The 115,343-nt window shown below is 30.9% G+C and carries 103 protein-coding genes, 1 pseudogene and 1 other annotated feature (1 of these 105 running past the window's edge); of the genes and pseudogenes, 68 read left to right on the top strand and 36 right to left on the bottom strand.

The annotated features are described in order from the left end of the window. A protein-coding gene (locus CLRAG_RS00515; RefSeq protein WP_065076565.1) for a MarR family winged helix-turn-helix transcriptional regulator crosses the window boundary here: on the top strand, positions 1–165 show its end. Its footprint begins 282 nt before the window's first position; only the last 165 of its 447 coding nucleotides appear in the window; its start codon lies beyond the left edge, outside the window; its stop codon occupies positions 163–165. 74 nt (positions 166–239) lie between these two features. Then, a complete protein-coding gene (locus tag CLRAG_RS00510) occupies positions 240–866 on the top strand; it encodes an L-2-amino-thiazoline-4-carboxylic acid hydrolase (RefSeq protein ID WP_065076564.1) in 627 nt (208 codons plus the stop codon). Between the two features lie 181 nt (positions 867–1,047). Here CLRAG_RS00510 and CLRAG_RS00505 read toward each other — a convergent pair whose 3' ends face one another. After that, on the bottom strand, positions 1,048–1,977 hold the full coding sequence (locus CLRAG_RS00505; RefSeq protein ID WP_065076563.1) for a ketopantoate reductase family protein: 930 nt from the start codon (positions 1,975–1,977) through the stop codon (positions 1,048–1,050). A 151-nt stretch (positions 1,978–2,128) separates the two neighbouring features. Between CLRAG_RS00505 and CLRAG_RS00500 the strand changes: the two genes are divergently transcribed. Together CLRAG_RS00500 and asnB are read left to right on the top strand one after the other, a co-directional pair. Further along, entirely contained in the window at positions 2,129–3,004 is an 876-nt protein-coding gene (locus CLRAG_RS00500; protein WP_065076562.1) for a LysR family transcriptional regulator, read from the top strand. Positions 3,005–3,213: 209 nt separating this feature from the next. Continuing rightward, positions 3,214–3,491: a binding site (T-box leader), on the top strand. A 51-nt stretch (positions 3,492–3,542) separates the two neighbouring features. Next, entirely contained in the window at positions 3,543–5,132 is a 1,590-nt protein-coding gene (gene asnB / locus CLRAG_RS00495; protein WP_013238426.1) for an asparagine synthase B, read from the top strand. A 321-nt stretch (positions 5,133–5,453) separates the two neighbouring features. On the opposite strand, the gene CLRAG_RS00490 is transcribed toward asnB, so the two are convergent. Further along, positions 5,454–6,317: a LysR family transcriptional regulator gene (locus tag CLRAG_RS00490; RefSeq protein ID WP_065076561.1), complete on the bottom strand. Its 864-nt coding sequence runs from the start codon at positions 6,315–6,317 to the stop codon at positions 5,454–5,456. A gap of 105 nt (positions 6,318–6,422) precedes the next feature. On the opposite strand from CLRAG_RS00490, the gene CLRAG_RS00485 reads away from it, so the two are divergent. Next, on the top strand, positions 6,423–7,799 hold the full coding sequence (locus CLRAG_RS00485) for a Na+/H+ antiporter NhaC family protein (RefSeq protein ID WP_065076560.1): 1,377 nt from the start codon (positions 6,423–6,425) through the stop codon (positions 7,797–7,799). Positions 7,800–7,811: 12 nt separating this feature from the next. Continuing rightward, a complete protein-coding gene (locus CLRAG_RS00480) occupies positions 7,812–8,228 on the top strand; it encodes a response regulator (RefSeq protein WP_065076559.1) in 417 nt (138 codons plus the stop codon). Here CLRAG_RS00480 and brnQ read toward each other — a convergent pair whose 3' ends face one another. Together brnQ and CLRAG_RS00470 are read right to left on the bottom strand one after the other, a co-directional pair. Further along, on the bottom strand, positions 8,229–9,587 hold the full coding sequence (gene brnQ, locus CLRAG_RS00475) for a branched-chain amino acid transport system II carrier protein (RefSeq protein WP_065076558.1): 1,359 nt from the start codon (positions 9,585–9,587) through the stop codon (positions 8,229–8,231). A gap of 309 nt (positions 9,588–9,896) precedes the next feature. Further along, positions 9,897–11,069, bottom strand: a complete 1,173-nt coding sequence (locus CLRAG_RS00470; RefSeq protein ID WP_065076557.1) for a hypothetical protein — start codon at positions 11,067–11,069, stop codon at positions 9,897–9,899. A 367-nt stretch (positions 11,070–11,436) separates the two neighbouring features. Between CLRAG_RS00470 and CLRAG_RS00465 the strand changes: the two genes are divergently transcribed. Next, a complete protein-coding gene (locus tag CLRAG_RS00465; RefSeq protein ID WP_065076556.1) occupies positions 11,437–12,027 on the top strand; it encodes a sugar O-acetyltransferase in 591 nt (196 codons plus the stop codon). An 84-nt stretch (positions 12,028–12,111) separates the two neighbouring features. Here CLRAG_RS00465 and CLRAG_RS00460 read toward each other — a convergent pair whose 3' ends face one another. Next, the gene (locus CLRAG_RS00460; protein WP_065076555.1) at positions 12,112–12,468 is read right to left on the bottom strand and encodes a winged helix-turn-helix transcriptional regulator; all 357 of its coding nucleotides are present in this window, start codon (positions 12,466–12,468) and stop codon (positions 12,112–12,114) included. Positions 12,469–12,852: 384 nt separating this feature from the next. Between CLRAG_RS00460 and CLRAG_RS00455 the strand changes: the two genes are divergently transcribed. Together CLRAG_RS00455 and CLRAG_RS00450 are read left to right on the top strand one after the other, a co-directional pair. Continuing rightward, complete coding sequence (locus tag CLRAG_RS00455; protein ID WP_065076554.1) at positions 12,853–13,764, top strand: PhzF family isomerase; 912 nt, start codon at positions 12,853–12,855, stop codon at positions 13,762–13,764. Positions 13,765–13,865: 101 nt separating this feature from the next. Continuing rightward, a complete protein-coding gene (locus tag CLRAG_RS00450; RefSeq protein ID WP_242872062.1) occupies positions 13,866–14,510 on the top strand; it encodes an HAD family hydrolase in 645 nt (214 codons plus the stop codon). Positions 14,511–14,607: 97 nt separating this feature from the next. Here CLRAG_RS00450 and CLRAG_RS00445 read toward each other — a convergent pair whose 3' ends face one another. Continuing rightward, on the bottom strand, positions 14,608–14,886 hold the full coding sequence (locus CLRAG_RS00445) for a hypothetical protein (protein WP_207644777.1): 279 nt from the start codon (positions 14,884–14,886) through the stop codon (positions 14,608–14,610). Between the two features lie 334 nt (positions 14,887–15,220). Between CLRAG_RS00445 and CLRAG_RS00440 the strand changes: the two genes are divergently transcribed. Continuing rightward, positions 15,221–15,481: a hypothetical protein gene (locus CLRAG_RS00440; protein WP_013238435.1), complete on the top strand. Its 261-nt coding sequence runs from the start codon at positions 15,221–15,223 to the stop codon at positions 15,479–15,481. A gap of 129 nt (positions 15,482–15,610) precedes the next feature. Here CLRAG_RS00440 and CLRAG_RS00435 read toward each other — a convergent pair whose 3' ends face one another. Both CLRAG_RS00435 and CLRAG_RS00430 read right to left on the bottom strand, forming a co-directional pair. Continuing rightward, positions 15,611–16,492, bottom strand: a complete 882-nt coding sequence (locus CLRAG_RS00435) for a Cof-type HAD-IIB family hydrolase (RefSeq protein ID WP_065076552.1) — start codon at positions 16,490–16,492, stop codon at positions 15,611–15,613. 218 nt (positions 16,493–16,710) lie between these two features. Next, the gene (locus tag CLRAG_RS00430; RefSeq protein ID WP_065076551.1) at positions 16,711–17,553 is read right to left on the bottom strand and encodes an aldo/keto reductase; all 843 of its coding nucleotides are present in this window, start codon (positions 17,551–17,553) and stop codon (positions 16,711–16,713) included. Positions 17,554–17,931: 378 nt separating this feature from the next. Here CLRAG_RS00430 and CLRAG_RS00425 point away from each other — a divergent pair, with 378 nt between their 5' ends. Beyond that, positions 17,932–19,929: a M28 family peptidase gene (locus tag CLRAG_RS00425; RefSeq protein ID WP_065076550.1), complete on the top strand. Its 1,998-nt coding sequence runs from the start codon at positions 17,932–17,934 to the stop codon at positions 19,927–19,929. A gap of 124 nt (positions 19,930–20,053) precedes the next feature. Here CLRAG_RS00425 and CLRAG_RS00420 read toward each other — a convergent pair whose 3' ends face one another. After that, on the bottom strand, positions 20,054–20,536 hold the full coding sequence (locus tag CLRAG_RS00420) for a peptide deformylase (RefSeq protein ID WP_065076549.1): 483 nt from the start codon (positions 20,534–20,536) through the stop codon (positions 20,054–20,056). Between the two features lie 202 nt (positions 20,537–20,738). On the opposite strand from CLRAG_RS00420, the gene CLRAG_RS00415 reads away from it, so the two are divergent. Further along, entirely contained in the window at positions 20,739–21,656 is a 918-nt protein-coding gene (locus CLRAG_RS00415) for an ABC transporter ATP-binding protein (protein ID WP_065076548.1), read from the top strand. Positions 21,657–21,661: 5 nt separating this feature from the next. Continuing rightward, positions 21,662–22,147 (top strand): hypothetical protein, encoded by a 486-nt coding sequence (locus CLRAG_RS00410; RefSeq protein WP_065076547.1) that lies wholly within the window; start codon positions 21,662–21,664, stop codon positions 22,145–22,147. On the opposite strand, the gene CLRAG_RS00405 is transcribed toward CLRAG_RS00410, so the two are convergent. Further along, complete coding sequence (locus tag CLRAG_RS00405) at positions 22,139–22,330, bottom strand: hypothetical protein (protein ID WP_065076546.1); 192 nt, start codon at positions 22,328–22,330, stop codon at positions 22,139–22,141. The two genes, CLRAG_RS00410 and CLRAG_RS00405, sit on opposite strands and share 9 nt — an antisense overlap. A 473-nt stretch (positions 22,331–22,803) precedes the next feature. Here CLRAG_RS00405 and CLRAG_RS20325 point away from each other — a divergent pair, with 473 nt between their 5' ends. The 3 genes from CLRAG_RS20325 to CLRAG_RS00390 all read left to right on the top strand — a co-directional run bounded on the left by CLRAG_RS20325 (position 22,804) and on the right by CLRAG_RS00390 (position 26,168). After that, complete coding sequence (locus CLRAG_RS20325; RefSeq protein WP_242872061.1) at positions 22,804–23,061, top strand: hypothetical protein; 258 nt, start codon at positions 22,804–22,806, stop codon at positions 23,059–23,061. Between the two features lie 322 nt (positions 23,062–23,383). Next, positions 23,384–23,944 (top strand): hypothetical protein, encoded by a 561-nt coding sequence (locus tag CLRAG_RS00395; protein WP_065076544.1) that lies wholly within the window; start codon positions 23,384–23,386, stop codon positions 23,942–23,944. Then, on the top strand, positions 23,937–26,168 hold the full coding sequence (locus CLRAG_RS00390) for a tyrosine-protein kinase family protein (protein ID WP_065076543.1): 2,232 nt from the start codon (positions 23,937–23,939) through the stop codon (positions 26,166–26,168). Before CLRAG_RS00395 ends, CLRAG_RS00390 begins: the two co-directional genes overlap by 8 nt. 186 nt (positions 26,169–26,354) lie before the next feature. Here the strand turns inward: CLRAG_RS00390 and CLRAG_RS00385 are convergent, their stop codons facing one another. After that, a complete protein-coding gene (locus tag CLRAG_RS00385) occupies positions 26,355–27,143 on the bottom strand; it encodes a response regulator (RefSeq protein ID WP_065076542.1) in 789 nt (262 codons plus the stop codon). Positions 27,144–27,400: 257 nt separating this feature from the next. Between CLRAG_RS00385 and CLRAG_RS00380 the strand changes: the two genes are divergently transcribed. From CLRAG_RS00380 to CLRAG_RS00370, 3 genes are all read left to right on the top strand, one after another. Next, positions 27,401–27,868 (top strand): methylated-DNA--[protein]-cysteine S-methyltransferase, encoded by a 468-nt coding sequence (locus CLRAG_RS00380; RefSeq protein ID WP_065076541.1) that lies wholly within the window; start codon positions 27,401–27,403, stop codon positions 27,866–27,868. 76 nt (positions 27,869–27,944) lie between these two features. After that, positions 27,945–28,646 carry a DNA alkylation repair protein gene (locus CLRAG_RS00375; RefSeq protein WP_065076540.1) on the top strand — a complete coding sequence of 234 codons (702 nt, stop codon included), beginning with the start codon at positions 27,945–27,947 and terminating at the stop codon, positions 28,644–28,646. A 357-nt stretch (positions 28,647–29,003) separates the two neighbouring features. Then, positions 29,004–30,827, top strand: a complete 1,824-nt coding sequence (locus tag CLRAG_RS00370; RefSeq protein ID WP_065076539.1) for an aldehyde ferredoxin oxidoreductase family protein — start codon at positions 29,004–29,006, stop codon at positions 30,825–30,827. Between the two features lie 200 nt (positions 30,828–31,027). Here CLRAG_RS00370 and CLRAG_RS00365 read toward each other — a convergent pair whose 3' ends face one another. The 3 genes from CLRAG_RS00365 to sstT all read right to left on the bottom strand — a co-directional run bounded on the left by CLRAG_RS00365 (position 31,028) and on the right by sstT (position 33,874). Next, positions 31,028–31,906: a DMT family transporter gene (locus CLRAG_RS00365; protein ID WP_065076538.1), complete on the bottom strand. Its 879-nt coding sequence runs from the start codon at positions 31,904–31,906 to the stop codon at positions 31,028–31,030. Positions 31,907–32,065: 159 nt separating this feature from the next. Further along, entirely contained in the window at positions 32,066–32,389 is a 324-nt protein-coding gene (locus CLRAG_RS00360; RefSeq protein ID WP_242872060.1) for a response regulator, read from the bottom strand. Positions 32,390–32,638: 249 nt separating this feature from the next. Next, positions 32,639–33,874 carry a serine/threonine transporter SstT gene (gene sstT / locus CLRAG_RS00355; RefSeq protein ID WP_065076537.1) on the bottom strand — a complete coding sequence of 412 codons (1,236 nt, stop codon included), beginning with the start codon at positions 33,872–33,874 and terminating at the stop codon, positions 32,639–32,641. A gap of 268 nt (positions 33,875–34,142) precedes the next feature. Between sstT and CLRAG_RS00350 the strand changes: the two genes are divergently transcribed. Both CLRAG_RS00350 and cooS read left to right on the top strand, forming a co-directional pair. Continuing rightward, entirely contained in the window at positions 34,143–35,543 is a 1,401-nt protein-coding gene (locus tag CLRAG_RS00350) for an amino acid permease (protein WP_065076536.1), read from the top strand. A 154-nt stretch (positions 35,544–35,697) separates the two neighbouring features. Beyond that, on the top strand, positions 35,698–37,629 hold the full coding sequence (cooS, locus tag CLRAG_RS00345) for an anaerobic carbon-monoxide dehydrogenase catalytic subunit (protein WP_065076535.1): 1,932 nt from the start codon (positions 35,698–35,700) through the stop codon (positions 37,627–37,629). A 415-nt stretch (positions 37,630–38,044) separates the two neighbouring features. On the opposite strand, the gene CLRAG_RS00340 is transcribed toward cooS, so the two are convergent. Both CLRAG_RS00340 and CLRAG_RS00335 read right to left on the bottom strand, forming a co-directional pair. After that, positions 38,045–38,530, bottom strand: a complete 486-nt coding sequence (locus tag CLRAG_RS00340) for a EutP/PduV family microcompartment system protein (RefSeq protein WP_065076534.1) — start codon at positions 38,528–38,530, stop codon at positions 38,045–38,047. Between the two features lie 10 nt (positions 38,531–38,540). Then, on the bottom strand, positions 38,541–38,918 hold the full coding sequence (locus tag CLRAG_RS00335; protein WP_013238448.1) for a BMC domain-containing protein: 378 nt from the start codon (positions 38,916–38,918) through the stop codon (positions 38,541–38,543). A gap of 606 nt (positions 38,919–39,524) precedes the next feature. On the opposite strand from CLRAG_RS00335, the gene CLRAG_RS00330 reads away from it, so the two are divergent. The 3 genes from CLRAG_RS00330 to CLRAG_RS00320 all read left to right on the top strand — a co-directional run bounded on the left by CLRAG_RS00330 (position 39,525) and on the right by CLRAG_RS00320 (position 44,330). After that, positions 39,525–40,604, top strand: coding sequence for an XdhC family protein (locus tag CLRAG_RS00330; protein ID WP_065076533.1), 1,080 nt, complete (start codon positions 39,525–39,527; stop codon positions 40,602–40,604). 17 nt (positions 40,605–40,621) lie between these two features. Further along, complete coding sequence (locus CLRAG_RS00325) at positions 40,622–41,641, top strand: molybdopterin-binding protein (RefSeq protein WP_065076532.1); 1,020 nt, start codon at positions 40,622–40,624, stop codon at positions 41,639–41,641. Between the two features lie 385 nt (positions 41,642–42,026). Then, positions 42,027–44,330, top strand: a complete 2,304-nt coding sequence (locus tag CLRAG_RS00320) for a sensor domain-containing diguanylate cyclase (RefSeq protein WP_065076531.1) — start codon at positions 42,027–42,029, stop codon at positions 44,328–44,330. A 35-nt stretch (positions 44,331–44,365) separates the two neighbouring features. Here the strand turns inward: CLRAG_RS00320 and CLRAG_RS00315 are convergent, their stop codons facing one another. Then, entirely contained in the window at positions 44,366–45,205 is an 840-nt protein-coding gene (locus CLRAG_RS00315; RefSeq protein ID WP_065076530.1) for a MerR family transcriptional regulator, read from the bottom strand. 174 nt (positions 45,206–45,379) lie between these two features. Here CLRAG_RS00315 and CLRAG_RS00310 point away from each other — a divergent pair, with 174 nt between their 5' ends. Next, entirely contained in the window at positions 45,380–46,414 is a 1,035-nt protein-coding gene (locus tag CLRAG_RS00310) for a DUF362 domain-containing protein (protein ID WP_065076529.1), read from the top strand. A 400-nt stretch (positions 46,415–46,814) separates the two neighbouring features. Further along, on the top strand, positions 46,815–47,420 hold the full coding sequence (locus tag CLRAG_RS00305) for a TraR/DksA C4-type zinc finger protein (protein ID WP_065076528.1): 606 nt from the start codon (positions 46,815–46,817) through the stop codon (positions 47,418–47,420). 356 nt (positions 47,421–47,776) lie between these two features. Here CLRAG_RS00305 and CLRAG_RS00300 read toward each other — a convergent pair whose 3' ends face one another. After that, positions 47,777–48,307: a nitroreductase family protein gene (locus CLRAG_RS00300; RefSeq protein WP_065076527.1), complete on the bottom strand. Its 531-nt coding sequence runs from the start codon at positions 48,305–48,307 to the stop codon at positions 47,777–47,779. A gap of 146 nt (positions 48,308–48,453) precedes the next feature. After that, positions 48,454–49,602 carry an SH3 domain-containing protein gene (locus CLRAG_RS00295; RefSeq protein WP_065076526.1) on the bottom strand — a complete coding sequence of 383 codons (1,149 nt, stop codon included), beginning with the start codon at positions 49,600–49,602 and terminating at the stop codon, positions 48,454–48,456. Between the two features lie 247 nt (positions 49,603–49,849). Here CLRAG_RS00295 and CLRAG_RS00290 point away from each other — a divergent pair, with 247 nt between their 5' ends. Then, positions 49,850–52,093, top strand: coding sequence for a cell wall-binding repeat-containing protein (locus CLRAG_RS00290; protein WP_065076525.1), 2,244 nt, complete (start codon positions 49,850–49,852; stop codon positions 52,091–52,093). Positions 52,094–52,172: 79 nt separating this feature from the next. Here the strand turns inward: CLRAG_RS00290 and dapB are convergent, their stop codons facing one another. Then, positions 52,173–53,000 carry a 4-hydroxy-tetrahydrodipicolinate reductase gene (dapB, locus tag CLRAG_RS00285; RefSeq protein ID WP_065076524.1) on the bottom strand — a complete coding sequence of 276 codons (828 nt, stop codon included), beginning with the start codon at positions 52,998–53,000 and terminating at the stop codon, positions 52,173–52,175. Positions 53,001–53,473: 473 nt separating this feature from the next. On the opposite strand from dapB, the gene CLRAG_RS00280 reads away from it, so the two are divergent. The 10 genes from CLRAG_RS00280 to CLRAG_RS00235 all read left to right on the top strand — a co-directional run bounded on the left by CLRAG_RS00280 (position 53,474) and on the right by CLRAG_RS00235 (position 63,570). Beyond that, entirely contained in the window at positions 53,474–54,106 is a 633-nt protein-coding gene (locus CLRAG_RS00280) for a GntR family transcriptional regulator (RefSeq protein ID WP_065076523.1), read from the top strand. Positions 54,107–54,520: 414 nt separating this feature from the next. Next, positions 54,521–55,189, top strand: a complete 669-nt coding sequence (locus CLRAG_RS00275) for a Yip1 family protein (protein ID WP_065076522.1) — start codon at positions 54,521–54,523, stop codon at positions 55,187–55,189. Positions 55,190–55,336: 147 nt separating this feature from the next. Then, complete coding sequence (locus CLRAG_RS00270; RefSeq protein WP_065076521.1) at positions 55,337–56,416, top strand: efflux RND transporter periplasmic adaptor subunit; 1,080 nt, start codon at positions 55,337–55,339, stop codon at positions 56,414–56,416. Further along, the gene (locus tag CLRAG_RS00265; RefSeq protein WP_065076520.1) at positions 56,413–57,120 is read left to right on the top strand and encodes an ABC transporter ATP-binding protein; all 708 of its coding nucleotides are present in this window, start codon (positions 56,413–56,415) and stop codon (positions 57,118–57,120) included. Before CLRAG_RS00270 ends, CLRAG_RS00265 begins: the two co-directional genes overlap by 4 nt. 1 nt (position 57,121) lies before the next feature. Next, positions 57,122–58,333 (top strand): ABC transporter permease, encoded by a 1,212-nt coding sequence (locus tag CLRAG_RS00260; RefSeq protein ID WP_065076519.1) that lies wholly within the window; start codon positions 57,122–57,124, stop codon positions 58,331–58,333. Positions 58,334–58,450: 117 nt separating this feature from the next. Next, positions 58,451–58,849, top strand: a complete 399-nt coding sequence (locus tag CLRAG_RS00255) for a cytidine deaminase (protein ID WP_065076518.1) — start codon at positions 58,451–58,453, stop codon at positions 58,847–58,849. 44 nt (positions 58,850–58,893) lie between these two features. Beyond that, the gene (gene deoC, locus CLRAG_RS00250; protein WP_065076591.1) at positions 58,894–59,538 is read left to right on the top strand and encodes a deoxyribose-phosphate aldolase; all 645 of its coding nucleotides are present in this window, start codon (positions 58,894–58,896) and stop codon (positions 59,536–59,538) included. Positions 59,539–59,649: 111 nt separating this feature from the next. Further along, on the top strand, positions 59,650–60,831 hold the full coding sequence (gene deoB / locus CLRAG_RS00245; RefSeq protein ID WP_065076517.1) for a phosphopentomutase: 1,182 nt from the start codon (positions 59,650–59,652) through the stop codon (positions 60,829–60,831). A 15-nt stretch (positions 60,832–60,846) separates the two neighbouring features. Continuing rightward, complete coding sequence (locus tag CLRAG_RS00240) at positions 60,847–62,148, top strand: pyrimidine-nucleoside phosphorylase (RefSeq protein ID WP_065076516.1); 1,302 nt, start codon at positions 60,847–60,849, stop codon at positions 62,146–62,148. A gap of 645 nt (positions 62,149–62,793) precedes the next feature. After that, the gene (locus CLRAG_RS00235) at positions 62,794–63,570 is read left to right on the top strand and encodes a SatD family protein (protein ID WP_065076515.1); all 777 of its coding nucleotides are present in this window, start codon (positions 62,794–62,796) and stop codon (positions 63,568–63,570) included. A gap of 12 nt (positions 63,571–63,582) precedes the next feature. On the opposite strand, the gene CLRAG_RS00230 is transcribed toward CLRAG_RS00235, so the two are convergent. The 3 genes from CLRAG_RS00230 to CLRAG_RS00220 form a co-directional block, all read right to left on the bottom strand. Then, positions 63,583–63,969, bottom strand: coding sequence for a SatD family protein (locus CLRAG_RS00230; RefSeq protein ID WP_065076514.1), 387 nt, complete (start codon positions 63,967–63,969; stop codon positions 63,583–63,585). 212 nt (positions 63,970–64,181) lie between these two features. After that, on the bottom strand, positions 64,182–65,024 hold the full coding sequence (locus CLRAG_RS00225; RefSeq protein ID WP_065076513.1) for a DUF3307 domain-containing protein: 843 nt from the start codon (positions 65,022–65,024) through the stop codon (positions 64,182–64,184). 102 nt (positions 65,025–65,126) lie between these two features. Next, on the bottom strand, positions 65,127–65,555 hold the full coding sequence (locus CLRAG_RS00220) for an EamA family transporter (RefSeq protein WP_013238476.1): 429 nt from the start codon (positions 65,553–65,555) through the stop codon (positions 65,127–65,129). 535 nt (positions 65,556–66,090) lie between these two features. Here CLRAG_RS00220 and CLRAG_RS00215 point away from each other — a divergent pair. From CLRAG_RS00215 to CLRAG_RS00120, 21 genes and pseudogenes are all read left to right on the top strand, one after another. Then, the gene (locus tag CLRAG_RS00215; protein WP_065076512.1) at positions 66,091–66,840 is read left to right on the top strand and encodes a class I SAM-dependent methyltransferase; all 750 of its coding nucleotides are present in this window, start codon (positions 66,091–66,093) and stop codon (positions 66,838–66,840) included. 58 nt (positions 66,841–66,898) lie between these two features. After that, a complete protein-coding gene (locus CLRAG_RS20995) occupies positions 66,899–67,333 on the top strand; it encodes an ABC transporter permease (protein ID WP_242872059.1) in 435 nt (144 codons plus the stop codon). Between the two features lie 8 nt (positions 67,334–67,341). After that, positions 67,342–67,812 (top strand): ABC transporter permease, encoded by a 471-nt coding sequence (locus CLRAG_RS20990; RefSeq protein ID WP_242872058.1) that lies wholly within the window; start codon positions 67,342–67,344, stop codon positions 67,810–67,812. Positions 67,813–67,828: 16 nt separating this feature from the next. After that, positions 67,829–68,695, top strand: coding sequence for an ABC transporter permease (locus tag CLRAG_RS00205; protein WP_083985462.1), 867 nt, complete (start codon positions 67,829–67,831; stop codon positions 68,693–68,695). Between the two features lie 117 nt (positions 68,696–68,812). Continuing rightward, on the top strand, positions 68,813–69,598 hold the full coding sequence (locus CLRAG_RS00200; RefSeq protein ID WP_065076511.1) for an ABC transporter ATP-binding protein: 786 nt from the start codon (positions 68,813–68,815) through the stop codon (positions 69,596–69,598). A gap of 18 nt (positions 69,599–69,616) precedes the next feature. Further along, on the top strand, positions 69,617–70,567 hold the full coding sequence (locus tag CLRAG_RS00195) for an oligopeptide/dipeptide ABC transporter ATP-binding protein (protein WP_065076510.1): 951 nt from the start codon (positions 69,617–69,619) through the stop codon (positions 70,565–70,567). Positions 70,568–70,578: 11 nt separating this feature from the next. Then, positions 70,579–72,198, top strand: coding sequence for a nickel ABC transporter substrate-binding protein (locus CLRAG_RS00190; protein ID WP_065076509.1), 1,620 nt, complete (start codon positions 70,579–70,581; stop codon positions 72,196–72,198). 460 nt (positions 72,199–72,658) lie between these two features. After that, complete coding sequence (locus tag CLRAG_RS00185; RefSeq protein ID WP_065076508.1) at positions 72,659–73,408, top strand: hypothetical protein; 750 nt, start codon at positions 72,659–72,661, stop codon at positions 73,406–73,408. Then, positions 73,401–73,907: a QueT transporter family protein gene (locus tag CLRAG_RS00180; RefSeq protein WP_065076507.1), complete on the top strand. Its 507-nt coding sequence runs from the start codon at positions 73,401–73,403 to the stop codon at positions 73,905–73,907. Before CLRAG_RS00185 ends, CLRAG_RS00180 begins: the two co-directional genes overlap by 8 nt. A gap of 190 nt (positions 73,908–74,097) precedes the next feature. Beyond that, on the top strand, positions 74,098–75,420 hold the full coding sequence (gene xylA / locus CLRAG_RS00175) for a xylose isomerase (RefSeq protein WP_065076506.1): 1,323 nt from the start codon (positions 74,098–74,100) through the stop codon (positions 75,418–75,420). 57 nt (positions 75,421–75,477) lie between these two features. After that, positions 75,478–77,002: pseudogene (gene xylB / locus CLRAG_RS00170) on the top strand (xylulokinase). Between the two features lie 71 nt (positions 77,003–77,073). Continuing rightward, entirely contained in the window at positions 77,074–78,441 is a 1,368-nt protein-coding gene (locus CLRAG_RS00165; protein WP_065076505.1) for a sugar porter family MFS transporter, read from the top strand. Between the two features lie 198 nt (positions 78,442–78,639). After that, on the top strand, positions 78,640–79,818 hold the full coding sequence (locus tag CLRAG_RS00160) for an ROK family transcriptional regulator (protein ID WP_065076504.1): 1,179 nt from the start codon (positions 78,640–78,642) through the stop codon (positions 79,816–79,818). Between the two features lie 504 nt (positions 79,819–80,322). Then, complete coding sequence (locus CLRAG_RS00155) at positions 80,323–81,237, top strand: ABC transporter ATP-binding protein (protein ID WP_065076503.1); 915 nt, start codon at positions 80,323–80,325, stop codon at positions 81,235–81,237. Positions 81,238–81,253: 16 nt separating this feature from the next. Beyond that, positions 81,254–82,258 (top strand): ABC transporter permease subunit, encoded by a 1,005-nt coding sequence (locus CLRAG_RS00150; protein WP_065076502.1) that lies wholly within the window; start codon positions 81,254–81,256, stop codon positions 82,256–82,258. Between the two features lie 78 nt (positions 82,259–82,336). Continuing rightward, the gene (locus CLRAG_RS00145; protein WP_065076501.1) at positions 82,337–83,152 is read left to right on the top strand and encodes an SGNH/GDSL hydrolase family protein; all 816 of its coding nucleotides are present in this window, start codon (positions 82,337–82,339) and stop codon (positions 83,150–83,152) included. A gap of 192 nt (positions 83,153–83,344) precedes the next feature. After that, the gene (locus CLRAG_RS00140; protein ID WP_013238493.1) at positions 83,345–83,572 is read left to right on the top strand and encodes a hypothetical protein; all 228 of its coding nucleotides are present in this window, start codon (positions 83,345–83,347) and stop codon (positions 83,570–83,572) included. Beyond that, complete coding sequence (locus CLRAG_RS00135) at positions 83,569–84,186, top strand: hypothetical protein (protein WP_065076500.1); 618 nt, start codon at positions 83,569–83,571, stop codon at positions 84,184–84,186. The genes CLRAG_RS00140 and CLRAG_RS00135 overlap by 4 nt, the downstream gene beginning before the upstream one ends. Positions 84,187–84,192: 6 nt before the next feature. Continuing rightward, complete coding sequence (locus tag CLRAG_RS00130) at positions 84,193–84,567, top strand: hypothetical protein (RefSeq protein WP_065076499.1); 375 nt, start codon at positions 84,193–84,195, stop codon at positions 84,565–84,567. Between the two features lie 73 nt (positions 84,568–84,640). Then, positions 84,641–87,091, top strand: coding sequence for a glutathionylspermidine synthase family protein (locus tag CLRAG_RS00125; RefSeq protein ID WP_065076498.1), 2,451 nt, complete (start codon positions 84,641–84,643; stop codon positions 87,089–87,091). Between the two features lie 2 nt (positions 87,092–87,093). Next, positions 87,094–87,654: a hypothetical protein gene (locus tag CLRAG_RS00120; protein ID WP_242872057.1), complete on the top strand. Its 561-nt coding sequence runs from the start codon at positions 87,094–87,096 to the stop codon at positions 87,652–87,654. Positions 87,655–87,706: 52 nt separating this feature from the next. On the opposite strand, the gene CLRAG_RS00115 is transcribed toward CLRAG_RS00120, so the two are convergent. The 6 genes from CLRAG_RS00115 to CLRAG_RS00090 form a co-directional block, all read right to left on the bottom strand. Further along, positions 87,707–88,822, bottom strand: a complete 1,116-nt coding sequence (locus tag CLRAG_RS00115) for a Ger(x)C family spore germination protein (protein ID WP_065076496.1) — start codon at positions 88,820–88,822, stop codon at positions 87,707–87,709. Beyond that, the gene (locus CLRAG_RS00110; RefSeq protein ID WP_065076495.1) at positions 88,809–89,903 is read right to left on the bottom strand and encodes a GerAB/ArcD/ProY family transporter; all 1,095 of its coding nucleotides are present in this window, start codon (positions 89,901–89,903) and stop codon (positions 88,809–88,811) included. The genes CLRAG_RS00115 and CLRAG_RS00110 overlap by 14 nt, the downstream gene beginning before the upstream one ends. Beyond that, positions 89,900–91,375 (bottom strand): spore germination protein, encoded by a 1,476-nt coding sequence (locus tag CLRAG_RS00105; protein ID WP_065076494.1) that lies wholly within the window; start codon positions 91,373–91,375, stop codon positions 89,900–89,902. The genes CLRAG_RS00110 and CLRAG_RS00105 overlap by 4 nt, the downstream gene beginning before the upstream one ends. A 190-nt stretch (positions 91,376–91,565) precedes the next feature. Further along, positions 91,566–92,732 (bottom strand): iron-containing alcohol dehydrogenase, encoded by a 1,167-nt coding sequence (locus tag CLRAG_RS00100; protein WP_065076493.1) that lies wholly within the window; start codon positions 92,730–92,732, stop codon positions 91,566–91,568. Between the two features lie 230 nt (positions 92,733–92,962). Continuing rightward, positions 92,963–93,382: a hypothetical protein gene (locus CLRAG_RS00095; RefSeq protein ID WP_065076492.1), complete on the bottom strand. Its 420-nt coding sequence runs from the start codon at positions 93,380–93,382 to the stop codon at positions 92,963–92,965. A gap of 4 nt (positions 93,383–93,386) precedes the next feature. Continuing rightward, positions 93,387–93,587, bottom strand: a complete 201-nt coding sequence (locus CLRAG_RS00090; RefSeq protein WP_065076491.1) for a helix-turn-helix transcriptional regulator — start codon at positions 93,585–93,587, stop codon at positions 93,387–93,389. A gap of 404 nt (positions 93,588–93,991) precedes the next feature. Between CLRAG_RS00090 and CLRAG_RS00085 the strand changes: the two genes are divergently transcribed. Next, positions 93,992–95,140 (top strand): methyl-accepting chemotaxis protein, encoded by a 1,149-nt coding sequence (locus CLRAG_RS00085; protein WP_065076490.1) that lies wholly within the window; start codon positions 93,992–93,994, stop codon positions 95,138–95,140. Between the two features lie 276 nt (positions 95,141–95,416). On the opposite strand, the gene CLRAG_RS00080 is transcribed toward CLRAG_RS00085, so the two are convergent. Both CLRAG_RS00080 and CLRAG_RS00075 read right to left on the bottom strand, forming a co-directional pair. Further along, positions 95,417–95,659: a recombinase family protein gene (locus tag CLRAG_RS00080; RefSeq protein ID WP_065076489.1), complete on the bottom strand. Its 243-nt coding sequence runs from the start codon at positions 95,657–95,659 to the stop codon at positions 95,417–95,419. A gap of 87 nt (positions 95,660–95,746) precedes the next feature. After that, positions 95,747–96,127 carry a hypothetical protein gene (locus tag CLRAG_RS00075; RefSeq protein WP_065076488.1) on the bottom strand — a complete coding sequence of 127 codons (381 nt, stop codon included), beginning with the start codon at positions 96,125–96,127 and terminating at the stop codon, positions 95,747–95,749. Between the two features lie 569 nt (positions 96,128–96,696). On the opposite strand from CLRAG_RS00075, the gene CLRAG_RS00070 reads away from it, so the two are divergent. Then, positions 96,697–96,981: a hypothetical protein gene (locus CLRAG_RS00070; RefSeq protein ID WP_242872055.1), complete on the top strand. Its 285-nt coding sequence runs from the start codon at positions 96,697–96,699 to the stop codon at positions 96,979–96,981. Between the two features lie 317 nt (positions 96,982–97,298). Next, positions 97,299–98,171: a helix-turn-helix domain-containing protein gene (locus CLRAG_RS00065; RefSeq protein WP_065076487.1), complete on the top strand. Its 873-nt coding sequence runs from the start codon at positions 97,299–97,301 to the stop codon at positions 98,169–98,171. Positions 98,172–98,524: 353 nt separating this feature from the next. On the opposite strand, the gene CLRAG_RS00060 is transcribed toward CLRAG_RS00065, so the two are convergent. Then, the gene (locus CLRAG_RS00060; RefSeq protein ID WP_065076486.1) at positions 98,525–99,802 is read right to left on the bottom strand and encodes an FAD-dependent oxidoreductase; all 1,278 of its coding nucleotides are present in this window, start codon (positions 99,800–99,802) and stop codon (positions 98,525–98,527) included. A 12-nt stretch (positions 99,803–99,814) separates the two neighbouring features. Continuing rightward, positions 99,815–100,801 (bottom strand): sulfide/dihydroorotate dehydrogenase-like FAD/NAD-binding protein, encoded by a 987-nt coding sequence (locus CLRAG_RS00055; protein ID WP_065076485.1) that lies wholly within the window; start codon positions 100,799–100,801, stop codon positions 99,815–99,817. Positions 100,802–100,947: 146 nt separating this feature from the next. On the opposite strand from CLRAG_RS00055, the gene CLRAG_RS00050 reads away from it, so the two are divergent. From CLRAG_RS00050 to CLRAG_RS00020, 7 genes are all read left to right on the top strand, one after another. Then, the gene (locus CLRAG_RS00050; protein ID WP_242872054.1) at positions 100,948–101,811 is read left to right on the top strand and encodes a DMT family transporter; all 864 of its coding nucleotides are present in this window, start codon (positions 100,948–100,950) and stop codon (positions 101,809–101,811) included. A gap of 463 nt (positions 101,812–102,274) precedes the next feature. Then, positions 102,275–103,729 (top strand): cell wall-binding repeat-containing protein, encoded by a 1,455-nt coding sequence (locus CLRAG_RS00045; RefSeq protein WP_065076484.1) that lies wholly within the window; start codon positions 102,275–102,277, stop codon positions 103,727–103,729. A gap of 170 nt (positions 103,730–103,899) precedes the next feature. Further along, positions 103,900–104,535: a TetR/AcrR family transcriptional regulator gene (locus CLRAG_RS00040; protein ID WP_065076483.1), complete on the top strand. Its 636-nt coding sequence runs from the start codon at positions 103,900–103,902 to the stop codon at positions 104,533–104,535. Positions 104,536–104,637: 102 nt separating this feature from the next. Then, on the top strand, positions 104,638–105,906 hold the full coding sequence (locus tag CLRAG_RS00035; RefSeq protein ID WP_242872053.1) for an efflux RND transporter periplasmic adaptor subunit: 1,269 nt from the start codon (positions 104,638–104,640) through the stop codon (positions 105,904–105,906). A gap of 16 nt (positions 105,907–105,922) precedes the next feature. Continuing rightward, on the top strand, positions 105,923–108,967 hold the full coding sequence (locus CLRAG_RS00030) for an efflux RND transporter permease subunit (RefSeq protein WP_065076482.1): 3,045 nt from the start codon (positions 105,923–105,925) through the stop codon (positions 108,965–108,967). Positions 108,968–109,114: 147 nt separating this feature from the next. Then, on the top strand, positions 109,115–109,294 hold the full coding sequence (locus CLRAG_RS20790; protein ID WP_065076481.1) for a DL-endopeptidase inhibitor IseA family protein: 180 nt from the start codon (positions 109,115–109,117) through the stop codon (positions 109,292–109,294). 204 nt (positions 109,295–109,498) lie between these two features. Continuing rightward, on the top strand, positions 109,499–111,367 hold the full coding sequence (locus CLRAG_RS00020) for a sensor domain-containing protein (RefSeq protein WP_065076480.1): 1,869 nt from the start codon (positions 109,499–109,501) through the stop codon (positions 111,365–111,367). Between the two features lie 185 nt (positions 111,368–111,552). Here the strand turns inward: CLRAG_RS00020 and CLRAG_RS00015 are convergent, their stop codons facing one another. The 3 genes from CLRAG_RS00015 to CLRAG_RS00005 all read right to left on the bottom strand — a co-directional run bounded on the left by CLRAG_RS00015 (position 111,553) and on the right by CLRAG_RS00005 (position 115,005). Continuing rightward, entirely contained in the window at positions 111,553–112,248 is a 696-nt protein-coding gene (locus CLRAG_RS00015; protein ID WP_065076479.1) for a manganese catalase family protein, read from the bottom strand. Between the two features lie 188 nt (positions 112,249–112,436). Continuing rightward, positions 112,437–112,856, bottom strand: coding sequence for a DUF2935 domain-containing protein (locus CLRAG_RS00010; RefSeq protein WP_065076478.1), 420 nt, complete (start codon positions 112,854–112,856; stop codon positions 112,437–112,439). A gap of 121 nt (positions 112,857–112,977) precedes the next feature. Then, positions 112,978–115,005 carry a thioredoxin domain-containing protein gene (locus tag CLRAG_RS00005; protein ID WP_065076477.1) on the bottom strand — a complete coding sequence of 676 codons (2,028 nt, stop codon included), beginning with the start codon at positions 115,003–115,005 and terminating at the stop codon, positions 112,978–112,980. Between the last annotated feature and the right edge of the window lie 338 nt (positions 115,006–115,343).

Below are 115,343 nucleotides of genomic sequence, written 5' to 3'. Positions count from 1 at the left end.
TCTTATGGACTAAAACTTACTGAAGAAGGTCATCTTGCTCAAAAAGAACATTTGGATTTTGAATATATGGTATATGGAAGACTATTGGATGCCCTTGATACTGATGAAGAAAAGCAAGAATTATTTAAATTATTTAGGAAGATTATTAATAATTTAGAAGAGTAAAAGGATTTGATTTATATTTTTTAGGATAAATAAATTTATAGTTATTATTTTATATAAAAAAGGAAGGTAATAGAATGAAGTATGGATTTTTCCCAAGGATGATGTGGTTTGTTTTTCACGGCTCATTTCAGAAACAGTTACATATTATGACAGGCGATGATCCAAAGATAGTGATGAAGAAAGCAAAAATTGTTTATCGAACAATTTTAGAAGAGATTCCTGAGTTTGATAAAAATGATAAATTCATTACAAATATTTTAAATGCAGCTATGTTAGCCGCTGTATATATGAGTCTTAAAGAAAAACCAAAGCTTGATGATATTACAACGTATTATCATAAGGCGATGAATGAAAGTGTAGTAATGAAACATTTCATGAAAAAGCAAAATAAATATTCCGAGGAAGCACAAACAAAATTAGCACAACAGGCAAAAGTAAGTCAAAGTAAAACTAATCCTTATATGTGGGAATTTCGTTATGAAGCTGGGCCTGATATAAATAGTTTTTATATGTATTTTGATACTTGTGGAATATGTTATCTGTTTCAAAAGCTTGGAATATCAGAAATAACACCAGCCATGTGTTCCTATGATTATGATATGGCGAAGCTAGGAGGTTCAGTGCTTATGCGGCAGTATACTTTAGCGAAAGGTGGACCTTGCTGTGATTTTTATTATCAGAAAAAGAGTAATATCCAATAGTCTAATAAATAGTAAATTTGTAGAGGTGTTGAAATGTTGAGGTTAAGACCTTATAAAAAGTGTGATGCAAAATATATTGTAAATTGGGTAAAAGACGAAGTTTCTTTTCGAAAATGTTACATTGTTCTCCAAATAGGATTATAGTTATTTAGAGAACGATGTACTAGATTTAAAATATTTATTAAGATAATAAATAGGACTGTTCTAATGCATGTATCTGATTTACAAGCATTTCATTATAAGGAGTATCAATACAGTAGGTTTGTCCAAGATTGGCGACTACACCATTAATTTTATCAATTTCTGTACGGCGTTTATGCTGACGGTCTTGATACATGCTGGCGTAACCGGCAGCATCGCTTATGCATACATGTTGCACAGTTTCAAGAGCTTCTGCTTGGTTAAAGCATGTGCCATCAGCTTTAGCTACAAGGACACATTCGTGAACTACTTTTGTACAGATTCCCCAGAGATAAGGATTGGAATGAATTTTACCTAGATTACACTCCATTATTGCGGATAGGGCATTTACGCCACAGTTTACAAATAATTTTCCCCATAGTACTTTTTGAATATTATTGATGATGTTGACGTCTAGATTGCACTGGCACATGGATTGTGCTATAATTTTCACTGCTTTTTGTGATTCATCGCAGGGAAAGTCAGGACCAATATTAGTAGGGCCACAGCCTGAGTGAAAAAATTTACCTAAACCAAGACTAACACTGTTATGGCTGCTGGTGCCAACGATAATATGTTCTTTTTTAACAAAATTTGCAATGTCGTGATTGTTACCAGCACCATTTTGTAATGTCATGACAATGGTTTTTGGGCCAATTATAGCTTGATTTTCTTTGACTGCATCAAAAGTGTTGATACTTTTTACGAATACAATCAATAAATCCTGAATTCCGATATCAGTTCCACTTATTGAAGCTTTAATGGTATAATTTGATTCAGTATTGTCTTTTTCAACCTTGGTTAGACCATTTGCATTGATGGCATCTACTTGGGGTTTATAACTATCCAGTAATGTTACTTCATGGATACTAGAAAGATAGGTAGCATATAGACTCCCCATAGCACCAGCTCCTAAGATTGCAATTTTCATAGTCTTACCTCCTGTAACATAAAAATGTAATTTAAATTTCAAATTACACTTTAGCATATCAAAATAGTAAAATAAAATGCAGATTATTCAATGGAACCATGATGAAATTTCATGTAATACATTAATTTATGATGAAAAGAGGGATGTGTTTGTGGATATAAATAAATATGCACTTTTTGTAAAAGCAGCTGAAATTGGAAATTTGACAAGAGCTGCTATGCAATTAAGCTATACCCAGACTGCGGCCAGTCATATGATTTCTTCTTTAGAAGATGAGCTAGGAGTTAAACTTCTGTATCGTGGAAGAAATGGAGTTTCTGTAACAGAAGAAGGGGAACAGATTTTAAGCTTGGCAAAGGAAATTGTGATAAATGATGAGAGGATACATCAAATTATTAGCCAGGAAGGAGTATACAGAGGAAATGTACGAATTGGAGTCATTACTAGTGTGGCGGTGCAATGGATGCCTAAAATAATTAGGAAATTTCGCAAAGAATATCCACTGGTAGAGCTGCAGATAAGTGATGCCATTAATTATGAATGGATTAAAGACTGGTTTTCCAAGGATGAAATTGATTGTGCTTTTACTGCAGAAAATGGAATGACTAATGGTAATGATATTCCACTAATATCCGATCCTTATTATGTAATAATGTCTAAGCACCATGCCCTTTGTAGATATGAGAAAATTACAAAGGAACTACTGGCAGGGGAAACTTTTGTTATTCCAAGTGAAGGAACTAATTATTCTATTGGAAGAATTTTGCGGCAAGCAAAGGGCAGGTTACTAGAACATACTAGATTTTTAAGCGATCAATCAACTATTGCGTTAGTTCGAAGTGAATGTGGTATCAGTATTTTACCGGAACTGGTATTAAATTCTTATTCATGTGAGGGACTAGTTAGGAGGAAATTGGAACCTAAGGTCAGTAGAACCATTTGTCTTTGTCTCCCGAATAGAAAATATATAAGCCCTAGTACAAAGGCTTTTGTGGCATTTGTACAAAAGTTGGCCCAGAAAGGATAGTTTAGCCTTAAAAGATTTCAAAGAAAAGTTAATATATAGCATGATTTCAACAAGTGGGAGATGAAAGTTAAAAAGTTTAAAAGTAGTACTCTTTTATAAACAAATGGCATAATTTATATCTGAATATTATGATTTATTTAAAAAAAGTAGGAAAAAATTAAAAAAGTGTTGACAAAGGCATGTACACAGTTTAAAATTAAATTCATCAAAGAAAAGTGATGATGGAGATAAGTAAAAAAAATATTTCACCAACAGTGAACTGGAGATAGTGTGAATCCAGTGGCAGAGTTTTTTTGAATAACACTCCGGAGTTGCAAACTGAAATATTTGCAAACTGTACCTTAAACTAAATGTTTGAGATAGGTTCAAATTAAAGTAGGAGCGTCGTATTCCATGCGTTATTTGGATACCAGTAGTAGCTGGAAGGAGACCATTATTATATGGTAAATTAGGTGGCACCGCGGATAAGCATCAATTCGTCCTATTGTTTTATTAGGATAAATTGATGCTGTTTTTATAACCAAGGAGGAATATTAATATGTGTACAATTATGTGCTATACAGGAACGGATATGAAGCATGAAAAATTTGCAGAGGCATTGCAGAGAACTGAGTCCAGAGGACCGGATATGACGGAAATTCTTACTTTGCCATCTGGTATTTTGGGTTTTCAAAGACTTTCTATTATGGATTTAAGTTTTAGCGGAATGCAGCCATTCACAAGGAAAACAGATGCAGCTATCTGTAATGGTGAAATTTATGGCTTTCGTAAAATTAAAGAAGAACTAATAAAAAAAGGACATAAGTTTATTTCTGATAGTGATTGCGAAATATTACTTCCTATGTATTATGAATATGGACTGGATATGTTTTCAAAGTTAGATGCAGAATTTGCAACTATTATATATGATGGAAAAAAGGACAGATATATTGCAGCACGAGATCCAATTGGAATTCGTCCTTTATTTTATGGCTACTCTTCATCAGGTAAGATCATGTTTGCAAGTGAAGCTAAAAATTTAGTTGGTCTTACATATAAGATCATGTCATTTCCACCAGGACATTATTATGCTGACGGTAAATTTACGTGCTATTGTGATATAGCAGCAACAGAAAGCGATTACTGCAAGGATGACTTAGAAACTATTTGCAGCAATATTCATGATAAATTGGTAGCTGGCGTAGAAAAACGTATGGATGCTGATGCTCCTGTAGGATTCTTGCTAAGCGGTGGTTTAGATAGTTCACTCGTATGTGCAATTGCTCAAAAAATGAATCCTGAAAAACCAATTAAAACATTTGCTATAGGTATGACTGAAGATGCAATTGATTTAAAATATGCAAAAGAAGTTGCAGACTACATTCATAGTGATCATACTGTTGTTTATATGACAAAAGAAGAAGTAATTGAATCACTTGATGAGGTTATTAAAATTCTGGGAACATACGATATTACTACAATAAGAGCAAGTATGGGAATGTATTTGATTTGTAAGAAAATACATGAGATTTCTGATGTCAGAGTGCTTCTCACTGGTGAAATTTCTGATGAATTATTTGGCTATAAATATACTGATTTTGCTCCAAATGCAGAAGAATTTCAAAAGGAATCACAAAAGAGAATTCGAGAGCTTTATATGTACGATGTACTTCGTGCAGACCGCTGCATTAGCTCAAATTCTTTAGAAGCAAGAGTACCATTTGGTGATTTAGATTTTGTAAAATATGTTATGTCAATTGACCCAGAAAAGAAATTAAACAAATACAACATGGGTAAGTACCTTTTGAGACATTCCTTTGAAGGCGATTACTTGCCACATGATATTTTGTATCGTGAAAAAGCAGCATTTAGTGATGCTGTAGGGCATTCTATGGTAGATTATTTAAAGGAATATGCAGAAACATATTATTCTGATGAAGAATTTGAAAAGCTATGTAAAAAATATGAATATCACGTTGAACCATTTACAAAAGAATCACTGTTATACAGAGAAATTTTTGAAAAATATTATCCAGGACAAGCAGATATGATAGTAGATTTTTGGATGCCAAACAAAGAATGGGAAGGCTGTAACGTAAACGATCCTAGTGCTAGGGTATTATCAAATTATGGTGCCAGCGGTAAATAATTAAGAAAAAATTGTTAGTCAGATATATGAATATCTGACTAATTTTAAATATGAATATTTTTTATTTATCCGATGACTACCTGCTCTAATACTCCCACGCACTCTGTGCAAGCGACTGTCACCAAATCAAAGATTTGGGATATCTGCTTTTCTCCAAGTGGGAGTAAAGAGCAGCTACGTCCATAGATAACGATTTCTCCTAAAGGATAACGCCTTCTAAGTGCTGAAGCACTAAGAAGCTTGTTAATAAGCATCAGGTGGAGTCAAAACTCCATCTGATGCCAAGAACTCTGTTTATAGTATATTAAAAAAAAGTCTTGTCTATACTTTAAAAGTTTGCAAAAAGTGCTTCGCTGCAGAAGATAGATATTGATCTTTCATCCATACTATAGTAGTATTCGTATCTAATGACGGTTCATTAATTTCCTTGTAATTTAAATTTGTATTTGGAATGAGTTCAATCCAGTCCTTTGGTACAATGCCAACACCCATTCCTGTATCTGCTAGTAATAATATTGATCGAGTATCCTCAATTTTACAAAGTATTCTTGGATTAAATCCTGTCTGTTTGCATAATTCTATTATCATTTTTTCATATCTGCGATGTACTAACAGAGGTTTACCTGCAAGTTCGTTTAGACATATCTTTCTTTTATTATTCCAATAGAAACTGTTACTACTTGCAGCCACCATTGGTTCAATAGGTAAGCTTATTGATTCGTAAATTTCCGAATTCAAAGGAGTACGTATAATTCCAATTTCAATTACGCCGCTTTTTAACAATTCTAAGATTTCATTTGTACTGCATTCTCGTATTTCAAAATTTATTTTTGGATATTTTTTATTAAAACTATATATTCGCTGAGGTAAAAGTATATCTCCTGCAGAAGATATGGTACCGATTGATAGCGTTCCTTCCATTCCTTCATTAAAGTCCTTTAGCTCTTTAACTGTTGAGTCCATTAATTCTATTATTTGCTTAGACCTATGACATAATCTTTTGCCTGCATCAGTTACTTGAAATTTCCGAGTAGTTCTTTCTATCAATTTAACATTTAATTCTTCTTCTAGAAGTTTTAATTGCTGGCTGAGATGTGGTTGAGCTATATGTAATTTTTCAGATGCTTTGGTTACGCTTTTTTCTTCAGCAATTGCAAGAAAGTAAGTAAGCTGCTTAATATCCATAAAAGTAATCACTCCATGTATTAGATTTATACATATTTTTGTATAAGTATAATAATTTATACGTATTTTTAGTATATATATTTATTTGTTATAATGGTAAATGAAATGATAAATAAAGTCAAGCGAGGTATAAAATATAAAATGTATGTGGGCTTAATTGTTTCTTTTTTTCTTTTAGTTTTCAGTGTATTAAAAAACATATTTATTGGATATACGTTAATTGTTTGTTGGATCCTATTTACAATAATAGCTTTAAAAAAAGGGTATACTTTAAATCAAATAGCTAAAATGTCATTTAATGGAGGTAAGCAATCTTTTGTAGTTCTAAAAATATTTGTACTAATTGGTGCAGTTATTGGTTCATGGATGGCTTCAGGTACAATAGCAAGTATAATATATTACTGCATAAAGTATATAAATCCTTCTACCTTTGTGCTTTCAACATTTATAATTTGCTGTATAACATCTTTTCTAATAGGAACTTCTTTAGGAACGGTAAGTACTGTTGGAATACCTTTAATGATAATAGCTAGAAGTGGAAATGTTAACTTAAATGTAATAGCAGGTGCCATTATAGCAGGTGCTTACTTTGGAGATAGATGTTCTCCAATGTCGTCAAGTGCTAACTTAGTTGCTAACTTAACTAAAACAAACATATATACTAACATTAAAAATATGATGCGTTCAGCCCTAATTCCCTTTATACTATCCTTAATTTTTTATTATATATTTTCAATGTTTCAGCCATTAAAAGTTGTAAATAATATTCTATCAGTAGAACTTTTAAAAATGTTTAAAATTAATTTTATTATATTAACACCTGCCATTTTAATACTCATATTGGTGTTGTGTAAAGTTAAAGTTAGTATTTCTATGCTAGTTAGTACTCTATTAGCTTCTATTCTAGCTATATTTTTTCAGAATTATAGCTTAAAAGGGGTAGTCTCTGATATTCTTTTAGGATTCACAATAACTAACCATACATCTTTGCAAAATATTATAAAAGGCGGCGGCATTATGTCTATGCTAAAACCCTCGTTGGTAATATTTGTATCTTGCTCTATTGCAGGGATATTTGAAGGTATAAAAATGTTCGATGGACTAAAAAGTTTGCTTTTAAAACTATCATTAACTCAATATAAGTTATTTGGCATTACGTCAATAGTTAGTATAGCGTCTGCGGCATTTGGCTGTAATCAAGCAATTGCTACTGTTATGACAGATAAAATTATGGAGGACTGTTATGATACTACTAGCAAATATCAGTTTGCCTTAGATCTAGAAAATTCGGGAATCTTAATTGCTGCACTTATCCCATGGAATATAGCTGCATTAGTCCCTACATCAACTATGAATGTAAGCACAACAGGGTACTTGCCTTATGCATTTTATCTTTATATATTACCTATCATATATTTCATACATTTTAAATATTCGAGCGGAACTAAAATTAAATGTGAGTACAATACTAGCTATAAATGATATGTTTAAGAGGTGATTATCATAAAATTTCTTATTGTCAGTGAAGACCAATCTACTAGTTCTATTTTATCTAAAATTATTGAAGACCATAATCTTGGAGAAATAATTGAATATAGCTGTTCTAAATTTATTTCAGATAGTTATCTGCTAAATTTAAAAGATATTGATATTCTTATTATAAGCTTACCAATATCTTTTATTAATAAATTAATTTCTAAATTTAATGGAAAAATTATAGTAGTTTCTGACATAAGTGATAAAACAATTATTGCCCAAGCTTATTTATCAGGAGTTGAATATTATATTACTACACCAATTAATGAACTTGAGATTATAGAAGTTATTAAAAAAGTGGTAAAAATTATCAAACTACAAAAATACATGTATAGTATTAAAAATATATTAAATATGACAGAAACAAAAACTTAACTATAAGTTACTAGCTTTTTTTCCACGAATAATCCAAACAATTAATCCTATAAAAAAGCCGCAGAATGCTGGTAATAACCATCCAAACCCATAATCAAAACCAGGTAAATACAAATGAGCAAAATTAACAAGCTGTGTTACTATCTCACTTTTTACCAATGGATCAGGTAGTGCCTTACAAAAGTCAAAAAATGCTGCAATACCTGTCAGCACAGTTGTCCATCTATAAATATCATTTTGTTTATGTATAAATGGAGTTAATAGCGATAATACAATTAAAGTAATCGCTAATGGATATAAAAACATAAGTACTGGTAAGGATAACTTAATTATGCTGTTTAATCCAAAGTTGGCAATTATAAAGGAACAAACTGTAAATAAAATTGCATATTTTTTATAAGGAATGGACCTTGGAAACATTTCACTAAACATTTCAGAACAAGAGGTAATTAGTCCAATAGCTGTCTTTACACATGCAACTGCCACGATAGCTGCTAATAACATCTTGCCAACAAAGCCAAAATAATGATTACTTACCATAGATAAAATACTTCCACCATTATCAGCGCGCTTTATACTACCTAAGCTAGTAGCTCCCATATAAGCTAATGATGCATAGATAACAGCCATACCAACAACACTAACTAAACCCGATTTACATGTTTCAACAGCAATCAAATTTGGATTTTTAATACCTAACTTTCGTATATTAGAAATAATAATAATTGCAAAAGCTAAAGATGCTAAGGCATCCATAGTATTATATCCATCTAATAAACCAGTAAATAATGGCTGAGTAACATACTTACCTTGAGCCGCATATTGGCTAACTTGTCCCATCGGTTTTACAAAGGTAGCAATTAATAGAACAGATAGAAGTACTAAAAAAATAGGAGTAAGATATTTACCTATCCAATCCAAAATTTGTCCTGGTTTTAATGAAAAATAAATGGTAAAGACAAAAAATATTAGTGAGAAAATAAATAATCCAAGTTTCAAATTTCCACTAGAAACAAAAGGATGAATTCCTACCTCAAATGCAACTGTGGCAGTACGAGGAATTGCAAACAGTGGACCAATTGTTAAATATAATAAGCAGGTAAATATTTTTGAATAACGTGAACTAATTGGACCTGCCATATCAAGCAAACTTTCACTTTTTGAAAGTGCTGATGCAACAATTCCTAAAATAGGCAATCCTACACCTGTAATTAAAAACCCAATAGTTGCTGTTAAAGTATGATTTCCGGCTTCTTGTCCCATTTGCACCGGAAAAATTAAGTTACCTGCACCAAAAAATAGTCCAAATAGTAATGAACCTATTAATAAATTTTGATTAAAACGTAGCTTTTCTTTCATAAATAGCCCTCCTCAAATGTTTAAATAATACCTTATTCAATTAGAAGCAATACATATGTAATTGATTTTTCAATATATGTAAGCAGCATAATGCACACGAAAATGATAGCATAATTAGAATATAAATGCAATATATTACATTTTAACTGGTAATTAGAGTATGCTAAAATAAATAACTTAAAATATATAGTATAAAAAGAAAAAGTTTTGGATACCTTCAGGTGCTTAGACTAAAGAAAGCATAAGAATAGCAGCTATCAATTGGCGATAGCTGCTTATTTTTCATAAGGTGTATATTATTTTACTGTGTCAGTTACCTGAACTCTGAGTTGTTTGTCCAGATGATGTTCCTGAATTTGAACCTCCAGTTGTTTGTCCAGATGAAGCCTTTGGATCCGAATTTCCAGTTGTTTGTCCAGATGAGGATTTTGAATCTGAACCTCCAGTTGTTTGTCCAGACGATGTTTTTGAGTCTGGATTTTGAGTTGTTTGTCCAGACGATGTTTTTGAGCCTGGATTTTCGGTTGTTTGTCCAGATGAAGCTTTTGAACCTGGATTTTCAGTTGTTTGTCCAGATGAAGCTTTTGAACCTGGATTTTCAGTTGTTTGTCCAGATGAAGCTTTTGAACCTGAATTTCTAGTTGTTTGTCCAGATGAAGCTTTTGAATTTGAATTTTTAGTTGTTCCTTTTGATGAATTTGTAGCATCAGTGGATTGATTTGGAACGACAGTTTCTACATCGGGGGTTTGCGTATTAGCAGATGCCCCTTTCAAATAAGATTTCCCTAAGACTCCAGCAAATACAAGCAAAATAATTGATACAACAATTATCAGTGCCTTTTTAGTATTACCAGGGTTCTTATTTCCATAGCGTACTTTCCTATTTCTTCTATTTGCTGTTTCTTCAGTGCCTAACGGTTTTCTCATAACTTTTGTAAAGTCATCCTTTTCATCAGAAACTATTGCTTCAGGTTTTTTAACTGTATTTGAGATTGTCTCACTTATACTTTTGGGTATATTGAACAATAAAGCTAAAATTCCATTTTGTCTTAAAGAATCTATCTGTTTAAAATTTTCAGGTGATCTGAGTACAATAGCAGGCTTATTGCGCATTGCATGTTGATCATCTCCATATACTGTAACTGAAAATTTATCATTCTTACTTAAAAAAGGAATGTAGACATCTAAAGTGTTATCTTTTAGTGAAGAATCAAATTTTAATCCTCTTGTTATTTTTGCATCTGTAATATTTAAGTGATTTTGTTGGCTTTGTATATTTAGGGTTAACTTATTGATTGTTTTACTAGATATATTACTAATGGTAATAATGTATGCACGAATTCTTTTATTATTTTTTGTAGGCATAGCACTTCTTATATTACATAATAGCCTAGGTGCTAAATTTTTGTAATAATCTAATAGTAACCCTGATATAAAAGATATCACTATAGTTACAATTGCAGTTTTAATAATATTTATCATATTAATCTTCGCTTCCTTATCCTTTCCAAATTACGTAATTAAATTATAAGGTAGATATATATATGTGTCAAACTTAAAAATTAATTATAATTAGCCCTAAAATTCAGATAAAAAGTGCTTGCTTTTGATGGGAACTGAGTTGATAAACAAAATTCTTTTTATCAGAAGTTTAAGCAAAATATGTTAAAAAATTATGAATTTCATTTGCTATAACACAATGTATACTAAAAAAAGCATTTACCACATAGAATAAATTTATAGATATGAAAAAATATATATGTTATATGTTAAATTATAAATGAAATATAAAGGCAAATAAATTATATATTATGATAAAAAATACCAGAGTTGTTTTGGAGGTTATATTATGACTTTAGAGGAGCAGAAACAATTGATTTTATTGGGTAAAATGTATAATGATTTAACCCAGGAACTAATTCAAGCAAGAGAAAATACGGTATTTCTTACAAATGAATATAATAATAGTTTTGGTAAGCCGCAGCATGAAAGGGAAGAAATATTAAAAAAACTATTGAAAAGTATCGGAAAAGGGGTTCATTTTGAACCAAATTTTCGATGTGAATTTGGTTTCAATATTACAATAGGAGATAATTTTTATGCTAATTTCGATTGTATAATGTTAGATGGCGGGGGGATAGACATAGGAAATAATGTTCTATTTGGGCCGCGGGTTGGAATCTATACCTCTAATCATGCAGCAGATGCAAAAGAACGAATAGCAGGAGCCTGTTATGCAAAACCTGTAAAGATAGGCAATAACGTATGGATTGGAGCAGGCGTTCATATAAATCAAGGTGTAGTTATTGGAGATAATACAATTATTGGATCGGGTAGTGTTATTACAAAAGATATTCCAGCAAATGTAGTTGCAGCTGGTGTACCATGTAAAGTAATTCGAGAAATTACAGAAGAAGATAGAACTGGATTTGAAGTGTAGTATAAAGTGAACAATATAATTTGAAGTTAATGTAATGGGGTAAGTATAGCATTAGTTTGCTTATATTTTTCAGTATTATTTTAATTATAGATTCATATATTTTTTACCCCAAAGGCATAGTTCAGTTAAGATGTTTTCTAAGGATTTTCCTCTATCTGTAGGCATATACTCTACTTTAGGTGGGATTGTTGCATAAGCAATTCTTTCAATAAGACCATCCATCTCCAAGTTTTTTAATTCTTGAGATAGTATCTTATGACTTATATTAGGAATAGATTTTTTAAGCTCCCCATATCTTATAGGATCAGTTTTCAATATATGCCATAATATTATTGCTCTCCACTTACTTCCAATTACAGTCATTGCAAATCCTATAGAACATTTAAAATCCTTTTGCCTTTTCCTTTGATTTGGAAATTTTTTAATTATGTCTCTATTCATACCCTATCCTTCTTTCCAAATGGTAAGTATCTGATTAAAAAGTGCGTACTTGTATGTGTACTCCAACAAAACTATTATAGTATACATAGATATTAATTGCTATGGATTAATCAATAAATCTTACTTAGTGGGAGTTTGGTTTCTCCCACTAAGTTTAGATGAATTATCCAGGGGTGTAGCTACTGTTATGCACAGCATAAGAACTCTAAATCGCTGAAGCTCAAGAGTTCTAGTATCTCCCACTTTGATAGAAAAGGAGATATTCCAAATCTTTGATTTGGTATAGTCGCTTTCGATATGTGCGTGGGAGTGTTACAGTAGGTAGCCATCGGATAAAATAGTGTTTAATTTGTAAATGTATAGTATACCTAGGGGAGGAAAGTCATGACAAGAAAGTACAATTTATATCAAATTGATTCATTTACGAAAGAAAAGTTCACAGGAAATCCAGCAGGAGTAATAACAAATGCAGATGGGTTAACTGATTATGAGATGCAAAAAATTGCTAGAGAACTTAATAACTCTGAGACAGCTTTTATTTTTTCTTCAAATAGCAGAGAGTATGATGCTCATATACGTTTTTTTACTCCAACAAATGAAGTGCCAATTTGCGGACATGCTACTATTGCTGCTCATTATGTCCGTGCTGTAGAAAATGGACTTGATACGTCAAGGGTTTATCATAAGACGGGTGCTGGAATTTTACCTGTTGATATAGTAAAGAAAAATGAGAATTATAAAATTATTATGACGCAGGGCAAAATTGAATTTGGTACCATTATTGATGGTATGAATAAAAAAGAACTTTTAGCAGCACTTAATATAAAAGATAGCGATCTACTGGAAAACTATAAAATTCAAATTGTGTCTACGGGTCATTCTAAAGTTATGATTGGTATAAAGAGTATTGAAACTTTAAATGCACTGCAGCCAGATTATGGTGCACTTTCTAAGCTAAGCAAGGTTATTAAATGTAATGGATATTATGTTTTTACGGTTGGTACACAAGATAATGATATTTTAATACATGGTAGAATGTTTGCACCTGCAATAGGTATTAATGAGGATCCTGTTACTGGCAATGCAAATGGTCCTTTGGGTGCATATCTTGTTCATCACAACCTTATTCACCACAATAATTCTTTCTTTAAATTTAAGGCTATGCAGGGTGAAGCTATAAAAAGGCCAGGTATTATTGAAGTTGAGGTAAAGATAGAAGATAAAGAACCAGTAGAAGTTAAGATTTCTGGAGATGCTGTAATAACATTTAAAACTGAATTATTATTAAATGATTAGGAAAAATCTACATTTGTAGATTATACTTATTTATGACTAATTTTAATAATTAACGCCAGGTATTGACTATATGATCATTGTTTAATATTATATTCTCATGAGTGAGAATTAGAAAGAAGGTTTTTATCATAAAGAATATAATATTTGATGTTGATGGTACATTATGGGATACAACAGAAATTGTAGCAAAAGCCTGGAACAGGGCAATTTCAGAAGTAGGGAAAGCAGCTCCACTTATAACATCCTCTGTGTTAAAAAAAGAGTTTGGAAAAACTATGGATGTAATAGCAGATGATTTGTTCTATGATGCTAGTGAGAGTAAAAGAAAGCTGATAATTAATAGATATTGTAAATATGAGCAGGATGCCTTGAGAGAAAATACAAATAACCTGCTGTTTCCAGATGTAAAAGAAACCATTAGGAAATTATCAGAAAAATGTCATTTGTTTATTGTGAGTAATTGTCAGTGCGGTTATATTGAATTATTTATGAAGAAAGCAGGAATTGAAAAGTACATTACAGACTTTGAATGCTTTGGAAATACAGGTAAGGGCAAAGGAGAAAATATAAAGCTTGTTATAAAAAGAAACAATTTGAATGATGTAGTATATGTTGGAGATACCCAGGGAGATTATGAGGCAACGGTACTTGCTGAAATTCCTTTTATATTTGCAAAGTACGGTTTTGGTAGTGTTGAAAATTACTATTTAGCTATCAGCGGGGTAAAAGAATTGTTGAATTTGTGATTCAATTCATAGGTAATGAGCATAGATTTGGACTTTACATAAATCTATACTCATCTCTAAACCTTTACATTTAAAAAATAGAATTAATACTGTAATCTTACTTTGTCATATATTTCCTTCCTCTTACATATCTTCTTATAGATTCTCCTGCTTCAGCAAGTTGAAAAGCGTCAACTAATATGCCCTCTTTATTTTTAACCTTGAGTTTTTCAGCATTAAAAAAATAAAAAGAATCTTTAACTAATCCATCTTTTACAGAATCCAAAGAACAGTATAATATCTTTGTACATTCCTTATTAAGCTGGACAGTATACCTATTATAACCATCCCAATCACAAAAATAAGGTATAAAATATTTAAAATCAAAACTATCCAAGAATTTTTTGCAATCTTCTCTGTTATTAAAATAATTTAAACTATTAATTTTTAGTCATCTCCTTCGTACATAAGTTTAGGATTCCCTAACTCATTGATTATATTATACTTGCTACTTGTCTTGTTGCCAATATATATTTTTTAATATTATAAGTAATAGATAAATTTAAAATGTTAAGATATGAGTAGAATTAAGAAAAAATAAGGGGACATAATAAAAATACAACTAATCTATTTTAGGCATTTAAAAAAAATAACAAGTTAAAGATGCCACAAATATTTTTATCATACTGACTAGCTATTTCTTTGAAAATGCCTTATGGGAGGTTAATAGAATGAAAAAAATTGATGAGGCAATTGATAGAATTAGGACGCTTGAATGCCCAACGGGAGACTTAGAAAATAGGGTTACAGAAATACTAGAAGATTATGGGGTTGCAGATAGAAGCAAAATAAATGTTAATAGAGATGAATATTTTGATAAGGATGAAGCACAGGCATATCGAGTTCAAATACTGAATCAGGAACATCCTATTATGGTGCTAGCTAAATCAGGATATGATGACTATGTTGCAAAGGTTACAGATGTTTATTAAAGTAGAAAATCTAAAGTACCACACTAAGTCTAAGATAAGGTAATATTAAACTCTATGCAGGCTACAGCATTCCTTCATAAGGTCATAGATGAAGGATGCGTAGGCTGTAGTAGAAAATATAGTTAGTGGTTACAGCACGAACTTTTCTAAAACATTAGCTACTCCATTTTTTTCATTTGTTAAAGTGACATAGTCAGCAGTATGCTTTATTTCATCTGAAGCATTTCCCATGGCTACAGGAAGACCTGCACATTTAAGCATGTCCAAATCATTTGGAGAGTCTCCAATACAAATAACTTCTTTAGTAGGTGTGCCCAAGTATTGGCACAGTTTTTTTACACCAGTACCTTTATTAGTATTTTTACTCAATACTTCAAAGGTATAAGTACATGTTTTAAGCACTGAAAAATTTTCATAAAAATGTTGTGGTAAACTATCGCCTAGCAGCAAATTTTTATCATAGATACTTCTAAATTTAAAATCACTGTAAGGGGACATGTCAAATCCAAAGTGATGTACATAGTGCTCTAAAACATCTGAGTTTTCATTTATTAGGTTTACTTTTAGTATGTTGTTACGTTTTATTAAGTTTTTGAATTCAGTTATCTCATATTTTGTATTGTTTGCAACAGATTCTAATTTACCATATAAGTTGTTCTTATAAACTGAGTACGTACCATCGTTATAAAAACATAAGTCTAGATTTAAGTCTTCTGCCATGTTATATAAATATTCTAGATCCTTGCTGTTAAAAGGCGACTGAAAAATAATTTTGTCCTCAGTATTGTTTTGTACATTAGCGCCAGTACAAGTTACGCTGTATTGATCATTTGCTATTAAATTCAGATCAGAGAGATGATGTTTAATTCCATCTATTGGTCTTCCAGTACAAAGAACAATTTTAACACCTTTTTCTGTAGCAGCTTCAATAGCTCGTTTATTTTCATTGGATATTGACTTGTCGTCTTTAAGTAAAGTTCCATCCATATCTATAAAAACAATTTTATACATTAAAATATTACCTCCTCTAGTATTCTATGAACTAATAATGCATTTGTAATTTTAGATTTTACTTTATATAAACAGAGTTTTTGGTATCAGATGAAGTACTATTAAATTATACAATAGGCATAAATACAAAACAATAATGGCAAATAGTTTTAACATGTAGGTTGTAATTCAAGTAATATTTAAAAAAGTATGCCAAAGACATACTTTTTTAAGTAGTATTATTTTTTTAATGTATCTGAGTTAGCATAAACTTCATCAGGTTCGGAACCTGTCCTTATTCCTTTATCAAGCTGCTGAATTTTAGCCATATCATCTTTACTTATTTTAAAATCAAATATGTCTGTATTTTCTTTTATTCTTGATGGAGTAGTTGATTTTGGAATAGTTACAATTCCCATTTGTAAATCCCATCTAAGCACGATTTGAGATACTGTTTTTTTATATTTCTTTGCAAGCTCCTTTAGAAGGGAAATTTCAAATACCTTACCCCTCATTAAGGGAGACCATGCTTCTAATTGTATACTATTTTTTTTGCAGAACTCTCTTAGCTCATTTTGAACTAGCAGAGGGTGAAATTCTACTTGATTCACCATTGGCATAATTTCAGCATTTGACATTAAGTCTTTCAAATGACCAGAGGTAAAATTGCTAACACCTATTGCTCGCACATAGCCCTCTTTATAGAGCTTTTCTAAAGCTCTCCAGGTTTCATTATGTAGTGGATTAGGCCAATGAATTAAATATAGATCAAGGTAATCTGTTTTTAGTTTTTTAATAGAGGCTTCAAAAGCTTTTAAAGTTTTTTCATAACCTTCATCGGAAATCCAAACTTTACTTGTTAAAAAGATTTTTTCTCTAGGTACTTTACTTTCCTTTATCCCAGTACCAACTCCATCTTCATTTTTATAGAAAGCAGCAGTATCTATATGACCATAACCAACTTTGAGAGCTTCTTTTACTGAGTTAATAACAGAAGGACCATCAGCTTTATAAGTACCGAAGCCTATCCAGGGCATTTTTACTCCATTATTTAAAATTGTGCAGCTCTTTATATCTTGCATTTTAATCATCCTCCCAATTATAGTAAATACAAAATAGCATTTATCCGATGACTACCGGCTCTAATACTCCCACGCACACAGCGAAAGCGACTATCACCAAATCAAAGATTTGGGATATCTGCTTTTCTCCAAGTGTGAGTAAAGAGCAGCTACATCCCTGGATAACGATTTCTAAGCATCAGGTGGAGTCAAAACTCCATCTGATGCTTAGAAATCTGTTTATATATTACCAATATACTTTTAGAAAATCAACATATTTTATTTATTATGTCAAAGTATGCCTTTATTTTATATAGTATATCTAACACAATTAGAAGTATATAGAATAATATGTAGTGCAAAGAAACTATTAAAGTAGAATAAATGGGAGGATTATTTATGAAAGCAGGATTTAGAGAATTTTCAAAGCATGTTGATATAGTTAATTCTCAAAAAATTATAGATATCCTATCAAGTTTTGGAGATGATAAAGCTACTGGAAATCGTTCTGCAGGGTCGAAAGCAAGTACTGAAGCTGCAAATTATCTTTATAGAGAGTTTGAAAGAATTGGGTTGAAAAATCTAAATAGGGACAAGTTTTACAGTTGGGGTTGGACTTATAGAGGTGCTAATATTTCATACAAAGATGAAAGTGGACAAGAACAGAAGATTGTTTTAGGAGGTTATGCTGCAAGTATAGAAGCAAAGGATGACTTTTTTAAAGTTGTAGATGCTGGAAGTGGGACAATAAGTGACTATAAATCTTTGGGAGATGTTACAAATAAATTAGTGCTAATTAGTATTGATCCATTCAATGACTTTTGGATATCGTATCCAGCGTATCAGGCTTATTTAAAAGGGGCAAAAGCAGTTCTTGTTGTTACAAAATATAAAGTTTGGCACGAAGATTACCTTATATCTCAGCCAGTAGAAGGACCATCCTATGCTCCAGCTCTTGCTATTAGTAAAAGAGACTTTGATATATTAAAAAATCTTATAAATAAATCTGCAGATAAGGAAATAACAGTTAAATTAAATGCACATTCCTACGTTGAACAAGAAAAAGCTTCTTATAATATATGGGGAGAAATACCTGGAAAAACTGATGAAGTTATATATTTAATGGCTCATTATGATGGATATTATCATTCTTACTTTGATGATGCCTCTGGAGTTTCCACGATATTAGGTATAGCAAAGGCAATAATAGATAGTGGATATAAACCTAATAAAACTATACGAGTTATTACTCATGGTGCTGAGGAATGGGGAAGAGAAAATTCAGATTATGACTGGTTAGTGGGAGCTTATGAGGAAATTACTCATATTCATCCAGAATGGGCAAAAAAAGCATTTGCTGTTATTAATATTGATGGAAATTTTCCTGTGCCTAATGAAAGAAATTTTCAAATAATGGTATCCGCTGAATTATTAAAATACACTAAAAAAAGTATGAGACCTATTTTGCATCATAGAGATTATAAATTTGAATTTATATCACCAACTTCTACCGGTAGTGAAGAATTTTGTTATACGAAGGCAGGTATCCCTTGTATTACAGCAAGGGATTCTATGACATCTAGCATATATTATACTAATATTTATCATAGTTCCATGGATAACAAAGCTTTTGGATTTGACACTAAAACCTATAAATTAAATCATATATTATATGGAAAAATACTGTTGGATTTAGATACCACGCCTATTAGGCCAATGGATTTTTATGAGCGTTTCTTTAAAATGAGAGAAACTATAAACTCTAATATTGTAGGAAAGTCATTGGTAAAAACTATTAAAAAGGCTTGCCATTATGCACAAGAATTATCTTTAAAAATAGAAAAGTTAAATTTTAAAAATGCTAGCATGACAGGTGAAAAGGCTAATTATATTAATCTTAATTTAAAACTTTTTCAATTGTACAAAATGATGCAGAACAGTTTTATAAGATTAAATTGGGAAGCAAATGTTGTATTTCCTCATGAAAACTATGAAAAAAATGTTGATTTATTAAAAAAGGCAATTAAAGCGTTGAAAAATAGAAGAGAGATCCTAGAAGAAGTTGTTAATAAATATATAAAGCCTATTGATTTTAACAAATATGTCTATGATTTTGATAGAAGAACCTATGAGTTTTTTTCAAGGCGTGTAACACATGAAAATAATGATACCTGGGGTTATAGTTTAGTAGAAAAACCAAATGAAGATTTATATGAAGTGGCACAATCTTTAAGAAGTAAGTTTAACGAAAAAAATCCAGATGTAGATGCAGAAATAGCGAAATTGAGAAAAGCATTTAAAAGACAAGCTATGTATTTAAAAGAAGTAGTTTCTAGGGAGAAAACTGATATTGAAAAAATAATAGTTAAAATGAAAAAGATTATTTCTATAATTTAAATTCATTTCACATCCATAGGTTTTTACAAATCTATGGATGTAAAATGAACCTTAAGTAAATGTTGATTATATAATGATTATTTTTCTAAAGAGTATGCCAATGCTGCTTTACAGTGGAGTTTGATCATTTGCTTTTTATATAGAAAGATTTATTGTCTATGGCCCTCATTGTAGCCAGTATGCCATCAAGATGATCATATTCATGTTGTATTAATTCTGATAGATCTCCTTTGAAATTCAATGTTTTATCTACAAAATTTATGTCTTTGTATATTATAGAGCATTCTTTATAGCGTTTAACTTTTACTAAAAGATTTGGAAAGGACATACAGTCATCCATTACATCCATCATTTCTTTATTATCAAATTTAAGTACTGGATTAATAAAAACTATAGGCTTGTCAATATACATATATATCAATCTTTTAAATACTCCAATTTGTGGAGCGGCGATTGCTCTGCCTGCATTGTATTTTTTACGAAAGTCAATTAAGGTATCATGTAAATTTGAAACAGTTTCCTTTATTGAATCCATGTCTTCTTTTTCTACAGGTAAACTTTTTTTGTATAAAGCATCATTTCCAAGTAATAGTATTTCTTTTATCATAAAATAGCCTCCTTGTTATATGTTGTGCATTTGATAAAATAGTACCATATAATTATAACTATAAAAAGGTATGATTTTTATCTATTGAATGTTTAATTTTTTCATAGTATTATATGTATAACAAGTATAACTTTTACTACAATAATAAACTAAGTAAACAAAAGATTAAATCTAATAAAAATAGATAAAGAAAGGTGATAATATGTATTCATCAATTTTGGTTAAGGATGTAAAGAAGTCATTAGGAGGACGTGATATATTAAAGGGGATAAGTTTTGAGGTTGAAAAGGGTGATATTTTTGGATTTCTAGGCCGCAATGGAGCCGGGAAAACTACAACCATTAGGATATTACTCGGACTTTACCATGCCGATTCAGGAAGTGCTTCTATTATGGGATCTAGAGTTGGTAGTGATGAAGCAAAAAAGAATATTGGATTTATGATTGATGGAACTGGATTGTATGATAGCATGAGTGCCAAAGAGAATCTTGAATACTATTTAAAAATATATGGTAAGACCGTGAATAAAGAACATATATCAAGAGTTTTAGAGCTTGTAGGACTTAGTGATAGGGCAAGGGATAAAGCAGGAACCTTTTCCAAAGGTATGCGTCAGAAATTAGCCTTGGCAAGAGCACTCGTTCATGATCCTGAAGTGCTCATACTTGACGAACCTACATCTGGTCTTGATCCTTCTGCACAGATAGAATTTAGAAATATCATGGTGAATATCGCACAGAATGAACACAAGACAGTATTTTTAAGCTCACACAATTTAGATGAAGTACAGCGTATTTGTAACAGAATTGCTCTGCTCAACAGTGGCGAAATTAAGCTTTATGGTAAATTAGATGAACTTAAGAGACAAATGGGAAAGGACACAGTAGTAGTTCAGACAAGCAGTGTAATTACTGATGTAATATTTAAAAAAATAAAACATATCAAGGAGTTAGGACTTAAGGAGAGAAATGGAAACAATCTCCTTTTTGTTCCTACTCCCAATATAAAAGTACAGCGTATAATTGATGTTCTATCTAAAGAGAAAGTTGAAATCGAAAAGTTTACGAAAAATGAAGCTTCACTGGAAGAAATGTATTCGGCTATTGTAAAGGAGGCATAGCTATTATGAAAAAAATATGTTCAATAATAAATGCTAATCTAAAGAACAATTTGCAGTCAGTATCACTAGTAAGTATTTATTTTGGAATTGCGCTCATATGTACTGCAGTAATTGGAATGATTGGAATTAAATCCGTAATTGACCCTGCTATTGAATCGGGGAAAATCAATTCAGAAATGTATAGCTATGTTCTTGGAATACTCGGATATTGTACGGCATTTATTGTTACAGGAATTAGCTATAGTACCTTTTATGAATTTATTTTAAATCAATGTATTACTGTATGTACTTATATTGCTTTACCTATTGTATATTTTTGCTTAAGTTTACTTATGAACCTTGTTGGCCTCATTGGGAAAGTTATGGATGCTGGGGCTATTGGTATCATTTTTGTGTCTGGTATAGCTGCGCTAATGATTAATATTGTTAGTAGTATTTATTCTTATCACTATTGCAGCGTGTGTAAGATTTCTGTCATCTACTCAAGATAGTAATACATTTGAACTTACTTTGAATAATACCCTTTTATTGCTTGCTCTAATTCCACCAATTGTAAATATACCTCTTTTCACTACCGTACCTTTAGTGAGAGATAAAACTAATGGAACAATAGAAAATCTTTTGGCAACTCCGTTAAATCCAAAGGAAATTGTAAAAGGAAAAAGTTTTGCCATTTTTTTACCCGGCTTTATTATAGCTATCTTATCACCACTTATAGTTATGATAGTAGTGAACTTTAGTTTAACTATTTCAAACTATGGTTTTTTTATTTTCCAATGACTCTTTTGCTTTCTGTATTTGTGATAACTCCCATGTTTTGTTATGAACTAACAAAATTTACTATACAGATATCTATGATTAAATCACCGGAGGCAGCTATAGCACCTTCCTATTTGATTGGATTTGGTCTGATTATTGGTATTCCCATTTGTTCTACAATTGGCTTTATTAATCTTGTATCTTGGAGCTTTTCATTGATTTATTTAGGAGTAACATTTATCATGTGGATTTTGGTATGGAGTTTTTCATTACTGCTTACTAAAGAAAAGATTATTTTATCTAATTTATAAGTGATACTTATAATATTCATGACAGCATTTTTTTGTCAGGTCTTGCCTATTCAATTAGTCTTTTTCTAGCGAATGAGGTGATATATGAAACAATAATGACTGCAATTATAGTGCCTATCTTTTTCTTGAGTACAGCTCTTTTTCCCTTAGAAAGTCTTAGGATAACTGTAATGCTTAATCCATTTACACATGTTATCAATGCTTTACGTAAATTAATATTTGGAGATACAATTAGGGCTTTTGATATTTTACCTGTAATTTTATTATTTGCAGTGATGTGCTGCGGGAGCTTTGCTCTATCCATGTGGAGACTTAAAAAAGAAACGATTCAATAATTAGAAAAAGCTGAAAATAGGCGAGAATAGTTAAATATTAGATCTATAAATAACTTATACAAAGCAATATATTTTATATGCTCCCGTGAAATCCCTTTTATCGTTGGATATAACGTGGTAAGTTGTGTTTTTTTTAGGACATAATGATGATGAAGTTGCAAGATATGTGTCATATACGCTTTCTTTAAAATCAAATAAAGATGTAGTTGTAACTTGCGGATGATTTTGCATTTATCCTCTACAGCTTATTTTTATACCTTTTTTATATCATATACAATATGCTATAATTAACTATAAATACATATAGTATCGGGAGATGGAGATGGATAATAAGGGATTTAAAGATTTAGAAAATTTTTATCTAGCTTATAAAAGCAGATTTAAAGAATATATGCAAATAAATAAATTAGAAGACGTACCTAAAATACTACTAATGCATTGGGGTGGAATTGTGATTGAAACATACATAAAACATATATTAGTGCAAATTAGTGGTGCAAAGAAGTGTAACAGTAGTGGAAATTTATGGTATACAATGGATGGATTTAATTATACAATTAAACAAGGAAATATGCGTAAAAATAAATATAAAAATTATATTTGTACTGAAAATCCAGGTCATGCAATTGAAGGTGGAATTAGATCTATAGATTTTTTAAATGAATTAATTACATCAAATATTAAGATTTTAAGAGATGTAAAAGTAGTTGAAGATCCGCTTAGAAAGGAATCAAAAAATGGATTTATAGATCTAAGATATATAGCTCCAGAAAGTGTTGATAGGTTAGATAAATTGTTTATTGAATGGAACGAAAGTTTTAAAAGTTTATTAAAATGGTTAATAGAAAACACTAAAAATATCGAGGTGAGGATGGATGAGTAAATTAGACATTAGACAAAAAATCCAAGATATCTTAGAAAAGCATTTTGTTAAAAATAAAGAAAATGAATGGGTTAGTGTGGATAAGGTAAATATAAATAGGATAGATGTTGACGTAGTTACTTCTATAGATGAAAAAACTGATGAGAGCAGTAACTTTATAAAAAATAATATAAATTCATTTAATGAAACTTTAAGTAAAGCTGAAAAAATATATCTTGGGTTTTGTAATATTTATAGTCTAGAGGAGGCAGATTTTCTTGGAATAGAAAAGCCATATAAAAAGAGTAAAGTTACAGCAAGTTTTGGAGATATTATAGATAATAATGAAAATAGCGTTAAAAATGATAAAAGATTAGAAGCGACAAGAGTAATATCATTTTATTCATACAAAGGTGGAGTGGGAAGAACTGTTGCATTGGTACAAACTGCGAATTTATTATCAGCTAAGGGAAAAAAAGTAGCTCTAATAGATATGGATATAGAGGCACCTAGTTTTAATGACATATTTAGTGATGATATTCAAACGGAAAATGGATTAGTTAATTATTTATATAATAAATTATATAATTTAGAAAAAATAGAAGTATCATCAATTGTATCAAAACTTTCATTAAATACTAAAGGTGATGTTTATATTGTACCAGCTGGTAATATAAACAAGAAGTATGTAAAGATGTTGGAATCTCTTAAGGAAAGAAGAATTAGTGAAAATCAATATATAAAAAATTTAATAAATGAATTGCAAGATAAATATGGAATAGAATATGCATTAATAGATTCAAGAACAGGTATAAATAATTGGGGAGCATTGTCAATTGGAGAAATTGCAGATGAAATAATTTTGTTTGCTTATCCTAATAAAGAAAATGTTAATGGCATTAACTTAATTTTAGATATTATTGAGGATAGAAAAAAATGTACAGTAGTATTTTCAAGAATAGATGTAACAGATGAAGGTAAGAGAAAGGCTAGACAATTTTTTGATGAAATTAATATAGAACAGGAATTTATAGGTATAGAATACGATTCTGCTGTTGCAGTAGCAACTAAGTATCCTTTAGAGGATAGGCTAAATAAGTTTAAGTGTATAAGCGAACTTATATTGGAAGATGAAGTTAATAAGTTCAACGCTAACTGGATAAGAATTAACAAAGAAAAATCAGATAAAATTTTAGATGATTTAGAACAAGGAAAGTACTTTAGTAAAATACTTACAAATGATGAGTCAAAATTTAACAATAAAAGCAATTATATAATTGTAAAAAACAATAAGATTAAACTAAAAGATATAGTAAATGAAGGTGGTTATAAAGAGAATTTATTTGAGTTTAAGGTTTATGATTTTGAATTAATGATGCTATCGAATAGTAATAAGCCACTTATTACTGCAATTACTAACATTTTGGCAATAGCAGCAGTTAATTGTAATAATTATATTGAACCACAAAAAGAGCATAATATAGAAATGGATTTTGAAAACTATTTTCAACGTTTAGATGTTGGGGTTAAAAATGAAAAAGACTACTTGAAAAGTATAGTAACTAATTTTCGCAGTATACTTGATTCAATTGAAGAAAAATCAAATGTAAAAAGAATATATTTAAATATTAATATAAATGACATTTTAAAATATAGATTTAGCAAAGTAGCAGATAATATTAAAATTGAATTAGTATTAATAATTATTGAAATTTTAAACTTAAATGACAAATTTCAATTTAAATTAGTATTTAATGAAGAAGAATATGAAAAATATAAAGATGATTTAAAATCAGTAAAAGCAAATATGTTAAATTTATCATGGCGTTATTTAAATCAGGATGTATTAATCGATAATATAAGACAAATTTTTCAACAAATTTCAAAGTATGCTAATGGTATTTATAGTAACGATGAAATTGTAAAAAATGTTATTGAAAAAGAAAAACTTAGTATATATGATGCTTCGTCTAAAATTCTTGTGGGAAGTAATTTGATATATTGTAAAAGAATAGACTCAACTAAATATTCTAAAGAATTTATAATTTGGTTAAGTGATAAGATTCAAGAAAAAAAACTGGTAAGTAAGAAAGACGTTTTAGATATAATTAGGGAAAGTGCTAGAATAGAAAAGTTAAACCCGAAAGAAGGCAAAAATAGTATTATTACTTTTGAAAGTTTTAACAAAGCAATACAAAAATTAACAAACGAAATAAAAACTACAACAGTGTATAAAGAATTTTAGTAGTAGCTCTAGATAAACATAATTGCTTTTATGTATCAGAACTATGATGGCTCTAAATTAAAAAACTATGTTAGGGTTATAACCTAACATAGTTTTTTTATATGACAAGACAGCAAATATAGGGAAAGAGAATACATAAAATAATTTACATGTCTTTTAGATTGTAGAAGCCATATTTTGGCTGGGCTATTTTTTCATTTCTTTAAATATATTTTTGACTTGCTTATTAAGAGTATAAGTTTTAATATTAGACTTCAATTTTGATATAAACAACTGTTCGTTTATAGGTTTAGTTATAAAATCATCAGCACCACAATTCAAAATAGCTGCAAGGGTTTTAGGATTGTCTAGGGATGTAACAGCTATTATAGAAGATTTTAGATTGGACTTTCGTATGTCTCTGATTAAATTTTGGCCAAACTCATTCTCTAATATAATATCAACTAAATATATATCATATTTTTTATTGCTTTTCAGTAAATCCTTACTAGATTTATAGGAATCCACATTATTTATGTTATATCTTTTAAATAGGTCTTTTTCAATTAAAGAATCGAAACTACTGTCGTCTATAATTGCAATTTTTGCTTCCTTTAAATCTTCCATATATTCATCTGATTGAAATACGGAATCTATACGTTGAACAATTTGTTCATTTAAATCCTTTTTTAAAATATAATCAGTTACACCTAAGTTCAGAAGCTTTTTCTTTGTTTCATCAATTGCATTACTAGTTACAACAAATATAGGGATATCTTTTTTACTGCTGTAATTTATATCCTTAAGAAAATTTTCTATAGAACCTCCTTTTGCATAAAGAGATGTTATAATAATATCTATATCGGAATCCTGTAATATTTTATAAGCTTCATTGAAATTATCAGCGGATATATAGGAATAGTTACCTTTTACTAAGGTATTTTTTACAATATTACAAAAAAATTCACTTTCTTCAATATGTAGAACAGTATGCATATACTTCACCCCTTGGAGAATATTTATCTGATGGATACCTACTGGAACACTCCCACGTATGTTGTGAAAGCGATTCACTTTAAATCAAAGATTTGGGATATTTGCTTTTCCCACTAAGCAAGATTCATTGATAACCACGTTATTAAATATATTATCGTAGATATATAGGAAATAATTAATATGTTTTACATAGTTTTTAAAAATACTTATAATAAAGTTATATTATTAAAGAGAAGAAAAAATATGGAGGAAGTGTCATGAATAATGGATTTTATTATGAAACGAAAATTGGTAAAATAGGTATTGTTGAAAATGGAAAGGCCATTACTCATATAAGTTTTGGAAAAATGAATTTTCAAGATGTATATATAAATGAAACATATTTATTGAAAAATGCAGGTAATCAGCTCCAAGAATATTTGGATGGAAAAAGAAAAAAATTTGATTTGCCTCTGGAACCACAGGGTACGGAATTTCAAAAGAAAGTATGGAATGCACTGAAGGAGATTCCCTACGGTGAAACATTTAGTTATAAAGATGTGGCCCGAAATATAGGAAATATAAAGGCTTGTCGTGCTGTTGGCATGGCAAACAATAAGAACCCTATTCCCATATGTATTCCATGTCACCGTGTTATAGGTTCAAATGGCAAATTAGTTGGCTATGCAGGTGGTTTACATATAAAAGAAAAACTTTTAGGAATAGAGAAGCAAAATTCCAGATAGTTAAGGTTGAAGTTCTTTAACTGTGAAATTATATGAACTTCTGCAAGTTATTTTTCTAGTAATGGGGGAAATTGGTATGAGTGAAAATGATTTGTATAAAAAGACGATAAGAGAAAAAATTTTTGAATTGGCGGATGATGAATATAAGAAATTTCAAGAAAATTTGTGCCCTGACAATGACAATATTGTAGGAGTAAGACTTCCACTTTTAAGAGATCTTGCCAGAGAAATAGCTAAAGGAGATTGGCGTACTTATATAAAAACTGCACAGAATGAATACTATGAAGAAGTTATGCTTCAGGGAATAGTAATTGGGTGTGTGAGAACTGATATTGAAGAAAGGTTAAGATATATTACAAATTTTGTCCCTAAAATTGATAATTGGGGTGTTTGTGACAGCTTTTGTAGTGGATTAAAATTTACAAAGTCCAATATGCAGCGTGTATGGGAGTATTTACAGCCTTATGCATCTTCTGAAAAAGAATTTGAAGTCCGTTTCTTTGTTGTAATGCTTCTTGATTTTTATATAAAGGAGAATTACCTTGATAAGGTGCTGGAATCATTAGATAAAGTAAAGCATAAAGGTTATTATGTTAAAATGGCTGTTGCCTGGGCCATTTCTACTTGTTATATTAAATTCCCAGAAAAAACAATGGAATATCTGAAAAATAATACATTAGATAATTTTACATATAATAAGGCACTTCAAAAAATAGTGGAGTCCTTGAGAGTTGGCCAAGATGCAAAAATGATTATTCGAAGCATGAAGCGTAAATGAAATAAAAGGACACCAATTTTTGTTAATAGGTGTCTTTTTAATATACGAAATTTTGATTTAATATAAATTTTATTTTGTAAATACAATATAATTTTATACAATTGAAAAAACTTAAAACGAAGATAATTAATTGTAAAAACTCGGTGGTTTATTAATAAGCACTGAGTTTTTTTATTATTGTTATGATCTATGATGAGAGTATGAAATATCAAAATATAGCTAATAATAAGGAAGATGAATCTAGTATTTCATATTAGATTTAGTTACAAGATAAGTAATATCAACAATTTTATTAGAGTCACATTATTGTGAAAGTATAATACTAATTAAGATTATTCTAATTTAAGGGGGTTTTTTATGTACGGATATAGTGGAAAAGTATTAAGAATTAATTTAAGTAATAAAACTTATAAAGCTGAAGAATTGAAAATTGATGAAGCTAAAAAATTTATAGGAGCTAGGGGGCTAGGTGTAAAAACTTTACTTGATGAAATAGATCCCAAAATAGATCCATTATCACCCGATAATAAATTTATTATCGCAACAGGACCACTTACAGGAGCACCTGTTCCAACAAGTGGTAGATTTATGGTAATTACTAAAGCACCTTTAACAGGAACTATTGGTATTGCAAATTCAGGCGGAAAATGGGGAGCTGAGTTAAAAACAGCTGGATACGATATGGTAATCGTTGAAGGTAAATCAGATAAACCAGTTTATGTAAATATAGTAGACGATAAAGTAGAATTTAAGGATGCTTCTCATGTTTGGGGAAAGTTAACAGAGGAAACTACAAAAATGCTTCAAAATGAAATTGATGCAAAGGCTAAAGTTTTATGCATAGGACCAGCTGGAGAAAATTTGTCACTTATGGCAGCAGTTATGAATGATATCGACAGAACAGCAGGTCGTGGTGGTGTTGGAGCTGTTATGGGTTCCAAAAACTTAAAAGCTATCGTAGTTAAAGGAAGCGGAAAAGTAAAATTATTTGATGAGGAAAAAGTAAAAGCTGTATCACTTCAGAAATCAGATATTTTAAGAAAAGATCCAGTAGCTGGTGGAGGCCTTCCAACGTACGGAACAGCTGTGCTTGTTAATATAATTAACGAAAACGGAATAAACCCCGTAAGAAATTTTCAGGAATCTTATACAGATGAAGCAGATAAGGTTAGTGGAGAAACTATGACTCAGGAGTGTTTGGTTAGAAAAAATCCTTGCTATAGATGCCCAATTGCTTGTGGAAGGTGGGTAAGACTTGATGATGGAACTGAATGTGGGGGACCAGAATATGAAACATTATGGTCATTTGGATCTGATTGTGATGTATATGATTTAAATGCTGTAAATAAAGCTAATATGTTATGTAATGAATATGGGTTAGATACAATTTCAGCAGGAGCAACTATTGCATCGGCTATGGAGCTTTATCAAAGAGGTTATATTAAGGATGAAGAAATAGCTGCAGATGGATTATCACTTAAATGGGGCGATGCTAAGTCTATGGTTGAATGGGTAAAAAAAATGGGACGTAGAGAAGGATTTGGAGGCAAGATGGCAGATGGTTCATATAGACTTTGTGAATCCTATGGTGTGCCTCAGTATTCAATGAGTGTAAAGAAGCAGGAACTTCCAGCATACGATCCAAGAGGAGCTCAAGGACATGGTTTAACCTATGCCGTTAACAATAGAGGGGGATGTCATATTAAAGGATATATGATAAGTCCTGAGATACTTGGATATCCAGAAAAGCTTGATAGATTTTCAATAGAAGGAAAACCAGCATATGCTAAAGTATTCCATGATTTAACAGCAGTTATAGATTCCCTTGGATTATGTATCTTTACAACTTTTGGTCTTGGTGCCCAAGATTATGTTGATATGTACAATGCGGTAGTTGGGGGGGAATTACATGATGTAGATTCTTTAATGTTAGCTGGAGATAGAGTATGGACTTTAGAAAAAATATTTAACTTAAAAGCAGGTGTAGGTAGTTCACAAGATACTCTTCCAAAGAGATTGCTTGAGGAAGAAGTTGTAGAAGGGCCATCAAAAGGGCATGTTCATAGATTAGATGAATTAGTACCTGAGTATTACTCAGTAAGAGGATGGGATAAGAATGGTGTTCCTACAGAAGAAACTTTAAAGAAGCTTGGATTAGAAGAGTATATTGGGAAAATTTAGACTAAGGAAAGTATGAAGTTTGAAGTAATATTGATTACTATATTTCAAAGTCCAGAGAAAAAAGTACTTTTTAGATCTTGATGAAGACATGAGGCTAAGATGAGTTCCTAAGGTTAATCAAAATCCTAGGGGTAAAATACAAAGTAAAAAAGGCACCAATTTTTGTTAATAGGTGTCTTTTTCATATACAATTTTAATTTTTAATTAGAATTTACGCATTTATCTTTTGCTAATACAATTGTACAAATTAGTATAAGTGCACTTCCAACTAATATGGCAAATGACATTTGTTCATTAAGAAACAACACACCTAAAAATACACTAACTATAGGTTCGAAAGTTCCTAGTATGGATGAAGATGATACTCCTATTAGTTCTATAGCTTTTAGAAGTAAAATTATTGATAATATAGTTGAAACTACAGAAATCCCTAAATAGCAAACTACAATTTTAAGATTAAAGTTTAAAGCTATAGTTTTGTTAAACAGTCCACATAAAGCTGTACCTATTGTTGAACCTAGACAAAGATACATAGTAGTAATCCTATTATCTAAAGACCTGATGGATTTTAAATTAAGGGCGATTAGTGTGAGTCCGTAGGAAAAACCTGAAAATAGAGCTAAGGAAATTCCTAAGATATTTATAGTATTATTTTTAAAACCAACTAATGTGTAAATACCAGTTGCAGCAAGTAATAGGGATATAATTTTTTTAGTACTCATTTTATCTTTGTAAAATATGAAACCTGCTATGCAAACTACAACTGGATATATAAAATGCAAAGTAGTTGCAAGTCCCCCACCTAAATAATTATAAGATATAAATAAAGCTTGAGTTGTTATAGTATATCCAGTAATACCAATGGATATAAGTAACAGCACCTGTCCCTTTTTTAAGTTAATATTGATGTGGCTGCAGTTTAAGTACAAAAATAACATTAATGTTGAAATTAAAAATCTAAATAGTAGTACGGTGGTTGGATTAGAACCATTGAAATATGCAATTCTAGCCAGAATAGGCATAATCCCAAATGCTGTTGATGATAAAAGTGCATAAGCTATTCCTTTGTAATTATCCAAAACTTGTCCTCCTTTTAGATGTCAATAAAAAGACTTAAAAAAGCCATACATATTATAGCATAAATTTAAAACTGTTATAACAGAAATACCATAACTTAATAAGGCAATTTTAAAATTTTTACCAAAGACGACAATTCAGCTTTCTTGCCATAGAAACAGCTAATTTTTGTTTATTATTAAAGCCCATAGACAACATTTTAGCGATTTCAGTTTCTCTTTCTGAAAGATCAGCAACAACTTTTTTTCAATTGGTTTAAACTTTGGATTTGACGAAAGACTTTGAACAAGTTTTTTAGCTAGAGTTGAAGGCAGCATCATTGAGCCTTTGTAAGCATCATTTATTGCTTTTATAAGTTCATCACCTTCAATGTCTTTTAATATATAACCTGAAGCACCATAATTTAATGCTTCAATAATGTAATCAACATCATTAAATGTAGTCAAAATCAAGATTATAATTTGAGGATATAAAGCTTTAAGCATTTTTGTGCATTTAACACCATTTTAAACTGTAAAAAATAAATGTTATCGTATCCAAGCTTAGGAAAGATAAGGATGAGAGGCAAAGATTTACTGAAACTTGAAGGAGAAGAACTAACCTTATTTAGAAGGAGAGAACTTTGAAAAAATTAATAGAAAAGAAAATGAAACTTTTACTGAAAAAAACAGAAATAAATTAGCCTACTATACAGATAATATATTGTTATAGCAGGCTTTAATAGATTTTAAATACTACTTGTAAGCAACAAGTTCTTTTTTCTCTTCCTTACGCCTTTTAGCAAATTCCGCTGTGGCAGTAAAAAGTACATCTGTAGATGAGTTGAGAGCTGTTTCACAAGAATCTTGTAAAACACCTATTATAAATCCTACGCCAACTACTTTCATAGCGATATCATTTGGTATTCCAAATAAACTGCATGCTACAGGAATTAGTAATAGTGAACCACCAGCAACACCGGAAGCACCACAGGCGCAGACAGCAGATAGTACACTTAAGATAAATGCTGTACCTATATCAACTGTGATACCAAGAGTATGAACTGCTGCTAGGGTTAAAACAGAAATGGTAACAGCAGCACCTGCCATATTTATAGTGGAACCTAATGGAATAGATACAGAATATGTGTCCTTATCCAATCCAAGTCTTTCACATAAGCCTAAATTTACAGGAATGTTTGCAGCTGAGCTTCTAGTAAAGAATGCTGTAATACCACTTTCTTTTAAGCATTTAAATACAAGTGGATATGGATTCCTATGAATATTTAAGAATACTATGAGTGGATTAACAACAAGGGCTACAAATATCATACAACCAATTAGAATTATAAGTAATTTTCCATAGCCGAGTAGGGTGGTAATTCCATTTGTAGAAATGGAATCAAATACAAGACCCATTATTCCAAGTGGGGCAAGATTAATGACCCATCTAACTATTGTTGATGTTGCATCTGAAAAATTAGCAATTATAGTTTTTGTAGAATCAGACGCATTTTTTAGAGCAAATCCAAAGAATATTGCCCAAGATAATATCCCTATGTAATTGGCAGTAGAAAGGGCTTTCACAGGATTATCAACAATATTCATCAATAGGGTTTTAAGGACTTCTACAACGCCACCTGGTGGAGAAACGTTCTCTGCACTTTTTGCTAGTGTTAAGGTAACCGGAAACATGAAACTTATAATAACTGCAACGAGTCCAGCTGAAAATGTTCCTATAAGATAAAGGAATATAATGGATTTCATATTAGTTTCATGGCCACTCTTATGTTGAGAGATGGCTGACATAATTAAGAAAAATACCAATATAGGTGCTATGGCTTTTAAGGCGCCTACAAACAAGGAGCCTAAAATTACGATGGGTTTTGCTTGTTGTGGAATTGTTATAGCTAATATAATACCTATAATCAAGCCAATGATTATTCGTTTTACTAAGCTTAATTGATTCCACTTGTTTAGTAGTTCTTTCATAAAAATTTCCTCCTAAAGTTAATTATAAAGTCCAACTATACAATTTTATCATGAAACTTGTCTAATGTGAAGTCACAAAGCTTATGAACAAGGCTTATAAATAAACAGAGTTCTTGGCATCAGATGGAGTTTTGACAAATTAAAAAAATTTTGACAAATTAAAAAAAAGCATAGAACTATGATAAAATATTGTTTGCAGAATAATAAATAGGCGCTAGTAAAAAAGGACTGATTTATTAGTACACATTTTTGAAAGGGGATATTTCAAGTGGAAGAAAAAGAATTAACACGTGGACTAAAAGCTCGTCATATTGAATTAATTGCTTTAGGTGGCACAATTGGCGTAGGCTTGTTCATGGGATCAGCTAGTACGATCAAATGGGCCGGACCATCGGTACTGTTGGCTTATGGAGTAGCCGGCATTGCCATGTATATAGTTATGAGAATTATGGGAGAAATGCTGTACCTTGAACCATTGACGGGTTCTTTTGCAAATTATGCAAATAAATATATATGTCCTTGGGCTGGATATATGACAGCATGGTGCTATTGGTTTATGTGGATAGCTGTCGGTATGTCGGAAGTTACTGCTTTAGGCATTTATATGCATTATTGGTTCCCAGCTTTACCAGCCTGGATTCCAGCTTTAATCGGTGTGGCCATTCTTGCTGCTGCTAATCTGACTTCAGTTAAGTTTTATGGTGAATTTGAGTTTTGGTTTTCTTTAATTAAGATTGTCACGATTGTAGCTATGCTTATAATCGGATTTGGATTGATTTTCTTTGGTTTTGGTAACCACGGTCAAGCTATTGGGTTAGCAAACCTTACAGCAAACGGAGGCTTCTTTGCCGGCAGCTGGAAAGGTTGGTTATTTGCCTTATGCTTGGTAACGGCATCTTATCAGGGTGTAGAACTTATCGGCATTACAGCAGGAGAAGCACAGGACCCAAAAAACACATTAAGAAAAGCAACGAAAAATATCATTTGGCGTATATTGATTTTTTATATCGGTGCTATATTTGTAATCGTAACTATTTATCCATGGAATAAAATCAGTGCTCTTGGCAGTCCATTTGTACTGACTTTTGCTAAGATTGGGATTTCTGCTGCTGCTGGAATCGTCAATTTTGTAGTACTAACAGCAGCAATGTCTGGTTGTAACAGTGGAATTTACAGCTGCGGTCGTATGCTTTATACCTTGTCAAAAAATGGACAAGCTCCTAAATTCCTTGGTAAGGTAACTAAAGATGGTGTACCAGCGAATGCTATTAAAGTAACTTTAGCTTGTTTGCTCGTCTGCGTGGCTTTAAATTATATATGTCCAAATTCTAAATTATTTGTTTATATATATAGTGCCAGCGTTCTTCCGGGCATGGTTCCTTGGATTGTTTTGTGCATTAGTCAAATAAAATTTCGAGAAGAACATGCAGCCGAAATGGCAGGGCATCCTTTTAAATCAAAGTTTTTCCCATATGCTAACTACATTGTAGTAGGGTATCTTTTCCTAGTTTTAATTGGCATGTGCTTTAACTCCGATACTCAGATGTCCTTACTTGTTGGTGCGGTGTTCTGCGTCATCGTTACTATTGGCTATTTTGTTTTTGGCATTAACAAGCGGACTCCTCTGAAAGTAGAAGAATTTGAAGATGAGAAATTAGAAACTAAATAAACAAAATAATGCAAGCACCATCATGGGTATTATCATTCATGATGGTGCTTTTGTTATGTATAAATATCTTTTTACTAGAAAAACTATAAAAGATAAGATATGGAATATTGTATAATATCCATCAGCACAAATATTAAAATAGGAGGAGCTTTATATGAGTCAAACTACACTAGAAAAAAATGAAACTATACGAGAAAGAACAGAAGGGAGAGTTAGTTATCACGATTCTGTGGAAGAAATGCTTAAAAGAATCAGGGAAGATGGTATGTCAAACGTATTTGACAGATGGTCCTCTCAAGAAAAAATTAGATGTAAGTTTTGCCTAGAAGGATTAAGCTGTCAATTGTGTTCTCAAGGTCCCTGCAGAATTAATCTTAAAGGAGAACAGAAAAAAGGTGTTTGTGGTATTGGCCCAGATGCCATGGCAATGCGAAATATGTTACTTAAAAACATAATGGGAGCTGGTACATATAGCCATCACGCATATGAAGCCTTTAGAACATTAAGAGAAACTGGAGAAGGCAAGACTCCATTTACAATTAAAGATGTGGATAAACTCAAATGGATGTGCCAGAAAGTCGGAATTAATACAAGCGGAGATACCAATAAAATGGCAGTGAATCTGGCAAATTTTTTGGAAGCTGAGATGGGTAAAGATGTAGAAGAACCTAGTGTTATGGTAGATGTGTTTTCACCAAGAAAGAGAAAAAAAGTTTGGAAAGATCTTGGAATTTATCCTTCAGGAGTAGTTCACGAAGAGCAAAATGCAGTAGCAAGTTGTTTAACAAATGTTGATGGGGATTATGTATCATTAGCTAAAAAAGCGCTGCGGCTAGGTCTGTCAACTATCTATACAGCACAAATAGGACTTGAAATGGCTCAGGATATACTTTTTGGCACGCCTACACCCCATGAGGTAAATGTGGACTTAGGAATTATGGATCCAGAGTATATAAATATTGTATTTAATGGACATCAACCTTGGGCTGGTGTTGCTACTATTCAAAAGGCAAAGATGCAGCAGATACAGGAAAGAGCAAAGGCAGCTGGTGCAAAAGGGCTTAGAATAGTTGGGTCAATTGAAACAGGACAGGAATTATTACAAAGATTTGAGGTAGATGATGTATTTGTAGGTTTAATGGGAGATTGGCTATCTATAGAACCACTTCTTGCTACAGGTACAGTTGATGTTCTTGCAATGGAAGAAAACTGTTCTCCACCTGCAATAGATCATTATGCTGAAAAGTATCAGGTAACTTTAGTAGGTGTAAGTACTATTATAGGTATTCCGGGGTTAAATCATATGATTCCATATAATCCTGAAAAAGTGGGTGAAATGGCTGATAAATTGATTGATTTGGCCATTGAAAATTTTAAAAAGAGAAAGGATAACATTACACCAAAGGTTCCTAAAATAACACAGAAAGCAATAGCAGGGTTTTCTACTGAAGCAGTTTTAAAAGCTTTAGGAAATAAGCTTGATCCACTTGTTGATGTTATTAAGGCAGGGAAGATTAAAGGAATTGTGGCTTTGGCAAATTGTTCAACTCTAAGAAATGGTCCTCAAGATTGGAATACAGTTAACCTGGTAAAGGAATTGATTAAAAAGGATATTTTAGTTGTGGCTGGTGGGTGCGGCAATCATGCTCTTGAAGTAGCAGGGCTGTGCAACCTAGATGCAATAAACATGGCTGGCCAAGGACTAAAAGAAGTATGCAATATGCTAAAGATTCCTCCAGTTCTAAGCTTTGGAACTTGTACAGATACGGGAAGAATATCCATGCTTGTTACAGAACTTGCTAATTACCTTGATGTAGATATACCAGATCTTCCTATTGCTGTAACGGCTCCTGAGTGGATGGAACAAAAAGCTACTATAGATGGTTTATTTGCAGTAGCCTATGGGACATATACACATTTATCTCCAACTCCATTTCTAACAGGCGCAGAACAGCTTGTAAAGCTTCTTACTGAGGATGTAGAGAGCTTAACAGGAGGTAAAGTTGCATTAGGAGATAATCCAAAAGAGGCAGCTGATAATATTGAAGCACATATATTAAGTAAAAGAAAGGGTTTGGAGTTATAAGGCATTAGGCATTTTCAAAGAAGTAACTAGTCAGTATGCTAGCCCATTTTTTATCATACTGCGTCGGTAGAACCCTTAGATAGGATTCACTATCTGCGGAACCTGTCTCCTTGTCTGATAAACAAAGTTCTTGGCACCTGATGCTTAGAAATTGTTATCCAGGGACATAGCCGCTCTTTACTCACACTTGGGAAAGTGTGAGTATTAGAGCGGGTTAGTCATCGGATAAAAAAATATTCGTCGCATCTTTGACTTGTTATTTTCTTTCAAATGCCTTATTAAATGGACGGCTAAAAATAATAGCCGTCCATTTTTAACCCTGAATCTTAGCTTCAGGAACTTAAAAAACAAAAATATGTTTGTGTGTATGTATTAAATAGAAAGGGAGTTCATTCAAATTTATGAAAATGACTTTTTATTGGGCTGTAAATTGAGCTATAAAATCATCCTCATTATCCCAGGGTAAAATGTCTCCGTCCTCCCGAAGATAATTTAAAATTTTCCATACTCCTTTTTTTGTATAAGAACTTATGCGAAAAATTGTTTTACATCCAGCAAGTTTTAACCATTCCTCTGCTCGATCTGGATTAGCATTAGGTCGATCTATTTGCGTTACTATACCTATAACTTCACGGTTTACAAGAGGTCTAATATTAGGGGGATATATGGAATAAGGTTCTATAGCACTAAGCAATAGACCTACTACATCTGCTTCATAAGAATATATAGCAAGAGCACTTGCTAACGATCTATTTTCTGCATATTCCCCTGGGGTGTCAATAATTACATCAAAATTATTAATATATTGGGTTTTGTGGTAAGAGATTTCTTGCCCTCTTAAAGTTTGGGTTAAAGTAGTTTTTCCGCATTCGCTCCTGCCAAACAAAATTAATTTTTTCATGTATGATCACCTACGTTCTTGTCATTTCACATGTTGTAAAGCCAAGAAATTCTTTACAATAGTCAATAATTGATTTTACAGCAGACTCAACTTCAGAAATTCCGCCTGTTATAATTAAGGTACCACTAAATCTGTCTACAAATCCTAAATCTAGGTTGCCAGTTTTAGTAGCTATATCTGCCGCAATAATTGCAGTTTCACTAGGAGTCATAGTCATGATTCCAATAGCGGCTTTTCCATAATCAATATTAGGATTTAGGCCCAATTTTTTATATATAATATTGTCAGGACCAGCAATTATATGTGCAAGGGTAATTTGTTTACCTGGAACAGTTTCTTGTATAATTCTCATTTTACCTTCATGCTCTATCATATTTTGTAAATCCATGTAATAACCTCCTTTTCGACGTATTTTGCTACTAAATTCGACCTATTTTGCTATAACATTTTAATAATAAAGCATTGATGTACAATTGTCAACCAGGCATTTTTAGGCTATACATGGCATATGCATTACAGTGGGAGAAAATATATTTCTAATTAATAGTTAAGAATGAAGAATTAATAGTTAATGTGGATTTTTTCCCGTTACACTACAAAAAATCTTTGATTAAGCTTTTTACTACTCGTTTTGCTTCGCAATGTTTTTAAACTGTGAAAGTTGAGTGTTTAATAAATTCACAGAAATATAAAAACTTAAAGCATGTTCAAAAAACGATCAATAGTCAAAAAATGAACACTATTTTTTGACTATTTTGATCTAAAAATGAACACACTTATAATAAGTGACATAAAAAAACTACCTAATTTGGATACTTTGGGCAGTGGCATACATATTGCTTACAATAAATAATAACATTAAATATTTCACCATTATTAAAGCATCTGTAATTCTCAGTATGAATATGATTGAAATTGGGAATTGCAGATGTAGTTACAAGGGGATGTAAACGTATTTTGCTATTAAAAATTTTTTTAGATAGAAGGTAAAAAAATGTTTGAAGACATATATAAACAATTAGTAAATGAAGTAGACAAGGGACATCAATGTGTAACATTAACTTATATTGATTTACTTAGTACAGAAGAAGGTTCTATTATAAAAAAAGTTATTCTAACTAAAGAAAGTATAGAAAAAAAGTCTTTCCCAGTTGATGATAATATTTATGAAAAAATATGCAATTCTTTAGAAAGCGGCAAACTTGAAATGGTTGAGATAGGAGAAAATAAGAATGTTTTAATTGAACCATTTGTTCCTAAACCACGTTTAGTTGTTTTTGGTGGTGGACACATAGCAAAGCCAGTAACAGAATTTGCATCAAGAGTGGGATTTTCTGTTACAGTTATAGATGATAGGCCTTTCTTTGCAAATAAACCAAGATTTCCTGAAGCAGAAAAAGTCATTTGTGAAAGCTTTGAGAAATCCTTCGATTTAATTAATTTGGAAAAGTCTGATTATATAGTTATTGTAACAAGAGGTCATAGATATGATGGAGTTGTTTTACGTAAAGTCTTAAAGTATGATCTTAGTTACGTTGGAATGATAGGCTCAAGGCGTAGGGTAACTGCTATGAAAAAGGAGCTATCGGAAGAGGGATTCTCCAAAGAAAAGTTAGAATTAGTTAATGCTCCAATCGGCATAGATATAAACGCTATTACTCCAGATGAAATAGCTATTTCTATAATAGCACAGCTTATAAACTTTAAGAATAAAGAAACTATGAGCAAATTTGGTAAAAATTTTGCTATTCCGGAGTTTGATAAAGAAGTACTAAAAAATGTATCTGAAAAATCACCAAAACCTAAAGCATGTATAACTATACTCTCATCTAAGGGATCAGTTCCTAGAAAAGCAGGAGCCAAAATGATCACTTATCCTGATGGTATGAGTGTCGGAACTATAGGTGGAGGATGCAGTGAATCCTCTGTGCTGCAAAAGGCAAGAGAAATGATGAGGAAAACTACAGGAGAAAGGAGTTTTTTCATAGAGCATGTGGATATGACAGGAGATGTTGCTGAATCTGAAGGAATGGTTTGTGGGGGAACTATGGAGGTATTAATAGAGGTAATTTAGAGAGGAGTTGAATTACAATGAAAAAGATTAAAACTAAAGAAGCTGTAGGTCATGTACTTTGTCATGATATTACACAAATTATTAAAGGAGTAAAAAAAGGTGTTGCATTTAAAAAAGGACATATTGTTACTGAAGAAGATATTCCTGTTTTATTATCAATAGGAAAAGAGAACCTCTATATATGGGAAAAACGAGAAGGAATGCTTCACGAAAATGAAGCAGCAAAAATTCTTTATAATATTTGTAAAAATGATTATATGTGTCCTTCTGAGATTAAGGAAGGAAAAATTGAGTTAATTGCTGAAAAAGATGGTGTACTTAAAGTTGACATTGAAAGGCTTTGTAAAGTCAATTCACTTGGCGAAATGATGATTGCTACCCGTCACAATAATTTTCCTGTGAAAAAAGGTGATAAATTAGCGGGTACACGTATTATTCCTCTTGTAATTGAACAAGAGAAAATGGATAAGGCTGTTGAAGTTGCAGGAGATAAGCCACTTATAAAAATTATGCCATTTAAACATAAAAAAGTAGGTATTGTAACTACAGGCAGTGAGGTTTTTTACGGAAGAATAAAGGATACCTTTGGTCCGGTTATTAGAGAAAAACTTGCGGAATATGATACAGAAGTTTTAGGACAAAAGATTTTAAATGATAACCCAAATGAAATTACTCAAGCTATCAAGGACTTTATTAATGAGGGAGCAGAATTAATAATATGCACAGGTGGAATGAGTGTTGACCCTGATGATACAACACCAAGTGCAATAAAAAATACAGGTGCAAAAATTGTTTCTTATGGTGCTCCTGTGCTTCCTGGTGCAATGTTTTTGCTATCATATTACAAAAATACAATTCCAATTTTAGGATTACCAGGCTGTGTAATGTATGCAAAACGTACCATTTTTGACCTAGTTCTTCCAAGAGTTATGGCAGATGATAAGATAACTCTAGAAGATCTTGCAAGCCTAGGACATGGTGGCTTATGCCTTTCATGTGATGTTTGTTCATTCCCTAATTGTGGATTTGGAAAGTAGATGTCATAGACAGTAAATTAAATTACTCAACTTTCGCAGTTTAAAAACTTTGCGAAGCAAAGCTTTTAAAAATAACAAAGTTCAAATAACAAAGAACAAATAAAGATGATTTCTCTCGTACCTCAGGAAATCTATAATTTTAATATTTTCTGACGTTAGGAAGAAAATTATCCTTATTTGATATTTGAACTTTGAACTTTGTTATTTAAAAAAATTTCGTATGTGCGAAAGTTGAGTTAAATTATTATATTATGTAGAAATCTTTTAAAGAGAATATATAATTTATATATATTATTTAGTATAATAAAAATATATAGTATATATTTTATATGGATTTAAAGTAGGCGATAATAAGTTGGCCCTTTTCCATAAGGAGGGTAGTGCTGTGAAACAATATCAATTAAAATATGAGAATTTTGAAAAAATGCAGCATTTTATTTACGGTAATAATATCAATAATAGTGATAATATTTTGATTCAGATTTTTACAGCAGTAATAGAAATGAAATTTATTAGGGACCTCACAGATAAAATAACATCCATGTTGCCTAGAGCAGAAATTATAGGTGCAACAACTGCTGGAGAAATATATGAAGGAAACGTGCTTAGTAAAACTACAATAATATCGTTTTCTATTTTTGAAAAAGTAAAAATTAAGGCAAAGCTTTTAAGTGATAAGAATGAGTATAAGCTAGGAGTAAATATTGTTAAAGAATTAAGTGAAGATGATACAAAAGCTATTATATTATTTTCTGATGGATTGATTACAAATGGGCATGAGATTATTAAAGGTATAGAATCAGCAAATAATAAGATTATTGTTTGTGGTGGCAAAGCTGGCGACAATGGATATTTAAAGAAAACCTTTGTATTTACAAAGGAAGGCATTACAGAAAATGGTGTGGCTGCAGCTTCTCTTACTGGAAAAGGTTTAAATATTATAACAGAACGAAGTTTTTCATGGTCACCTATTGGAAAAGTAATGACTGTTACTAAAGCGTTAGATAATAGAGTTTTTACAATAGATAATATTAAGGCAATTGATATTTACAAAAAATATCTTGGAGATGAAGTGGCTAAAGATTTGCCTATGTCTGCAACTGAATTTCCATTAATGATTAAGAGAAGTGGTACCTATTTAGCAAGAGTGGCTTTTGGGTGTTATGATGATGGATCTTTGAGTTTTCTTGGAGATGTTAAAGTTAACGATAAGGTCCAGTTTGGTTATGGAAATGTAAATATGATAACATCTCAAGCTTTAGAAATGGCGAATAGATTAAAAAATAAGAATATTGAAGCAATTTTTATTTATTCCTGTTCAGTGAGAAGAAATTTTATGCAAAATAAAATTGGCATTGAAACATCTGCTGTAAATAGTATTGCCCCAACTTTTGGATTTTTTACTTATGGTGAATTTTTTACTTTTAACCGTTCAAATGAACTTTTAAATACAACAATGACAATACTGGGAATATCTGAAGGCAACCAAACTTTTTATAAAAATGCACCGATGCCTAATAATGAAAATGAAAACTCTTCAAAAAGCTTTTTTGAGGGAAAAGATGTCGGCGTAATTGAAGTGTTTACTAATCTTGTAAATCAAGTTACAAAGGAATTACAGGAGGCTAATAATGTGTTAGAAAAACAAAAATGTAAAGTAGAGCAGATGAATAATGCTACAAAAGCTATTATGGAAATAAATAGTCATATGTTGTCTTCCTGTGAAATTGATAGCTTATTTGAAATGATACTTTGTAAGGCATTAGACGTAATTCCAAGTGGTACTATGGGAAGCATTTTATTTATGAAAAATGATAAATTAGTTTATAAGGCAACTAAAGGATATTTCCCTGATAAAGTAAAAGAAATAGGATATAAATTGAAGGATTTGTATCAATATAAAATTCGCAATATGAATATTAAAGAATTATGTAATCCTATAGTTATAAGTAACCTAGAAAAAGGTTTGTTTAATGAAAAAGATAAATATAACTCATGGAAAAAGTTATTTGTTAAATGTCCTTATGAGCTCTTAACTTGTGGCATATGTATTGATGGATGTGTTAAGGGATTTATTGATATATTTAATACAGATGAGAAAGAAAGTTTCAATGAGGATGATAAAAAACTGCTGAAGTATTTGTCCTATGATATTGCCATAGCTTTTAAAAATGCTCAATTGCTGGAAAATATTCTATATATGTCTAGATACGATAGCTTAACTAAAGTGTATAACAGGAGCTATTTTAATAAATTGTTGGATGAAATTTTGAATAAAGCAAGAATTTCAGGCAGTATTTTTATTATATGCATAATAGACCTAAATAACCTTAAAGTTATTAATGATACCTATGGGCACATTGTAGGTGATGACATTCTAGCGAAGTTTTCAAATATGTTCAAAAAAGAAATTTCCGAAGAGGACATTTTTGCCAGGGTTGGTGGAGATGAGTTTGCCGTAGTATTTGTAAATAAGGATAAGAATAGTGTTATTGATATTATAAGTAGGGCTTCTCAGACACTTAAAGATTGTCCTTTTAATTTAAATGGGGACAAAAAAAAGATTAGTTTTGCTTATGGGCTTTCTCAGTTTAAAGATGATTCAGATGATGTTAATGAACTTTTAAAAATAGCTGACAAAAGAATGTATGAAAAAAAGAGAATGATGAAAGATAGAAGAAAAATATGATGTATAATTTAAGTTATACATCATATTTTTAGGTATTATTTTTTATTTATTGGAAAATACACTTCTGTTACAAATTCATTGTGACTGCATTTAGAATCAGGGCCTTTGATGTATTCATCATGAGGAGGTCCAGCTATTTTATAGGAATTTTTATTTATCCAGTCAAGGAGTTCAGCATAAGCTTCACCGATTTCACTATAAGGACCTATAAAAGTTGTGTGTACATATAAGCCGCCTTTTAAAACTTTAGTTGATACAGTATCTGTTTTTAGCTGTCTGTTTACTGGAATGCAAACTTCTATATCTGCATTATTGTGATCAAAGTCATTGTCAGAATTTTGATCAAAATCCTGGTCGTAGTAAATAGTTCTTATATTTCCGAAGGGTGAAAGACCATTTCTATAAATATTTTCAAAAACTTTACCTATTAAGTTGCCTATATTGTCCATTGAAATTGTGTCTCTTATGCTTAAAACTGTTGTATCTTTTAAAGTATCAATTAAAACATGGAAATTTCTTTTAGAATTCATTATATCCTCGCCTTTCTGCAATTGATCCATTGAATGTTTAAGATGAAGTAAAATATCGTTGCTTTGTTGTATTTCAGTTTCGAATAAACTTATTTGCTTTGATAAGAATTTTTCTAAAGTGCTGTTACTTTTATCCTTAATAATTTGTTTTATTTCATCTAATGAAAATTTATATTTTTTAAGCCTATTTATTTTCAGAATGTCTTGTACTTGATGCTTTTCATAATATCTATACTGATTTTCTGGATTAACAAAAGTTGGTTTGATCAATCCAATTTTGTCATAATATCTGAGCATTTTGGTTGAAACATTTCCAATTTTCGAAAATTGTCCTATAGTGTACATAAAAACCTCCTAATATTTATTTCCTTCGAAGTGATTAATTATATTTTAAACTTTACCATAATGTCAAAGTCAATAGAGATAGAGTCAAAAATTGAATTATGGGATTTGCTGGGTAAACTATGCTATAATTTTTAGTAGAATAAAAAATTTAATTTATTGCTGGAGGTTTATTCTATGAAAAAAGTTTATTTTAAGGCTATTGATTCATACTCCAAAACAGAAGAGATAAGTGATGCTGCTGGCAAACTCTTAAGAAAAGTAGTGGAAGAGGAGCATATAAGTCTTGAAAAATTCATACCTCTCAAGGTTCATTTTGGAGAAAAGGGTAATAATACTTTTATACAATCAAAAAATTTTGTTGGTATAATAAATTATTTAAAGGAAAATAACATAGATAGTGCATTTATAGAGACGAATGTTCTCTATAGAGGTGAAAGAACTACAAGAGAAAAGCATTTGAAACTAGCAAAAGATCATGGGTTTACGGAACTCCCTATAATAATAGCCGATGGTGAACATGGAGAAGATTTTGAGGAGATTGAAATCAGTAAAAAAAATTTTAACAAATGTAAGGTAGGAAAACAAATTGCAAACAAAAAACAGCTTATTGTCCTAAGTCACTTTAAAGGTCATATACTTGCTGGTTTTGGAGGTGCCATAAAACAACTTGGAATGGGATGTGCATCAAGAGGAGGAAAGCTTGCCCAGCATGCAAATTCTACACCTAAAATTAACTTTTTTAAGTGTAAAGGCTGCAGCGCTTGTGCAAAAAAGTGCCCTCAAAATGCCATAACTGTAAATAGAAAGGCAAAGATCAATAAAGACAAGTGTATTGGATGTGCCTCTTGTATGGCAATATGTCCACAGGGAGCTATTTACCACAGCTGGATTGGATCTATGACCAAATCTTTTAATGAAAGACTTGCAGAATATGCTTATGCTGCAGCAAAGGAAAAAAATAATATTTATATAACCTTTGCTTTTAATATAACTAAAAATTGTGACTGTGAAGGACACAATATGAAATCAATAGCAAATGATATTGGAGTTTTTGCTTCAACGGATCCTGTAGCTATTGATAAAGCATGCCTTGATGTTCTTGATAAAAATAATGATAGAATTGTATTTAAAAGGGGCAGGTATACTCTTGATTATGCAGAAAAAATAGGCTTGGGTAGTAAAAAATATGAACTTGTTGAAATAAATTAGCAGATATCCATAACTATTAATTCTTAATTTAACTTTCGCAGTTTAAAAACTTTGCGAAGCAATTTTTTAAAGAACAAGGTTCAAAGTTCAAATATCAAATAAGGATAATTTTCTTCCTAACGTCAGGAAATATTAAAATTATAGATTTCCTGAGGTACGATGGAAATCATCTTTATCTGTTCTTTGTTATTTGAACTTTGTTATTTTCAAAAGCTTTGCGTCGTAATTTTCTTATATTAGGTCAAAATTTTATATGTGCTAAAGTTAAGTCCTTAATTTTTAATTATATATTTGGCATTCATAAAACCATTAAAAGGCTAAATAGGTGTAATAGAATAAATGGCGTTTTTTTAGTTAAAATATATGTATGCTGAAATATAATTGAGAGGTGTAAATAATTATGGATGAGAAATTATTACAAAGGTTTAAAGATAAATTGAAATCACAAAAAGATGCAGCTTATGATTTATTAGAGCAGATGGAAAAGAATGAAACGATAAAATCCAATGCAGAACTATCTACAGAACTGTCTTTTTATGACAATCACCCAGCAGATAATGCCAGCAGCATATTTGACAAGGAAAGAGGGCTAGCTTTTCAGAAAAATGAAGAATTTATTATAGAAAAGGTAGATGATGCCTTAAAGAAAATTGAAGAGGGTACTTATGGAATATGTGAAATGTGTGGTAAGGAAATAGATCTAAATAGATTAGAATTTCTTCCATATGCACAGCGCTGTATTCATTGTCAACAAAGTATAGACAATTCAAAACCTGATGAAATGAACAACAGACCTCCAGAAGAAGATGTCCTCAAGGACACCTGGAATAGAGGATACCATGGAGACGACGATCAGGTTGAATTTGATATGGAAGACAGTTACCAATCAGTTAACAAATTTAATAGAAGAAAAAATATAGTTGAAGAATATGTGGATGAGGATGAAACATATGTTGATCCTATAGAGAGAATAAGTAACCAAGAGTATAAGAATCAATTACCTTAAAAAATCAATAGTTTAAACTTTGGACATTCTGCAAGTGTTATTGCAGGAGTACTTTATGATAATATAAATAACAGAGCACCATTTTATTATGCAGCTATCATGGCACTTGTTGCAGTTGTGCTTATGATAATTTTTTATCCGATGGCTACCAGCCGTAAAATCCCCCCATCTTCTTATAAAGTGGGGGGATAACGGCTGCTACGCCCCTGGATAACGATTTCTAAGTTTCAGATGGAGAAAAAACTCCACTTGAAATCAAGAACTCTGTTTATAGAAAAGTTAAACAGCATTAACTTGTAATAAAAAGGTAAGAAATCTATGTAGTTTTAGGATTCCTTGCCTTTTTGTTTCAAGTATTATTTTATAGTATTGATTTTGATAGTTTGTTTTAATTCTTTCTCTTTGGTCAGCGGCTCTGTGGGATAGCCTAATGCAATACCAGAAACGGGTACGAAGCCTTCCGGTAAATTAAGTTCTTTTAATAATTCTTTCTCTTTCGAAAATGAAGCCAAAAATCCCCATAAATACACACTACCTAAACCAATATCAGTAGCAGCAAGAGCCATATTTTCGATAACACAAGCAGCATTAGCTATTTCAATGTGAGGTGCTTTATCATTTGCTTTACCAGAAACAACAATTAAAGTAGGAGCACCATAAAAAGGTTTCATATTTGGGCTGCCAAATGCGTTTGCCGTTGCTTTTGTAATTTTATCTAGTAAAGTAGAATTTTGAATTACTGTTAAATGAACTGAATCATAAGCACCCATTCCTACAGGTGCAGCACAACCTGCATTAAGTACAATATTTAAAGAATCATCACTAATTTGCTCGCTTTTATAATTACGAGTAGATTTACGCACTGCTATTGCTTTCATCATTTCCATAGTTAAAATCTCCTTTATATGATATTTACTTAAGGTAATAAAACCTAACAATATATTATTATAATAACATTTTATCAAATTATTTGCATAAAAATAAAAAGATTGCAATCAAGTTACGTAAAGTAAAACTTGTGCAATCTTTTTTACTATTTAATATAGGTTAAATACTTTGAGGAAGACCATCCTTCAATTCCATTTATACGGATCTTATACCAGCTACCATCTGAAGTTTGACCAATTTTCTGTGCATATTGTCCTTGGGAGAGCACCCCAACTATTTGTGATGTAGACGATGAATTTGCTCTTATATTTAACTGGTATACACCGCTAATAGTTACGTATTGATTTGCTGGTACTGAACCAAGGGTGTTTCCCCAGATCCATCCTGTCTGTCCGTTGTAGGTAACTTGATACCATCCATTTGAGTAATTGATTAAGTTTAAAATAGTACCTTTTGGAACAGTGGTTAAAATAGCATAACTTGTTGAGGGGTTTGTTCTCAAATTTGCATAACTTGTCACATTAGAAACCTGAGCGTACCCTCCAACTTTGAATTTAGGAGTTGATGTTGTATCTTCAACTATATTTATATAACGTGCAGGTATATATCCTTGGTTAATTGTGTTCATGCTTATAAAATATCTTTTAGCACCTTGTATTCCACCGTAAGTTTGATCAGGTGTTGATTCATAGGTAAAAGCACCTTGTACTCCATTTAAAGTTCCCCATTTATCAAAAATAACTACGTGATCACCTGGCTTGTCTAGGATATCCATGTGTTGTAGACTGTTTAAATCAATTTTTTTAAAATAGTTGTTTAATAAGGTGCTTGTTGATTGTTTATAGTCTGAAATATTAAAAGAAGCTTGTACAAAACCAGAGCAATCTATTCCTGCGGTCCCAGGTATATATCCTAGACCTGCATCTGTATTTACGTTTCCTGTAAAGGCGCCTTTGTTAACTGCATCGAGAAAGTTTGTCCACGGAGCGTTGTAAGAATTGGTATTAATTCCGTCAATACCGCCCCAAGAATAAGGTATACCTTTAAAAGTAGCTGTTGTTACACCTTTAAACTGATTTGGGAGTGTAACGCTTGATGCATATTGAGAAGATATATTACTATTTTTATTTGCAGAGTATGTCCAAGTTAAATCCATTAAGCTTGCGGCCCTTTGCTCAACTTGAGTTCTTGATATTGGAGTTTGTGAAGCTGCATTTACTTTGTAAAAAGGTACACTCATCACTGAGGTAAATGCAATCAATGGAAGCAAAATTTTAGCTAAGCTTTTTTTCATTTTTTCCATCCTTTCAAGAATATTTTGAAAACGTTCAATATTAGAACCTAATTAAATTATAATAATACAATCATATGTTATCAATCATCAAAAGTTGGAATGATCTAACGCCAAAATGTATTTAAGGGGTAATATACCAAACTCCAGACACTATACCCGTTGTTTTTTTAATTTATATTTGTTATAATACAAATATAACAAATATAAGAATTATAACAAATATAGTATATAAAAGAGGGGGAGCATTATGCTAAATAGAAATACTAAATTAAGTGTTGTGATAGCTTTAGCAACTTGTACTTTTTTATCTTATCCTGCTTATGCAGACGACAACTTTAGTGTACAAAGGTTATATGGCAGTGACAGATATGAGACCTGCAGCAATATAGCTAATTATTTTCAGCAAGGACAATTGGACAGTGTAATAGTTGCAAGTGGAGAACAATTTGCAGATGCACTTTCAGCTGGATGTCTACAGAAATTAGGAAATTATCCTATAATGCTTGTAGGTAAAAATATAAAAAGTAGTGATAAAACATTAGGTTATATTGAAAATCATTTAAAAAAAGAAGGAACTATATATATTTTAGGAGGGGAAGCTTCTGTAAATAGTGAATTTGAACGGTATTTTAAAGAAAAAGGGTTTAATAAAATAATAAGATTAGGTGGAAAAGACAGATATGAAACCAATGTAAAAATAGTAAGCAAAGTAGATTTAAAGGAAGGAACTCCAGTAATTGTAGCAAATGGTGACAACTTTCCTGATGCTTTAAGTATAGCAAGCATAGCTTCCTATAAAGGATATCCTGTTTTTATAACTCCTTCTGAAAACCTGCCCAATGAGATAGAAGAAAAAATTAGGGAAATAAAACCTTCTAATATATATGTTATAGGAGGAATCAGTTCTGTAAGCAGCAATATAGAGAGTAAATTGAAAGAAGTATCACAAAATGTAGTGAGAATAGAAGGTAAAGATAGATATGAAACTTCTATAAATATATGCAAATATTTCAATAAAGATTTGAAAAACTTAGTAGTTGCAAGCGGGGAAAACTTTCCAGATGCACTTTCTGGTATTGCTCTTTCAGCTAAATTTAAGGCGCCTATAGTAATAACTGATGAAAGTAATGTAGAGGAGCTTAAATCTTATATACAGGATCAAAAGGTGAATGAGATTGTAATACTTGGAGGAGAAAATATGATTTCTAAAAATTTAGAGGATATTTTGAATCCCCTAAGCTTGAAATCTAAAGCTCAGGATTTTATGACATGTTTACTAAATAAAAAAATAGATGAGGCTGTGAAAGGATTAAGCACTGATTTAAAATCAGAATATGGAGAAAGCATAATGAAAAGTTGTTTTTCTAGTATGAGCTTTAAAGGAATGGATACAAAACCTCTAGATATAAAGCAGGAAAAGTTGCCTCTTGGTAATATGGTTACGTTAACCTATAAAGTAGAAGGACTTCCTACAAATGTAGATATAAAAATAAAATATGACAATGATGAAAAGGTATATGATTTCACATCTGAAGCTACCCCGGGGGAAAGCAATTACAAACTTCCAACTTATGTAAATACAGATAATTTTACTGAAGAAAATGTGGCTATAGGAGATGAAAAGTATAAACTCCCAGGAGTATTGAGCATACCTAAAGGAAAGGGACCATTCCCGGCAGTAGTGCTTGTCCATGGAAGTGGCGCTAATGATATGGACGAGACCTATGGGGACACAAAGGTATTTAAGGATATATCTGCAGGACTTGCTTCAAAGGGAATTGCAGTGCTTCGCTATAATAAGAGGTCAAATGAATATCCATCCTTAACTGCAATAGATACAAAACTTGATTTAAATAAGGAAACAGTAAATGATGCAGTAGATGCAGTGAAATTATTAAAGAAAACTGAAGGAATTGATTCCAGCAAGGTCTTTGTTTTAGGACACAGTCAGGGGGCAATGCTTACGCCAACCATATTAAAAGATTGCGGCAATAGCGGTGCAGCTGGTGGAATAATGATGGCAGGACCGGTAGATTTTTTAGACACACTTTTAGAGCAAAGTAAATATTTAAATTCAATAGGATATATGGATGAAGATAATCTAAAGTATATACAAAATTTATATGACTTAGTAAAAAACAATAAAGATTTTCCTGAAAATATATCTGAAAATACTATGATTTTTCATGCATATCCCTATTATTGGTTGAGTGTTAAGAATTCAACTCAAGTACAGGATGCAGTAGATATAAAAGATCCACTGCTTATTCTTCAAGGTAAAAGAGATTATCAAGTGGCTGCTTCTAATTTAGAAAAGTGGAAAAGTATGTTAAAAGATAAACAAAATATAGAATATAATTCTTATGATAAGTTAAATCACTTTTTTATAGAAGGAGAAGGCAAGATGACTCCTGAGGAGTATGGAAAGGGTAATATACCAAAGTATATTATAGATGATATAGTAAGCTGGATTAGCAAATATTCTAAATAGAGATTTTTAACGGGCCACCCATTTTAAGGGTGGTCATAAATTAGAATTAAAGATATGACTCAGTAAAATGGTTTAATTTTTAAATTTGGGAACTAACTGCTTCATTGTCTAGGCTGTCAATGTATTCACGAAGTATTTTTTTTAGATTTAATACATCTTTCATCTCGTAGTATCCGGATTTTTTATAAATGTAGTTTACGGCATTAAGGGCTCCTAGTGAAAAAGCTTTTTTTGAAAAAGATTCATGACTTATTTCTATTTTGTCATGTTCACCAATTATAAGAACGGAATGTTTTCCTACTATACCTCCGGCACGTACAGAATTTATTGGAATAGGTTTATTTTTCACTCCAGATATTTGAAGACCATGCTCTATTTCATCGTATAATTTTAATGCAGTTCCTGATGGGGAGTCTTTTTTGTTTTTATAGTGCATTTCTACGATTTGAAAGTCATAATTATTTAATATAGTAGCTGCAATATTGCTTAGTAACATTAGAACGTTTACTCCTAAAGTGATATTTGGGGCATAAACTATGCCGTTTTTAAACTTATAGGGTATGTTTTTAAGTTTCTCAATATGTTCTTTGGAAAAACCTGTTGTACCTATTACTACATTTACTTTCATTTTTGATAGTATGATTGCATTTTTTATGGCAGCTTGAGGATTTGAGAAGTCTACCACAACGTCCGGTTTCGTTTTAAAAATAGTAGCTTGGAGTTCATCAGAAGTAGTTATTTTTACATCTGTTTTAGAATTGCTAAGTAACTCTCCTAAATTCATTCCCTTTTTTTCACTGTTAGGACTGCAGATTGCAGCTACTATTTTCATGTTATTTTGTTGTAAAACACCTTCTGCAATATATTTTCCTGTTTTACCTAAACCTATTAGACCTACTTTGATCAAATAAATTACCTCCTTTTTGACGCTTACAAGAAAAGTTTCAAGTATTGACGTCATTTTTGTTATTTATCCTATTTTAAATTTAGTAACAACTTAATTCTATCACACAAGTTGTCACTTGTCATTAATAGTTAATATGTGTTTATAATTTATACATAACTTGAATTAGTTCTATTTTAGTGAAGATCAAGGGTTCATATGAAATTTTAATTACTAATTCCAACAAATTGTTAAATTATTATTTACATAGTATAAATAATAATTTATACTTAATGTTGATTTATCCAATCGCTACCATTTCTAACCCCCCATCTTCTATCAAAGTGGGGGGATAAGCAATGCTACGCGCTTGGATAACGATTTCTAAGTTTCAGATGGAGAAAAAACTCCATCTGAAACCAAGAACTCTGTTTATAAGGATTTTATTGGAAGGAGGCTTTACTTCAAGTTACAAATAATTTGAAGTAAAATTTAAAATGTCATCGCAAAATGTTACAAAACCTGTATACCAGAAGATAGCAATTGATATAGCTAATAGAATATTAGACGGTGATTTTTCCATAGGGGATAAACTTCATGGAAGATCATCTCTTTCAAGTCATTATAATGTTTCTCCTGAAACTGTAAGAAGAGCCATTATGCTTTTAAATGAAGTGGATATTGTAGAAGTGATAAAGGGCAGTGGAATTATTGTTAAGTCCGTGGATAATTGTTTGAAATTTATAAATAAATTTAAGGACATAGGTTCCATGAATAAATCTAAAAATCAAATTTTTGACTTATTAAATGAGAGAAATGAAATTGAAAAAAAAATTGGAGAAAGAATTAATGAACTCCTAGATTACTCAAATAGGTTTGTAAACATTAATCCATTCATGCCTTTTGAATTTAAAATATATAAGGGACTCAGCATTATAGGAAAGACAATAGGAGAAAGTAGGTTTTGGCAAAATACAAATGCTACTATAATAGGTATACGTAGAGAAGGAAATTTAATACTTTCTCCAGGACCTTATGCTGTATTTAAAGAAGGAGATATTTTTTTAGCAATAGGTGAAGAAGATGTGTACCATAAAATCAAAAAATTTCTTTATGGAAATAATAATTAATAGTATTACAAAAATTTAGTCTTTAAGGCTTTTGGAAAAGAAAAAAGAAAGTTTAAATCAGTTAAAGATAGATAAATTAATTAAAATAGTAGAATGGAAAAGTCAGATAAGGTAATCTGACTTTTTTAAATAAAGAAAGTTAATTTTTGTATATATACACAAAAAAATAATAGGTTAAAGCTATTTTTATCCCTGTTGACACATATATCATTAAATGATATATTATTAAATGATATATGTGAGGTAAAAATGGATATAAATAATTCTTTACAAATGGGTGAACTAATGCTTACTGTTTAAATGAATAAATTGATTTTTATGTTTACGTTGTATATAATGTATATATACAATATAAACATGCTTTAGCAAGTAGAATGTAGGGGAGAATTATTTAAAAATAGGAGGGAAAGTTAAATGTCAGAGGAAAATAAAGATGGAATTTTAAAAAATATTACTGGTGCTATAATTTCACCAAGAAAAACAATGGAAAGGGTCAATAAAAATCCTAAAGTATGGAGATACTTAATACCTGTAACACTAGTTCAGTTAATTGTTGCTATAATAGAATTACCAAAGCTTACAAGCTATACTATTTTACAAGCTCAGGAAATGCCAAACTTTTCTCAAGCTGCAATTCCAATTATGAAAACTGGAATTACAATTTCCACGATAATTGGGGCATTGCTTACGCCAGCACTAGTAACATTAATAAGTACTGTATTGATTAAAGTTATAGCTTCTATTTTAAAAGAAACCGGAAACTTTAAAAATTTATATTGTGTAAATATTTTAGCTTATGTTCCAGTTTTAATAGCTGGAATTTTAACTGGAATAATAATGCTTTTTACAGAACCACAAAATATAAAAAATATTTCAACTAGCCTCACATTAGTTTTAAGTTCATCAACAGATATGAAAAGTACAATTTATAAGTTATTTTCATGTATAAACTTTTTCTATATATGGAGTATAGTTTTATCAGCAATTGGTACTTCTGTTGTATGTAAAATGAATATGAAAAAATCAGCAGCTATAGTTGCTATAATTTATATCCTTTCAGTAGTTGTTATAGTTTTAGTTTAAAAACATTATTGAAATTGAATAGTACTTTGTGCAGCTACATAAGCTGGCATTGTTTTTGTACAGTGTCAGTTTTATCTTTATTTGAATAGTTTGGAAAAAAGTTTATAATTTTTAGTAAGACTGTAGAAAAAATGGGGAGGAAAATAAATGAAACTTAAATTAAATTTTGTAAAAGACAAGAAAAAATTAGCAATTATAGTAGCCGTTATATTTATAATTACAGCTATAGGAATATCTTCTTATGTAAAGTCGAGGAAATCACAAGGTAAGAAAGTAACTATATCTAAGGTAATCAAAAGAAATATAGTTCAAAGTACTACGGTTTCAGGAAGCATAGAACCGAAATATAGCAATGATATAACTTTAAATAATACCCAGAAGGTAGCGAAGGTTTTAGTAACTGAAGGACAACAGGTTACAAAGGGAGATATTTTAGTTCAAATGGATACATCTGACTATGATAGTGAACTAAAAAAGCTAAAGATTGATTTAAAGAATGCTCAAAATGCAGTATCACAATCGCAAGCAGTACCAGGGGCTAGTAAAGATAATGTAGGAAATCAAACAGATTCTATTAAAGCTGAAATAGACAATTTAAATGCCAAAATAGAACAAAGTAATGTAAGAGCTAATGTAGATGGAAGAGTAATGAGAGTTGATGCTAAGGAAAATCAAGTTCCTAAAGCAGGAGATATGGTTATAGTAGACGATATTTCACAATACAAAGTTTCTATAGCTATGAGTCAATATGATGCTATGAAAGTTGCAAAAGGACAAAAAGCCATTGTTAAAATAAAAGGTAATGATCAAAAAAAATATACTGGTTCAGTTACGGATGTGGGACAAATAGCTCAAGTTAAGGCTGATGCTAAGGCTACCAGCCAGGAAGCCAAAGTAAATGTGATAGTAACTCTAGATAACGCAGATGATAGTATAAAAGTAGGTTATGAGGCAGATGCAGAAATTATATTTAATGAAAAAAGAAATATAGTTTCTATGGGATTTGATAGTGTGAAAGAAGAAAAAGGTACAAAGAAAAAATATGTTTACATAGTGAACAGCAAAAATAAGGTTTCAAAAAGATATATAAGCACAGGTATAGAGACAGATGATTATATGGAAGTTATAGATGGTCTTAATGAAGGAGAAAAATATGTATCAAATCCTCCAGATACTCTTAAAGATGGAGATATTGTAGAGACTCAAGCAGGAGGGAACAATAAGTGATAATTAAATTGGAGAATTTAGTTAAGATATATGATACTGGTGCTGTAAAGCTTAAAGCTCTAAAGAAAATTAACTTAGAAATTGAAAAGACAGAATATGTAGCTATAATGGGAGCGTCAGGATCAGGCAAGTCTACTCTTATGAATGTGCTTGGCTGTTTAGATAAACTTACAGATGGAAAATATTATTTAGATGGTGTAGATATATCATCATTAGATGATAACAGTTTAGCTGATATAAGAAACAAGAAAATAGGTTTTGTATTTCAAGCATTTAATTTACTTCCAAAGCTTACAGCTATAGCTAATGTGGAATTGCCTATGATGTATGCAGGAGTATCTAAAAAAGAGAGAGAGAGAAAAGCTAAATGGGCTCTAGATAGAGTTGGATTATCTCATAGACTTCATCATAAACCTAATGAAATGTCTGGTGGACAAAAACAGAGGGTAGCCATTGCAAGAGCTTTAGTAAATGATCCAACTATAATACTTGCAGATGAACCTACAGGAAATTTAGATAGTGTTTCTAGTGAAGAAATAATGGAGATTTTTCAGCAATTAAATGATGAAGGAGTAACTATTGTTATGGTTACACATGAACCTGACATAGCTATGCATACAAAAAGAACCATAGTTTTTAAAGATGGAACTATAATTTCAGATAATCCAGTAGAAAAAAGAACCATAGTTGGGGGGCAGAAGTAATATGAATGTTGAAGAAAGCTTTCAATCTGCACTACAAAGTATAAAATCAAATAAATTAAGATCTTTTTTAACTATGCTGGGAATAATAATTGGAATATCTTCTGTAATTACTATAGTGTCTATGGGTGCTGGAGCAAAACAATATATTACAGGACAATTTGAGGGTATGGGAAGCAATGTAATTAATCTCCAGCTTAATCAGTCTTCAGATAGTGCTATAGAAAAAAGAGATTATTTTACTATGGATGATATAGACCTTATAAAGGAGAAAATACCTGAAGTTACATCAGTTGTTCCTACGCTTGGAGGAGATGGAAACTTGAAGAATGAAAATAAATCCAAGCGTGTCCAAATTGTGGCATCAACAGAAGGTTATGATAAACTTTCAAACATAAAAATGGTTAATGGAAGGTTTTTAAAAGAACATGATGTAGAGATAAGGTCAACTGCAGCAATTATAGATGAAAAAACAGCCGTAAAGTTATTTCACAATACAAATGATGCTCTTGGAGAAAGTATTAAATTAAGTTCAGATGACCAAGATATAGATTTAAACATAGTTGGAGTATGTAAAGATCCCAATGGCAATCTCGGATCTATGTCAGATAATGCTCCCGGTGCAATATTTATACCTATAACTATTGCTGATAGAATACTCACAAATACCGATATTGGTTATATGTCAGTAATGTTATCCGACATGAGTAAAGCTGAAGAAATAAGTTCCAAAATGGTAAAAATTCTTGAAAATAAACATCAAAACAAAAACAAGTATACAGCTCAAACTGGATTTAAAGAGCTTGAAAATCTAAATAAGTCATTATCTGTTATAACAGGTGTATTAGGTGCTATTGCAGCTATATCGCTTTTAGTTGGTGGTATAGGTGTTATGAACATAATGCTTGTATCTGTGACAGAGAGAACTAGAGAAATAGGCATAAGAAAAGCTATTGGAGCAAAAACTAGAGATATAAAAGTACAATTTTTAATGGAGTCTATAATACTGTGCCTTATAGGTGGAACTATTGGAACTATATTAGGTATCACAATAGGTAAAATTGCAGGATCTTTCTTAAAGATGCCCGTACCAGTATCATTTAAGATAATATTTATAGCATTTTCATTTTCATCAGCAATTGGTATATTCTTTGGGCTATACCCGGCAAGCAAGGCAGCTAAGCTGGACCCTATTGAAGCTTTAAGATATGAATAAAAATTTTTTGATTTGTTTAAAAAGGCTATATAATATGATTAGGAGAAAGTTAGAGTACGGGGAGAGTGAATTTATAGACAGCGTAAAGCAGTAATTGAGGGGGAGGATGTAATTTCAATGGATTATAAAAATTTAGTTTCTAAAGCTTTTGAGGGAAGAAAAAATGCTTATGCTCCCTATTCCAATTTTAAAGTTGGAGCAGCTGTACTTGCTGAAGATGGAAAGGTTTATACAGGCTGTAATATAGAAAATGCTTCATATGGCGCAACAAATTGTGCAGAAAGGACTGCAATATTTAAAGCTATATCGGAAGGAAATAGAGCTATAAAAGCGATTGCGATTGTAGGAGTAGAGAACGATTATACATACCCTTGTGGAGTTTGCAGACAGGTTATAGCAGAGTTTGCTTCAAAGGATGCAGAGATAATACTTGGAAAAGGTGAAGGTGAATATATAGTTAAAACATTAAATGAATTATTACCAGGAGCCTTTACCAAAGAAGATTTAAATAAATGATGTTAAAATTTATTGTGAATTATTGTATGAAAGGAAGATTTACTATGAATATTGCTAAAATGATTGACCATACATTATTAAAACCGGAAACAACAAAAAGCCAGATAATTAAATTGACAGAAGAAGCAAAGAAGTATAACTTTGCTTCAGTTTGTGTAAATCCGACATGGGTTAAACTAGCAAGTGAGAAGTTACATGATAGTGAAGTTAAGGTATGTACGGTTATTGGATTTCCTCTTGGAGCTAATACAACTGAAACAAAAGTATTTGAAGCAAAGGATGCAATCAAAAATGGTGCACAGGAAGTTGATATGGTCATTAATATTGGAGAACTAAAGGATAAAAATGATGTGTACATAGAAAATGATATAAAGTCTGTTGTAGAAGCTGCAAAAGGAAAGACACTAGTAAAAGTTATTATAGAAACTTGTCTTTTAACACACGAGGAGAAAGTTAGAGCTTGTAAGATAGCTAAAAAAGCAGGAGCAGATTTTGTAAAAACATCAACGGGGTTCTCAAACTATGGAGCTAAAGTGGAAGATGTTAAACTCATGCGTAAAACAGTAGGAAAAGATATGGGAGTTAAGGCATCTGGTGGTATCCATACTAAACAAGAGGCTTTAGATATGATTGAAGCAGGTGCAACCCGTATAGGTGCAAGTGCAGGTATTGCTATTGTATCTGAATAATGCAGCTGTGCGTTTTGGATTAAAATTATTATATGGAGCAACACTAGTAAGTGTATTTGCAACAACTATTGTAGGATTAATCGTATAATATATATGTAAGGAGTGATTTTTATGAATGAATTTAAGAGAATACATGTAATAGTTATGGATTCTGTTGGCATTGGCGAAGCACCAGATTCAGAAAAATTTGGTGATGTTGGTGTTAATACATTAGCGCACATTGCAGAAAAAAAGAACGGATTAAATATACCTAACATGGAAGCTATGGGATTATCTAATATATATGAAATTAAAGGAGTAAAAAAGGCTCACCATCCCAAAGCTTATTTTACAAAAATGCAGGAAGCTTCTCGTGGAAAAGATACTATGACAGGACATTGGGAAATGATGGGGCTTTATATTGACAAGCCATTTAGAGTTTTTCCTAATGGTTTTCCAGATGAATTAATTAAGAAGATTGAGGATTTTTCTGGAAGAAAAGTTATAGCAAATAAGCCAGCTAGTGGAACGGAAATTATAAAGAAACTTGGAGAAAGACAGCTTAAGACCGGAGAACTTATAGTATATACATCTGCAGATTCTGTACTTCAAATTGCTGCACATGAGGAAGTTATACCATTAGATGAGTTATATAAAATATGTCAATATTGCCGTGATATAACACTAGATGAACCATATAAATTAGGAAGAATAATTGCTAGACCGTATGTTGGAAAAACAGCGGAAACATTTAAGAGAACTTCAAATAGACATGATTATGCATTAAAACCTTTTGGTGAAACAGTAATGAATTACCTAAAGAATGCAGGTTTGGATTCAATTGCTATTGGGAAAATCCGAGATATATTTGATGGCGAAGGAGTTACAAAAGCCATTAGAACTAGATCAAATATGGATGGCATGGATAAGTTTATTTCCGTACTTGATGAAGATTTCCATGGACTCAGCTTTACTAATTTAGTTGATTTTGATGCAATTTATGGACATAGACGTAATCCAATAGGATATGGAGATGCCATAGAATCATTTGATAAAAGACTCACTGAAGTATTTGAGAAGTTAAGAGAAGATGATTTGCTTATAATTACAGCAGATCATGGTAATGATCCAACATATATGGGAACAGATCATACCCGGGAGTTTGTACCTTTACTTGTTTATTCAAAGAGATTTGAAGAAGGAAAAGATCTTGGAATACGCAGGACTTTTTCAGATATAGGTGCAACAGTTGCGGATAACTTTAAAGTTAAGATGCCTAAATATGGTGAAAGCTTTTTGCAAAAATTAACATAAGGGTGGCATGTAAAAATGAGAATGGTAGATATAATTGAAAAGAAACGTGAAGGAGGAGAATTAACTACAGAAGAAATTAAATTTTTTATAGAAGGCTATACTAAGGGCTCAATTCCTGATTACCAAGCAAGTGCTCTTGCAATGGCAATTTATTTTCAGGATATGACTGATCGGGAGAGAGCAGATCTTACTATGGCAATGGTTCATTCTGGAGAAACTATTGATCTTTCAGCAATTGATGGTGTAAAAGTTGATAAACATTCAACAGGTGGAGTGGGAGATACAACAACACTTGTTCTTGCACCTATGGTTGCATCTCTAGGTGTACCTGTTGCAAAGATGTCAGGACGTGGACTTGGACATACAGGTGGAACTATTGATAAACTTGAATCAGTAAAAGGATTCCATGTTGAACTTACAAAAGAACAATTTATTGATTTTGTTAACAACAGTAAAGTTGCAGTTATGGGCCAAACTGGTAACTTGACTCCAGCAGATAAGAAGTTATATGCTCTTCGTGATGTAACTGGGACTGTAAATTCAATTCCACTAATTGCAAGTTCAATAATGAGCAAGAAGATTGCAGCAGGAGCAGATGCAATAGTACTTGATGTTAAAACTGGTGCAGGAGCTTTCATGAAGACAGAAGAAGATTCAGAAAAACTTGCACATGCTATGGTTAAAATAGGTAATAATGTAGGCAGAAAGACTATGGCAATAATTTCTGATATGTCTCAACCTTTGGGATTTGCAATTGGAAATGCTCTTGAAGTAAAAGAAGCTATTGATACATTAAGAGGAGAAGGACCAGAAGATTTAACAGAACTTGTTTTAACTCTTGGAAGCCAGATGGTTGTACTTGGTAAAAAGGCAAAGACGTTAGAAGAAGCAAGAGAGAAATTACTTGAAGCAATAAAGAATGGTAAAGCATTAGAAAAATTCAAGGAATTCCTTAAAAATCAAGGTGGAGATCCATCAGTTGTGGACAATCCTGAAAAATTACCTCAAGCAAAATATAAAATTCCTGTTCCTGCGAAGGAAAGTGGATATGTTTCAAATATGGTAGCTGACCAAATTGGTATAGCAGCAATGCTTTTAGGTGCAGGAAGAGCTACAAAAGAAGATAAAATTGATTTAGCTGTAGGAATAGTTCTTAATAAAAAGGTAGGAGATAAGGCAGAAAAAGGTGAATCACTTATGACTATCTACTCAGACCGTGAAGATGTAGAAGATGTAAAAGCTAAGATTTACGAGAATATTACTATCAGTTCTCATGCAGAAAAACCAGTTTTGATCCACAAGATTATAACAGAATAAATAATAGAGTTTCTAGTTTGAAAGTTGAATTATGCCAGCCATATACTGACAAATTTCATCACACTAAAAACTTTTAATAAGTCTAAAGTTCAGTATTTTGAAAATCTAAAGAAGCTTATATAAACTCGTGCCTCAGACATATATAAGCTTCTAAGATTTTCTAAAATACTTCACTAAGACTTATGAGAAAGTTTTTAAATGTGATTTCAATTTTGTTAGTATATTCTATGCATAAGTTCAAATTTTAAGCAGAAATCCTCGTATAGATAGGCGACTTCACAATTAAAATTTGCGATCTATATATGAATATTCTAACTAAAAAATCAACTTATACGCAGGCATATTTATACAATAATGAAGCTCTTTTAAATGTTTTGCATATAAGGCTTAGAAAAAATTTTTTAAAAATCTAGAACTTTTGAATTGTTTGAGGTACGAGTTTTCAAAAGTTCTCAGTATTTTTTAAAATTTTTCCTTAGCCTTATCAAAATATTTAATCGAGCTGAAGGTTGTAAAAGATATCCGGAGTATAAGTTGATTTTTCGTTTAGAAACTCTATATAGTTTTTTTATTTTCTACTATTTGGAGAATTTATGTGGTATAATATGGTTAAAATTGTTTTTAGGTTGAAGGGAGAAAACTAAGTTGAAGTTGTATGGTGTAGTGACAATGGATATTGTTGATTCTAGGAATATACCAAATCGTGAGATGCTGCAGCAAAAGTTAAAAGGGTATTTTGATTTAATATATGAAAAGTACTATGATAGCTTGGTTTCTCAAATAAATTTTACCCTTGGGGATGAGTGGCAGCTTATTACAAGTAAGCCTGAAAACTGCTATGATATTGTTCATGATTTTCAAAGACTGCTTTGGCAAGATGATGTAAAATTTTATTCAGGAATTGGAATAGGTGAACTAAAGACAGATATTTATGAAGATACCCGAAGGATGGATGGGTCATGCTTTATAATGGCCCGGGATGCTATAAATATTGCAAAACAATCATCTAAAAAAAGGACAAAATATATTTATAGTAAAACGAATAAGGTTTTTTTAAAATCTATAATGAATCACATAGCAGTACAAAATCATTTTTTTAAAACAAAATGGAACATTCCCTTTAATGAAGAAGTTGCAGTGGATGCAGTAGATTGTAATGAATTAATTTCTTTAGATGATATAATAAATGTTGTTATAGAAAATAATGAGATCCTAAAAAGTAAGCTGACACGGAAGCAAAAGATAATATATATTGAATATATGAAACATAAATCTTATAGAAAAATAATAGAAAAAAATGCAGATAAATTAAATGAGACTATAGGAGGAATAAGTCAAAAGTTAAATAGTGCTGAATATTTTACTATTCAACGAAACCATGAAATGGTAAAGCTATTAATAAATTTATTGATTTCTATTTAATAAGTAATAGGATTATAAATACGTTTTTACTACAATAGATAGATTTTGCTTCTTGGCATCTATAAGGGCATCTCTAGCTAGGTAAAATGATGGACCATCTAATTGATTTACAGTTAATTGAAAATTCTTAATAGAAACAGGTCCTATGCCAATACCACAATAAAAGTCAACTGATTCTAATTCCTTATGAAAAAAATCTAAGATTTTCATGTAATTACAATCATAATTTAACAACCCTTCCCATTCATCACCTATAGTAATAATAAAAGGAACAACTATTATTGATTGAAATATTTTATTAGTTTCCTTTAACAGGTCAATTAACTGATATTGAACTTTTTCTCGATTTACAAGCTTTCTTGACTTCCTTAAATCACAAATCATAGTTAAATAATTCAATATATCACTCCTAGAATGCAATCATACTTACATTGCATTATTTTTGTTACATAGTTATCTTGTGAAATAAAATTATACGTGTTTAGGTTTTAATCAAAACACATACAATGTTTAGTTAAAAATCAAAACACGTTTTCAAGTGATATTTGCACAAATTATCTTTTGTGATATTTTATGATTTGTAAGTAAAATTGGTGAGAAAAAATATTCAACTATTTATCGATTATATATTTCAATAAAATTCCACCTAAGATGCCAAGAGACGTACTAAATAGAGTACCTACTAGGTAATATTGAGCAAAGTATTTTTCTTCTAATTCACGGAACCTTGCTATTGACTTTGCTGTGAATATAAATGCTATTGCCTGATATGCTCCATTGATAACTAAGGTGATTATAATAAACCTTTCAAATATTCCTATATAGTCACTGTCGGAAGTCTTTTCTAAGTGGGATATGATTTGAACATTCATTGCCTTATTTTTATATGGTTGAAGATAAAGTTCAGATATAACAACATTTATAAAGAATCTTCCACCAAAACATACATACAGGTATATAATTAAATAACTTAGAATGTCTATAGTAGAAGTTCTGCTTAGGTAGACACAGTTAATAATGTTTTCACTACTTTGTATGCTAGTTTGTCCCCAAATAAAAGCGATAACTGCTACATGTAGGATTTGATCTGTAATAAAAATTAAGGAATTAATCCATCGGAAAAGGGGACTTAAAATAATATAAAGAAAAGAGGCTTTTTGATAACAAATAGGTCTATCATGGATAGATTTTATCTTTAGGGAAAGTAAATTTTTAATTAAGTCAATCGTAAAATGAAAAAGTCCTATTAGAAGTGAATAAGCTAATGTTGTTTTAAATTTATATCCAACAATTAGGAAGGTAAATAATATGCTAAATACGATTATGGCATGGATGATGTTACCTTTTAAACACTTCTTTAAATTAGAACTTTTTCTTAATTGTACAATATCATTACTTTGAAATATAAAATCTGCTAAGCAGTGGGATAGAATAGCTAATTGTAAAAAGACCACTTATTTTAACCTCCATATATCTCAGTATATAGATAATCTAAGTGAGTACTATAATGACTAAGTAGTAGGTTAATTATATCACGCCCACCAATATTTGTCATTTTAATTTCTATTTATTAGTACTAATCCTATAATACAAAATATTATTCCAAATAGCTTATTTAATTCGAAATTTTCTTTAAAAATGAATATCCCAATGGGAATGAGCAGAACTGCAAGAATGCTATTTGCTACTAGAGGGCATACACTTATACTCCAGCCAGATCTGTAGGCCATGATATATCCAAATTCAAGTCCTACTATACAAAAAGCAAGGACTATGCTAGTCCAATTTAAATCTTTAATTGATCCCAAAAATCCTTTATCTGTTTTAGAAAAGTGAAATAAAATTAAAGTTACTATTGATGCTATTGCATAGGTGGCGAATAGAGCTATAAATGGGTTTGCTTTTTGTGGTGTTGCTTTTTGACATATGTTATAAAAGATATTTGCTGCAATTATAAGTACAACTGAAAATACATACATAAACATAATTTTAACCTTGCCTTTACTTATAAATTTTTTTAAAAATACAAAAGCCCGGAAATAGATTACTTTCCGGGCTTATCTTTCCGCTAATACATTAAATTGTGTAGTATATTTATTACATTTAATTAATAAACGACATATGAATTATATCAAAAATTGTTAACAAATTCAATATAGAAAATTTGTGTATTTAAACTAATTACATATTATGTAAGTATCGTAAACAAGTTATGAGTCAATGATATTAATATTACAATAGTACCAAAATGAGAGAAAGTTTCAAAATGATATAATTTTAGTGTCGTTTTGAAACCTTTTCGTATTTTGCAATGATTATATAACATATGATTTATTTGAAAAAATTTTGATGATTAAGGTAATTAATGTGTAGGAAAAGACATTATTTTGTTTAATTTTAACTATTCAAAACTTAATAAGTATATTCGGCATGAAATTTGCTGTATATAGTAGATATGCCTAAAAAGTAAAAAAACACTATATATGATATTTTTTATTATGCTATGAAAGGGGAGATATAATGAATTTACAGAATATGGTTGAAGATAACTGGAGTAAAGCTGCAGAAAACTATAGCAATAATATACAAAAGGAGCTTAATAGTTTTAAAAGAAATGCATGGATAGAAATAATATTGGAGAATGCACCTAAAAAAGAAAAACTTAATATATTGGATGTTGGTACAGGGCCTGGTTTTTTTGCAATTATTTTATCACTCGCAGGGCATAAGGTTACTGCAGTAGATTGCACAGAGGAAATGATTATACAAGCTAAAAAAAATGCACAGGAATCAGGAGTTAAACCAAATTTCTATGTTATGGATAGTCATAATTTAGCTTTTCAAGATGAAAGCTTTGATTTGATTGTCAGTCGTAATGTAACTTGGACTTTAAGAAATGCAGAAGCTGCATATAGTGAATGGAAACGTGTACTTCGTCCAGATGGAAGAATACTTATATTTGATGCAAACTGGAATTTACATCTTTTTGATGAAAAATACAGGGTAAGATTTGAAGAAGATAAATGTGAATACATAAAACAATATGGAGAAAATGCTAATTACGATAAACATCCAGATAATGGAGATGAATTTAGAAGATCTATGCCTATGACTAGTCGTTTACGTCCTCAATGGGATTTTGAGACTTTAATTAATATTGGTTTTACTAAAATTTACTGTCAAACTGATATTACTGAACGAGTATGGGATGAATATGAAAAATTAAAATATAGATCAAGGCCAATGTTTATGATATCTGTTGGAAAATAAGAAAATTTATTATCGAATTGTATTTAGGAGTGATACATTAATGAGGACTAAATATATTATGAAACGGATATTACAAATCATTCCAATGCTTATAGTAGTTTCCATAGTAGCCTTTACCTTAAGTAATTTGTCAACAGGTAGTGCAGCAGAGATTACAATTATGAATGAAGGAGGACAAGTAAATACTGACACCGTTGCAGCAGTAAACAAAGAACTGGAACTTGATAAGCCGCTGTATATTCAATATTTCAGTTGGCTTGGTAGGGTTTGTCATCTTAATTTGGGATTGTCATATAGAAGCAAACAGCCTGTTCTAGATGAGATAATGTATAGATTTCCAGCTACTTTAAATTTAGCTCTTTGTGCTACAGCTTTATCTATATTAATAGCTGTTCCAATGGCTATTATATCCGCTAAGTATAAGAATAAATGGATTGACCATTTTTTAGGATTATTTCTACCGCTGGAGCCACGATTCCTAATTTTTGGTTAGGATTAATTATGCTATATGCTTTTGCAATATATTTTAAAATAGTTCCTGTAGTAGCAGGAAATAAAATTAAAAATATTTTTTTGCCAGCATTTACTCTAAGTCTTGGTTATGCAGCTGTATATACTAGATTACTTCGAACAAGTCTTATTGAAATAATAAACTGTGACTATATGAAAGTAGCTAAGGCAAAAGGGTTAAGCGATAATATGGTACTGATTAAGCATGGCTTAAAAAATGCAATACTTCCATGTATAACACTTATTGGAAGTAACTTTGCTTCATTAGTTGCAGGCAGTTTTGCTTGTGAAACAATATTTTCTTGGAATGGTATTGGAAAATATGCAGTTGAAAGTATAAAGGCAAAGGATTTTCCTGTAATTCAGGGATATATATTGGTAGTGGCTATATCTGTTATTGTTTTAAATTTAATAGTAGATATATGTTACATATATCTTGATCCGAAAATTGAACTCAAGTAATTGGAAGGAGATTTAAATGAGTGAAATAGATATTAACGCTGCAGGCACAAGATATTCTAAGAACGTTTTATATTATTTTAAAAAGGATAAGTTAGCATTGCTTGGTGGTATAATAGTAATATTTTTTACTTTAATAGGGATATTTGCACCATACATTGCTCCACACAGTCCCATAGATATGAATCTGCAAAGACGTTTGATTAAACCAAGTTTGGCATTTCCACTTGGAACTGATCAGTTAGGAAGATGCACTCTGTCAAGACTAATATATGGCACACGAACATCTTTTGGTGATGCATTAATTGTTTTGGCAGGTATATTAGCTATTGGTGTTCCGCTAGGAATATTAGCAGGATACGTTGGCGGTTGGGTAGATAATTTTATTATGCGTTTAGCAGATATTGTTTTAACATTTCCATCTAGCCTTGTGGCTTTAGCAGTGGTTGGAATTCTAGGACCTGGTATTTTAAATATCATGCTTGTTTTGGTTTTTTTATGGTGGGCACCCTTTGCTAGAATTATTAGAGGAACAGTACTTAAATTAAAAGAAATGGATTTTGTAATGGCTGCAAAGGCAGCGGGAACATCAAAGTTTAATATAATTGTAAAACATATACTGTTAAATGCAGTGTCCCCAATTATTGTACTTTCCACTCTAAAAGTAGCCAGTATTATTACGCACATAGCCGGATTTTCTTTTATTGGACTTGGTACACAACCACCGACAGCGGATTGGGGTATTATGCTTAGTGATAGTAGACAATTTATTTCCAGTGCACCAAGTCTAATGGTATGGCCGGGTTTGACAATTATGACTGTTGTGTTTGGATTAAATATGTTTGGAGAAGGATTGAATGAAGCATTACGACCAAGTTTAAATTAAAGAAGGGTACATATTATCAAAATCAGTTGTAATTTCATATAGTTCTCAAAAGCTAAAGGATGATTTCACAGATGCAACTGAAGAAAGTAAAATAAAGAGAATTGAGGGGGTGAGTAAATGGATGATCAACCAGTTCTATCCATAAAAAATTTAAAAACATGCTTTTATGATAGTAAAAACAATGCTGTTGTTAATGCTGTTGATGGCTTAAGCCTCAACGCATTCAAAGGTAAAATTACTGCTGTTGTTGGACGGAGTGGAAGTGGCAAATCAGTAATGGCATTATCTATTTTTGATTTAGTGGATGAGCCAGGAAAAATAGAAGCTGGCGAGGTAATATTAAATGGCAGAGATATAAGAAAATTGAGTAAGAGACAGCTTAGAAAAGTATGTGGGAAAGAAATGTCAATGATATTTCAAGATCCTACCAGTGCTTTAAATCCAGTATTAAAAGTAAAAAATCAATTAATGGAAGCAATACTGATTCATCAGAAAGTGAAAAAGAAAGATGCAATAAAAAGATGTGAGGATATGATTAGAAGGGTTGGTTTAAAAAATACAAATAAAATACTAAATAGCTATCCCTTTGAGTTAAGTGGAGGAATGTGCCAAAGGGTAATGATTGCTATGGCTATGTTATCTAATCCTAGTGTACTGATAGCAGATGAACCGACTACAGCGCTTGATTTAACTATACAAGCAGAAATATTGGAGGAATTACTCAAATTAAAGGATCTCGGTATGGCAATTATACTTATTACTCATGATTTAAGTGTTGTGGCACAGACAGCTGATGATGTATATGTTGTGAATAAAGGTAAAATTATTGAAAGTGGCAACGTATATGATATATTTGAAAAACCTCAGCATAGGTATACAAAAGAGCTTATGGAATCTGTTTAAATAGGAGATAAATTAAAAATGAATTTAATTGAAGCTGTTGCTTTGAGTAAATGTTATGATGAAAAAGCAAAAAAGAAAGTATATGCAGTAAAAGATGTTGATTTAGCTATAAGAAAAGGAGAAACCTTGGCACTTGTAGGTGAGTCTGGTTGTGGCAAAAGTACTTTTGGTAAAATGCTATTACAATTAGAAAAGAATACAAGTGGACAGGTATTTTACCGTGGAGAAAATATTTCTGAATATGGATTCAACAAAATGCGTACTATTAGAAATAATATGCAAATGATATTCCAAAATAGTGCCAACTTATTTAATCCATATTATACTGTTAAGCAAATTATTATGGAACCAATAAATAACTATAGCAAAGACAGTGAAGCGGACAAGGAGCAGCGAATAATAGATATACTTAGCAAAGTGGGTTTACACAGTAGCTATTTAACTAGGTATGGAAATCAGTTAAGTGGAGGAGAAAGACAAAGGGTAGGAATAGCCCGTGCACTTGTGCTTAAACCTGAGTTTGTAGTTTGCGATGAAGTTGTAGCTAGTGTGGATTATACAATGAGAAATCAAATACTAAATCTGTTAGTGGATTTAAAAGAGCAATTTGGTTTAACCTATTTATTTATATCTCATGATTTATCAGCGGTAAAGAAAATATGCGATAGAGTTGTAGTAATGTATATGGGTAATATTATGGAGATACTTCCAAGCATTGAAGAGAATATTAAACATCCCTACACAAAAGCGTTATTGGCAGCATCTTTAGATATTAACCCAAGAAACAGACAAAAGAAAAAAATATTGTTTAGAGAAAATGAGGAACAAAATATTGCGAAAAATGGATGCGTATTTCAGAATAGGTGTTTATACACTAATAACAAATGTAAAGTTACTAAGCCTAAATTAAAAAATATAGGGGATAAACATTTTGTCGCGTGTCATTTATACAATAAAAATTATATTTAGGGGCGGAAAAAATGAGAAAAATAAAAATGTGTATTATATTATCAATGCTATGTGTTTTTATGCTGTCTATGTCAGCATGTGGTAATAGTAAGCAGAATGCCAAAACAGGAGAAAAGAAACAAATCGTTGTTGCTATAGCTACTGATGGTCAAATGGATAAATTAGATGCAGCGACCTATAATGGACCTCATCCAATTTATAAAATGATATATGATGGTTTTGTGGAAGATGGTGGTTCCAAGGGTATACAGCCACAATTAGCAACTAAATGGAATATAGCAGCAGATGGTAAAACATATACTTTTAGCCTAAGGAAAGGAGTTAAGTTTTCTGATGGTACAGATTTTGATGCAGATGCTGCAATATTTAATTTGAAAAGATGGGTTAATAATCAACGAAATTCTTCTTTAACAGCAGTAAACGTTGTAAGTATGGAAGCTGTTGATAAGTATACAGTCAAAATAGTTTTTAGAAATAAGGCTTATCCAATTTTAACAGAATTATCATATCCAAGACCAGTGAGATTTTTAAGTCCAAGTTCAATTAAAAAGGTGGAAGGGAATGCAATGGGTAAATTTACAAAACCTGTTGGTACAGGACCATGGAAGCTGGAAAGTTATACAAAGGATAAAGAATTTTCACTAGTTCCTAATCCATATTATTGGGGTGAAAAACCAAAAGTAGACAGGATTGTATTTAAAGTAATACCAGATGGACAAGCTAGAGTAATGGCACTTCAAAGCGGGGAAGTAGATATAATCGGTGGAGAATTACTTGGTAAAGTACCATTAGATAGTATCGCAACATTAAAGAAAGATAAGAATTTTACTGCATATAATTCTAAAACTATGATGTCTCATTTTATTACTTTAAATTATGACAATGTTAACCTTCAAGATAAAAATGTACGTCTTGCAATGAATTATGCTATCGATAAAGAAAGTATGGTTAAAAAATTATTAAATGGAATTGGTAAGCCAGCAGTGGGATTATTCCGGAATGGAGTACCGTATGTTACTAAGGAAAATAGTCAAGGATACAGTTATGATAAAAATAAAGCAAAAGAATTACTCGCACAGGCTGGATATAAAGATGCTAATGGCGATGGTATTCTTGAAAAAAATGGTAAACCCTTAGAATTTAATATGGTATTAAGTACAGATATTTTTCCAGAGTGGAAATCTATGTCAGAGTTTATTCAATCTGAATTGTTGGCAGTTGGTATAAAAGTAAATCTGAATACGGTTGATTTAAATGCGTTGAATGATATTTCTATGAATACTAGAAAATTTGATGTGATGATGCAGCGTACTTCATCGGATTCATGGGTACCACATAGTGATCTTAAACAAGATTTTCTGAAAACAGGAACAACAAATAATAAAGGAAGAGTATGGTACAATGAGGAACTTGACAAGAATATTAACGCTGCATTGGAAAGTATGGATGAAAAAACAAGACAAGAAAACTATAATAAGATATTTAAGTTTATTAATGATGAAGCAGTATGCGTTCCTTTATACTATCCAGAAACTACCTTTGTTGTGAGTTCAAAAGTTAAAAATTTCGAAACTGGAGTAAACTCTTATGCTCCTGTTAAATGGGAAAAGCTAGATGTAGTAAGTAAATAATTTAGTAATTTATCTGATGGCTACCTACTGTAACACTCCCACTTCTATCAAAGTGGGAGATATTAGAACTCTTGAGTTTCAGCGATTTAGAGTTCTTATGCTGTGCATAATAGTAGCTAAACCCCTAGATAATTCATCTAAACTTAGTGGGAGAAACCGAACTCCCACTAAGTTTAGATTCATTGATATTCAAAGGAGTATCCCAATCATTTGTTAAAAAATATAAAATATATATTTCCCTTAAAATTCTTGATTTTAAACACTTTATAGCGTATAATAAATTGAGAAAAATCGTATAAGACAGTTCGTAACCATCCTGTCTATAAATAAAACTAGGGATTAACTATTTAAATAGTTTATTTTGTAATTAAAAGGTGGAAAATATCTCTGCCTTTTTTTCACGTCCAGGATAGTTTCATTTCTTATATGTATGTTTTCAAATTCAAGGAGGACAAGTTAAATGAATCGTTTACCAAAGTTAAAAAGATATGGGCAAGTTACTAAAAGATTGCCCAGGGAAGTAGTGCTTCTAAGGGGCAGTGGATGCTTTTGGGGAAACTGCATATTTTGTGATTACCACTTGGATGAGGATTATAATGCCTTTAGAAATCATAAATTGAATCATAAAGTACTTGAAAAAGTTACGGGAAAATATGGTGTACTTCAGATAATGAATTCTGGAAGTGCCAGTGAACTAGATGCTGTCACTGTATTTGAGCTTATTAAATTATGTAGAAATAAAAATATAAGACAGCTGATAATGGAAAGTCATGTTAAATATGAAAATGATATAAAACTATTTAGAGAACAATTTAGACCTACAGAATTAAAATTTATAGTAGGAGCAGAGAGCTTTGATACAAATTATAGAGAAAATGTATTAAATAAAGGAATAGGGGATAGAAAGGCATCTGAATTTGAGAATTTTGATTGGGTTAACTTACTCTTTGGTATGGTTGGACAAAATATTAAGGAATTACAAAGAGATGTAGAATTGGCACTAAAATATTTTGAAAGAGTTACAATAAATATATTTTGTGAAAATACTACAAAAGTAAAGAGAGATAATGAACTCATAGAGGAGTTTTACCATAGCCATTTGTTTCAATCTCTTCAGACTAACTATTATGATAGAGTGGAGATATTAGATGATATAGATACCAGGTGTGGTGCAGATTTAGATGGAGTTGGAGGCAAAATAAATGAGTAGAACTAATAAATTAGTAAAAATAGCTATAGTAGCTGCAATATACATAGTTTCAACTATTGCACTAGGACAGCTCTCTTATTGGGGACCAATAGGGCTTAGGTTTAGTGAAATGCTTAATTTCCTGGCTTTTATAGATCCATTTTATATAATTTCACTGACTGTAGGATGTGCCGTTGCAAATTTTTATAGCTTTAGTATAGTAGATGTGTTTGTTGGAAGCTTTGCTACTCTTTTGGCAACTTATGCAATGTGGAAGACAAAAAATATGCTTGTTTCAGTTATATGGCCTGTTTTAGGAAGCGCAATTATAGCAGAGGAACTACATGTACTTTATAAAGTACCTTTTTTCTACACATTTTTTACTCAGGCATTAGGAGAACTTATAGTTATGGTTTTGGGGTATTTTGTATTTAGAAAGATTTTCAAAAATGCTGCATTTTTAGATAGAATAAAGATAAAATTTCCTAATAAGAAAATAGATAATATAAAATTTAATTAGTAATATTAGCCCTTTAAAAGGTAGCTTTATGGAGTATAAAGCTACCTTTTTACTATATTTCAGTCTAATAATATAGCACATATATAAAATATAAGGGAAGTATATTAATAAAATAACTTTATAAAGGCACTTGAAAAAGTTTTAACAAGGTGTTATACTAAATTCAACAATAAAATAAGGAGTGATTGTGATGAAAGAGTACTTTAATAATGTATCTAAAATAAATTATGAAGGACCGGATTCGAAAAATCCTTACTCATTTAAATATTATAATCCTGATGAAGTAATTGGCGGAAAAAAGATGAGAGATCATTTAAGATTTTCAATGTCTTACTGGCATACATTAACTGCTAATGGAACTGATCAGTTTGGATCAGGAACAATGGTTAGACCATGGGACAATGTAAACGATAAAATGGAACTTGCTAAAGCAAGAATGGAAGCAGCATTTGAATTTATGAACAAGCTAGATATAGATTACTTTTGCTTCCATGATAGAGATATAGCACCTGAAGGAAAAGACCTTGCAGAAACAAATAAAAATTTAGATGAAATAGTAGCAATGTGTAAGGACTTAATGAAAAAGAACAATAAAAAGTTATTATGGGGTACTGCTAACTTATTTAATAACCCAAGATTTGTACACGGCGCTGGAACTACATGTAATGCAAATGTTTATGCTTATTCAGCAGCACAGCTAAAAAAAGCAATAGAAGTTACAAATGAATTAGGTGGAGAAAATTATGTATTTTGGGGTGGAAGAGAAGGATATGAAACACTTCTAAATACTGACATGGGATTTGAAATGGACAACTTTGCTAGAATACTACAGATGGCAGTAGATTATGCAAAGAAAATAGGATTTAAAGGACAATTTCTTATAGAACCAAAGCCAAAAGAGCCTACAAAACATCAGTATGATTTTGATGTAGCAACTGTTTTAGGATTCTTAAGAAAGTACAAGCTAGAAGATTACTTCAAGATAAATATTGAAGCAAATCATGCTACTTTAGCAGGACATACTTTCCAGCATGAAATATGCTTAGCAAGAAATAATAATGCACTCGGAAGCTTAGATGCAAACCAGGGAGATCCACATCTTGGATGGGATACAGATCAATTTCCTACAAATGTATACGATACGACATTATCAATGTACGAAGTACTTAAAAATGGAGGTATAGCACCAGGAGGATTGAACTTTGATGCAAAGGTAAGAAGAGCATCTTTTGAACCAGAAGATTTATTCTTAGCATATATAGCAGGGATGGATAGTTTCGCTAAAGGACTTAGAATTGCATATAAATTATTACAAGATGCTCCTATTGAAAACTTTATTAAAGAAAGATATTCAAGTTTTTCTACAGGAATAGGTAAAGACATAGTAGACGGCAAAGTAGGATTTGATGAATTAGAAAAATATGCTTTGGAAAATAATGTTATAAATAATAAATCAGGAAGACAAGAATATTTAGAATCAGTAGTAAATCAATATATACTTGAGGATAAATAGAATTTAAAACATGTAGGGGTGGTTTTAAACTGCCTCTACTGAAATACCAATAATTTCATGAAAGAAGAGATTACTGTGAATTTTTTAGGAATTGATTTAGGAACTTCTTCTGTAAAGCTTATCATAATGAATGAAAAAGGTGAACTTTTAACTAGTGTATCTAAAGACTATGGTATAAGTTATCCTCAGGTCGGATGGGCAGAACAAAATCCTGATGATTGGTGGAATAGTACTAAAGATGGAATTAGAGAACTTATAAATAATCATAATATAAAACCGGAAACTATTAGAGGCATAAGTTTTAGTGGACAAATGCATGGACTTGTAATTCTTGACAATAAAAATAAGGTTTTAATGCCTGCTATATTGTGGTGTGATCAAAGGACACAAAAACAGTGTGATTACTTAAATAAAGAATTTGGCCAAGATAAACTTTCAAAGTATACTGGTAACATGGCCTTAACTGGTTTATTTTCTTTAACCCAAAGTACTTTGGGTTAAAGAAAATAAACCAGATATATATGCTAAAATAGCACATATGATGCTTCCTAAAGACTATATAAGTTTTAAACTTACCGGGAAATTTGCATCTGATGTGTCTGATGCTTCTGGAACAGTAATGTTTGATGTAAAAAATAGAAAATGGTCTAATGAAGTATTAGATTTACTTGAGATAAAAGAAGATGTTTTACCTAAAGTTTATGAATCCTATGAAGTTGTAGGTAATGTCTCAGAAGAAGTATCAAGTGAAACTGGACTATCAACATCTACAAAAGTAATAGCTGGAGCAGGTGACCAGGCAGCTGGAGCTATAGGTACTGGAACAGTTGATTCTGGAGTATTATCTGTAGCACTTGGAACATCTGGTGTTGTTTTTGCATCAAGTGAAAAGTTTTATGTAGATAAGGAAAATAGGCTTCATTCATTTTGCCATGCTAATGGAAAGTGGCATCAAATGGGCGTAATACTATCTGCAGCATCAAGCCTTAAATGGTGGGTTGATAATGTTAACTCAGATATAGGTGGAGATGTATTTGAAAAATTACTTTCAGAAGCAGAAAGTTCTCCTGTAGGAAGTAATAAGCTATTCTTTTCACCTTATTTAATAGGAGAGAGAACGCCTTATAACGATCCTTGTGCAAAGGGAAGTTTTATTGGATTAAATGTAACACATAAAAGAGGAGATATGACAAGATCCATTTTGGAAGGAGTATCTTTTGCTCTTAGAGATTCACTTGAAATACTTAAAAATTTAAATGTTGATATGAAGGAAGTAAGAATAAGTGGTGGAGGTTCTAAGAGTAAGCTTTGGAGACAGATAATTGCAGATGTTTTCAACTTAAATGTAAGTATTATAAATTCAAAGGAAGGTCCAGCTTATGGTGCAGCAATACTTGCGGCAGTTGGATGCAAACTTTTTAATTCAGTAGATGAAGCATGTAAAGCTTTGATAAAGACAACGGATAAAATAGAGCCTATAAGAGAAAATGTTGAAAAGTATAATAAATTATATAAAGTTTATTCATCTTTATATAGTTGTTTAAAAGACAAGTTTAAGGATATAGATAACTTATCTATATAAGTAGATTTTATTATTATGGGGATTGTGAAAGAAATTTTTGGCTATATAAATTAAAATAGGAGATGGGTTTAATGAATGTAAAAATTAATAGTGCGATGGTATACATTTTTGGCGCACTTGGCGGCCTTTTGTTTGGTTATGATACTGGAGTTATTTCAGGAGCAATCTTATTTATCCAAAAACAAATGAGTCTTGATTCATGGCAGCAAGGGTGGGTTGTTAGTGCTGTATTAGTAGGAGCCGTTCTTGGAGCTGCAATTATTGGACCAATGTCAGATAGGTATGGACGTAGAAAGTTGATCTTATTATCAGCAGTTATTTTCTTTATTGGAGCAATTGGATCAGCATTTTCAACAGGATTTAGTACACTTATTATATCCCGTATTATTCTTGGTATGGCAGTTGGTTCTGCATCAGCATTAATTCCAACATACCTAGCAGAATTATCACCTGCTGAAAAACGTGGATCTATGTCAAGTTTATTTCAATTAATGGTTATGAGTGGAATTTTATTAGCTTATATTACTAACTACAGTTTCTCAGGTTTATATACTGGTTGGCGCTGGATGCTTGGCTTTGCGGCTATCCCATCTGCAATACTTTTCTTAGGTGCTCTTGTATTACCAGAAAGTCCACGTTATTTAGTTAAGGATGGAAAGCTTGATAAAGCTAAAGAAGTTTTGGATCAGATGAATGAACATAATCAAAAAGCTGTTGATGCTGAGCTTGTTGAGATTAAGAAACAAGCTGAAATTAAAAGTGGTGGACTTAGCGAACTATTCAGTAAATTTGTTCATCCAGCATTGGTTATTGCTGTTGGCTTAGCTATTTTCCAACAAGTTATGGGTTGTAATACAGTTCTCTACTATGCACCAACTATTTTTACTGCTGTTGGTTTTGGTGTTCAAGCAGCTTTACTTGCTCACATAGGAATTGGAATTTTTAATGTTATCGTTACAGCTGTAGCTGTTGCTATTATGGATAAAATTGATCGTAAAAAGATGTTGATTTACGGCGGCCTTGGAATGGGTGTCTCTTTATTAATTATGAGCTTCTCAATGAAATTGTCTAATGGCTCATTTATTGGTTCAATTATTTGTGTTATTGCATTAACCGTTTACATTGCTTTCTTCTCAGCTACCTGGGGACCTGTAATGTGGGTTATGATTGGTGAAGTATTCCCATTAAACATTCGTGGATTAGGTAATTCATTTGGCAGTGTAGTTAACTGGGCTTCTAATGCAGTAGTGTCATTAACATTTCCAACATTATTAAGTTTCTTTGGCACTGGTAATTTGTTCATAGGTTATGGTGTTGTTTGTTTTGCAGCAATTTGGTTTGTTCATTACAAAGTGTTTGAAACACGTAATCGATCACTTGAAGAAATTGAAACTACTCTTAGAGTACGTGCTGGTGAACAAGGAAAGAAAGTTAGTTAAAAAGATTATTTAAATTGTTTATTAACTACAATTTTAGGTGTTGATGTGGAAAATCATCAGCACCCATTTTATATAAACAGAAAAAACTCCACCTGAAACCAAGAACTCTGTTTATAACGTTTACTTAAAAATGATATACATTAATGATATAATTAAATTATTATAGCTACAATTTCAAATTTGATTGGTGGTACTAAGATGAGTAGATTAAAATCAGTGGATCAAGAGACAATAAGAATATTAAATCAGAAAAAAATATTGAACTTGCTATATAGAAATAATAAACTTACAAAGCAGGAAATATCCCAAAGGCTTAATATAAGCATTCCAACAGTTATAAGTAACAGCAATGAACTTATAGAACAGGGTTTTTTGGAGGAAGCTGGAGTTGCAAAGTCAACTGGTGGCAGAAAGCCTACAATTCTTAAATTCCTGCCGGACAGCAGATATTCTTTTGGAGTGTGGATTACAAAAGATAAGGTGAAAATTATACTTACAAATTTGAATTTTAAAATAATACATGAAATAGACTTTAGTATGCCGGAAAAGTTATATGATTTTACTGATGTGATTTGTAAAACGGCAGAGGCTATTGAATATTTGGTGAATAATTTTAATATTTCACCGGATAAAATACTTGGAATAGGATTTTCCTTACCTGGTACGGTAAATGAAAAAGAACTTCTATTAAAAAATGTACCTAATTTGGGATTTAAAAATGTATCATTCAAAAAATTTGAGGACTATTTCAAGTTTCCTATTTTTATAGAAAACGAAGCAAATGCATCAGCTTATGCAGAGACATTTATTAATTTTAACGATGTAAAAAATAGTCTTGTTTTTATATCCATTACAGAAGGTATTGGAACAGGTGTAGTTATAGCAAACAACGTATATAAGGGATTTAATAAACGTGCAGGTGAATTTGGACACATGACTATCGTAAAGGATGGTAAAAGGTGTAATTGTGGAAGAAAAGGGTGTTGGGAGCTATATGCTTCTAAAAAGGCACTACTTGGTGCATACAGGGAAGCATTTGATGACGTACATGGAAACTTGGATGATTTTTTAAAGAAAAGTGAAATGGATTTAAAAGCAAAAACAGTATTAGATACATATATCGATTTTTTAGCTGAAGGCATTAAAAATATAATATTGACATTAGATCCTAAAAATATCCTTATAGGTGGTGAGATATTTCCCTATAAGGATTTCATAGAAAAAGAACTAATTAAAAAGATATTTACGGATAACAGCTTTTATGATGAAAGTCAGTGCAATGTGATGTTTTCAAATCTGGGGGAAAATGCAGCTGTATATGGGGCAGCACTTTTGCCTATGGAAAATATATTTTTCCTAAATGACAATGTATTATGATATATTGGATTTAAACGGTTGTATATATGTAAAGTTACATAATTTGAAAGATCATAAAATTAGAAATGCTGTGATATGGAAACCACAGCATTTCTAATTTTATATATTTACTCAACTTTAGTACATATAAAATTTTGACTTAATATAAGAAAATTACGACGCAAAGCTTTTGAAAATAACAAAGTTCAAATAACAAAGAACAGATAAAGATGATTTCCCTCGTACCTCAGGAAATCTATAATTTTAATATTTCATGACGTTAGGAAGAAAATTATCCTTATTTGATATTTGAACTTTGAACCTTGTTCTTTAAAAAATTGCTTCGCAAAGTTTTTAAACTGCGAAAGTTAAGGTATTTATTATATGTTCTAAATGTACGTTTATTTTTTAGAAGCTTACTAAAATTAATAAAATATTAAATTCCACCAATTGATATTGATATATACTATAAATTTACTCATAATAAGGTATATATCACATAACTCTTAAAAAGAAGGTATAAAGATGAGAGATGAAGTATTGTTACTGGACAATGTTACAAAAACAATAAAGGGCAGACAGATAGTTAAAGGAATAAGTTTTTCAATGAAGCAGGGAGAAGTAATGGGATTTTTAGGCCCTAATGGAGCAGGAAAGTCAACGACACTTCGTATGATTGTAGGACTTTCAAAGCCTACTTCCGGAAAAATTGATATATGTGGATACTCTATAACTAAAAATTATGTAAAAGCTATGTCAAATGTGGGCTGCATTATAGAAGGACCTGATTTATATAACTATATGAGTGGAATAGATAATTTAAAGATGTTAGCATCCATGAGTAGGGATGTTACAGAAAAGGATATAATAAATGTAGTAGATTTGGTAGGCTTAAAAAATAGAATTAGAGACAAAGTAAGTACATATTCTCTTGGAATGAAACAGAGGCTTGGAATTGCACAGGCTTTAATGCATAATCCAAAACTTCTCATTTTAGATGAACCAACTAATGGACTTGATCCATCTGGAATAAGTGAACTTAGAAACTTAGTAAAGCAATTGGCAGATGAAAAAAATATTTCTGTACTTGTATCAAGTCATATTATTTCTGAAATAGAACTTATGTGTGACAAAGTAACTATAATTAAAAACGGGGAAACAGTTTTGAAAAGTGCAGATGTAGATAAATTATTAAATAATCAGGGGGTATTCTGGGTTTTAAGTGACAATGAAAAGGGAAGAAAAATTTTAGAAGAAAATTGGAAGGTTAAAGGAAATGTAGTTGAAGAAAGGCTTGAAGCAAATGTTTCGCTGGAAAAGCTTCAAGAGATAAATTCCTACTTTGTAGAACAAGGACTTATGATAAAGTATGTCGATAACAAAAACAAGACACTAGAGGATTTGTTTTTGAACCTGACAGAGGGAAATCAAATTGTTTAATTGGGGGGCATAAAATTTGATAAGATTAATTGAAAATGAAGTACTTAAGATGCTTTCAAAAAAGAAACTAGTTCTTATTTCTGTAATTTTACTTGTACTCGTATCTCTTTTTTGTTATGGAGAAAATGCATCATATAAACATACAATAATGAGATTTTCAGGTACACCGGGACAAACTCAAAATTATAATTGGAAGTCAATGGTGAATCAGCAGATATTATATTTAAAAAATACTGTGAACAGCCAATATATAAAAGAGGACAGAAAAAATTCAATAAATATTCAGATTGAACAGCTGCAGTATTATATAAATCACAACATAAATCCAATAACTCCAACTAGTGCAAAATTTACTATTGATTTTATGGATGAGGCAATCTATTTGTTTTTACCGCTGCTTATAATTATATTAGCAGGAGATGCTGTTTCTGGAGAATTTTCCTCCAAAACAATAAAGGTATTGTTAACTAGGGCTGTTCCAAGGTGGAAGATATTACTTAGCAAGTACATTGGGGTTTTGATTTTATCATGTATAGTAATTTTAGAGTCAGCACTTATGTGTGTAATAATATCAAGCTTTGCATTTCACAGCGGTGGATGGAATGAACCTATGGCAACGGGATTTAAAGTTATAGGAAATAAGCTGGATTCCTCAAATGTAATAAGAATTTACCAGTGGCAGTATGCTATCTTAGTATATTCACTTGGATGGTTTGTTTCTGTAAATATTGCAACTTTATCTTTTATGGTTTCTGTAATAGTGAGAAATACTGTCACATCTGTGGGTATAATGCTGGCAACTTTAATAGGAGGGGGATTCCTCCAGATGTTTTTGCAGGATTGGCCGATGATTAAATATTTCTTTGCTGTAAATTTGGATTTAACACAATATTTAACGGCATCTTATCAACCTGTTTCTGGAATGAGCCTTTCTTTTTCTGCATTAGTACTGTGTTTATGGTCGATTGCAGCTTTAGTCATAAGTTTCAGCGTATTTCAAAAAAAAGATGTATTGGTTTAGATAGTATGATAAAAATAGGATAGTATACTGACTGGTTATTTGTTTGAAAATGACTTATGAGTAGGGGGAAAAAGTGTAATGAATAAAAAAGCAAGATTTACAATTTTATCTATTGCTGCATGTATATTTACAATAGTATTTGCAGCAGGATTTGCATATTCTATTAGTATTACTAATGCATCTGGCAGCACCAGTAGTAAAGTTACAAATAAGGGAAGTGAGAATAAAGCTGTGGATACTAAAATAAAGAAATTAAATAGCAATTCCTATAATATTTTAGTTATGGGTGATTCACTAGCAAGAGGAACTGGGGATGAAACTAATAGTGGATTTGCAAGTGATTTTTCTAAACTTTGGAAAAATAAAACTAAAAAACCCATAGACGTTACCAACATAGCTGTTAATGGTGATGTATCTTCTGGACTTTTAAATATAGTAAAAAGTAAACAGACCTTACAGTATATACAGGACTCAAATATGATTTTTATTTCTATTGGTGGAAATGAAATAAAGAATTTTAAAAATTCAAGTACAGTTCCCTCTACTGTTCAGACAGATAGTTTGAAGACAGTTGAAAATAAGTACATGAAAAATCTGTCAGATATTTTTAAATTAATAAGAAGTAGAAATCAAAATGGTATAATTGTGTTTATTGGATTGTATAATCCTTTTGGAAGCGAGTTAACTGAAGATAAATTGGAACTTTTAAATGAGTGGAACTATAAAACAGACCAACTTGTATCATCAGATGACAATGCTATATATATTCCTACATATGATCTTTTTAAATATAATTCAGGAAATTACTTTGCTGCAGATAATTTTCACCCCAATTCTATAGGTTATGATGCCATTTCAAAAAGAATGTTTGAGGCATTGAAAAATTATGAATGAATCTTACTTAGTGGAAGTTTGTTTCTTCCACTAAGTTTAGATGAATTATCTAGGGGCGTAGCTACTGTTATCTCCCGCTTTGATAGAAGTGGGAGTGTTACAGTAGGTAGCCATCAGATAAAAAGTAGTTAACATTATAGGAAAATAATAATATGATTGTATCATTAAGTTATAAAATAGGAGGATGCATAAATGGTTGGGTTACAAAAATATTTGGGAGCTAAGGTTAATATATATATCTATGCTAGTATAGAATCTTATAACAATGAACAGGAAGATACGTCATTAAAGGACGTAACTGTTATGGGGGTAACAGATGATTTTATAGAAATAGAAGACGAAAGAGGACTTTCTCATTGTATAAACTTGAAAAAGTGTTTTTCTGTTGTAGTTGAAAGGGAAGGGAGCCTTGGGTATTGATAAGTGAAGCTATTAAGGAGTGCTATTACAACATATATAAAAATTTTTATTTGAATGCAGGAGTGATGTCCTGCTTTATAAAGTCTCTTGTTTTTACATCTGTTGTAAATTTAGAAAATCTAGATATGGAAAATAATTTACAGTCAGATATGACTAAAATTAAAGCTGTTGGAAATGGGGAAGGTTTAATTATACTCGATATACCAGGAGGAAGGGGACTTGAATATGGATATAAGTATAGAGATAAATATACTATAGTACCAGATTTTAATATGGTATGCCACGATTTTGGAGTAGTTAAAAGTAAGCCTATATTAAAAAAACTTGCTTTATTTTCAAACACATGTTTAAAAAATTATGATAAATACATGATTATACTTGATAGTAATCGATATGTGGATATTGAAATAAATAGTGTAAATCAATATAACAATCAATATGAGATAACAGAAGAGGATTTGCCGGAAGTTGAAATGTTGAATTTTTTAAAAATTCATAGCGTGCTATATGTATGTGATGAAAGTATAAAAGAAGATGCAAAGGAGTATTTGAATTACTTAAAAGCTAATAATATTGAAGTTAATGTGAGTAAGTTAAAGGAAAAGAGGAATTGAAGTTAGATGAATAAGAAAAAAGCAGTATTAGGAGTAATTATATCAGCCTTGGTTGGAAGCTCAATATATACATACAATCAAAATTATATAACTGAGCAGGATCAGGAGAACGCAGCACAGCAGCAGTCTGGCTGCTCTTCACCTTTTGTATACTATCCTAATAGTTTTTTTGAAGGATATAAGGTATCAAATGAAGGTAAATCTAATGTGGATTTTTATGGGTGGCACAGTTGGATAAATTCTACCAGTGGAGTGGTAAGCCCATATACAAGCTCTAATTTAAGCAGTATTAAGACTAGCAATGGAGGAGTTACATCTTCTTCAGATCATATAAGTACTTCTGGTTATAGTGGTGTACATGCTGGTAGTGTGGCTGGATAGACTATATACTGTAGTAAAAATTGGCTAAAGATAGGACAGCAAGTATGAGACTTATAATAAGGAGTTTAGTGGGATGAAGTATAACAATGTGGTAGATGAATTACTTTTTGAATATTATTCAATACACTGCAGGCGAAAAGGAGATGTTTATTCTCCATATCCTTTTTATTTAACAGAAATGGAATACAATAAAATAAATAATTACACTAATGTAATTAATAGACTAACCGTAGATGTGTTAAATAACTTCAATACTAAATACAGTGATTATGAGAGCATGATTCCTGATTTTCCTCTTAAAGATGAAATAATGCATTTAAATAGAGAAATTCCAGATATTTTTTGGACAAGATATGATTGTTTTCTCCAGTATGATGGCAAAATATTTTTTAGTGAAGGCAACTATGACAAGCCCTGTGCCCAAAGGGAGCTTGCAATAGGTGAATACTTTAATTGCAATAACAATGTAAATAGAGGCTTTTCTGAAAATTTTAGAGAAAAATTTAATTCAATAATTCAAAAGTATTATGGCAGCAAAAAAATCAATGTATTAGTGCTGGCAGATCCATGCCATTATGAAGAAGTTCATTTATCAATGCTCTATAGAAAATGGCTTGAAGATGATAGGATAAATGTAATTTTTGGAGGAAGTAATAATATATACATTAAAGATGAAGAAGTATATTGTTTTAATAGACACGTAGATGTTATTTTGAGGCAATTTCCATGTGAAAATTTATATGAGGTTAATGACATTAAACTTCTTTTAAATTTATATGAAAAAAGCAAGGTGCTTATATTAAATGATCCTAGAGTAATAATTCTTCAAAGTAAAAGTATATTTGTTTATTTTCACAAATTATTGAGAGAAAATAGGTTAGATGAAGGTACTGCAAGTGTTGTAAGAGAATGTATCCCATATACAGAGTTATTAAGTGATACGAATTTTGATGAGGCTAGATATAATAAGGATAAATATGTAATAAAGCCTATACTTGGACGTTATAGCGAAGATGTATTTATAGGAAAGCTGTATTCAAAAGAAGAATGGAAAAGTATTTTAGATGACATTAAAGAGTATAAACATTACTACATTCTTCAAGAGTTTAAGAAAATAAGAAAAGACAATATAGTTGAATTAAGAGGGGGATATCCTCATACTGTTGATGCTTTTTGCAACTTGGGAGTTTATCTCACATGTAATGAGATAAGTGGAATATGCTCCAGATGGAACTATGACTATCTTACAAATAATGAAACTACATTTATAACTCCAATAGGAATAAGAAACTCTAAACTCAACATAAGATATAGCAAAAATATAAAAGATAGATATAGTGAGTTTAAAAAGGTAAATTTAGATCTCGTAAAGTTAGGATTTACCGGTGCCTATAATAACACAAGAGAGTACATATCTTTAGATGAAGTCATCTTAAATAGTGACAAATTTGAAGAGTTAAAAAATGCTTCCTGTGAAGTCTTGGACATATTTAGGAAGGTTTCTGAATTTGTATATAAAAATAAGGGATGGTTTGATGAAATTTTAGGAACATCAAATGTAAGTGAAAGTATATATTCATCAAAAGATTTTAAGTACTTGAGTATTTTAGGAAGAATGGATTGGGCTCTGGATACGGATAACAATTTGAAACTTATGGAGCTAAATAATGAAACTCCTGCTGGACTATACGAAAGTACTATTGTAAATGACTATCTTGTAAATAGATATAAGCGTAATGTACAAAATCCAAATAAGAATTTCAAAAACATTTTAAGTGAAAATATTGAAGAATATATAATAAAATATTCCCCAAAGACTATAGGAATATTTAGTACATGTTATTATGAAGATTACTATAATATAGACATTGTATATAGCATAATAAAAAAAATAGGTGACAAATATGGAATTAGAGTGATAAGAGGTAATGTGTATAATCTAAGAGTTGAAGATGGTAGGTTATATTATTTTGATGATAGGATTGATATGATCTATAGGTATTTTCCACTAAATTGGTTTGAAAAATTCAATATGCAGGATGTTGGAAAGTGGATAAATAATAAAAATTGTATAAATCAACCTGTAACTATGATAGGGCAAAGTAAGTCCATTTTTGCTGTGGTATACGAGATGCTTGGAACAGATTTTTTTACACAGCGTGAAAAAAGTATAATACTAAAATATATTCCCTATACTGATTTTAGTAATAAATCTATGAAAACCATAGATTATATCTGTAAACCCATATTAGAAAGGGAAGGAGAGGGGATATACACTAGGGGACAGCTATCTTGTCAGGATATAAACAATCTGGATAACTATATTTTTCAAGAGAGAATTAATATAAAAACTTTAAACTATATATGTAGATCAACATTTGGTGAAGAGAGAAAAAATTTATTTCCTATACTTGGATGTTTCTATAGCAAAAGTGAATTTATTGGAATGTACTGCAGGCTAGGAGATTTAATTACTAGAGAAAACTGCATATATATGCCTGTATATATTGATAGGGTGGTATGAAGATGAATAAGAAAAAAAAGAATAAGAAAAGAATAAATAACGAAAATGAAAATAGAAAATATATAGATGAAGAAAGTAAAAATAAAAAATGTAGAAGAAAAAGAGTTATAATTTATATTTCGCTCATAATGTTAGTTCTTTTTATTGTTATACATGTGAAAAATTATGAAAAACTTGTAAGTAAATCTTATGTTGGAACTTATCAGTTGCATGAAGTTGATGGATATTATCTGGGTAAAGGAACTAATGATGATGACAAGATGGAGTATGTATTTCAAGTAGAACCTATAGATGAATCTAAAACCTTATCAGACAATGTAGATGTTACAGAAGGAGTAACTATAAAGGAAAGTTATACTGAGGGAGAAAAAGAATCAATATTAAAAATTGCAAATAAATCAATTGCAAAAAAATCCATGGATGTCTTTAAAAATAACTTAGGGGAAAATGATACAGTTTCTGTTTTTGCGGCTTCATATAAAAACTGGAGTGGTAAAGTTGATACAAAGTATGAATATGAAATTTTGATTAATAAAAGTGATATAAAGGACCTTGATGATTAAAAAGGAGTAAAATATGCTCCTTTTTAAGTATGCAACATAAGATGTATAAAACTTAATATTCTCCTCTTCCTTGAGTACCAACTTTAACCTTTGCATTAACTTGTATATCAGACTTGCTTATTACTTCATTCCAATCTGTGCCTGTTTCCCTGCCGTATTTAGCAGCAGCAACCCTTCCAAGATCCAAAATGTCGACTTTATATTTGTTTTTTATTTGGTTTATGGTTCTGTTGCACATTTTTACTACTAATTTTTCAGTATTCTGTTCAAACTCTTTTATCTCTTTTGGGTCTTTATTCATATTTTTATATAATTCATTATCTACTATTTCACCCTTTAAATTCAAATTTATTACAAATTTGTAATTGCCATTTTCCCTATAGCATTTGACTTTTCTTTTAGATGCTGCGTAAAAATCTATATACTTTTTTGAATTTTGCTGTAGTGTTAAAATGCCTTTTACATTATTTTCTTTTAGAAGATTTATGATTTTAGCTTCTTTCATATTTGTTTTTGAAATCATTTTATCTTTGTTAAATATGGCAATACCTGTAGTTTTGAGACCGCTATTTTCATCACCTGTAATTTCTACATAGGGGAGAAGTGTATTTCTACCTTCTGCATCTATCCTTACTATAATATCCATTAGGGTATACTGTGAAGGAAAAAAATTAAATTGATTTAAATGCTTTACCATTTCATAAATATATTCCGCAGAACTAGCATAACCTTTTACGTTATATTTAAATATATCTGCAACTTTCCCTTTACATACTACACAAAATGCCCTGTCATTTGTATTTGCATTATTAAGAATTGTATCTATAAAGGTTTTTATGCCATTTTTAGAAAATTCTTCACTGAAAATAAATATCCTATTAATACCTAGTAAAAACTTTTTACTGGATTTTACCTGCCTATTTTCTCTGGTCCTTGCTATAGTTGAGCCCTCTCCTATAAGTACATTGCTTACTATTTTATTACCAGATTCAAGCGAATGAACAAGTATTGGTGTAATATAAGTAGTACATGAAGAAGTTTTTTCTATATCAAGTCCAGCTCCCACAGGTATTTGTAGATTTTCAACAAGTTCTCCTTTTGTGCCCATAAAGGATATTACAAAAATTAATATGATTAAAATTAGTATAAAAAATTTATTTTTTTTCAAAATTACCACCTTTTTTAAAAGTTATTAAAATTACTATTAGTGAAATATAAATTAAGTTGTATATCAAATAAAAGGACATTATTTTGCCTGTATAGTATCGTCTTCTAGTAGGAGGTCCATATAAGCTTGATAAAAATAAAATTATAGGGCATAAGATTAAGGCAAATGTTTGGGGGGAGATTTTATTTATAAGTCTATTCATGCCATAGCAAGATGAAAAATAATAAATAGATATACATCTCAATACTACTAATCCCCACAATGATATAAATATATACCTAAAACTATTGATAATAGGTATATTGATACTATCAGCTAATGTTAATATTGGACATAAGTACTTAGGTGAAATTTCAATACCCAAATAATATATAGTTAAAAAAGTAAACCACGTATAAACAGACATAGTAATTACAGTGCTTGTAAATCCACATTTTAGTAGCTTTTTCTTATCCTCAAGGAAGGGGTAAGTAAAAAAAGCAATTTCAGCACCGCAGTAAAAAAAAACTGTTTCCTTTGAAGATATTAATATATTTTTAAAACCTGAACCAAATACAGGCATCAAGTTTAAATAAGTTCCGTATTTTAAAGTTGCAACGGGCAGCAAAAGTAATATTAAGGCCAAATAAAAAGTTATTTCACATAATCTACCTAAGGGTTTCATACCTTTATAAGCTGTGTAAGCTGTAACAGTTATTACAGATAAAAATATTTGATAATTTTTTAAAAATGGTGTGGCATATACTTTAAATGTATTGGCTAAGCCTATAATTTCAGTAGAGGTTATAAATATAAAAAATGTTATAAATATAAAATTCAAAATACTACCTAAGATTTTACCAAGAGATTTTTTACTAAGACCAAATATGTCATCAACTGGGAATTTATTACAGGTGTAATTTGCTAATACTAATATATATAGGGGATATACTGCACCTATTATGCATCCTATCCATCCGTCTTGCTTGGCATCTTTTATGACAGAGTTAGGTAAATATAAACTTCCAATACCAATAAAAGATGAAAGTAAAAAAAGTGTAAATTCACTTGATGTTATAAATGTATTTTGAGTTTTATTCATTTATTTTTCCCCCTAAAACGCTGCCTTATAGGATTTATATTAGGTATAATTTTAGGTCGTTTAATCATATCTTTAATGGGTGCTCTTATAAAAGTATCTTTCATATCGCTTTTATTGAATTCAAAATAAGGTACTCCAAAGTTTTCAAGGGAGCAGAGGTAGGATAATATAAAAAACCATCCTATAATTATTCCAAGAACACCAAGCCAATTTGAAAATATAAGCATAGGATAGGCAAGAAACCTTATTGCAATAGACATTTGATAATTTGATATTACAAAAGAGGAAACAGTGGAAATACCAGCAACAAATAATGTAGAAGAACTTATTATTTTAGATTTAATAGCAGCATCTCCAATAATAATACCTCCAACTACACTAAGGGTTTGGCCAATTTTACCAGGAAGTCTTAACCCGCCTTCTCTTAAAAATTCTATAGTTAAACTTATACCCAAAAGTGACATAAAAGGTGTTAGAGCTATTCCTTTTCTAGATTCCACAAGTGACTCTATAAATTCAACAGGTATGAGTTCGGCGTTGAATTTAATAAAAGTTATATAAATTGCAGGAACAGTTATTACTATGAAAGCAGCTATAAATCTTATTATTCTTATAAAAAATGCTTGAATTGTTCTTCCATAATAATCTTCTGGTGTTTGAAAAAATTCTATAAATGTAGTTGGATAAGTTGTAACGTAGGGGGTTCCTTCTAATAAGAAGGCTATCCTGCCTTCCATCAGCGCAGCTTCTATTATATCTGGTCTTTCAGATCCTATAGTTTGAGGAAAAACGCTGTAGGTATGTTCTTCTATAAGCTGTTCAATTGTACTATTTGCGGCTACAAAATCCTTATCTATTTGACTTATTTTTTCCTCTATGCTGCTTAAAAAGTTTTTGTCAACTATGTCTTCAATATACACAATAACAAAATTACTTTGACTTCGTCTTCCTAATTTAAATTTATGTAAAGTTAGTTTTTTATCTTTTATTCTTCTTCGTAGTATGCTTATATTTGTATCAAGATTTTCTACAAATCCTTCTCTTGGGCCTCTTAATGACACATCGCTAACTGGTTCAGAAATTTGCCTGTAAGTACCACCTGAAGTATCTACTACAATAAAGTTTGAAATACCATTAATTACTATTATAGTTTTACCACTATTTATACTATCTGGAATTGTATTTACATCGGTCTCTATACTTGTATTACTTGCAGCAATGTACTTTTTGCATAAATAGTCATCCACATTTTTAATAGTTGATATATCTTCATGTACGTGAAGCATTAGAGGATTTAGTATATCTCTATCTATAATATTTTTATCTGCTTGAGCATTCAAATATATAACAGCAGCTGTTAAACTATTTTTATCCCCAATAAATATGTATTTTATTACTAATTCAGATTTGTTACCAAGCAAATTTTTTATATTATCAATGTTAGAATCGATTGCGGTTTCTGTGTTTTGCACATTTATTCACCTCCGCATTAATAATATAATTAGTATGCTCTTTTTTAAAATATTTATCCGATGATTACTCGGCAGGATACCCCTACGAACAATTTAATTAATAGGTAAGAATGAAAAATTAATAGTTATTGTAATTGTACGAAAAAACTGGAAGCTTTTAAGCTTCCGGTTTTTTATAGAATAAAATAGATTAAAAATCAACCTTTTTACCATAATAGATGTATTCTAACAACTTTTTCATTTCAGCATCATTTATGCTTCTAGGATTTGATCCAGTACAGGCATCTAATACGGCATTATGAGCTATAAAATCTTCACTATCTTTAAATTCTTTTTCATCTACTCCATAATCTTTTAATGTCAAAGGAATATCCATACTCTTGTTCATATCTTTAATCATATTAGTTAATGAATCTACTAATTCATCATCAGTATTTCCTGGAAGTTTAAGACTCCTAGCTATATCAGCATATCTTGGTGCACAAGCTTTTTTATTGAAATCTATAACATAAGGAAGATATATTGCATTAGCACATCCATGAGGGATATGGAATACTGCACCTGTTTTATGTGCTAAACTGTGAGTTATTCCAAGAAGTGCATTTGAAAATGCCATTCCAGCTAAACATTGAGCTAAATGCATTTGATCCCTAGCTTCTTTATCTTCATTGTAAGATTTAATTAAATATTGATTTACCATGACTATAGCTTGAATAGCAAGTGGGTCCGAGAAAACTGAATGAAGTCCTGCAACATATGCTTCAATAGCGTGAGTAAGTGCATCCATTCCAGTATGTGCAGTTAATTTAGGCGGCATTGTTTGAGCTAATACTGGATCAATTATAGCTATATCTGGTGTTAAATTGAAGTCAGCCAAAGGATATTTAATTTTAGCTTTATAGTCTGTTATTACAGAAAATGCAGTTACTTCCGTTGCAGTACCACTTGTAGAAGGGATAGCTATAAATGTTGCTTTTTGTCTTAATTTAGGAAGACCAAAAGGAACTACAGCTTCTTTAAAAGTAAACTCAGGGTATTCATAGAATATCCACATAGCTTTTGCTGCATCAATTGGTGAACCTCCACCTATTGATATTATTAAATCTGGCCCATATTCCCTCATTAGTTTAGCACCATTCATAACAGTTTCTACGGATGGATCTGGCTCAACGCCTTCTATTAATTTTGATTCAATACCTGCTTCTTTTAAGTAGTCTACTACCTTATCAAGGAATCCAAATCTTTTCATGGATCCTCCACCTACGACAATGACAGCTTTTTTTCCATCTAGGTTTTTCAAGGTCTCTAATGAATTTTCTCCAAAATAAATGTCTCTTGGTAAAGTAAATCTTGCCATTTTTATCCTCCTTGTAAGTACATAAAGTATTTTTTGAAAAATTGTTAAAATATTACTTAAATGATCATAATATACTTATCTGGGTGGTACAAATTATTTTTGATAATATTTTTCTATATTTTAGAACGCATACCTTTGTAAATCTTAAACTATTGATAAGTATATTTTTATTATGTGGATTAAAAAATAAAAATATACCGTATTATAAAGCAAAACGGTATATCTGTAGGTTAGTATTTTTTTATATAGTAACTGGAAAAGATGAGATTTAATATAACTTTTAAAAGCACAATGGCTGAAAGTGTAATACAAATTGTTCTAAATCCTAAAAGTCCGGTTACAATAATAATTGCAGATTCAAGATAAATCATTATAGTGTAAACAAAAGATTTTGTCTTTGTTTTTATGAACTGTGTACGTTCCTCTGTTTGTGCCATTTCAATTTTTGCTGCTTTTTTAGGATCTTTTAACAATTTTGTGATGGTAATGATTCCGATTGTTCCTGTAATTGTAAAAGCAATACCAATTCCTGAAAGCATATCTTTACTGTGATTGTCTGTAAAATCTCCAAATAAAAAAAATAGTAGTGCAATGATACCGAAAATAGTTTGAAATATAAAGTATATAAGATTTCTTTTAGCATGATTCATAAAACTATTCCTCCTCTTCAAAAATAAATACTTGTTCAATTGTCATATTAAATATCTTTGCTATCCTATAAGCAAGAAAAATAGATGGATTATATTTACCATTTTCCAGTGATATTATTGTTTGTCTTGTTACATTGCAGAAATCTGCTAATTCTTCTTGTGTGATTTTTCTTTCCTTTCGAAGTTCCCTAATTTTATTTTTCATATTTTGAGGATTCACCTCCTAAATGTATAGTATACTTTACAATAATAGTATAGCTTACTTTACATTTAGTGTCAAGCTAACTTTACAATTATGTATATGTTTATTTTTTGTTTAGAAAACTACTTAGAGGTATTAAACTAATTTTTTATTAAATATATTTGAAAGGCCAGTATTTTTAATTCTATTTTGTATTTATTCTCTGTCTATAGAATAATAACATAGTTGTTTGATGGACAAAGAAACATCATACTATTTACTATATAATACATATAAGTAACTTTGTATTAAATTTAGGATAAAACTAGGCAAAATATTATAAAAATTGGACAAATTTTGAATAAAGTATATAAAAATGTAATATTATGATATATAATGATATTACATTTTGAAAAGGAGAATGTGATATGATTTCTATAAATGGAGTAAAATATGTAAAAGATATGTGCCAAACGCAAGCAGACATGATACCAGGTGGTGTTATATATTTAACCAGTGATGGAGTTACTTATACTTGGAGAAAAGCGTCTAAGGAATTTGATTTAAATATATTTCAAGTTGGTGAAAAGTTGAATTCAAATAGTGTAACTGGTAAAGCTATGAGTCAAAATAAAATGCTTATAGAAAATGTTCCACGTTCTTTATATGGAACGAGACTGAAGATTGTGTCGGAACCAATAGTGAATGATGAAGGACAAACTGTAGGAGTGTTTTCTACTGTATTTCCAGTGCTGCATCCATTAATGAAGGCATTTGATGACTTTGCACCAATATTATCTGAAATGTTTTCTGATGGCGCTGTTATTTTTACTACAGACTTAAATAAATTTATAAGCATACAAGATTCAAAAGATTTTAAGCTGACTCAATTAAAGGTTGGAGATAATTTTAAGGAAGATACTACAGTTGCTGAAGCTGTGAAAACTAGAAAATCAATTTCTGTAGAGCATGATGATTCAATGTATGGTGTACCAGTTTTATCAGTTTGCTATCCTTTATTTAGTGATGATACAGGTGAATTAATTGGAACTTTTGGTCTTATGATTCCTAAAGTTGAAGCAAATAATTTGAAAGAAATGTCCAAGAGTTTAGAGGATAGTCTTGCTCAAATAACTTCTACTATTGAAGAATTAACAGCATCGGCATCTACTATACATGAAAATGAGCAGAATCTTAATAATAGTATTAATGAAATAACAGACTTATCACAAGAAATAAATGGAGTAGCTTCACTTATAAAGGGCATAGCAGATCAAACTAAGATGCTTGGATTAAATGCCTCAATTGAAGCAGCTAGGGCAGGAGATGCTGGAAAAGGTTTTGGAGTAGTTGCTCAGGAAATTAGAAAGTTATCAGAACAGTCAAGAAGTACAGTGCCTAAAATTGCAAAGTTAACGGATAATATTAAGGAAAAGGTTGAGTCTTCTAGCAAGATGAGTCAAGATTCATTAACTTCAAGTCAAGAGCAGGCAGCGGCTGCACAGGAGATCACAGCTAGTATAGAAGAAGTTACTTCTATGTCAGAAGAATTAAATAAAATTTCACTTAAATTATAATATAGAATTTTAAATAAAAGTATTGATATTAAAGGGCGGACAGTAGTTTTTACTACAGTCCTTTTTATTACTTTGTATTGAATATAATTTTAAGGCTATCTAAAGATGTAATGGATACATTTTTAAATATAATATTTCATGTTTGAAAAAATGTTTGTATGTTACAAAAAAATAAACTTATGAGTAGAAATATTTTACAATAAACAAGTATATTTAACCGTACTTGTGGTTGTAAAGTATTTGAAGTATAAGTTTATTTTTTGTTCAGATTGTTTTCTAAGCAACCCATTCTCCAATATCTCTATATGTAGTCTTACCGCGTTTTTTATTATAGGTTAGAATACCACGTTTGCTATCAGGAGTTCCAACTACAGTCATTCCTAGATCATTTAAATAACCAATAACATTATTGTTAGCTTTAACGTAAACAGGATTTACAAGTATGTCTTGAACGCCACTTTTATTCCAAATATATTTGCCAGTAAATTTAGACTCCCTTGAGTATATTGCTATTTTCATATACTGTGTACCTCCTTAAATAGAAGTTTGGGTATATGTAAAGCTAAAAAACATATAAGAAGGTATCTTATATGTTTAAAACACAGATCAGTTGCCAAAGTTTTTATTAGAGAGTTCTTTTATAAAATCATAAGCTTTTTCGCCTTTACTTGATGTTTGCGAAATATCTTTAATAGCTTTGTCATGGAGAGAGTAATTCCTATCTATAGTTTTATTTACTTCTTCAAATTTACGATCTATTTGTTCTGATAGGTTTTTATGACCTTCAGCTAACAATTGTATGTCTTTACCTTGTCTTTCAAGTAATATAGTGTTTTTATCAACCTTTTTTTCTAGTCCATCAATTCTTTTGTCTATACCATCAATTCGATTGTTAACACCATTAAATCTCTCGTCAATCTTCTTAAATCCTTGCTGCATTTCAGCATACATTTTAGTCATGAGTTCAAATATTTTATCGTTTTCCATATTATTCTCCTTTAAGGTAAAATATTTTATCCTATTTATTGATTTTCATATGAAGAGAACTTGTTGAAATTCTCAATGTAATCATATTTTGAATCAAGTTTATTAAGTCTCTCATTAGTTTTGTTCTGAGAGTCAAGTATATGCTGTAATAATTTTTAAATATTATTCATTATAATAGATCCTTTTGGTTGTTCTATACGTTTATAAATTATACTCTAGATCAATTAATATTATATCATGAAATTATATTTTAGGAAGGTTGAACTTAAGTAATTATTTTCAATATTTGTATTTACCCAAAGTCATTTAATGTTAAAGCTAAGAAAAATAAAAGATCAAAAAATAGAGGAAAATATGATAATTTATAGAAATTATTATTTAGAAAATATAAAATAAATGTGATGTAACTGCTTATAAAGTAACTACGAACGATGTTCTTTGAAAATCGAATAATATAGTGTTAAAAAATCCTATGATTTCTATAGGGTAATGAGAATATGTAGATGTTATGATATAATTTTCATGATAATTAAACTCCAGTTGTAAGAAATTGTGAGGGGGAAATGAACTTGAAAATAAGTATACTATTAGCATTAATAACTACAGTAATATTTTTAATATTTGGAGGCATACTTTCAATACGTAAGCCTAATATAGTTGGTGCAGATTTTTATTGGGTTAAATACAAATGGTATTATATACCTAGATATAAGAAATCAACAAACATATATTATCAACATCAGATAAAAGTAATAGGAGTAGGACTAATAGTGGCAGCAGTAATATTGTTAGTATTTGCGACAGTCTATGTTATATATCCACCTATAGTATTAATGTTGCAATGTTTTCAATAACCATACTATTTGTTAGAGCGTGGAGCTTATTTTTAGATTTAATGAAACAACTGAAAAACTGAACAATTCATAGAAACACTGTATTATTCGAATTTAGATTTTGCAGTGTTTTTTCGTCGTAATTCAAAGACTATGTGTATATATTTCAAATTTACAATACATATATATTCTTCTTATATTGTGAAGTGAAAAATATACAGACAAATAGTAATTAGAATTGGTGATTATTTGTATAAAGTCAAAAAAGACAAAGCAAAGAAAGTCGAGAAATTCTCTTTCAAGGTTTCTATAATAGAAATTGTCAGGAGGTGATACAGATGATAGAAAAAGTGGATGCAGTTCAACGGATGCAAAACTATATTGAGACTCATTTAACAGAACGCATTACGTTGGCAGATTTGTCTGAAGCTGCCTTTTTCTCTCCGTGGTATTCTGCTCGGTTATTTAAGGAACTGACTGGGTTGGCCCCGGCAGATTACATCAGGAGGCTCAAACTGTCCAAATCCGCACTCCGGCTGCGCGATGATACCTGCAGGATTATCGATGTGGTCTATGATATGGGATTTGGAAGTGTGGACGGCTACCAACGAGCATTCTTTCGGGAATTCGGCTGTAACCCCAAAGAATATGCTCTAAATCCCATTCCTCTGTATTTGTTCACTCCATATGGCGTAAAATTTAGAGAACTTTGGAAGGAGCCAAGTAACATGGAAAATATAAAAAATGTCTTTATCCAGGTAATTGATAAACCCGCCCGCAAGGTTATCATCAAGCGCGGTCAAAAGGCAATGGAATATTGGGCGTATTGTCAGGAGGTTGGTTGTGATGTATGGGGTATGCTCACCAGCATGAAATCTTTGTGCGGAGAACCAGTGTGTCTCTGGCTACCTGAGCAGTACCGCAAACCTGGAACCTCGAAATATGTGCAGGGCGTTGAGGTAGCTGCTGATTACAACGGTACCGTTCCCGATGGTTTTGATGTGATCGCGTTGCCGAAGGCTAAATATCTGATGTTTCAGGGAGAACCCTTCGCGGAAGAAAACTACTGCGAAGCAATTGAAGCAGTGCAAACCTCTATGAACCGCTATGATCCGGCAGTCATTGAATATGCCTGGGATGATACAAATCCCCGCATACAGTTAGAACCCATTGGTACGAGGGGATATATCGAACTACGGGCAGTTAAGTAAGTACTTGATTATGAGATTATAAGCATAACGCAAAGCTGACAAATTTCAATTTGTTGAATAGATATAACTTTAGTTTTGTCGTAAATTTATTATTGTAGTGATGAATATGTATAGATATTAAGAATGGAGCTATAATTTAGTATAGCTCCATTTACTTAGGTCTATTTTTAATAAAATACATTTTTATGAAGCAACTGACGTTTTGCTATCCTTTTTAGTTTTAAGAGATTCATTTTTAAACTTTTCAATGATACAAAGGCAACTATAATATAAACATAGATACGAAATGTATCATATATGATTAAATCATCCTGCGTAAGTTTATTTTTTGTTCAGAAACCTACTTAGAGCTATTAAACTAATTTTTTATTAAATATATTTGAAAGATTAGTATTTTTAATTCTATTTTGTATTTCTTCTCTGTCTATGGAATATAGACCTTTTTCTTTCATTCTGTTAAAAAATTCTGCACCAGCAAAAGTATATCTATTTTTTCTTCCTTCCTTAGTGTGTATTTTGGAAGTTGCATAGCTTATGATATCTCCAATAGCTGTATTAGTTGGAAGTGTTAGAGTAGGAATATTGAGTGAGCATCTTACGGCATTATGACCGGCAAGGGATCCTGTACATATAGCTTCTGTGTGACCTACAAAGAGACCGCTTTTTTCTCCACCGCAAAATAAATTATCTATGCCATTTACTTTTAAGTCCACAGAAACGGGTGCTATGGAAAGATATCTTATAGAATTCCCTTTGCCTCCAGAATATGGATCTATGAATTTGACATTTTCTAATCCTTGTATTTTACGCAGCTTTTCTAAAGGATAATAAGATGTCATTAGCTTTACGTGCCCTGTATCTAGAAGTATTACATTTTGTGCAAATTCTTTTAAAGCATACTGCTGGCATACTTTAGCCTTTAATTTATCCATATTTACATCTTCTTCTGGAACTTTAAGTACTACTGCGCCTTTTTCTTCAATTTCATGTAAGAGATTTTTATCTATAGTATCTTTAGCAAGTTTACAAGAACCGCTGAAAGCTCCGTAAGTTCCATCTAATCTCTCGCCATGAAGATCTTCTACTCCAGCACATTTGCTTATGCTTATCCTAGGCCCGAAGGAAGGACATCTAAGTATGCACATGGAACAGCCATTACCATATTTTATACAGTTTCCCATAGGACCTGTGGAACCTGTAGTTTCAACAAAGGCATCTGCTTCTTCATAATCTCCATTTGAGGTATATATGCCTTTTATTTTAGTGCCTTCCATTTTTACATCCACTACTCTTGATATTAGCTTTAGTTTTATGCCTTTACTTAAAATATATTTTCTAACAGCTGGTTCGATTTTATTTACATCATAGAGCCAAGCATGCTTATGACCAGGAAAATCCAAATTCTTGTGTCTAGTAAAGCTGTCTGTGATGTTTATTAGATCTCCTGCACCAAGTGCAGAGATTTCTTCTGCAGCAGTATATCTGCCGTTATTTCTCATTATTCCTCCTACATTTCCTAGGCCAAGTACCATGTCAGTTTTTTCATATATAACTACATCAGCACCTGCTTTTTTAGCAGATAAAGCTGCGGCACATCCAGACCATCCTGAGCCAATTACTATTATTTTCATAAAAAATACCCCCTATAATAATCTTCTACCTTTAAATAAATCTCTTGGATCCATCTGCACCTTGCATAGTCTTCTAACTATGTCACCATCATAGTGTTTGGTGCAGCTTGCACATATTCCTTCACCGCAGCTCATTTTGGAATTATTGCAGCATGAAAAATTTATGGATTTGTCTTGTAAATTGTGAGTTTTATCTATAAAATCTATAATTTTATAACTCATTATATCCGGGCCCCCACAGTGTACTAAGTTTATGGAATCTTCCCGGAGAATTTTTTTAAGCATTAATTTAAATTTCTCAGATAGATTTCCCTCGTCTAATATAGTGCAATCTAACACTTTTGATTTGCATTCTTTAAAATAATCCTCATAAAAATTTTCATTAAACTGTGTGTCAATAATAGAGATAAGCTTGTTCTTATTGGAATATAATTTTTCCATAACTGGAATAGAAGGAGCAATTCCTATGCCCCGGGCTATGATTAGAGATACACCATTTTTAGCACTAAAGATGTTTGAAAGTCCCATTATTCCATTTGAAAAGGGGCCTCTGACTAGCATTGTATCTCCCTTATTTAATTTAAAAAGTGATTTAGTTTTTGTGCCGCTTGATTTTATTGCAACTTTTAGAGTATTATTTGTATTATCTGCATTTATAATAGAAATTGGTACGTCGTAATAATTTACGCTTTCCTTATTTCTTAAAAATACAAAGCTTCCAGCATTAGATAATTCTCTTACTAGATTTTCTGGTGCTTCTAAAGTAAACATACAAAGAGAATCTTCAGCTACTTTTTTGTCTAATATAGGACAATCATAAGTTTTTCTTAAATTTTTTGCTTTTTTACCATTGGAAATATATTGTTCATATATACAAACTCCACACCAGTCTTTGCATTGGCAAAATTCTTCACCAGAAAGTTGAGAGCATAATATACAGTCATGGGTTTCTGCCAGGTGGCATGGACAATATTCACTTCCTGCATCAATACAATACATGTAAATAACCTCCGTTGATATTATTATAAAACTATGTACAATATTAGATTATTTTTCAGAATGATTTTTGTTACTTAAAAATGAAAAACTATGTTAGAATAAAAACATTGACTGCTAAATTTAATTACTCAGATAGGGGTGTTTTGTTGAAAAAAGGATACATATATTCCGTATTGTCTGCCATATTATTTGGAACTTGCGGAATCATAATAAAGATTGCTTTCTCAGAAGGGGCAAATTCTATAAATATATTGACACTTCAATATATGATGTCAATTCCAATTATGTTTCTAGGCATACTTATAATAGATAGTAAGGCTTTAAAAATAGGGAAAAAGGATTTATACCACACAGCAGTTCTTGGCATAGTGGGTAATACTTTTATGACGATTTTTTATTACATGGCTTTTAATTATCTTGACGTTTCAATGGTTACCATACTGCTTTATACATATCCTGCTATGATTTTTATTTATTCAGTAATATTTCAAAAAATGCAGGTAAGTTTTAATAAAGTTTTTGCTCTTATTGTAACTTTTATAGGTTGTTTTTTAGCTTTAGGTCTTAACCAGGGGATAAAGATCTTTTCGGTAAAGGGTTTTATGTATGGAATTCTAGCAGCAGTATTTTATGCTTTTATGAATATATATACAGAGAAAAAAATGAATAAATTAAATCCACTTGCAGTTAATTTTTACTCCATTATTTTTTCATTTTTATCATTAATAATTTTTAAATTTCCAGTGGAAGTGTTCAGACAGGATTTGAATGGAAAATTGATTATTTGTATTATAATATTGGGAGTGTTTTGTGAGATAATACCTTTAACTTTACTTTACGCGGCAATTAAACATATTGGAGCTTTAAAAGTTTCAATAATAGGTAATTTAGAAATACCTACAGCTATGTTTCTCTCTGTATTTATTTTAAAGGAACCTTTAACACTACTTCAAGTTTTTGGAGCAGCACTTGTTATTTATGCCATTTATAATATTAAAAAAATAGATTAGTTTTTATTTAGTTATCACAGTCATATTAGGTGACTATGATAACTATTTCAGACTGAAAATTGAGATTCATGCATTAATAGACAAAGCATATTAATGGAAGAGAATATTTAGACATGAAAATTACTTTAAAGATTTTTGTTTTTTGCTGTAAGAACAAGCTTTCTTTTCGATAGTATCTAGAGATTCACTTAAACATTCTTCAATAACATCAGGTGTTATTAATATATTTTCTTTTTTCAAATTATCGCCTCCTTTTGACTATTAAATTTAATTATATCCTATTAAGTGAGATATGTCAACTAAATTATTTGAAGTACAAACTTTTTATTGGAACAATATATAGTATATAGTTATATATCGTAAAATATGACTATGATATAACTAATAATTAAATATTCTGCTGTAATTTTTTTAATATGTAAATACTATAAATAGTAATATATTAAAAATAGGGGGGATATTAGTGAAGAAAACCGTAGCTTTCATAATTTCAATAGTTATATCAACATGTGGAGGAGAATTTGTATATGCTAAAACTGCTTATGGTGTAAGTAGAATAAGCGGGGCAAATAGATATGAAACGTCTGTAAATATAGCAAATAGTTTTAGCGGCGACAAATTGGAAAATATAATTATTGCAAGTGGAAGTAATTTTCCAGATGCTTTAGCAGGCTCTGTACTTTCAAGAAAAGAAAATGCGCCTATATTGTTAGTAGGAAAAGATGTAAGTTCTAGTGGAGATTCTATTAACTTTATAAAAAATAACTTAGATATAGGAGGAACTATCTACATATTAGGAGGAAAATCATCTGTAAGTGAAAATTTTGAGAGTTATTTTAATTCATTGGGATACAGCAGCATTAAAAGATTAGGTGGAGGAGATAGATTTGATACAAATTTTATAATTGACAGATATTTAATGACAGCAAAAGGTACTCCAGTAGTTATAGTAAATGCTTTTGGATTTGCAGATGCTTTAAGTGTTTCAAGTATTGCTGCGTCAAAAGGATATCCTATTATCATGACTAATTCATTTAACTTAGCTGATGAAACAAAAGAAACACTGAAAAATATAGAGCCATCTAAAGCATTTATTATTGGGGGAGAATCATCAGTAACAGATAATGTAGTAAGTCAGTTAAAGGAAACTGTATCATCACTTAACAGTAATAACATAATAAGAATAGGCGGTATGAATAGATACGATACATCCTTAAATGTATGTAAATACTTTAATCAAAATTTAAATGAAGCTGTCATTGCAAGTGGTGAGAATTTTCCTGATGCGTTATCCGCAGGTGCACTGGCTGCAAAAAACAATGCACCCATAATATTGACAGATGGAGCTAATATATCAGATCAAAAACAATACTTGGATGGATGCAGCTGTGAAAAGGTTATTTTAGTAGGTGGCACTGGAGCTGTAAGTGAAGATGTACAGAATGTTTTAGAGGGCAAAACTGTTATTTCAAATGAAGATGCTAAAAAATTGCTGCTTCAGGGTGACGATGCTTTTAAGAAAATATTAAAAATTAATGTGGATGGAAACTCCTATATGGATATATCAGGTATAAGCTATGCTCCCGTAACAGATAATATAGGGGAATACAGTTCCATAAGTAAATATCTAAATGAAAACTATGGATTGAACAATTATTATACCAAGGATTTTGTAAATACTCTAATAAATTTTATATTTAAGGATATTGATGGTAAAGTTTATGCAAGGTATGGAAATCCTGAACCTGCACTTGATGCTCAAAATTCTGAAGTAGTTTCTAAGAAATATGATGGTAATAAAGTAGATATTACATTAAAGGGTTATTATTATGGAGAGTTATCCTATGCCAATGCCACTTTAGTTTACGATGGAAATAGGTGGCTCATAGATAAGTTTGATAACTGGGGAGTAGAGTAACTTATCTTGCAATAAAAGAAGATTATGAATTTTTTAAATTTATAATCTTCTTTTATTGCAAATTTTAACAAAATAATCTTTTGAATAGTATAAAAAATATGTTGACTTTAGTGAAAACTAATACTAAAATTACTTTATTGAACGATTGGTGAATGAAAAGAGGAAAGTACATGAATAGTAAAAAACAAATGACCAGTAGACAGCTGCAAGCTATTGAAAGAAAACAGCAGCTGCTTGATTCAGCTAAGAACTTATTTGCAAAGAATGGATATTATAATACTTCTGTTCGTTCAATTACACAGAGCATAGGAATGGCAGATGGATTAATTTATCATTACTTTCCAAAGGGAAAACTAGAAATTTTACATACTATAATAAGAGAAGGCTGTGAGGTTTTAAGTGAGCATGTAAATAAAATTATAGCCGGTATAGATGATAAAATGACGTTAAATGAAGTTATGGTATATTTTTGTAAAGAAGCAAGAAATACTTTTCAGCTGGATAACGAGTTGATTATTATTATGTTTCGTGAGAAAGATTTATTAGGAACAGAAACTAGAGAATTGCTTTTGAAAACATTTGCTAAGATTTGGAGTGCAGTAAATGCTTTTCTTAAAAAAAGAGCTCAATTTGGTGAAATCAGACAATTAGATTTTGGCATGGCAACACATCAATTAATGAGCACAGTTGCAAGTACAGTTATTATGAAGTACTTGGTAGATAGTGAACGGCAGGAGCATAATGATGATACTTATATAGAAAGATTGATAGAATTTACAACACATTCATGGAAGAAACTAGATTAGTAATTAATCTAGTTTTTATTAAAACAAATACGTTCAACGTACGTTCAATGAATTAATTGATTGAATAAATTATTGCATTATTTGTTGCAAGGGAGGTTCAAAATGATTAGAAGAAAAAAGTTAATTCCTATAATAATTAAAATGATTAAAAAAAAGAAGCGAATTTGTATAATTGTATTAGTTGCTGTTGGAATTGCAGTAGTTGGAGCAAATATTTTTTTAGGTGGGAAAAAGACTTCAAAGGCTTCGACTACTAATATGAATAAGGTTTCTGTAAAGGTAATTAAAGCAGATATGGATACGGTGGCATCAAAAGCATCCTTTAAAGCTTCACTAGAAGCATCTCAAGAAGGAGCTGTAAGCAATAAAGTAGCAGGAAAAGTAACTCAGGTTTTATTTCAAGATGGACAAACAGTATCTGCTGGACAAACTTTAGCAAAATTGGATGATACTGATATTAGAAATAATATAAAAGTTGATGAAGCACAACTTGCATCAGCACAAGCCGCATTTAAATCAGCACAGAGCACAGCTAGTTCTGCACAATTTGGAGTTAGTAAACCGCAGATCGATGTGGGAACTGCCCAGAAAAACTACGATAGAACAAAAGCTCTTTATGAACAAGGAGCAGCTACAGAAGTTGACTATGAAAATGCACAAGCTCAATTAAGCTCAGCAGAAAGCGCGCTTCAATCAGCAAGAGCCAGTGCAGAAGCTTCAAGTATTTCTACTCAAACACAAGCGGCTAATATACAAACAGCTCAAACGAACTTAGATAATTTAAATCAATCACTCCAAAATACAGTTATAACAGCTCCAACTAGTGGAGTTATGACTGGAAAAAGTATTAATGTAGGTCAATATTTAAGTCCAGGAACAGCCCTTGGAAAGGTAGAAACAACATCTCCAATATATGCTGTTATAGATATAAGAGAAAGTGATTTAAATTATGTAAAATCAGGGGCAAGCGCTAAATTTAAACTTGGTGATGACAGCTTAAAGGAATATGATGGTGTTGTTAAAAGCATTGATGCAGCTGCAGATCCTACTTCTAGAGTATTTAAATGTAAAGTTCAAATTGATAACAAAGATGGAAGTCTTAAACCTGGTGTCTTTGGAAATATAGAAATTGCTACAAATGAAAGTAAAAAAGCAATTACAGTGCCATTAAAAGCAATAGCAGGAACTGAAGGAAACTATTATATATTTATAGATAATAATGGAGTAGCAAAAAAACAAAATATAACCATAGGAGAATTTGATAAAGATAATATAGAAATAAAATCTGGAGTACAAACTGGTGAAGATGTTATTTGTACTAATGTAGGTACTTTGCAAGATGGTGATGTTGTAAAAGTAGTATCAGAATAGGAGGTTATATTTAATTATGTTTTTAACAGATGTTAGTTTAAAAAGGCCCGTATTTGCTACAGTAATAATTATTGTTTTACTAACCTTAGGTGTAAGTAGTTACTTAGGGTTATCTGTTGATCAGTTTCCAAATGTTGATACTCCAGCTGTATCTGTTACGATAACTCAAAGTGGAGCGGCTCCAGACCAAATTGAATCAAAGATAACAAAAAAAGTAGAAGATGCTGTGGGACAAATATCTGGTGTTAGCCATATTAATTCAACCATAACAGAAGGAGTTTCTAATACTACTATTTCATTTGAATTAGACAAATCTTCAGCTGAGGCAGCACAGGATGTAAAAGATAAGTTATCTAATATCCGTGGTGACTTACCAAGGGATATTAATGAGCCTGTAGTTTCAAAATATGATGCTAGTGCACAAGCTATTTTTTCTCTTGCTGTAACTGGATCAATGTCTGATAGAGAGTTGTCGGATTTAGTAGATGATAACATTGTAAAAAAACTGCAAACTACAAATGGTGTTGGGGCTGTTAATACTTATGGAAAACAGGAACGGGAGATTCATATAAATCTTGATAAAGAAAAAATGAATTCCTTTAACATTACAATTCCAGAAATCACCAATAGTTTAAGTAGTGATAATATTGATGTGTCCAGCGGCAAAATTTCTTCTGGAGATACAGAAATAAGTTTAAAAACTAATGCAGCTATAAAAAATGTAGATGATTTTCTTAATATTTTAGCTACAACACGTAATGGGAGTCAAGTTAGACTTAAGGATATTGCACAAGTCGAAGACAGCAGCAAGGAACAAGACAGCTTATCTTTTTATAATGGTAAAAAAGCAATTGGTATTGATATTATTAAACAATCTAATTCAAATACTGTAGAAGTAGCTAATGCTGTTAAAAAAGAACTTACCGATATTAATAAAAGTTTGCCGCAAGGAGTTAAGGTTCAACTTGTTCGTGATAATTCATCATCTATAATTGCTTCAGTTAAAGATGTTGAAAAAACAATGATAGAAGGATGTTTACTTGCAGTAATTATAGTTTTTATATTTCTTAAGAATATTGCTAGTACTGCAATTGCTGGAATTTCTATTCCAGTATCTATAATTACTACTTTTGCAGCAATGAAAATTATGAATTTTTCACTTAATACAGTGTCTTTAATGGCTTTATCTATTGCTGTTGGATTACTTATTGATGATGCTATAGTTGTTATAGAAAATATTATACGTCACTTACATATGGGAAAAACTGCAATTCAAGCAGCAAAAGAAGGTACTTCTGAAATAGGACTTGCAGTTATGGCTACTACCTTTGCGCTTGTAGCAGTATTTCTTCCTATTGCTATGGTTAATGGTTTGGTAGGAAAGTTCCTTATACAATTTGGATTAACTGTTGTTGCCAGTGTTTTGGTATCGTTATTTGTATCCCTTACCACAGTACCGCTACTTTCCTCTAAACATTTGAAAAGTGAAGAGAAAGAAATACCTATAATAGGAGGGTTTCTTGAGAAGTTCAGCAGATTATTTGACAAATTAGCTGATTTTTATGCTAGGGCATTAAAGGTAGCATTAGGACATAGACGTTTAGTTATAATAATACCAATGATATTATTAATAGGAAGTTTATTCTTAGCTACAAAGTTAAATACGGGTTTTATTGCCACAGGTGATACTGGAGAGCTTGATATAGAAGCAAATCTAGATTCGGGTTCTACATTAAATAATGCTTCAAAGATCGCTAATAATATGGGAAAAATAATTAAAAAGAATAGTAATGTAAAGTACATATATTCTACGGTGAAAGCAGATAAAGTTGATTTTCTTGTAAAACTTTCAGATAAACAGGATAGGAAAGAAAGTATTGATGAAATTGGAGCAAAAATGCGACAAGATTTAAAAAGTATTTCAGGGATTGATTTATCAATTGTTGTAGGTGGGGGAATGATTCCGGGTAAAGCGGCTCAGTATCACATTACAGGTGATGATTTTACAAAGCTTCAGAAATATGCGTTAAAGGCTAAAAAAGTAGCAAAAAACACTCCTGGAGCTGCAGATGTAAGTCTTAGCTATAAGGCTGGAAAACCAGAAGTAGACTTTGATGTAGATCGTGATAAAGCTGCTGATTTAGGAGTAAGTCCAAGTTCAATTTCCAGTACACTAAGTACTTTATTTAATGGAAGTGTAGTAAGCCAGTATGAAACAGAAAAGGATAGATATGACGTTCGTATGCAGCTTCAAGACGCTGATAAGAAGGATCTTAACAGTTTAGATGGAATATATGTTCCTGGTACAAAAGGAAATATGGTTCCTATTGATCAAGTAACTAAAGAAGTTTTTACTACGTCTTCATCTACAATTAATAGATATGATAAACAAAGAGAAATTCAGTTAACAGCAAATTGTGTTGGAATGCCATCAGCACGTTTCACTAGCACTTTTACTAGCAAAATTAAGAGTGACGCTCCTATTCCAAGTGGAATAAAAATGTCTGCTGGAGGGTCAGATGACCAGATGAGCCAAGCAATGGTAGGCTTAATTGAAGCACTTGGTATGGGAATTTTATTTGTATTCCTTGTAATTGCAGCTCAGTTTGAAAGTTTTGTAGATCCATTTGCTATTCTACTTTCTTTACCATTAGCTATTATAGGTGCCATTTTAGGATTGTTTATTGGTAATAAAGAGCTGGATATGATGTCTATGATAGGTGTTATCATGTTAATGGGATTGGTTACTAAAAATGCAATTTTGCTTATCGATTTTGCAAAACAAAATTACAGTAAAGGAATGGATTTAAAAGAAGCTTTAATTGAAGCAGGACGTACACGTTTAAGACCAATTATTATGACAAGTTTAGCAATGATTTTTGGTATGCTTCCTACAGCATTAGCTAATGGTACAGGTTCGGAACTTCGTGCACCTTTGGCTTTTGCAATTATTGGAGGATTAATTACGTCCACATTATTGACGCTGCTGTTTGTACCGGTTGTATACACATATTTGAATGATTTTAAGAAACATTTTAGAAAAAAGTCAAATAACGTTTAATTAAAATAAATAATAGGTTTATACTTAACGGTACTTATGCAATACAAAAAGGAACAGTGAAAAATTGATAAATTCTTTATTGTTCGAATTCATTTTAATTCCAAAGATTGTTCTGTAGTAGATGGCATAATAAATCTATCTCACAAGATGAATATAAGTGTAGTTGCTGAAGGAGTGGAGCTTGTAAATAAAAAATATAATGGTAATAAAGCAGACATTACATTAAAGGGTTATTATTTTGGAGAGATATCCTATGCCAATGCCACTTTAGTTTATGATGGAAATAGGTGGGTCATAGATAAATTTGATAATTGGGGAATAGAGTGATTAACTGATTAATAAGCGCAATTATCTCATAATGATAAATTTATCATTATGAGATAATTGCGTATTAAATTGATACTGAAAAAAATTTAACAAACATAAATACCATAAATTAACCTATGGCATAAAAATTGCTAATTAAATTATTGATAGAAAATATATTGAATAAAATTAACTTTATATACTTAAATGGAAGGTGCTATATTTATGGTAAGTACTTTAGAAAAAAAGTTGTTTTTAATAATTGACAACTTAGAAACTCTAGGCGATATTTCTTTTCCTGGGAAATGCCAAACATTAGTTCTTATTTCAATAAGCATATTTGTAGTATCATTAGTATTTATAATTGTAGTTTTCATAAATGATAAAAAAAGAAAATTGATAGAGAAAAGATATAAACTAGCTATAGAAGGTTCTAATGGTGCTATTTGGGAATATGACATAGAGAAAAATAGTTTTTTTGCTTCAGATAAGTGGGAAGAAATTACTGGATACAAAGTTAGCAAGAATGATAATCTTAAAATCATATTAGGAAAATTGTTACCAGATGAAAGTAAAAAGATAGTGTTAAATTATTTGGAGGATCACCTAGCAGGGATAACTCCTTTTTGTGAATGCGAGTTTAAATTAACAACTAAATGTGGAAAGAAAAAATGGATTTTTATTAGAGCAAAGGCACTTAGAAATGCAAAAGGAAAAGCTTTAAAAATGGCAGGTTACATTACTGACATTACAGAGCAAAAGATTATACAGGATAAATATAAATATGTAGGTTATTATGATAGTTTAACAACTCTTCCTAATAGAAAAATGTTCCAAGATACGCTAGATAAAGTACTAAAAAACTCTAATGAAAGTATCAAAAAAGGATCAGTACTTTTTATAGATATAGATAATTTTAAAAAAGTAAATGATACTTTAGGTCATCAACATGGGGATAAGCTCCTTCAATATGTGGCAAATACATTAAAGAATATTATGAGAGAAGATAATACTGTATTTAGATTAGGTGGAGATGAATTTTTAATAATACAGCATAATATAAAACATAAAAATGATATTGTAAAAATTTGCAATACAATAATATCTGCATTTAAAGGCTCATTTAAAATAAATGAAAAGTTAATTTTCATTAGTGTTAGTATAGGAATTTCTATATATCCCCAGGATGGAACTACTACTAATTCTTTACTGAAAAATGCAGATACAGCTATGTATAAAGCAAAAAATTCAGGTAAAAACAGATATGAATTCTATAATAGTAGAATGTCTTATGAAGTTTTACGAAAAGCAGAGCTAGAAGAGGGTTTAAGAACTGCTTTGGAAAATAATGAATTTCAGTTATATTATCAGCCTCAGATTGACTGTAAAACTGGAGAAATTAAAGCTATGGAAGCCTTACTAAGATGGGGAAACATAGAAAATGAATTTATTTCTCCGGTTGAATTTATTCCTGTAGCTGAAGATACCTCATTAATAGTACCTATTGGTAAATGGGTACTAGAAACTGCTTGCAAGCAGCATAAACAATGGCTCGACAAAGGATATGATTTTGGTATTATGTCAGTAAATGTTTCAGTAGTTCAACTGCAGGATCCAGGTTTTTTAAAAATGGTAGAAACAGTTTTGGCTAAAACTAATCTTCCACCAAAACTTTTAGAAATTGAAATTACAGAAAGTGAAGTTATGCAATCTTTGCAATCTAATATAGCTGCCTTAGAAAAATTGAGAAAACTTGGAATTAACATTGCTTTAGATGATTTTGGAACAGGCTATTCTTCATTAAATTATTTAAGATTACTTCCTATAAATGCTCTTAAAATCGATAAATCCTTTATTGATCGAATTCATTTTAATTCCAAAGATTGCTCTGTAGTAGATGGCATAATACATTTATCTCACAAGATGAATATAAATGTAATTGCTGAAGGAGTAGAAATTGCAAAACAATTTGAAATACTTCAATCTATGAATTGTGAGAGAGTTCAAGGATACTTATTTAGCAAACCTATACCTGTAGAAAATATTGAAAGTGTGGTTTGTTCAACATATAAATTTAATCAACTATTGGTATAAAGTTGAATATGCGTTTATTTGAAGGTTTTATAGATACATTTGCTATTTTACTTTCTTTCACATCTTTGATTTGTTATTTCCTTTCAAAATGTATTAAGAAACACATACCGTATTCAAATCGGTATGTGTTTGCTTATCTTCATGTATGATTATAAAAGGTTTCCAAAATAAATTTTTATAATTAATTAATGTTTCCCTGCCAATTCCTGCTCTTTTTTAGGATTTGTAAAGCTAGGTTCTGTAGGATTAGGGTCTCCATAGTATCTACCTGGTGTTGAAAGGTCAAAATACAATTTGGAATCTTGGGTTACACCAAAATCCTTATTTGAACCTGTATCTTTAACTTTATTTAATGCCTCTCTAAATAGTGCATTGTGAGCTTCTTCACGTTCTAGTAAGAAATTTATTGTCTCACGTACATATTTATCATTGACTTGACGATATAAGTATTCGTATACTACTTTTGCCCTTTGCTCAGATGCTATATTTGAAAGCAAGTCTGCAACAAGATCTCCTGTAACGGTTACATAATTTGCAGTCCATGGTTCGCCAGAAGAGTTCATTAATACTGGTGCTAATCCACCTAATACGTGAGTTTCAATTTCTCCACTACCTACTGAATTGAAATCAACTGAATGACCGTTTAACAAATTTACAGTTTGGGCAACCATTTCCATATGGCTGAGTTCTTCTGAACCAATATCTAAAAATAAATCCTTTATTGCAGGATCATTTACTCTAAAACTCTGGGATAAGTACTGCATAGCAGCTTTGAGTTCACCATTTCCACCACCTAATTGTTCTTGCATTAGTACTGCATATTGTGGATTGGGTTTCTCTACTTTAACTTCTTTTAAAAGCGGCTTCTCATGTTTAAACATTAGTATATCAACCTCTCCTTCATTTTGTAACTTATATTTATGAATCTAATTTAGTTTTTACAAAATGAACACATATAATACATTTCATAATTAATGTAAATTCAACATATAGAAAAACTAAAGGAGAAGATTGAATAAAAAGGTTCTTAGTATTTTTGACCAATATGTTAGGAATTGCATTTAAAAATTTATCTTAGTTGCTGTCTTAAATTTTTAAATAACTCAAGCATAAAGGCTTGTTCATTAATTATGTGTCTAACTAGTTCCTGCCAAGCTTTATTTGTTTTTGCTAAAGTAAGCAATTGAGGATAAAAAGATAGGGCACGGGTATCGTAATATATGAATTCATCAATTAATTTTTTTATATGCATAGTATATTGAGAGGGATTGGTGTTTGTAGGCTTTTTCAGCTGAACTGCATTGTTATATAATTTTAAAAACGCATTGTGAATGTTATTTAAGCCATCTACTATAGGTTTTGGTAGTTTAATGTTAGAGAGGGAAGCCACAGTCTTGAGAAAAATTGGATGGTCACTTGAAATATGAGACCACAGTTGAAGTTCATTGAAAACGCAAGTAAATTGATTCATGTAAGTGTAACAGTACATGAGTTACCTCCTGATAAAATTATACATAATAATATAATATGCAGGTTATTATGAAAAGGTTACTACAATAAAATTATTTTTAAATAGGCACATAAAATTGTAAGTTTTATATGCCTGTTTTTTATAATATTTTCTTTAATAAATTAATGTCTGTTATAGGTTTTTTGCAGGTAAAGTTTTCACAAATGTATGTGGTAGTTTTATTGTTGATATCTATATAGTTTTCTATAATAGGGGAAATAGTGCTCAAGTCTTTATTTAAATTGCAGTACAAAATTGAAATTGTAAAAGGATTAAATTTCTCATTTATCATATGAACTACTTGCTTACCTTCCTCAATGTTGCTGCCTGCAGATACAATAATTTGCCTTATAGGTGATTTTGAAAATAAAAGTGCTATAAGAGAAAATGAGCATGCTCTTGGGAAACTATTTATTTCTTTTGAAAAAGCTTCGAATAGCTGTTTAGCTTTATCTTCAAAATCATAACTGCTTGTTAAATGGGACAATCGCAACAAATTTAATGTGGCTACGGAATTACCAGAGGGAATGGCACTATCGTATATTTCCTTTGGCCTTGTAATTAATTTTTCACCGTCATTTCCATAAAGGAAGAAGCCTCCATTTTCTTTATTCCAGAAAAGTTTTAATAAATCTTCATTGAGTTCCAGTCCCTTTTTTAGATAATCTGTGCTGTAGGTTGTTTCATACAATTCTATAAGTCCCCATATTAAAAAGGAGTAATCATCTAGATAGCCTAAAAAAGAAGCTTCTCCATCACGATATCTTGCAAGGAGACGACCATCTGATCTCACTAAGTTCTTATAAATGAAATCTACAGCTTTTTTGGCAGCTTTAGTATATTTAGAGTTGTTTAAGACTCTGCCAGCTATTGACATAGCAGCAATCATTAGGCCGTTCCAGGAGGTTAGAATCTTATCATCTTTATAAGGATGTATTCTTTTTTCTCTTTCAGCAAATAATTTTTCCCTACAATTTTCTATAAATTGCACATCATCTTCTGGAATAGAACTATTTATTAAGTTTAAAATATTCTTGCCTTCGAAATTTCCACCTTTTGTTACATTAAAATAAGAGCAAAATTTGCTGCCATCTTCTTCTTGAAGTATATCTTTTATTTCTTCCTCTGACCAGACATAAAATTTACCTTCTTCACCTTCAGAATCTGCATCTTCTGCAGAGTAAAATCCACCTTCATTTGAAGTCATGTCCCTTAATACATAACTCAGTATTTCTTCTGCTGTTTTACAATATTTTTTATTACCTGTAGCTTGAAAGGTTTCAATATAGGCTATAATTAAGAGTGCATTGTCATAGAGCATTTTTTCAAAATGTGGAACAAGCCACTTTCTATCTACAGAATAGCGGCTAAAGCCAAAACCTATATGGTCGTATATTCCACCTTCCCTCATATAGTTCAATGTTTTTTCTACCATCTCTATAGCAGAAGGATCTTTAGTTTTGAAAAAGTATCTGAGTAAAAAAAGTAAATTATGAGCTGAAGGAAATTTGGGAAAGTCTCCAAAACCTCCATATATAGGATCAAAATCATATTTGAAATTTAAAAAAGTTTTTTGAAAGATATCTTCATTAATGGTTTCATTAGAAGTTTCCTTTGAATTTTTTAAGGAATCCAATATTTGTGTGCTGGTATTTAAAAGTTCACTTCTATTGTTTTTCCATGCCTTTTTAATGTAGTCTAAAATGGACATTAGCCCCATGAGGCCATGCCTGCTATTTTTTGGGAAATAGGTACCTGCAAAAAAAGGCTTTTGATCAGGTGTCATGATAATTGTAAGAGGCCATCCGCCACTTCCAGTGATGGACTGACATATATGCATATATATACTGTCTATATCCGGCCTTTCTTCTCTGTCTACTTTTATGGATATGAAGCTATCGTTTAGCATTTCAGCTACTTCTGTGTCTTCGAAGCTCTCCTTTTCCATAACATGACACCAATGGCACGTACTGTATCCTATGGATAAAAATATAGGCTTATCTTCTGATTTAGCATTATTAAATGCTTCTTCTCCCCAGGGATACCAGTTTACTGGATTGTGTGCATGTTGTAAGAGATATGGGGATTTTTCATTTATTAATCTATTGGGTGTACTCGTTAGGTTCATAGAATCACCTCCTAGTATTTTATTTACAGACATAGTATATCCAAGATAAAGTATTTTCAGTCTTACAAAATGAAGAATGTAATAAATAAGTTATTGGATATGTTTAATCTGATTATAGGTAGTAGAATATAACAGGCTTTAGCACTCAAAACAAAAGAAGGACTGGGGAATAATCCTCAATCCTTTTTTGTGGTGCGCCCAGCATGGACGCAATCTAAAGGAAGTCGGCGGCAAAACTCTGGTCTGACGAACAGAAACTACATATAAGGCATATGCTTGTGGGTAAGGTTGCCGTACAAACCAAAGCCCTAAACTATCCGAAACAAGTGGTGTAAATG

Source organism: Clostridium ragsdalei P11 (assembly GCF_001675165.1).
GTDB classification, from domain to species: Bacteria; Bacillota; Clostridia; order Clostridiales; family Clostridiaceae; genus Clostridium_B; species Clostridium_B ragsdalei.
This window is presented reverse-complemented; position numbering and strand designations above follow the sequence as displayed.

Bases quoted from the DNA above. Each gene is read 5' to 3' on its own strand.
- CLRAG_RS00510 (WP_065076564.1), top strand. From the start codon at position 240: ATGAAGTATGGATTTTTCCCAAGGATGATGTGGTTTGTTTTTCACGGC.
- CLRAG_RS00505 (WP_065076563.1), bottom strand. From the start codon at position 1,977: ATGAAAATTGCAATCTTAGGAGCTGGTGCTATGGGGAGTCTATATGCT.
- asnB (WP_013238426.1), top strand. From the start codon at position 3,543: ATGTGTACAATTATGTGCTATACAGGAACGGATATGAAGCATGAAAAA.
- CLRAG_RS00490 (WP_065076561.1), bottom strand. From the start codon at position 6,317: ATGGATATTAAGCAGCTTACTTACTTTCTTGCAATTGCTGAAGAAAAA.
- CLRAG_RS00485 (WP_065076560.1), top strand. From the start codon at position 6,423: ATGATAAATAAAGTCAAGCGAGGTATAAAATATAAAATGTATGTGGGC.
- brnQ (WP_065076558.1), bottom strand. From the start codon at position 9,587: ATGAAAGAAAAGCTACGTTTTAATCAAAATTTATTAATAGGTTCATTA.
- CLRAG_RS00470 (WP_065076557.1), bottom strand. From the start codon at position 11,069: ATGATAAATATTATTAAAACTGCAATTGTAACTATAGTGATATCTTTT.
- CLRAG_RS00465 (WP_065076556.1), top strand. From the start codon at position 11,437: ATGACTTTAGAGGAGCAGAAACAATTGATTTTATTGGGTAAAATGTAT.
- CLRAG_RS00460 (WP_065076555.1), bottom strand. From the start codon at position 12,468: ATGAATAGAGACATAATTAAAAAATTTCCAAATCAAAGGAAAAGGCAA.
- CLRAG_RS00455 (WP_065076554.1), top strand. From the start codon at position 12,853: ATGACAAGAAAGTACAATTTATATCAAATTGATTCATTTACGAAAGAA.
- CLRAG_RS00440 (WP_013238435.1), top strand. From the start codon at position 15,221: ATGAAAAAAATTGATGAGGCAATTGATAGAATTAGGACGCTTGAATGC.
- CLRAG_RS00435 (WP_065076552.1), bottom strand. From the start codon at position 16,492: ATGTATAAAATTGTTTTTATAGATATGGATGGAACTTTACTTAAAGAC.
- CLRAG_RS00430 (WP_065076551.1), bottom strand. From the start codon at position 17,553: ATGCAAGATATAAAGAGCTGCACAATTTTAAATAATGGAGTAAAAATG.
- CLRAG_RS00425 (WP_065076550.1), top strand. From the start codon at position 17,932: ATGAAAGCAGGATTTAGAGAATTTTCAAAGCATGTTGATATAGTTAAT.
- CLRAG_RS00420 (WP_065076549.1), bottom strand. From the start codon at position 20,536: ATGATAAAAGAAATACTATTACTTGGAAATGATGCTTTATACAAAAAA.
- CLRAG_RS00415 (WP_065076548.1), top strand. From the start codon at position 20,739: ATGTATTCATCAATTTTGGTTAAGGATGTAAAGAAGTCATTAGGAGGA.
- CLRAG_RS00410 (WP_065076547.1), top strand. From the start codon at position 21,662: ATGAAAAAAATATGTTCAATAATAAATGCTAATCTAAAGAACAATTTG.
- CLRAG_RS00405 (WP_065076546.1), bottom strand. From the start codon at position 22,330: ATGGCAAAACTTTTTCCTTTTACAATTTCCTTTGGATTTAACGGAGTT.
- CLRAG_RS00395 (WP_065076544.1), top strand. From the start codon at position 23,384: ATGGATAATAAGGGATTTAAAGATTTAGAAAATTTTTATCTAGCTTAT.
- CLRAG_RS00390 (WP_065076543.1), top strand. From the start codon at position 23,937: ATGAGTAAATTAGACATTAGACAAAAAATCCAAGATATCTTAGAAAAG.
- CLRAG_RS00385 (WP_065076542.1), bottom strand. From the start codon at position 27,143: ATGCATACTGTTCTACATATTGAAGAAAGTGAATTTTTTTGTAATATT.
- CLRAG_RS00380 (WP_065076541.1), top strand. From the start codon at position 27,401: ATGAATAATGGATTTTATTATGAAACGAAAATTGGTAAAATAGGTATT.
- CLRAG_RS00375 (WP_065076540.1), top strand. From the start codon at position 27,945: ATGAGTGAAAATGATTTGTATAAAAAGACGATAAGAGAAAAAATTTTT.
- CLRAG_RS00370 (WP_065076539.1), top strand. From the start codon at position 29,004: ATGTACGGATATAGTGGAAAAGTATTAAGAATTAATTTAAGTAATAAA.
- CLRAG_RS00360 (WP_242872060.1), bottom strand. From the start codon at position 32,389: ATGCTTAAAGCTTTATATCCTCAAATTATAATCTTGATTTTGACTACA.
- sstT (WP_065076537.1), bottom strand. From the start codon at position 33,874: ATGAAAGAACTACTAAACAAGTGGAATCAATTAAGCTTAGTAAAACGA.
- cooS (WP_065076535.1), top strand. From the start codon at position 35,698: ATGAGTCAAACTACACTAGAAAAAAATGAAACTATACGAGAAAGAACA.
- CLRAG_RS00340 (WP_065076534.1), bottom strand. From the start codon at position 38,530: ATGAAAAAATTAATTTTGTTTGGCAGGAGCGAATGCGGAAAAACTACT.
- CLRAG_RS00335 (WP_013238448.1), bottom strand. From the start codon at position 38,918: ATGGATTTACAAAATATGATAGAGCATGAAGGTAAAATGAGAATTATA.
- CLRAG_RS00330 (WP_065076533.1), top strand. From the start codon at position 39,525: ATGTTTGAAGACATATATAAACAATTAGTAAATGAAGTAGACAAGGGA.
- CLRAG_RS00325 (WP_065076532.1), top strand. From the start codon at position 40,622: ATGAAAAAGATTAAAACTAAAGAAGCTGTAGGTCATGTACTTTGTCAT.
- CLRAG_RS00315 (WP_065076530.1), bottom strand. From the start codon at position 45,205: ATGTACACTATAGGACAATTTTCGAAAATTGGAAATGTTTCAACCAAA.
- CLRAG_RS00310 (WP_065076529.1), top strand. From the start codon at position 45,380: ATGAAAAAAGTTTATTTTAAGGCTATTGATTCATACTCCAAAACAGAA.
- CLRAG_RS00305 (WP_065076528.1), top strand. From the start codon at position 46,815: ATGGATGAGAAATTATTACAAAGGTTTAAAGATAAATTGAAATCACAA.
- CLRAG_RS00300 (WP_065076527.1), bottom strand. From the start codon at position 48,307: ATGGAAATGATGAAAGCAATAGCAGTGCGTAAATCTACTCGTAATTAT.
- CLRAG_RS00295 (WP_065076526.1), bottom strand. From the start codon at position 49,602: ATGAAAAAAAGCTTAGCTAAAATTTTGCTTCCATTGATTGCATTTACC.
- CLRAG_RS00290 (WP_065076525.1), top strand. From the start codon at position 49,850: ATGCTAAATAGAAATACTAAATTAAGTGTTGTGATAGCTTTAGCAACT.
- CLRAG_RS00280 (WP_065076523.1), top strand. From the start codon at position 53,474: ATGTCATCGCAAAATGTTACAAAACCTGTATACCAGAAGATAGCAATT.
- CLRAG_RS00275 (WP_065076522.1), top strand. From the start codon at position 54,521: ATGTCAGAGGAAAATAAAGATGGAATTTTAAAAAATATTACTGGTGCT.
- CLRAG_RS00270 (WP_065076521.1), top strand. From the start codon at position 55,337: ATGAAACTTAAATTAAATTTTGTAAAAGACAAGAAAAAATTAGCAATT.
- CLRAG_RS00260 (WP_065076519.1), top strand. From the start codon at position 57,122: ATGAATGTTGAAGAAAGCTTTCAATCTGCACTACAAAGTATAAAATCA.
- CLRAG_RS00255 (WP_065076518.1), top strand. From the start codon at position 58,451: ATGGATTATAAAAATTTAGTTTCTAAAGCTTTTGAGGGAAGAAAAAAT.
- deoC (WP_065076591.1), top strand. From the start codon at position 58,894: ATGAATATTGCTAAAATGATTGACCATACATTATTAAAACCGGAAACA.
- deoB (WP_065076517.1), top strand. From the start codon at position 59,650: ATGAATGAATTTAAGAGAATACATGTAATAGTTATGGATTCTGTTGGC.
- CLRAG_RS00240 (WP_065076516.1), top strand. From the start codon at position 60,847: ATGAGAATGGTAGATATAATTGAAAAGAAACGTGAAGGAGGAGAATTA.
- CLRAG_RS00220 (WP_013238476.1), bottom strand. From the start codon at position 65,555: ATGTTTATGTATGTATTTTCAGTTGTACTTATAATTGCAGCAAATATC.
- CLRAG_RS00215 (WP_065076512.1), top strand. From the start codon at position 66,091: ATGAATTTACAGAATATGGTTGAAGATAACTGGAGTAAAGCTGCAGAA.
- CLRAG_RS20995 (WP_242872059.1), top strand. From the start codon at position 66,899: ATGAAACGGATATTACAAATCATTCCAATGCTTATAGTAGTTTCCATA.
- CLRAG_RS20990 (WP_242872058.1), top strand. From the start codon at position 67,342: ATGCTATATGCTTTTGCAATATATTTTAAAATAGTTCCTGTAGTAGCA.
- CLRAG_RS00205 (WP_083985462.1), top strand. From the start codon at position 67,829: ATGAGTGAAATAGATATTAACGCTGCAGGCACAAGATATTCTAAGAAC.
- CLRAG_RS00200 (WP_065076511.1), top strand. From the start codon at position 68,813: ATGGATGATCAACCAGTTCTATCCATAAAAAATTTAAAAACATGCTTT.
- CLRAG_RS00195 (WP_065076510.1), top strand. From the start codon at position 69,617: ATGAATTTAATTGAAGCTGTTGCTTTGAGTAAATGTTATGATGAAAAA.
- CLRAG_RS00190 (WP_065076509.1), top strand. From the start codon at position 70,579: ATGAGAAAAATAAAAATGTGTATTATATTATCAATGCTATGTGTTTTT.
- CLRAG_RS00185 (WP_065076508.1), top strand. From the start codon at position 72,659: ATGAATCGTTTACCAAAGTTAAAAAGATATGGGCAAGTTACTAAAAGA.
- CLRAG_RS00180 (WP_065076507.1), top strand. From the start codon at position 73,401: ATGAGTAGAACTAATAAATTAGTAAAAATAGCTATAGTAGCTGCAATA.
- xylA (WP_065076506.1), top strand. From the start codon at position 74,098: ATGAAAGAGTACTTTAATAATGTATCTAAAATAAATTATGAAGGACCG.
- CLRAG_RS00165 (WP_065076505.1), top strand. From the start codon at position 77,074: ATGAATGTAAAAATTAATAGTGCGATGGTATACATTTTTGGCGCACTT.
- CLRAG_RS00160 (WP_065076504.1), top strand. From the start codon at position 78,640: ATGAGTAGATTAAAATCAGTGGATCAAGAGACAATAAGAATATTAAAT.
- CLRAG_RS00155 (WP_065076503.1), top strand. From the start codon at position 80,323: ATGAGAGATGAAGTATTGTTACTGGACAATGTTACAAAAACAATAAAG.
- CLRAG_RS00145 (WP_065076501.1), top strand. From the start codon at position 82,337: ATGAATAAAAAAGCAAGATTTACAATTTTATCTATTGCTGCATGTATA.
- CLRAG_RS00140 (WP_013238493.1), top strand. From the start codon at position 83,345: ATGGTTGGGTTACAAAAATATTTGGGAGCTAAGGTTAATATATATATC.
- CLRAG_RS00130 (WP_065076499.1), top strand. From the start codon at position 84,193: ATGAATAAGAAAAAAGCAGTATTAGGAGTAATTATATCAGCCTTGGTT.
- CLRAG_RS00125 (WP_065076498.1), top strand. From the start codon at position 84,641: ATGAAGTATAACAATGTGGTAGATGAATTACTTTTTGAATATTATTCA.
- CLRAG_RS00120 (WP_242872057.1), top strand. From the start codon at position 87,094: ATGAATAAGAAAAAAAAGAATAAGAAAAGAATAAATAACGAAAATGAA.
- CLRAG_RS00110 (WP_065076495.1), bottom strand. From the start codon at position 89,903: ATGAATAAAACTCAAAATACATTTATAACATCAAGTGAATTTACACTT.
- CLRAG_RS00100 (WP_065076493.1), bottom strand. From the start codon at position 92,732: ATGGCAAGATTTACTTTACCAAGAGACATTTATTTTGGAGAAAATTCA.
- CLRAG_RS00095 (WP_065076492.1), bottom strand. From the start codon at position 93,382: ATGAATCATGCTAAAAGAAATCTTATATACTTTATATTTCAAACTATT.
- CLRAG_RS00090 (WP_065076491.1), bottom strand. From the start codon at position 93,587: ATGAAAAATAAAATTAGGGAACTTCGAAAGGAAAGAAAAATCACACAA.
- CLRAG_RS00085 (WP_065076490.1), top strand. From the start codon at position 93,992: ATGATTTCTATAAATGGAGTAAAATATGTAAAAGATATGTGCCAAACG.
- CLRAG_RS00080 (WP_065076489.1), bottom strand. From the start codon at position 95,659: ATGAAAATAGCAATATACTCAAGGGAGTCTAAATTTACTGGCAAATAT.
- CLRAG_RS00075 (WP_065076488.1), bottom strand. From the start codon at position 96,127: ATGGAAAACGATAAAATATTTGAACTCATGACTAAAATGTATGCTGAA.
- CLRAG_RS00065 (WP_065076487.1), top strand. From the start codon at position 97,299: ATGATAGAAAAAGTGGATGCAGTTCAACGGATGCAAAACTATATTGAG.
- CLRAG_RS00060 (WP_065076486.1), bottom strand. From the start codon at position 99,802: ATGAAAATAATAGTAATTGGCTCAGGATGGTCTGGATGTGCCGCAGCT.
- CLRAG_RS00055 (WP_065076485.1), bottom strand. From the start codon at position 100,801: ATGTATTGTATTGATGCAGGAAGTGAATATTGTCCATGCCACCTGGCA.
- CLRAG_RS00040 (WP_065076483.1), top strand. From the start codon at position 103,900: ATGAATAGTAAAAAACAAATGACCAGTAGACAGCTGCAAGCTATTGAA.
- CLRAG_RS00035 (WP_242872053.1), top strand. From the start codon at position 104,638: ATGATTAGAAGAAAAAAGTTAATTCCTATAATAATTAAAATGATTAAA.
- CLRAG_RS00030 (WP_065076482.1), top strand. From the start codon at position 105,923: ATGTTTTTAACAGATGTTAGTTTAAAAAGGCCCGTATTTGCTACAGTA.
- CLRAG_RS20790 (WP_065076481.1), top strand. From the start codon at position 109,115: ATGAATATAAGTGTAGTTGCTGAAGGAGTGGAGCTTGTAAATAAAAAA.
- CLRAG_RS00020 (WP_065076480.1), top strand. From the start codon at position 109,499: ATGGTAAGTACTTTAGAAAAAAAGTTGTTTTTAATAATTGACAACTTA.
- CLRAG_RS00015 (WP_065076479.1), bottom strand. From the start codon at position 112,248: ATGTTTAAACATGAGAAGCCGCTTTTAAAAGAAGTTAAAGTAGAGAAA.
- CLRAG_RS00010 (WP_065076478.1), bottom strand. From the start codon at position 112,856: ATGTACTGTTACACTTACATGAATCAATTTACTTGCGTTTTCAATGAA.
- CLRAG_RS00005 (WP_065076477.1), bottom strand. From the start codon at position 115,005: ATGAACCTAACGAGTACACCCAATAGATTAATAAATGAAAAATCCCCA.